Source organism: Streptomyces sp. NPDC111744, from assembly GCF_055634995.1.
Genome location: NZ_JBVKCG010000020.1, coordinates 1 through 115,343, shown reverse-complemented (window position 1 = coordinate 115,343; position 115,343 = coordinate 1). Strand labels below are relative to the sequence as shown.

Below are 115,343 nucleotides of genomic sequence, written 5' to 3'. Positions count from 1 at the left end.
GCGAGAGGTCCGCCGCCGGCCGGAATCGTTCCCTCGATGAAGCCGAAGCCGCCGTTGGTCTGCGCGCCCGTCGCCTTGATCGTGTAGACGTCACCGACCGCCCACACCGTGGGGCCCTTGCCCGACGGTACGTAGAGCGCGCCGCTCTTCTTCCACAGCGGATCGTCCGCCGGCAGGGTGTCCAGGGAAAAAGTCATGAGAGTCCCACCTATTTGTGTTACTGGAATGGGTAAAGGTGCCTGCTTGTGCTTTGTGCACCAGAGGACGCGTCCCGACAGAGGCGGCCGGATACACGTCACTCACACCGGGACGTCGGTCTGCCCGGCCTACAGGCCGCGACGGAGCGCGTCGAGCCCCTCGGCGATCATGCGCCGGCTCACGGCTGCCTGCGGCACCAGCTGGGCCGCGCCGTGGAAAGTGCCGGGGAAGTGGTGCAGTTCGGTCGGCACGCCCGCGATGATCAGCCGCTGGGCGTAGCCCAGGTCCTCGTCGCGCAGCGGGTCGAACTCGGAGGCCGTGATGTACGCGGGCGGCAGGCCGGCCAGGTCCTCGGCACGGGCCGGTGCCGCGTACGGGCTGACGTCGTCGCCGCCGCGCAGCCCCCTGCCACCGAGGTAGTAGTCCCAAGACAGTTCCGCGTTGCGGCGGTTCCAGCCGGGGATGTCGGTGAGGGCGTGCATGGAGGCCGTGGCCAGCCGGTCGTCCAGCACCGGGACACCGAGGTACTGCATCTTCAGAGCGGGCCCGTCGTGGTCCCGAGCGAACAGCGCGACGGCCGCGGCCAGGCCGCCGCCCGCGCTCTCTCCGCCCACACCGATCCGGTCGGGGTCCACGCCCAGTTCGTCGGCGTGCTCCACGAACCAGCACAGGGCGGCGTAGCAGTCCTCCAGAGGCGCCGGGAAGGGGTGCTCCGGGGCGGTGCGGTAGTCCACCGACACCACCACCGCGCCCACTTCGGCGGCGATGCGGACCGTCTCGGTGTGGAAGAAGTCAGCGAGCCCGATGACGAAGGCGCCCCCGTGCATGTACAGCAGACCGGGCAGCTTCCCGGTGCGGTTCGCGGGCGTGTAGATGCGCACGCCGACCTCCGGGGCGCCCTGGAAGCCCGGCACCGTGATGTCCCTGACGTCGACCGGGACCGGCGGGTCGAAGGGCGCGGGCTCCATGAGCTCAGCCTGTGCCCGCATCTTCGCCACGTTCGCGTAGTCCACGTCGGCGAGCAGTGGCACCCACGGAGCAAGCTCGGGGTCGAACAAGTACGGCATTGTCTGTTCCTCCTGGGGGGGTGCACCCCCAGTCTCTGTGAATCGCCGGGGGGCAGACCAGCCGTCATCCGGCGGTCATCCGGCGCCCGCATCCGCCGGTTGGCGGATGCCGTAGGCTTCGCCGTGTGAATGGCCTGCTCCTGCGTCTGTCAGCTCTCGACGCCGATGCGGAGAACGCCGTGCGGGTGATCGCGTTCTTCGACACCCTGATCTCCACCCGGGCCACGCTGCGCACTCTCGTACGCGAGACGGCCCGCCTCGCCGAGTGTGCGGTCGGCGTCGCAGACTGCGAACTGGGGGTATGCCTGCGCTCCGATGCCGCGGGGCAGGTCATCGCCCACACCCCCGAGCCGGTCGGACCCGCCGTGCGGGAGATCTCCCCGAGCAGCCGGGTATGGCTGGAACGCGCCGGCGAACCGTTCGCGCTGGACCCCATCCTGCTGGAGCGGTTCGCGTTCGCCGCAGCGCTCCTAATGGACCGCACGCGCGGTCCGCTGCCCGAACCGGGCGACGAGGCCCTGGTGGAGCTGGCGCTGTCGGCCAGTGCCGGAGAGGCCGAGCGGGCCCGGGCGGTGCGCCTGCTGCGGTTCGACCCGTCGGCCGGGGTGCACGTCCTGGCCGTGGCCGCCGCGCCCGGAAACCTCAGACACCTCCTGCGCGCCCTGGCCGCCGCTGATCCGGGTGTGCGCAGCGCGTCAATCGGGCCTGTGCACGTGGTCCTCACCCGCTCGTTGCCCGCAGATATGCGGGAAGCGGCGGGGGAGGGGGTGCGGATCGGCGTGGGGGACGCGCTGCCCGCGATCGACGCGCCTGAGTCCTGGCGGCAGGCCCGTACGGCGCTGCGGTTCGCGACCCGGGAAGGTCCGTGTCCGGCCGTGGTCCGGGCCGGTGAACTCGGCGCGCTGGCGGCCATCGCGGCACGGCTGCGCGCGGAGGACATCGCGAAGGTGGCCGACGTGAGCGTGCTGGACGCACTCGCCACCGACCCTCACGGCGCGGACACCCTGACCGTACTCGCCGCCTTCTGCGCGACCGGCTCGGCCCGCAAGGCGGCGGCCCAGGTCTACCGGCACCACAGCACCGTGACGGCCCGGCTCGCCCAGGCCGAGGCCCGGCTCGGCTTCTCGTTCGGCCCTCCGGCCGGACGGCAGCGACTCGAACTCGCGATCCTGCTGAGGCAGCTGCGCGACACCGCCGAGTGACGGCCCACCGGCCGCATCCGGCGGCGGGGGCGTCGGCGGTGTACATGATCAGGCTCAAGGGGTGTTCACCGTAGGGTCGCACCACCTCGCCGTCGTCCACGGCGGTGGCCTGGCAGGAGACCAGAAGCCAGGTTCCGATGAGGCTGCAGGGGGCCTTGGTCGTCGGCCGTTCCTTCTCCGGACAACACCCCATGACCAGCCGGGACTACACCGTCCGCACCACCGTCACGTTCGTCGAGCACGGGCTCGCGCCCCGTTCACGGACGTAACGCGACTGTGTTGAACTCAGGCTCGAACGTGCGGTTGTCTCAACTGGTCGGCTCATGTGGCGTGCATACGTGTGCCGGCGGAGACATGTCGAGCTTCGGCCGCATGTGGGGCGGCCGGGACGGGCCACCGGACCGGGGGTCGTCACCTGCGCGCGGGACGCGGACCGTCCGCGGCTCGCGTCCCGGTGTGCTCCCGGGTCCGGTGCGGTCAGGTCAGCTCGATGAGGACCTTGCCGACGGCGCCCTGTTCCACGGCCGCGTGGGCGTCGGCGACGCGCTCCACCGGAAAGCGGTGCAACGGCAGCCCCGCCTCCTCGCCGACCTGCAGTGCGCCGTCCGCGACCGCGGCGGAGACGCCCGCCACCGCGTGGTCCTTGGCCGCCGTCGGGACGGTGTAGATCATCACGGCCTGCCAGCGCACGTTGCCGAACATCAGCGGCAGTACGGGAAGCGTGAGGGTGTCACCACCGTCGTTGGCGTACACGGCCAGCGTCCCGTTGGGAGCGAGCACGGCCACGTCCAGTTCGGCGTTGGGTCCCGGGGCGACCTCGACGACCACGTCGACTCCGTCCGGGGCCACCGCACGGACGGCCGCCGCGGTGTCACCTGCGCGGTAGTTCACCACGTGCTGGGCGCCGGCGGTGCGGGCGAGAGCCTCCTTCTCGGCGCTGCTGACGGTGGTGATCACGGTCGCTCCGGCCCAGCGGGCCAGCTGGATGGCCGCGTTGCCCACCGCTCCGGCGCCGCCGGCCACCAGCACCGTACGGCCGGCGAGTGCGCCGGGGCGCAGTTGCTCCGGGCCGCCTTCGGCGATGGTGAGGCAGCGATGAGCGGTCAGCGCCGGGATGCCGAGGCTGGCGCCGAGCTCGAAGGAGGCGTGGTCGGGGAGCGGTACCACCTGCCGCAGCGGCAGGACCACGTACTCCTGGGCGGTGCCGTCGGCGCGCTGCCAGGCGGCCTCCCAGATCCAGACCCGCCGTCCGGCCCAGGCCGCGTCGACTCGCTCGCCCACCGCGTCGACCACGCCGGCGCCGTCCTGGTTGGGCACCTGCTCGACGCCGTCGGTGTGCCCCCGGGAACCCCGGCGCGCCTTCCAGTCGGTGGGGTTGACCCCCGACATCCGTACCCTGACGCGGACCTCGCCCGGTCCGGGCTCGGGAATCGGACGGTCGACGAGTTCCATCACTTCGGGGCCGCCGGTGCTCCGGTACACGATTGCCTTCATCTGCTGCCTCCTCTGTCGTCGATGTCCCGACCAGGCCGGACACCGTATGCGTCGACCCTGGCCTGTTCCGGCGCGCCATGGGGGCGAGCGCCGCGCCGAAGCCGCCCTGGATCGCTCAAAGAGACGGCTGCCACAAATCTGGATGACACCCATCATACTGGCCGAGAGGGGCGTAGATGTGAAAAGTGACGTTTACCCCATCGTCGCCGATCTGTCGCGGCCGGCTCGGGACGTACGCGGCCCGGCGGCCGGTGACGGAGCGCGCGTGCCGGTGGCCGGTGACGGAGCGCGCGTGCCGGTGGCCGGTGCGGCGTGGGCCAGGGCCAGCAGGACACAGACGTCGGCGAGCGCCGGCACGTCGTAGCTGAAGGGGCGCGGGCCCACCTGGTCGGGTCTGCTCACATAACCTCCGTCGGGCCCCTGCCGGCCGACCAGGTAGCGAAGGGCGCGATCGAACGAGTCCGCCTGCTCCGGGGCACGGCTGAGGGCGATGACCGCGTAGGCCGTGCTGATCGGGTCACTGCGGTCGCCCCGCCAGTGCCCCCAGCCGCCGTCCTGGCCCTGCGTGCTCACCAGGTGGCCGATGACCCCGCGGGCCGTCGCGGACGCCGCCTTGCGCAGCGCCGCGGGCGCGTCGTCACGGACGGTGGCGCAGGCCAGCGTGGCGCGGAAGACGGCGTTGGTGAGGTTGCGGCTCCAGCCGCGTTCCAGCACGCCGGCGGGACCACCCTGGCTCACGATGAACGCGACCCCCCGCTCCGCGACCGCGCGGTGGGCGGGATTGCCCGCCAGCGCGTTCACCGCCGCCGCCGTCATGGCCACCTCGGAGGGAGCGCCCGCGGTGAAGGTGGGGAATCCGCCGTCGGGATTGCGCTGGGCGAGCAGAAAAGCCTCGGCGCGCTCGATCGTCGCTGTGTGCGTTCGCGGCGCGGCCGTACGCAGGAACTCGATGGCGTAGGAGGTGTCGTCGACGTCGCTCTGCCGTACCCCCACGGTGTATCCGAAGCCGCCGTCCGGGTTCTGCTGTGCGGCGAGAGCGCCGGCCATCGAGGCGATCAGTGGGGCGGCGGCGCCGCTGGTGGCGAGCGCGAGTCCGGCGATCGCCGTGGCGAAGACGTCCAGGCCGGTGATGTACGGCAGGCCACCGTCCGGCCGCAGTTCGGCGACGACGTCCCGCAGCGCACGCCGGACGGCCGGCCGGTGCTCGGGGTGCTTGCGCAGCGCGAGCAGCCCGAGCAGGCGCGCCAGGTGGTTGCCCTCCCAGACCGGCCCGGGCCGGACGGCGGGAGCGAGCTCCGTCCAGTCGACGGCGGTGACGGTGTGGCCGGAGCCGTTGCCGTGGGCGAGCAGGATCTCGATGGCGCGCATCTCCAGCCGCAGCCAGCTCTGCTGCCCGTCCACACGGACACTCCGCACGCTGGGGAGCGGGTATGCGCAGGCGCCGAGTTCGGCCAGCAGCGTCTGGAACATGAGCCGCTTGCGGGGCGCGGTGAAGTGCTCGAAGGCCGTCAGGACCCACATCGCGGACTCGTTCCCCGCGGCGGTGTCACCGAGGGCCGCCCTGCCCAGCGCGGTCTGTACGGCGTCCGGTGTGCCGGTGTCGAGCGCGCCCTTCAGATGGCGGCGCAACCGGTCCGCCGCGTCGGGAGCGACGTCCTCGGCGGTCAGCAGATGCAGCAGCAGGGCGGATTCGAGGACGCGGCTCTCGCACGGCGCGCTGACCAGGCCGGCCGGTGCCACGCGCTCGGTCACGCGGCGCACGAGCCGGGCACGGCCGAGCAGCAGTTCGGCACGGGCCGCAGGGGAGTGGGCGAACGGGAGCGGGTCGGATGCCATCGGCGTCCTTCCATGGGTGTCGGGACCGTGGCGCAACCCGCCTTGAGAACGTGCGGAAGGCGCCGTCGCCGTCCGCACGTGCCGGTCGCTCCGCGCTCCGCCGGTGCGATGTGTGTGGTGTCCGGGCCCGGTGATCACCGCAACGCACGCTACATCGTTGATGAATCAAGTACCAATATGATCGCGGTGGTTCGGGAACGCAGGACCGGACGCCCCCTTCCGGCTTGCGCCCCCGGCCCCCGGTCGGTGATCAGGAAGGATGCCGGCGGATCCACCACAGGGACAGGGCGACGAGCGCCACGCCGAGCGCGAGGCACACCCCCGTGGCCGTCCACTGCAGGGGCCAGAAGTCCGAGGCCGGATGATACTCGGCCCAGTGACCGGTGATGCCGTGCCCGGTCAGGCACCGGCGGAAGTCGCTCTGGGCGTAGCAGTCCGTGACCTCGGAGACGCGCCGGCCGTCCTTGGACAGCGGGCCGTCCGCGAGCACCCACGCGCTGCCGGGGGCCGGGGGCTCGGACGTGTGCTGCGCGGAGGCCGTGCGCACCGGCCAGAGGTACGGCCGGACCTGCTCCAGCAGCGCGAACAGACCCGCGCCGACCACGAGCGTCGCCCCCATGGCCAGGACCGTGCGGCGCAGCACGAGTCCCAGAGTTGCCCCCAGGAGGTACAGGAGGACGCAGAGGCCGACGACGACGGGACCCACCCCGTAGAAGGGATACCAGCCCTGCCAGGGGAACAGCGGGCCCAGGACCGCGGCGACCGGATGCCACCACCAGGTCATGGCGGCGGCGAACACGCCGCTGACGACCACGGTCATGGCGAGCGGGACGCCCAGCTTCGCCGCGAACCAGCGGGTGCGGGTGACGGACTGGGTGGCGACGGTGCGGTACGTGCCCGACTCCAGTTCCTGCGCGAGCTGGGGCCCGCCGAGGAAGAGACCGAACAGGAAAGGCATCAGCAACATCGCCTGGAGCGGCCGCCGCAGCGGGAACTGGTGGTCCCGCTCGAAGCCGAGGAGGTTCCTGAGGCATCCCGCGGAGGTCTCACGGCCGTGGCAGGCGTCGAGATGGTGTGCGCTGACGGCGGCGGCGACGTGCTGGTGTTGGACGGCGGCGTAGACGGCGACTGCCGCCGCGGCGGCCAGGGCGATCCAGAAGGCGGTCCGGTTCTGCCGCCAGATCAGCCAGGTCAGCCCACGCAGCCGCGGCCGCGGACCACGGCGGACGCCCGGCGTGGAAGAGGTGAGGGTGCTCATGCCGCCGCCCCCTCGCCTGCGTCGACTCGCGCGCTCGCGCTGAGCAGTGACGGGGCGTCCGGCGTTCTGAGATAGCCGAGGACGAGTTCCTCCAGGGTGGGGAGCCGGTGCCCGGCATCCTCCGCGAGCGCGTGGCGGACCCGGACCAGTGAGGTGCGCCCGTCGAGGCCGCCGGAGGTCGCGATCACGTCCTGACCGTCCAGCACCTTCCGATGGCGGTCGCGGTCCGCCGACCCGGTGGTGAGTTGCCGGTGCGCCGCGAGCAGGACGTCTACTTCGCCGGCCAGCCGGACGGTGCCCTGGTTGACCAGGACCAGGTAGTCGCAGGCGTTCTCCAGCTCGGAGACGAGGTGTGAGGACATGACGACCGTCGCGTCGTTGCGTCGCGCCTCCGCCTGGAGCAGATCGGTCATCTGATGCCGAACCAGCGGATCGAGGTCCGCCATCGGCTCGTCCAGGAGCATCAGCCGCGGGCGCTTGCCGAGGGCCAGGGCGAAGGCGACACGTGTGGACTGCCCGCCGGACAGGGTCCCGATCCGGGCGTTCATCGGGATGCCGCCCGCCTCGACGACGGACTCGGCCGTCTCCTGGTGCCAGGTGGGGTTCAGCTCCGCTCCCATGCGCAGGATCTCGTGAACGCGGAACCGCGGGTAGAGAGCCTTCTGCTGGCTGAGGAACGCGGTGCTCTGCCGGGCCCTGGCGCTGCCCGGCCGGTGGCCGGAGAGCGTGATGGACCCCGCGGTCGGCGTGACCAGGTCGGCGGCGAGCGACAGCAGCGTCGTCTTGCCGGCGCCGTTGGGTCCGACCAGGGCGCAGACGCGGCCGGCGGGCAGGCGGAAGGAGGTGTCCCGCAGTGCCCACCCGCGGCGGTAGCGCCGCCCCAGCCCGATGGTCTCGATCGCGGGAACGGGTGCGGCCCGAGGGGCCGTTGGGGAGTCGGTCATGACGTACTGGCCTGTTCGGTCTTCCTGAGGAGAGGCGGGACGGCGGTCGCGACCCGCCGTGGGGTGCGGTGTACAGGGTCGGGAATCATCGGTCCTGCGGGTGCGTGCCGTGACCGTGGCGCAGCACCAGGGCCAGGGTGACCGCGCCCGCGGCGGACAGCGCCAGATGGAGCAGGCCCGGGACGGGGACGGCGAGGCTCCACAGGGCGAGATGCGCGAGGAGCCGTTCGGCCAGGTGCACACCGCCCAGGAGGAGGAGCGCCGTGCCGAGCAGGCCGGCGGCGAGCCGCCGCGGGTGCCGGAGGAGGACGGTGGTCAGGTACGGGGATCCGTTCATGGCTGCGACGTTAGGGGGCCGGACCAGGCGCCCGCTTCGGCGGAAAGTCGGCACTTCACCGGTGACCAAAGTCGCGGCCGCCGTCGGTACTCATACCTTGGTAGTCAAGTTGCGCGCCGGGGCCGGGATGCTCGCTCCGGACAGTCGCGGCGACGTAGGTTCTCTGGACGTGAGTCAGAAGAGGACGGCCGGCGACCGGCGTGTTGGGTGGCGCGACCTGGCGGTCGTGGCCGCCGCCGCGGTACTGACGGCCAGCACCGTCGTCGCGAGCGACAGGGGCCTGTGGCTGTACCCCCGGGTGTTCACCAGCGTGTTCCTGCCCGGTCTCTCCTTCGGGCTGCGCGGTCTGCTCCTGCCTGCGGCGGGCTGCCTGCTGCTGGGGTGGCGGCGCCGGTGGCCGGTGCCGGTCGCCCTGGTCCTGGTGGTGATGTGCGCCTTCGTGCCCGTCATCCCGGCCGCGGCCATCGCCCTGTTCACCGTGGCGGCCCGTTGCGCGGTCGCCACCACGCGCTGGGTGACGGCGTTCGCGCTGCTTCCCGTTCCGCTCTACCTGGTGACACGCTGGTCGTTCCAGTCCGCCGAGGTGGCCTCGGCCGTGACCGGGGCCCTGCTCGTGGGGGGCGCCGTGGGCTGGGGTCTGTTCGTGCGCACCCTCCGGGAACGGGCCGTGCGCGCCGAGAGCGAGTCCGCGCTGCGCGCCGAGCGGGCCCGCCGACGGGAACGTGAGGCGATCGCCCGGGAGATGCACGACGTCCTGGCTCACCGGCTGTCCCTGCTGAGTGTCCACGCGGGCGCCCTGGAGTTCCATCCCCACGCCCCGCCCGAGCAGGTCCGGGAGGCCGCCGCCGTGATCCGGGACAGCGCGGCGCGGGCCCTGGAGGACCTTCAGCACGTGCTCGGCGTGCTGCGCACGCCCCTGGACCCGGGGGCCGCCACCAGGACCGAACCGCCTCAGCCCACCCTGCGCGACCTGACGCGTCTGGTCGAGGAGAACCGGGAGGCGGGGACACGTGTCGAGGTGGAGGTCGATCTCACGGACGCGGACTCGCTGAGCGACTTCACCAGCCGTACCGTCTACCGGATCGTGCAGGAGGCGCTCACGAACGCCCGTAAACACGCCCCGGGCGAGGCCGTACACCTCTCGCTGGCCGGCACGCCGCGCGACGGCCTCACCCTGGACGTGACCAACGGTCTGCCCGCGGCCCCGGCCACCGATGCGCCGCCCGGGGCGGGGCAAGGGCTGATCGGCATGTCCGAGCGGGTCGCGCTGGCGGGCGGCACCTTCGAGCACAGCCGCAGTGGCGGTCGGCACCGGGTGACGGCCTGGCTGCCGTGGACCGCGTGATCACCGTACGGTGGTCGGCATGATCCGCGTACTGCTGGCCGACGACGATCCCCTGGTCCGCGCGGGACTGCGCCTGATGCTGGGGGCGGCCGAGGACATCACGGTGGTCGCCGAGGCGTCCGACGGCGCCGAGGTGGCGGCCCTCGTCGACCGCCACGGCCCGGACCTGGTCCTCATGGACATCCGCATGCCGGTCATGGACGGCATCGAGGCGACCCGTGTCCTGCGGGCCCGCGCGGAGCCACCCGAGATCATCATGCTCACCACCCTCGCCACCGACGGTTACGTCCTGCGCGCCCTGCAGGCGGGCGCTGGAGGGTTTCTCCTCAAGCACACCCAGCCGCAGGACCTCGTGGCCGCACTGCGCAAGGCGGCCTCGGGGGAGCCGGTGTTCTCCCCGGACGCCCTGCGCCAGCTCGTCGACACCGTCGCCGTGGCCCCCGACGAGGACCGGGCGGCACCGGGCGCCACCGGGGCCCGCCGGGCACCCGGACCGGGCGGCCAGGACGTACACGACGCACGGGAACTGCTCGGCCGGCTGGGCGCCCGGGAGCACGAGGTGTCCCTCGCCGTCGCGGAGGGGAAGACGAACGCGCAGATCGCCGCCGAGATGTATCTGAGCATCCCGACGGTCAAGGCACATGTCTCCCACATCCTGGCCAAGCTCGAACTGAACAACCGCGTCCAGATCGCCCTGCTGGTCTACCGGGCCGGCCTGATCTGACCGCTGCCGCCCGTCAGGTTTCGCGGCGGGCGGCAGCGGCGTCGACCGGGCCGCCGAGGTCGACGTCCCGCAGCGGAGTCTCGTGGCCCTGCTCGTCGACGAAGGCGACGCGCAGGGCATGGCCGTCGCTGCGGCTGACCCGGCCGACGAGCGGACCGTCGGGGTGCGGACAGTACTGGTCGCCCCACTGCTGGAGGGCGCCGAAGACCACCATGAGGTCCTGTCCGGCGGAGGTCAGGCGGTAGGCCATCCGGGTGCGGCTGCCCGCCTCCTGGTAGGGGAGTCTGTCCAGCACCCCGCCCTCGACCAGGGTGCCGAGCCGGTGGGTGAGGACGTCACTCGCCACCTGCAGGCGGTCCCTGAAGTCGGAGAAGCGGGTGGCTCCCTGGAGTGCCTCTCGCAGTATCAGCAGGCTCCACCGGTCGCCGAACACCTCCAGGGCGCGGCCGATCGAGCAACGTGTCCCCTCCGCGCCGAGGTGAGGGCTCCTGTTCGTCATACGACCAGTCTATCCCTGAGACGGTTTTTCCAATTCAGATGCTAAGTTGGAAAACAGGTTTCAGCATCTGTGCAGTCCGGAGGCCGTCGTCGACGCTCAGCACCGGAAACGCACTTCGTCACCGCAAGGAGCAATCCCGCATGAGCAGCCATGAGCAGTTCGCCGTCGAAGAGGTCACCCCGTCCTACTGGCGGATCACCTTCTCCAACGGGGAGGTCAACCTGATCGACCCCGACACCGTCGAGCAGCTCGCGGAGCTGGTCACCCGCATCGAGCAGGCCCCGGAGCTGACCGCCGTCGTCTTCCGCAGCGCCAACCCGGACTTCTTCATGGCGCACTGGGACTTCCTGTCGGACCGCGCCCGCGTGGCCGCGATGAAGCCGGCGGCCTCGGGGCTGCACCCGTACGCCGACAACATGTACCGCCTGGCCAAGGTGCCCGCCGTCACCATCAGCGAGATCAACGGCCGTGCCCGGGGCGGCGGCAGCGAGTTCGTGCTGGCGACGGACATCCGGTTCGCCGGCCCGAACGCCGTCCTCGGCCAGTTCGAAGTGGGTGTCGGATCGGTTCCCGGCGGAAACCCCAGCGGCCGGCTGCCCCACCTGGTGGGCCGGGGCCGCGCCCTGGAGATCCTGCTGGGCGGCGACGACTTCCCCGCCGACCTCGCGGCCGAGTACGGCTACGTGAACCGTGTTCTCCCGGAAGGCGAGCTGGAGCGGTTCGTCGACGCCTTCGCCCGCCGCATCGCCGGCTTCGACAAGTCGGCCGTCGCCCAGACCAAGGCCCTGGTGGACGCCGAGTCCCTGCCGACGGAGGAATCCCACGGCGCCAGCCTCATGGCCTACTTCAAGTCCGCGGGGCGCCCCGAGAACGCCCACCGCGTGCGCTCCCTGTTCGAGCGCGGGCTCCAGAAGCCCGACGGTGTGGAACTCGACCTCGGCCGCCGGCTGGCCGAGTAGCCGCCACGGACGACCGCTCGGGCACGGACACCGCCCGGAACCGACGCGGGGCCTTCGGACCGGAGCCGAGGGCCCCGTTTTCTTCGACTGCCCGGGGAAGGCGTATGCGATGACGTCCACCCGTACCGACGTGGAGACACCCGCCGAGGAGCCACGCTGGGCGGCCGGCTCTCCGTGCCGGACGGACCCCCAACGCCGCGGCCGGCCATCACCATGACCAGCGGGTTCGGCGGCATCAAGGACCAGGGACCGGAGCCCTTCGCCAGGGCCTTCGGAGGCGGGCTTCGTCGTACTGGCCCACGACCACCGCACCTTCGGATCCAGCGGCGGCGCGCCACGCCAGGACGTCGACCCATGGCGGCAGATCGCGACGTCGACTGGTTCGCGCGTCATTTCTCGTCCTGACCGCGGCCACGGTGCCTTTGCCGGTCCTACTGTTCGGCGATGTGCTCGCCCAGGCGGAGTTCGAGTTCACCGCGCTGCTGCATGCCCCGCTCCATGAGCCGGCTGATCCTGGTGTGCGCCTCCGGCCAGGTCTGCGAGGCGCGGAAGGTGTTCTGGCCGGCCTCCAGATCCGCGTCCGACGGCAGGGTGGACCGGTTGACCAACGCCTTCACCTCGGACAGCGGCTTGTGGTCGAACGAGGCGATGCGATGGGCGAGTCGGTCCACATAGGCGTCCAGCTCGGCATCGGGCAGTGCGCGGTTGATCCAGCCGTACCGCTCCGCCGTCGCGGCGTCGAAGTCGTCGGCACCGGTGATGATCTCCAGCGCACGCCCCCGTCCGACCAGCCGGGGCAGCCGTTCCGTGGCTCCGCCGCCGGGCGTCACACCGGCGCCCACCTCCGGCTGCCCCAGCACGGCGTTCTCCAGGCTGGCGAAGCGCATGTCACAGGCGAGCGTGAACTCACAGCCCACCCCGCGTGCCCGGCCGCGGACGGAGGCGATGCTGATGACGGGGGACCGGGCCATGCGGGTGGTGGTGTCGCGCCAGGTGGGCCCGGTGTAGGGCACCTCGGGCGGCAGCATGTCGAAGTGCGCCAGAAAGAAATCCGGATCCGCGCTGTCGAAGACCACCACCTTCAGGTCTTCGTCCGCCTCCATCCGGTCGACGAGGTCGCCGAGCGCCGCGAAGACCTCGTAGGTCACCAGGTTGATCGGGGGGCTGTCGAACGTCACGCGCCAGTACGACGGTGAGCGCCGGACGATCCTGAGGGGGAGAGATGTGGCCATGATCGGAATCATACGGTGGCATTCCATGTGATTCCGGGCACGAAAGGTGCGCGGTGGAGACCCGGAGCCGCTGCGCGTCGCCCCTCCCCGTGGCGGGGCATCGCTGTGCCCCACCGACTCCCACCGAGGGGCGGCCGACGTACTGCTGGATCCCGCCGCCGATCACGGCCCCGGCGCACTCAGCGGTGGTCCGCCCGGCGCTCGTGCGAGACGGCGTAGGCCTGGCTGCGGAAGGTCAGGACCGGATCGTCGGAGAGTTCGACACCCGGCGTGATACGGGTGGGGTCGTAGACCTGTTCCGCCCAGTGCTCCTGGTCCGCGACGGGGCCGGTGATCCGCAGGTGCCCCGCGACGATCTCCGGGCGGTCGGCCGGCCAGGGCTTGGTCGGGTCGTCCGTGGGGTCGCCGTCCTGGCCGAGCTGGACGCGGAGCGTGAAGCCCACGGGGCCGTCGGCAAGGCGTTCGACCAGTTCCCGCGCCAGGTACTCGGCGTCCTTGCCGGCCGCGGCCTCCTCCGACAACTCCCGCAGCCCCGCGTCCGGCTCCCAGCGGTAGCGGACCGCGCGCCGCCCGCCCTGGGCGTCGACCCAGAAGAAGGCGTGGATGGCCCAGTAGCGGGCGGTCCCGTATCCGACGGGAATGGGCATCCGGTCGGCCTCCTGCAGGCCGAGGGCCGCCGTCGGGTGTGCCGCGACGTACGCCGCGACCTTCGCCGGGTCGGGTGCCCCCGTGACGGGGTCCTTCTTCAGGGCGCCGAGCAGCTCCAGGACCTCTTGGGGGTGGCCGCGAAGAACACCGGGATGTTGACGGAGACGAGATCGGTGTCCGTGCCGTCCGGGAGCAGGAAGCGCACGGCGAGCCCACGGCCGGCCCTGATCCCGTCGGGCACGGTCGGGTTGGTGTTCGAGTTCGAGAAACGTACAACGGCAGGAACCGGATCCGCCTGGAGATGGGCAGCCGTGGTGAGGGAGGCGGCCTCGCCGGACGGCGTGAAGGTGGCATCGAAACACATACCGCGGGCGTGCACTCGGCGATGTCCGGGGTAGGTGCCGCTGACGCTCTCGATGGTGTCGACTGCCGTGACGGCCAGAGGAGTTGGGTTGTGAAGGTCCATGGCCGGAGTGTAGTGACCGCGGATCTTGCTCATACGTTTTCCCTCACCGCACCGTGGCGGCGCTCACACCGTCGGCAGTCGGGACCGCGGTCTGCCGTCCTGCCCGTGCCACGGCGGAGGCGGGCAGCGCCAGGCGCCGCAGCAGGTCGCCGGGGAAGCGCATCGTCAGGGCCCACCGGACGATGCCGTACCCGATCACACAGCCAAGGGTGTTGACGAGTACGTCGTTGATGTCGGCCCCTCGGTAGTTGTTGAAGAGCACACAGCCCAGCACCTGCGAGACCTCGATCGTGATGCTGAATACGGCACCGTAGGCGGCGGCACGCCGCCAGGAAGTGACGCGGCCCGACAGCAGCGGGAGCAGTATTCCCAGCGGAACGGTCATCACGATGTTGGGTACGGCGCTCGGGTCGAGTGTCACCAGCAGGTACCAGTTGATCTGGTTCGTCCAGTCGATGTCGTCGGCGTATCTGCCGTACATGATCTGGAAGGGGAAGAACGTGAATCCGATGACCCCGGCGAGGTAGAACGCGGTCACGAACCGGAGGGGAACGAATCTCCACCCCCATCCCGCCCCGGCCCTTGCGCGGATCGCCTGTACGGCGAGGAAGGCGAAGACCACACAGAGAAGGGGACCGAGGACCGGGATCGCCTCGAACCGGTAGTTGACATCGCCCATGACGTGAATCCCTCGGGTTGGTGTCCGGCGGCCCGTACTGGGCTTGGGGACAGGGTGGTGAAGTCGGCCTGAATGCAACTGACCCGTGAGGGATCCACGCGAGTGCGACGGCGGACCCTCACCGGTGTCCATGACCCTGCCGCAGCAGTCCCGCCGCCGGATCTGGCGAACGGCCGGTTCCACGGCCGCCACTACTCCTTTCGGCCGACCGCGGCGGGCGCCCACCGGACCGAGGCACGTGCTCGCGGGTTCATGGCATGCTCCTGGTGTGATGGACCGCAGAAGCCCATCGGGCACCATGACTGCCTTTGTCCGCCGAGTGATTCGGATTCCGTGGCACACCGGCCGACCGCGGCCGGCGCCGGGTTACGAGACGGCGAACAGCACACCGCGCCGTGCTACGACACGTGTGAAGCGTGCGCTGCCGTGGGTGGCCTGGGCCGCATGGACCGCGATACTCGGCTGGGCGCTGCTGTTCGACTGGCACGCCGATCTGCTCGCACCCGACGGAGCCCGCCTCGCGAAGCTCGGTGTGGCCCTGCTCGCGGTGTGCGCCGTTCTCGCCTCCCCGTGGCTGGGGGGCAGGACACTTCCATCGGTCGCCGGCCTCATCGGGATCGCGTCAGTGGCGGTCTCGGTCGTGTTGTACGCCGGAGCCGGCGGCGACACCGATCCGGACACAGCGCTGGGTTTCTCCGAACCGGCGGCGCTGCTGTGGCTGTTGTTGCTCGTACCCGTGCGCGCTCGGCGGTGGTGGGTGTCGTGGGCCGTTCCCCCGCTGCTGTGGACCGCCGTCGTGCTGCGCCCGCTCGCGGTCGGAGCGGAGGAACTCACGGTCACCTTCGCGCTCCTCTTCGCCATGGGGTCGACGGCGGTGTCCGGCGTCGGTGCCGCCTGGCGTCTGGTGAGAGCGGACCGGCGCCGTCAGGCGCAGGCACTGCGTCAGGAACAGCGCACCGAGTTCGCCCGGGACCTGCACGACTTCGTCGCCCACCATGTGACCGGCATCGTCGTCCAGGCACAGGGGACGCTGGCGATCGCGGAGCGGCGGCCCGAACTCGTCGGTCCCTCGCTCAGGCGCATCGAGCAGGCGGGAGCCGAGGCGTTGGCGTCCATGCGGCACATGGTGGGAATGCTGCGTGACCCCGGTGAGAGGGAGCGGGGCCCCGCTCTCACACCGCTGGCGGGAATCGCCGACGTGCGCACGCTCGTGGACGGCTTCGCCGCGGTCGGCGGTCCGCGGGCCCGGCTCGAGATGGAAGGCACCTTCGACGACCTGCCTCTTCAGGTGTCCACCACCGCCCACCGTGTGGTGATGGAGGCGTTGACCAACGTGCGCAAGCACTCCCACCGGTCCACGGAGGTCCTCGTCCAGGCGGCCCGCGCCGCCAATGGCGGCCTCACTGTCCGTGTCAGCGACGACGGACGGGCCCGTGGCGTGCGCCACCACTCCGGGAGCGGCTTCGGGCTGAAGGGCCTGACCGAACGTGTCGCCCTCATCGGCGGCCACGTCCACGCCGGCCCCCGGCCGGGCGGGGGCTGGAGTGTCGAGGCCACGCTTCCGTCGGCCCCTGCCAGGGCGCGGGCCGTCTCATGACCATCCGTGTGCTGATCGCCGACGACCAGGCGATGGTGCGTGCGGGATTCGCCATGCTGCTGTCGGCCGAGGACGACATCGAGATCGTCGCCGAAGCGGCGGACGGGGTGCAGGCACTGGAACTCGCCGAACGCCTGCGCCCCGACGTCGTACTGATGGACATTCGCATGCCCCGACTCGACGGACTGGAAGCGCTGCGCCGGCTGACCCGCCCAGGGGTGGCCGATCCGCCGAAGGTCGTCATCGCCACGACGTTCGACGACGACGAATACGTGCACCAGGCCCTGCGCGACGGGGCCTGCGGATTCCTCGTCAAGGACTCCGGACCCGCCCTGCTGGTCGAGGCGATCCGTGCGGCGGCCTCGGGTGAGGCGTTGGTAAGCCCCTCCGTCACGGTGCGGCTGCTCAAGGACCTGAAGCCTCGCAGGAACGGTTCCGAGTCGGCGCGGAGCGTGCTGTCGGCCCGGGAGCTGGAACTCGTCCGTCTGGTGGCCCGAGGGCTGACCAACGCGGAGATCGCCGCCGCGTTGTTCATCTCGGTGGGTACGGTCAAGACGCATCTCGCCAACGTGCAGTCCAAACTCGCCACCCGCAATCGTGTGGAGATCGCCGCCTGGGCCTGGGAGGCCGGCCTGCTTGACCGGTGACACGGTGATACGTATCTGGAATTGCTTTACGTGACAAGTAATGTGGGTGTGTGCCGCCCCGCGCCTCTCCGTGCCGGCCGGCGGCCGGAACCGCTCACGCAGCAGCGGACCATCTGGTGGTGACGTGGTCACCACATACCCGAGGAGAATCTGTGACCGAGTCGCCTGTCGACGTCTTCGACAGACTTGTCCAGGTGCGGCCACCCGAGCACACACCCGTCCTGTTCGACACGGTCTGTGTCCTGGGTGGCAGTATCGCCGGACTGCTGGCCGCGAGGGTGCTCGCGGACCACTCCCGCAGCGTCATGATCATTGAACGTGACCGCACCGACCCGCAGGGACTGCCCCGAGAGGGCGTGCCGCAGGACCGCCAGGTGCACGGCATACTTCCGGGCGGGGTCGACCAGCTGGAGCGCTGGCTGCCCGGCATCACCGGAGAGCTGAAGGGTCTGGGCGCCGTCTCCCTCGCGCCGGACCGGTCGGTCATGTACATCGACGGCATTGAGCAGCTGCCCAGCCGCGACGTGCACAGCCTCCACTGCAGCCGGCCGCTGCTGGAGTTCGCCGTCCGCAACCGCGTGCTAGCTCTGCCCAACGTGCGGAAGGTCACCGCGCAGGCGACGGCGCTGGAGTACGACAACGGTGCCGTCAGTGCGGTGCGCTTCGTGGTGGACGGCGTCGAGGAAGAAGCCGTGCGTGTCGACTTCGTGGTCGACGCGATGGGACGTGCCAGCAGGCTTCCGGACTGGGTCGAGCAGGCGGGTTACAGCAGGCCGCACCTGCACCGGGTGCCGACGGGCATCCACTACGCGACCGCCATGTTCGAGCGCGCCACCGGACCTGACGCGGCGCCACCGGCATTCACCGGCACCATGTTCCCGGCACAGCCGGGACCGCGCGGCCTGACCGCGGGCCTGCTCATCCCGATCGAGGACAACCAGTGGATGGTCGGCCTGATCGTCCACGGCGGGCATCAGCCGCCCAGGACGCTGGAGGAGTTCCGGTCGCTGTGCGACGAACTGCCGCCCGCCTTCGGCAAGGCCGTCGGCGGAGCCGTCACCCGCGAGGTCCTGAACTTCCGGCAGGCGGACAACCGGCGCCGTGACTTCGTGGGGCTGGCGCACTACCCGGCCCGTCTCGTCAGCGTCGGCGACGCGGTTGCCTCGCTCAACGCCACGTACGGCCAGGGCATGTCGTCGGCCGCGCTGCACGCGTCCTGTCTCTCCGCCTACCTGACCGGTGAACCCGACCTGGGCATCCCCGCGGCCTGGTACTTCGACCTGCTGAAGGTGGCCACGGACGCCCTGTGGGGGCCCTCCGCCGGAACCGGCGCGGGCGACGCGGGGCCGGCGCAGGACGAGGAGGCATCGCGACAGCAGTGGGCGATGGGGCAGCTGATGCAGGCCTCGCTGACCGACGAGACCGTCGCCGAGGCCTTCAAGGCGGTGGCGTACATGCGCGCCCACCCGGGGACGCTGGCCGACCCGGAACTGCTGGAGCGGGCGATCGCCGTCAACAAGTCGGCGGACACGACGTCCTGACCGGGGAAGTCCCACAGCCGGCGGCGGCGCGGGCGCACCCGCCGGTGCGCCCGCGCCGCCGCCGTCGTGGACCGGCCGTGTCAGTCGATGAGGTCCAGGGCGGCGGCGACCACACTGGACGTGTCGATGCCATGGTGACGGTAGACGTCCTCGATCGAGCCGGACTGGCCGAACGCGGTCACTCCGAGTGTGGTGACGGGCGTGTTGCGGATCGTGCCGAGGAACGCCAGCGAGTGCGGATGACCGTCCAGCACGGTGACGAGCGGGGTGGCCCGGTCGGCGGGGAAGACCTGGTCGAGGATCCAGCTCGGGCTGTCCGCCAGGCCACGACGGGCCTGGAGTGCGCGGAAGAGCAGGTCCGGGCTGGTCACGCACACGACGTCGGCCTGGTGGCCGAGGGCGGCGAGCCGGTCGGCGGCGGCGAGCGCCTCGGTCGTCATCGCTCCCATCGCGGCGATGGTCACCACAGGCTTGTCGTGCCGGCGCATCCGGTAGGCCCCGGCGGTCACCTGCCGCCGTCGGCGTTCCCGGGCGGCCGGGTCCCCGGGCACGGCGGCCAGGGACTGGTCCACGGGACGCGTGGAGAGCCTCAGGTAGGCCGAACTCCCGTCCGGGCGGCCCAGATTGCCGAGCGCTGCCAGCAGACACCATTCCGTGTCGACGGCGAAGGCGGGCTCGTAGGTGACGCAGCCGGGCTGCTCGATGCCCAGCGACGGTGTGGTGATCGACTGGTGCGCGCCGCCCTCGGGGGCCAGTGTGACCCCGGACGGCGTGCCGACCAGGATGGACTGGCCGCCGGCGTAGATCCCGAACGACCAGGGTTCCAGGGCCCTGTTGACGAAGGGGTCGTAAACCACGCCGATCGGCAGCAGCGGCTGTCCCCAGCGGCTCCAGGTGGCGCCCAGCTCACCCAGCACGCCGACCAGGTTCGTCTCCGCGATGCCCAGTTCCACGTGTTGGCCGGTCGGCCGCTCCTGCCAGTGCAGGAGCGTCTCGGAGTCGTCGGCGAACCAGTCGGGGCGCTCCGTCGGCGACCACACGCCGACCTTGTTGAGCCAGCCCCCGAGGTTCGTGGACGAGCTGACGTCGGGGCTGACGGTGACGATCCGGCTCGCCGCCCCGGGGGCCCGGCGGGTGAGGTCCAGCAGGACCCTGCCGAGGGCCTGCTGCGTGTTGCCGGTACCCGTGGGGGCCGGGCGGCCGAGGTCGGCGGGGATCGCCGGGGGTTCCTGCGGCACGTGTGCGGGGCGGTGCAGTCGCGCGGAGGCCGCCGCGCACAGCGCCGCTTCCGGCGACCCGGGGGCGAAGGCCTGCCAGGGGTGATCGAGATCGGTGCCCAGTCGGTCGGCCAGCGCTGACATCTGGTCGGCGGTCAGCAAGGAGGAGTGGTTCTGCGGGTGGCCCTGGGTGGGCAGCCCGTGACCCTTGACCGTGTACGCGAAGATGACCGTGGGGCAGGCGTCGTCGACGCTGTCGAACGCCTCCGTCAGCGCCCCGATGTCATGACCGCCCAGGTTGCGCAGCGCGGCCAGCAGCGAGCTGTCGTCCAGGGACGCGATCAGACCCGCGACCGGTCCGGCCGTCGAACCGGTGCCGGGCAGGCGCTCGCGCAGCTCGTCGGCCGAGCAGCGCAACAGGCGCTGGTACTCGGGGTTGCCCATGGAGTCGATGCGGGCACGCAGGGCCTCGCCGCCCGGCCGGGTGAACAGCTCCTCAAGCAGCCTCCCGTACTTGAGCGTGATCACCTGCCAGCCGGCCGCCGCGAACATGCCCTGGAGCCGGTCGGCGGCGATACCGGGGACGACGCGGTCCAGGGACTGGCGGTTGAGGTCGACGATCCACACCGCCTCGCCGAGGCCCTGCACCATCGGGTCCTGCACGGCTTCCCAGACGGCGCCCTCGTCCAGTTCCGCGTCGCCCAGCAGGGAGTACTGGCGCCCGGTGCCCGCCCCGCCGAAGTGGCCCTCGACGTAGCGGCGGGCGAGGGCGCCCCACAGGGGGGCGGTGGCGCCGATGCCGACCGAGCCGGTGGAGTAGTCGACCGGGTCGGGGTCCTTGGTCCGGCTGGGATAGCTCTGCAGGCCCCCGAAGGCGCGCAGGGTCGTCAGCCGGGACTCGTCGAGTTCGCCGAGCAGGTAGTTGATCGCGTGCAGCACCGGGGAGGCGTGCGGCTTCACCGACACCCGGTCCCGGGCGGTCAGCGCGTGGAACCACAGCGCTGTCATGATCGAGGTCATCGAGGCGCTCGACGCCTGGTGGCCGCCCACCTTGAGACCCGAGGGGTTGGGTCGTACCCGGTTGGCGTGGTCGACGATCGCGGTGGACAGCCAGAGCAGCCGCCGCTCGACCGACTCCAGCACGGCGAGATCGGCGGTCCGGTCAAGGGCCCGGCCGCCACCCTGCGTCATCAGTTTCTGGTCAGTGGTCACCGCAGACACCTCCGTCACCGGCACGCGGCCTCGGACACTTCGCTTTGTGCGCCCTCAGTAGACATACGGCTCTGCGGCTGCACAAGATATGTATGTCGAACTGAGCATTCTGCTCAACACCCGATGCCGAGGAGAGGTGCGGACCGAGCAACATGAGCACTGCGCGGAGCCTCGACGCCACGGACGCCCGGATCCTGCTCGCCCTGACAGCCGACCCACGCGCCACCGTCGTCGCGCTGGCGGAACAGCTGGGGCTGTCCCGCAACACGGTCCAGGCCCGGCTGGCCCGGATGGAGCAGAGCGGTGCGCTCGGATCCTTCGAGCGCCGGATCGTCCCGAAGGCGCTGGGCCACCCGCTGACGGCGTTCGTCACCGCGCGGGTGGGCCAGCACCGGCTGGCGGAGGTGTCGGAGGCGCTCGCGGGTGTCGCGGAGGTGGTCGAGGTCTTCGGGCTGAGCGGGGAGACCGATCTGCTCGTGCGGGTGGTCGCCGTGGACGCGGAGGACCTGTACCGGGTCGCGGGCCAGATCCTGGCCGTCCCCGGCATCGAGCGCACCGCCACGGCCCTGGCCATGAGGGAGCTGGTGCCGCACCGTCTCACCCCGCTGCTGCGCCGCACCGCGGACGGCCGCTGAGAGAGCGGCGGGCAAAAGGCTCATGCTTGACTATGCAATAAAACGGATTTCGCGATACGAACCGGACGTGTCGTGTGGTGAGGGGCAGACAACCCGACAACGGTCCTGTACCGTCGACGCCGAGGTGAAGCGCCGTGCGGTCGTTTCTGTGCGCCCGCCAAAAAGCAGGAGCCGAATAGGTTCTCCTTTCTCTGGACCGATTTTCACGCCGATTGACGGCCATGCCCGCCCTGTCGTTTTCTGCGACGCACCGATACGGCGCTGGCCGTTTGCCGTCCCCGCGTTCTGCCTGCTCATCCACGGTTCGTAAACCCTCTGCGCTCGGACGCTGCCCTCATGAACCATCCGGCGACGTTTTGGTTCCGTGGGAATGATCACTGCCATTTCACACCCCGGTTCACATGTTCACTGGGAGACTCCTGCCAACCCAACCGGGTGAACCCAAGGCGAATCCCGGACAACAGTCCACGGATTTCCGTTTCCACAGGAACACATGTGAAAAAGATTCCATCGAGACGCTGGGGCGTTCTGGCCTCCGTCAGCGCGTCCCTCCTGGCACTGTCCAGTTCCCTCACCGCGTCGGCGGACGTCCCGGCCGCGTATTCCGGACGTTCCGCGGCCGGTTCCGGCACCTCCCGTACGGCGGCCGCCGACGTTCCGGCCGGAACCCACTCGGTCACTCTGATCACCGGTGACACCGTCACCACACGGCAGCCGACGCGAACCGGCCAGAAGGGCGGCACCGTCGTCGTCACCGGCCCGGACGGCGGAACGGCCGACGCCCGTGTCATGGAGAACGGCGGCGACCTCTACGTCTACCCCGATGCCGTCCTCCCCTACATCGCCGAAGGCGTCCTGGACCGAAGACTGTTCGACGTCACCGATCTGGTCGCCGACGGATACGACAACGCGCACACCGATGGACTCCCGCTGATCGTCTCCTACGTGCGGGGCGCCGCCGGCCGGCAGGCCGACGTCCAGCCCCCCGGAGCGACCCGGGTACGCGGCCTCGACAGCATCGGCGGCGCCGCCCTGACCGAGGACCGGTCCCGGTCGCAGAGCTTCTGGACAGCGGTCACCCGCTCCGGCACGGACACCCGCTCCGGCACGGACACCGCGGGACGCGCCGCCACCGCGAAGCCGGCGTTCGCCGCCGGGATCGCGCGGATCTGGCTGGACGGCAAGGTGAAGGCCGACCTCGCCGACACCACCGCCCAGATCGGTGCCCCCCAGGTATGGGCCGGCGGCGACACCGGCCAGGGTGTGGACGTCGCCGTCCTGGACACCGGCGTCGACACCGGGCATCCCGACCTCGCCGGGCGCATAGCCGCCACCCGCAGCTTCGTCCCGGACGAGGACGTCCAGGACCACAACGGGCACGGAACCCACGTCGCCTCCACCATCGCGGGCACCGGCGCCGCCTCCGACGGCACGGAGAAGGGGGTCGCGCCGGGCGCCCGCCTCCACATCGGCAAGGTCCTGTCGAACAGCGGCACCGGGCAGGACTCCGACATCCTGGCCGGCATGGAGTGGGCGGCCGTCGACGAGCACGCCAAGGTCATCAACATGAGCCTCGGCTCCAACACGCCGTCCGACGGCACGGACCCGTTGAGCGCGGCCGTCGACCAGCTCAGCGCCCAGACCGGTGCCCTGTTCGTGACCGCGGCCGGCAACACCGGCCGGGCGCGGAGCATCGGCGGCCCCGCGGCGGCGGACGCCGCCCTGACCGTCGGTGCGGTCGATTCGAAGGATGCGCTGGCGATCTTCTCCAGCCAGGGCCCGCGGATCAGCGACAGCGCGATCAAGCCGGAGATCACCGCGCCCGGTGTGGACGTCCTCGCCGCACGCTCCCAGTACGCCAGCGAGGGCCAGGGCTACTACCAGACGCTCAGTGGCACGTCCATGGCCGCCCCGCACGTGACCGGGGCCGCGGTGCTGATCGCGGCACAGCACCCCGAACTGACGGGAAGCCAGATCAAGGACCTGCTGGTCAGCAGTTCGCTGCGGACCCCGGCGTACGACGCCTTCCAGGCCGGCAGCGGCCGGGTGGACGTCGCGGCGGCCGCCCGCGTGAAGGTCTTCGCGACGTCCACCGCCTCCACCGGGACCGCGGACCCCGAGTCGCCCCCGGTGGAGCGTCCGGTGACCTACACCAACCTCACCGACGCGGCGATCACCCTCACCCTGTCGGTCGACGCTCCCGGCTCCGCGGCGGGCCTGTTCGGTCTGTCCGCGAACCACGTCACGGTCCCCGCACACGGCACCGCCGGCGTCACCGTCTCGATCGACGGCTCGGCGCCGACCACTGACGGGCACTTCACCGGCCAGATCGTGGCAGCCGACGCCGACGGCGACGCACTCGCGCACACCGCGGTGTCGCTGGGCAGCACGGCCCACAAACTGACCATGACCTTCAAGGACGCCCAGGGCCGGCCCATGTCGGGCGTCGTCGAAGTCATGAGGCAGGGCGAGAGTGACCCGGACTTCCTCATCGTCGACGACTCCGGCACCGGCTCCGAGTATCTGCCCGCCGGTATCTACTCGGTGCTGTCCTTCAAGGACGTACAGGGTGTGCACGGCCCGCACTCGAGGGGCGAGGCGCTGCTCGGTGACCCGGAGGTCGATCTCGACCAGGACCGCACCGTGACGCTCGACGTGGGCAAGATCCACCAGGTCGACATGACGGTCCCGCAGCCCACCGCGACGACCTACCGGCGCCTGGAGTACTTCCGGTCGATGGACGATGCCTCCTACCGTGACTACATGGAGACCCAGACCTATTACGACAGTCTGTGGGCTCAGCCGACCACGCACGACGTCACCCACGGCGACTTCTACCTCGGTGCCCGCTGGCGTAAGCAGCAGTCCGCGCTCAGCGTCTCCACCAAGTCCACCGACTTCACCGACGTGTTGCGGCAGAGGCTTGTCACGCCGCTGCCCAAGGGCCACTACAGCCTGCCCGTGGTCTTCGCGGGCAACGGAGGTGCCTCGGACTACAAGAACCTGGACGCGCGCGGCAAGGCCGTGGTCGTACGCCGCAACGAGACGGTCGCCGACGCGGCCCAGGCGGCGGCGGCCGCACAGGCCGGGGTCAGGCTGCTGCTGGTCGAGAACGACGTGGTCGGTCGGCAGTATCGTCCGTACGGCAGCGACTTCACCACCCCCGCTGCCGTCGACGTGGCGTTGCTGACCATGGACGAGGGCGAGGAACTCGTCCGGCAGGCCCGCACCGGAAAGGCCGTGCTCGCCGTCGCGTCCGAGCCCTCGCCGGCATACGTGTACGACCTGATGCAGACCTGGCACAACCGGATTCCGGCCGACCTGGTCGTGCGCGGCGGCCGGGACAACCTGGCCCGGGTCGACGTCACCTTCGACGCGTCGGACCCGACGGTGACCGGCGGTGAGTACCGCTACGACTGGCCCGCGTACTCGAACTACGGCGCCGGCACCACCATGCAGCGGGCACCGGTGAACGGCAAGCGCGTCGACTGGGTCTCCACCACGGGAGCCAACACCTGGGGTCAGGAGGCGTTCGCCGACGGTCTGCTCTACGAGATCGAGCCGAGGACCACGTACCGGGCCGGCAGCACCCAGACCCAGGAGTGGTTCAAGCCGATCCAGCGTCCCTACCTGAACGACAACTACCGGCTGCCGAGCCGAAGTGGCAACGCGCTGACGTTCGACGTGCCGGCGTACGGCAGCCGCGATCACGTCGGCATGGACATGAATTCCGACCTCTCCCAGCAGACGGTCACTCTGTACCAGGGCAAGACACAGCTGGCACAGGGCACGGGTGCGGTGGTCGAGGCGGACGCTCCGGCCACCGGCAGCCTTCCGTACCGCCTGGAGGTGAAGAACAGCCGGGACGCGGCGTACAGCCCGTACTCGTCGACCACCACCACGGACTGGACCTTCACCTCGCAGGCGCCGGTGGACGGCCCGACGGCCGTGTTGCCGCTGCTGCAACTCGACTACGGGCTCAGCACCGACGCCGCGGGCCGGGCCGACCGGAACGCGACGCTGACCGCCGAGGCCGAATCCCTGCCCGGAGCCGACGCAGCCGGCTCGCCGGGCCGGGTGACGCTGGAGTTGTCCTACGACGACGGCAAGACCTGGCACCGCGCGAGCGGCGGGTCCGACGGACGGTTCCGGCTGGCCGCACCGAGCAGGGCGTCGTTCGTGTCGCTGCGGGCCAGTGCACGTGACACGGCGGGGAACACGGTCGGCCAGACCGTGATCCGAGCCGCCGGCCTGCGCTGACCCCGCATCCGGCGCGGAACGGCTCACGGGTGTCATCGACCCCCTGACCGGCCGCGCGTGACATCGGCCTTCACCGCCCGGACACGGGCGGTGAAGGCCGACTTCGTGCGGGGGCGTGCCCCGCTCCGCCGGTCACCGGCAACCCGGTGGCACCTCTGCGACGATCCCGGTCGCCGCAAGATGTTTGACGGAGCAATTAAAGGGTGGGTATGTTCGTGATGTCACCGCCTCTTCGGCATACGGGCCGGTCTGTCCTGACGTCCGTCATGGGCGGAAACCGGCCAGAGCGGCCTCTGGCGACGTCGAGTCAGGAAAGTCCCCGCCGTGCGCATCCTCTTCTTCAGCAATCCCCTGCCCGACCGCCTCACCCCGCTGCTGCCGCTGGCCCGGGCACTGCGTGAGAACGGGCACGAGGTCGCCCTCGCAACTGCCTCGGAGGCGGCACCCTGGCTGGAGCAGGAAGGCTTCGAGCTGATGTTCTTCGGCCCCACCACATACGAGGTGACCGCTGAGGTGGCCCGCCGTATCGGCGTGGACATCCTGCTCAGCCCCGCGACGGACATCATGGCGGAGTACTTCGCCGGTGCGCGTGTGGACCTCATGGCCGACGAGGCAGTGGACCGGGCCGGGCGGTGGATGCCCGATCTGATCGTCTCCGAGCACTGCGACCTGGTGGGGCCGCTGGTGGCGAGCGCCTGCGAGGTGCCCTGCGTCGTGGCGGTCACCGGTACGGCGTTGGAGCCGGACGAGGTCGACGCACTCACGGCGACCGTGCGCACCCGTTACCTGGACCGCGGACTCCAGCCCCCCCGCAGGCGCCGGACGGGCGCCGGCTGCTGCATCTGTCCCCGCCGAGCCTGCGCCGCATTCGTGACGAGACAGCCGAAATGCCGACAACGGCACAGGTCGCGCAGGGGCTCGTCACGGCGGTGGCCGACGGCGGGTGACGCCTCCTGGGCCGGGGGGCTCCGGTGTCAGCAGGGCGCTATGCGCTCCAGCACTTTCGCGGCTGCGGCGATATCGCAGCCGTCCAGGTGCGAGAAGACATGGCGGCGGACACTTGCAAGGTTGGTGGGCCAGGCCTGTTTCAGCTGGGTCCATCCGGCACTGGTGAGTACGGCGAGCCACGCCCGCCCGTCATCGGGGGCCTTCTTCCGCAGGACCAGCGACTGCGACTCGAGACGGTTGACCACCCGGGTCATGCCGCTCAGCGACAGCCCGCACATATTTGCCAAGTCACTCATGCGCATCTGGTGGTGCCGCACCTCGGAGAGGTGCACCAGCACCATGTACTCAACCGTGGAGATCGAGTGCTCATCCAGCATGTCCGCGTCGACGACTCGCGGCAAAAGCGTCATTACCCTGCCCAGTGCCCGCAGGAAGGCCTCCTCGTCGTGATCGAGGGGCTCGATATTCTTCACGTCTGCCATGCCGCACAGTGTAAATGGCGTTCCGCTGCCGAAGTCGGCGGCCGTGCGGATTTCGTCGGGCAGCCACCATTCACGGAGAGCCCGGATCTGAATAGATATGTGTTTCTCGGATCATCGAATACGTATCACGTCACGCGTCCGGATACGGACCTGACATGAGTATCTGTGTCGGGAAGCCGTCGAGGTCCCCGTGTGCTCCCTCCGGGCGTCCGCACCGGACGGAGCACACCGGCCGGTCGGGTCACTGACGCTGATCCTCCGGGGCCTTCGCCAGGGCGTACTTCACCGAGTGGTGCTCCCGGTACCGCTTGACGTTCCCCTTGGCGACCAGTGATTCGAGGGTGTTCCGTACGACCTGGGGTGTCGGATTCCGGTCCGGGTGCTTCTGCAGGAGTTCCTTACGTACCTCCTTGGCCTGGCGCGGCTCGTCGTGTCCGGCGAGCAGGGCCAGCAACACGTCTCCGAGCAGAGGCTGACGCGACTTCCCCTTCGCGCCGGCAGCCCGTCGTGTGCTTCGCGGCACGGGCGAATCCTGGGGCTGCTCGGGCGGCTTTGGCGGGTCCGACAAACCGTCGTAACGCTCCGCGAGCTGCAGGATGTCCTGGAGGAGAGCTTCCTCTTCCTTCAACATCGTGATTTGTTCGGCAAGTTGAAGCTGGATTTGACGATTTCGCTCAAGATCCGACACGGCCTGTTCCACATACCGTGACCGGAGCGTGGCGGCTGGTTGGCTGGTCACAACCGTTCACTCCTTTGACCAATGGCGCTGCGCTGTGCATGGTACCGAGGTATCCACGATTGCGCAGAAGTGTGCGCCATTGCCACATGACAATACGACGTCGGAATTGGTCCCGTTGTCTGTGCGGCGGGTATGGCCTGTGTAAACATGACAGGCGCGCGGTGCCCGGGGCGGTGTCGATCGCCGATATGCCGTGCGGGGGCGAAGTCGCCTCAGCCTGCGGCAGGGACGGCCAGTACGGCGTTGTGGAGTACCTGTCCGCGGGCGAGGCGGTTCAGTTGCATGGTGAGCATGCGTTTGACCTGCGGTACGAACGCGATGGTGAACGCGCCGGCATGAGGGCTGATGAGCACGCCCGGTGCCGTCCACAGTGGATGTTCCCTGGGCAGGGGCTCGGGGTCGGTCACGTCCAGGGCCGCCTGGAGCCGGCCGCTCTGTACTTCCGCGAGCAGCGCCTCGGTGTCCACCACCGCACCACGTGCCACATTGACCAGCAGGGCACCGTCCTTCATGGTCTTCAGGAAGTCCGCGTCCACCAGATGCCGTGTGCTCTCGGTGAGCGGCACCGAGAGGATCACCACGTCCGCCCGCGGCAGGAGCTTGTTCAGGGCCGACGGTGCGTGGACCGGCCCGCGCGGGGACCAGCGTGACGAGCCGGCCACGCGCTCCACCTCGCAGCCGAAGGGGAGTACGCGCTCCTCGATGGCGGCGCCGATCGAGCCGTACCCGACGATGAGTACCGTCGCGCCGGACAGCGACGGGCGTATGCCCTCCTGCCAGCGCCCGGCGGCCTGGTTGCGGACGAAGTCCGGCACCCCGCGCAGCGCCGCCAGGGTCAGGGTCAGGGCCAACTCCGCGGTGCCGCCGTTGTGGAGGCCGCGAGCGTTGCAGAGCAAGACGTCCGGGCGAAGGTGCGGCAACAGGTAGTCGACCCCCGCGCTCAGCGCCTGAAGTACCCGGAGCCGTGACATGTGCGGCAGCGGCCGGAGGATCACGTCCGGGTCCTTGGTCATCGGGGGCGCGTAGAAGGTGACCCGGGCCGGGTCCGTGGGAAATCCGCCCTGGCCGTCCCAGTGCGCGTAGTCCAGACAGTCTGGGAGGCCGTCGAGATCCTCGGGAGGCACGGGAAGCCATGCGAGCATCCGTTCACCCCCGTGGACGGTCGCGCCGGAGGGGGCGATGGGCGTGACTGGGCTCACGGTTGTCTTCACTCCTTGCGGGACATGGCGCACCAACAGCCTGGTGCGCGGGCATCGCGTCGGCCTGGACGGCAGGAGCCGCGATCACGGTCCTGGCAGGGCCCGGTTGCGTCCGCGGCGCGGGGGTGCGGACTTCAGGACCCCTGTGCGACTTCAGGAGTCTAATATGGGCGGTCATCTTGGCTGAGCGCCCCCGGCCTCCGTTGACTCACACGTTGCAGGTCTCCGGCCGTTCACGTGTCTGCGGCATTCACCCTTCGGGTGCTGTCCTGAGGCAGTTGTTTGCGTACTGCATCGGTTCTCTGATCTACTTAATTGCGCCGACAAGTACGCGTGGCATTTCGTCCTGAAGTTCAGCGCCCATGAGCCGACATGTCTCGATGTCTCGCTCCGGGCCGGCCTTTGGACGTCCGTATGTCATGCGCGCGATGACCTCGGCCGGCGGCAGGCGCCCGACTCCTCATCACTCCTGACGGCCTGATGGCCGGTCAGCGCGTGCGGAACCGTGCGTTCCCGTCGGCTTCCACCGACTCGGATCGTCATAAGCGGACCCTCATAGCGGATTTGGTGTTTCTACATGGCAAAAAGGCAACACGCCCATCGTCTGGTGCCTCGGCGCCGTCGGGCCCTGTTCACCGCAGTGGGCGTTCTCGCCGTCGCGGGCTCGGTCACCGTGCCTCTGGTGGCGCAGGCCACCGGCGGCGGTCAGGCCGATGCCGCGCGGCAGCGTGCCTTCGCCGACGCGGCGGCCGAATACCACGTCCCCCGGGAGGTGCTGCTCGCCCTCGCCTACCAGGAGTCCGCGTGGGACGACCACGCCGGTCGGCCGAGCGCCGAGGGCGGATACGGGCCGATGCACCTGACCGACGTCACTCCGGCGATGGTCGCCGGCGGCGCGGCCGGTGTCGCGGGCCGCGCCGATGTCGCCAAGCTGGCCGCGCACCCGGCTCTGCACACCCTCGGCGCGGCGGCGAAGCTCACCGGTCTCACCCCCGAGAAGCTCCGCACCGACGAGGCGGCCAACATCCGCGGCGGCGCGGCGCTGCTCGCCTCGTACCAGAAGAGCCTGCACGGCAAGACCTCCGCCGAACCGGCCGACTGGTACGGCGCCGTCGCCCGCTACAGCCAGGCGAGCCGGGAGCAGGGCGCCAGGGCGTTCGCCAACCGGGTCTTCGCCACCGTCAGGCACGGGGCCAGCCGCACCACGTCAGACGGCCAGAAGGTGAGTCTGGCGGCCACCCCCGGGATAGCACCGGCCACGGGCCAGCTGGGCGAGCTGGACCTGCCGGCCGCGAAGACGGCGGCGACCGAATGCCCGGACACGGTGGACTGCACGTTCGTGCCGGCCGACCCGACCAACGGCCAGGTCTCCGACCGGCCCGCGAACGACATCAGGATCGACACCATCGTCATCCATGACACGGAGTCGTCCTACGCGTCCGCCATCAGCACCTTCCAGCAGCCGAGGACCAGCGCGTCGCACTACGTGATGCGGTCCTCGGACGGCGCGGTGACGCAGATGGTGCCGACGAAGGACATCGCCTTCCATGCGGGCAACTACTCCAGCAACCTGCACTCGATCGGCATCGAGCACGAGGGTTACGCGGCGCACGGCGCCACCTGGTACACGGAGGCGCAGTACGAGGCGACCGCCGACCTGGTGAAGTACCTCGCCCAGCGTTTCCAGATTCCGCTCGACCGGCAGCACATCATCGGCCACGACAACGTTCCCGGGCCCACCTCGGCGCTGGTCTCCGGCATGCACTGGGACCCGGGCACGTCCTGGGACTGGGACCACTTCATGGCACTCCTGGGCACCCACGGCAGGGAGCGGCACGCAGTCGGCGGCGTCGGTTCGGTCGTGACCATCGCGCCCGGCTTCGCGCACAACGAGCAGACGACGCAGATCTGCCCCTCCGACGACCCGACCGGTGCCGTCACCGCGTGCACGGACGTGAAGCAGCCGTCGAACTTCGTCTACCTGCGCACGTCCCCGAGCGAGACCGCCCCGCTCTTCGGTGACCAGGCGATCCACAGTGGTGCCGCGGGCACCGACCGCATCTCCGACTGGGGGAGCACCGCGCAGGCCGGCCAGCAGTTCGTGGTCGCCGACCGTCAGGGGTCCTGGACGGCGATCTGGTTCAGCGGTGCGAAGGTGTGGTTCTACAACCCGCACGGCGTCAACACCACGCGCGCCACGGGTGTGACCGTCGTCTCGGCCGGCGCGGCCGCCGACGGCAAGCCGGTCGCCGTGTACGGCTCCAGCTACCCCGACGCCGCCGAGTACGCCGCGGCCGGACTGTCGCCCTCCACCCAGGCGCCGCTGAGCATGTACACCATCCCCGCCGGCCAGGCGTACGTGGCCACGGCGGCGCCCGCGGCCACGGACGACTACTTCGCGGGCAGCGGCAAGGTTCTCATCGGTGCCAGGACCATGTACACGATCCAGTACAACCACCGTACGGGGCTGGTGTATTCGGCCGACGTCTCCGCCAAGAGCCTGGGCCGGGGACATCACTGACGTCACGCAAAGGAACCGGCCTGCGGTCCACCGCCCCCTGGAGGGGTGGTGGACCGCAGGCGTTTTCGGCGCTGCCCGCTCCGCTTCGCGCACCGAGTGATCGTGACGTTCGTCACCAGTCTGCACGGTGATGTATCGGCTAACGAAGCCTTAGAGCGGTGGTGACTCACTCCATGATGGCTCTGATCTGCATGTTTTCCGTCTTTCGTTGACACTTTTCGACGGGGCGTGTCACCATCATCACCCATTAAAAGGGTGACGACCGGTCGCGCCTCGCGGTCGGTCCCCGAAAGAGGACTGAACATGGCAGAACAGCCGAGGCGGAACGCCGACGGCGCACCGGTGGGACGGCGCGCGATGCTCGGCATGCTCGCCGCGGGTGCCGCGGGCCTCGCCGCCGCCCCGTATCTCCAGCGCGGGTGGGAAGGGTTCCTGGGCGCGGCTTCCCAGGTCGACGCGACCGGGCTGAGCGGCCTGCTCCCCAACCCGGGCGGCTTCCGCTACTACAGCGTGGTCGGCTCGGTGCCCCACAAGGACGAGACCGACTACGAACTGCGGATCGACGGCCTGGTCGACCGGCCGAAGACCTACACGCTGCCCGAACTGCGGCGGATGCGTCAGACGCGCGTCGTCGCCGACGTCCTGTGCACCGACGGGTGGCGAGTGGACGACACGCCCTTCGAAGGCGTGCGGCTGGCAGACCTCCTCGACGACGCGGGTGTGCGCTCCGCGGGCGCGGCCATCAGCTTCTCCTGCTTCGACGGCGCCTACACCGAGAGCCTCACCCTGGAGCAGGCCCGCCGCTCGGACGTCCTGGTGGCACTGAACATGCAGGACAAACCCATCACGCACGAGCACGGAGGGCCGGTGCGTCTCTTCGTCGCTCCCATGTACTTCTACAAGTCGGCCAAATGGCTGTCCGGCATCACGGTCACCGACAAGGTGATCCCCGGATTCTGGGAGGAGCGCGGATATGCGGTCGACGGCTGGCTCGACGACGCAGACCGGCACGACAAGGCGGCCTGAACCGTCCGGACGGGTCCGCCGGTTCGGGCCTGCCCAGCGCATGGTCCACCGCGCGACCGGCTGGCTCATGCTGCTGGTGCTGGCCACCGCCGCCTGCCTGTACTTCGCCCCGCTGGCCCAGCTCGTCGGCCGCCGCGACCTGGTGGCCGCCGTCCACGAGTGGTCGGGCGTCTGTCTGCCGGTTCCCCTGCTGCTGGGGCTCTTCTCCCGGGAGTTCCGGGCGGACCTGCGCAGGCTGAACCGCTTCGCGGTCTACGACCGGCAGTGGCTGCGGGCCGTCCGCCAACGGCGGAAGTCGCCGCAGGCGCGTCCGGCCGGCAAGTTCAACGCGGGGCAGAAGATCTATGCCGGGTGGATCGCGGGTGCCGTCCTGGTGATGATGTTCACCGGTCTGCTCATGTGGTTCATCGGCCTCCTGCCGTCCGTCTCCCGCACCAGCGCCATCTTCGTGCACGACATCCTCGCCTGGGCGATCGCCGTCGTCCTGATCGGACACCTGCGCAAGGCCTACCGGGATCCCGAGGCCAGGCTCGGGATGCGGACGGGATACGTCAGCAGATCCTGGGCGGCGCGGCACCACTCCCGGTGGCTCCGGGAGGACGCTCCCGAAGGCGCCGGCGACGAGGCGGACGGAACCTGACCCGGGCTCTCAGCCGCGGGTGAGCAGGTAGTCGGTCATCCTGACGCGGCGGGTCCGCTGCCGGAAGGCGGTCGTGGTGTCGGGCCACAGGACCGTGTTGCGGCCCGACCGCGGGTCCTGGTACCAGCTGCGACAGCCTCCCGACTGCCAGACGGTGCCGGCCATCCGGCCGTCGACCCACTCGTTGAAGGCCCGCTGGACCTCCGGCCGCACCTCGGCCGTGTCCGCACCTCGCCGGCGCATACCGCGCAGGAGCGCCGCGATGTAGCGCGCCTGGGCCTCGATCATGACGATCTGCGAGTTGTGGCCGAGTCCGGTGTTCGGGCCGACCATGAGGAACATGTTGGGAAAGCCGGAGACGACGGTTCCGAGGTAGGCCTGGTTGCCCGCGCGCCAGGCCTCGGCGAGTGTCAGGCCACGGCGTCCGGTGACGTCGAAGCGCACGGTGTTCTGGGTGTCGAACCCGGTGCCGAAGACGAGGACGTCGGCGACGGTCCGGCTCCCGTCCGTACCGATCACGACTCCCGGCCCGAGGGCCTCGACACCGCCGCGGCGTACTTCGACGTGGGCACGGGACAGCGCGGGATACCAGTCGCTGGAGAGCAGCACCCGCTTGCAGCCGATGGTGTAGTCGGGGGTGACCGCGGCACGCAGCTCGGGATCGCCGACCTGCTTCTCGATCAGCCGGCGCGCCAGGGCCCCGGTCCTGGCCATGGCCCGGGGGTCGCTGACGAACCCGGCGGCGCGCGCTTCATGGATCCGGAACAGGCGCTCACGCACCCACCAGCGGTAGGCCGGGAACAGGCGCGCCAGACGGCGGTGCCGCTCGCCGAGGGGCCGGTCGGCCTTCGGGACGATCCAGGGCGGTGTGCGCTGGAAGACGGTGAGTGCGGCGACCCGGTCGACGATGGCGGGTACGAACTGGACGGCGCTGGCACCGGTGCCGACGACCGCGACCCGTTTGCCCGTCAGGTCCACGTCGTGGCGCCAGGCCGCCGAGTGGAAGACGGCTCCGCCGAAGGACTCGATGCCCGGCAGGTCGGGTTGGACGGGGTGGTGCAGCGGTCCCACCGCGGAGACCAGGAACCGGGCGCGATGACGTTCGCCGGTCGAGGTGGTCACCTCCCAGCGGCTCTCCGCCTCGATCCAGCGGGCGCCGGTGACCTTGCGACCGAACCGCACACGCTCGACCAGTCCGCGGCGCCGGGCCACGTCACGGAGGTAGTCCAGGATCTCCGGCTGGCCGGCGAACAGGCGGCTCCAGTCGGGGTTCTGGTCGAAGGAGTACGAGTACAGCGGGGACGGGATGTCACATCCGCACCCGGGATAGGTGTTGTCGCGCCAGGTCCCGCCCAGGTCGTCCGCGGCCTCCAGGATCAGACAGGAGCCGATGCCCGCCTTCCGCAGCACGGCCGCGACACCGAGACCGCTGAAACCGGCGCCCACGATCACGACGTCGACGTCCTGGTCCACGGGGCCCGCGGGTGCGGCGGCCCCGCCATCACGCGGGGAGGCCATCGGTCTCTCCCCTAGTCGTCCGTGTGGCACCGTCATGGGCGTCGGTCAGGGTGGCGAGATGGCGCTTGAGGACCTTCCCGGACGGGTTGCGCGGCAGTTCCGCGACGAAGACGAACTCGGCGGGGACCTTGTAGTCGGCCAGGGAGGCGGCGGCGTGCGCGCGCAGGGACTCCTCGGTGGGGCCGAGGCCCGGCCGGGGCACGATCACCGCGCGCACCCGTTCGTCGAAGACCGGGTCGGGCACACCGACGACCGCGGCGTCCGCGACGCCGGGGTGGGTCGCCAGCACGTTCTCGACCTCGAGGCTGTAGATGTTCTCGCCGCCACGGATGATCATGTCCTTGAGGCGGTCGAGGACACGGACGAACCCGTCGGCGTCGACGCTGCCGACGTCCCCGGTGTGCAGCCAGCCGTCCACGAAGGTGGCTGCCGTCGCGTCCGGGTTGTTCCAGTATCCAGCGGTCACCACGGGGCCGCGCACGCACAGTTCACCGACGGTGTCGCGCAGGTCCCGGGGCGGCCCGCCGCCCAGGGAGACGGCCACCTCCAGTCCGGCGACGGGTCGGCCCACCGTGCCGGACCGTTCGAGGTACTCGTCGCCCTCGGTGTAGGTGACGATCGAGGTGCCCTCGGTCATCCCCCACACGTTGCCGAGGTTGATGCCGGGCAGGCGCCTCTTGACCTCGGCGGGGAAGCCCTCGGGGACCGGCGAGCCACCCATGACGAACAGGCGCAGGGACGACAGGTCGGAGGCGGTGTCCTCGGCCTTGAGCAGGATCAGCCTGAGCATGGCCGCGACGCCCGCGAAGAAGGTGACGCGCTCACGCACCATCAGTTCGACTGCGGTCTCCGCCTTGAACTCCGGGGTGAACACACAGCATCCGCCGCCGGTGAAGAACCCGATGAACTGCGAGACCACCCCGGTCGCGTGGAACATCGGAGCCGCGATGAGCGTCCGCTCGGCCGGTCCCGCACCCAGTCGCTCGCGCACGGTCCGCGCGTTGGCCAGCAGGTTCGCGTGGGTGTGCATGGAGCCCTTGGGCCTGCCCGTGGTGCCCGAGGTGTAGAGCAGATGTGCCACGTCCGTCGGCCGGCTCCGCAGGCCGGGCAGCGCGCCCGGATCGGTCTCGGCCGCCCCGGTGTCCGTCCGGGGGACGAGCACGCCTGCCAGGACGACGCGTTCGGCGACGGCGGCAGGGACGCGGGCGCCGAGCGGGCCGTCGAGGGCGTCGGTGAGGATCACCTTGGCGCCGCTGTCGGTGAGGACGTGGTCGAGTTCCGGGCCGGTCAGCCGGGTGTTGACCAGCACGGCGACCGCGCCGGACAGCTGGATGCCGACGTACCCGACCGCGTACTGCCAGCAGTTGGGCAGCAGGACGGCGACCCGGTCACCGGGTGCGACACCGAGATCCCGCAGCCGGCCCGCGACGGCGGTCGCCCGCCGCAGCACCTCGGCGTGCCCGAGCCGGACCGCTCCGTCCACCAGGGCCTCACTCGCCCCGTGTTCGGCCGCGACCTCGATGAACATCTGGGGGAGGGTCTCCGCGCGCATCACGACTCCGTAAGCATCGACAACAGCGGTGTGCGGGGTTTCGGCCGGTCGAAGACCTCGGTCCCGGGCGTCGTCGCCCGGGACCTCCGCACACAGGGGGCTCGCGGACCCGGTGACTCCGGGCGGGCACACCCTGTTTCCGCTGACGTGATCCTACGTGTGAGTCTGCCGGTGCGGCACACCCGGGCGCGTCAGGTGTCGTCCCGCAGGACGGTGAGCACCCGCAGGGCCTCCAGATAGATCCACACCAGGGTCGCGGTGAGGCCGAAGGCCGCCAGCCAGGACTCCTCGCGCGGCGCGCCGTAGGCGACCGCGTCCTCGACGTGCCGGAAGTCCAGGGCGAGGAAGCACGCACCGAGCAGGACGCCGGCGATGCCGAAGACGGCCCCGAGCCCGCCGCTGCCGAGTCCGAGTCCGTTGCCGGCGCCGAGGGCGGACAGCAGGAGGTCCGCGGCCGTCAGCAGGAGGAAGCCGGTGGCGGAGGCGAGCACGAAGCCGAAGAACCTCCGGGTGACACGTATCCAGCGCATCCGGTACGCGATCAGCACACCCGCGGACACGGCGAAGGTGCCGAGGACCGCCTGGACGATGACACCGGGGGCGACATATGTCGACGTCGTGTCCGAGATGACGCCGAGGAAGATCCCTTCGAACGCCGCGTAGCCGAGGATCAGGGCCGGGGACGGCGTGCGCCGGAAGGCCTGGACGAGGGAGAGGACGAAGGCGGTGACGGCGGCGGCGACGGCGATCCCGTAGGACCGGCCGAGGGCGTCCGGGTCGACGGGCAGCACCGCCCAGGACAGTGCTGCTGTCAGGACCACGGTCCCGAGCGTCGCCGCGGTGCGGACGATCACGTCGTCCATCGTCATCGTGGGCCGGCCCGCCGGGGATTCCTTGCGCAGGCTCGGACCACCGGCTCGGGCGTACGGGTTGACGAGGAGATCGCCCGCGGGAGCGGCGTCGGCCGGACGGTCGAAACCCCGGCGGGAGAAGATCGGATTGCTGCTCTTCACGTGGCTCGTTCCTCTCGGTCCACCGCGGGTCGCGAAGGGACCCGCCGGGGGAGTGCGTTACTATTCTGACCGGTGACGGCAGGGGGAGCAAGCAGAAGTCACCCCTCGGAAAGGTGACGACAATCTCGCGGCGGCAGGGAACCGACGCGCGCCTGCGGTAGCTTCTGCTCCCCGAGCACACGGGAGTTCCCGCCGCCGGAACATGTGGCGACCGCCCTCGTACGGCTGCGGGTGCACACGTGCCGATCCCTCAGGAGGACGAGAATGAACCGCTCCGCCCACGCGTACTGGCTCCGCTCGCCGGGCCACGGTGAAATACGCGAGGTGACCCTGCCGGAGCCCGGCGAGGGTGACGTGGTGGTGCGCGCACTGTGGTCCGGCGTGAGCCGGGGGACCGAGGCGCTGGTGTTCCGTGGCGGTGTGCCGCACAGCCAGTACGAGGTGATGCGCGCTCCCTTCCAGGAGGGGGACTTCCCCGGTCCGGTGAAGTACGGCTACCTCAGCGTGGGCGTCGTGGAGGAGGGTCCCGCGGAACTGACCGGCCGCACGGTGTTCTGCCTGTACCCGCACCAGAGCCGCTACGTGGTGCCGGCGAGCGCGGTGACCCCGGTGCCCTCCCGGGTGCCGGCCGAACGGGCCGTGCTCGCGGGGACGGTGGAGACCGCGGTGAACGCGCTGTGGGACGCCGCGCCGCTCATCGGCGACCGGATCGCGGTGGTCGGCGGCGGCATGGTCGGATGCTCGGTCGCCGCGCTGCTCGCCCGCATCCCGGGCGTACGCCTGCAACTGGTCGACGCCGACCCGGCGCGCGCGAAGACCGCCGAAGCGCTCGGCGCGGGCTTCGCCGCACCCGCCGACGCCCTCGGCGACTGCGACCTCGTGGTCCACGCCAGCGCCACCGAGGCCGGACTCGCCCGCTCGCTGGAACTGCTGCGGCCCGAGGGCACGGTCGTGGAACTGAGCTGGTACGGCGACCGGAAGATCACCCTCCCGCTCGGCGAGGCCTTCCACTCCCGCCGCCTGACCGTCCGCGGCAGCCAGGTCGGCACCGTCTCCCCGGCCCGCGCCGACCGCAGCTACGCCGACCGGCTCGCCCTGGCCCTCGATCTGCTCACCGACCCCGCCCTGGACGCCCTGATCACCGGCGAGAGCGGCTTCGAAGAACTCCCCGCCCTCATGCCGCGTCTCGCCTCGGGCGAGGTACCGGCCCTGTGCCACCGCATCCGCTACTGAGACCGGCCGCCTTCGAGGCGCCGGGCAGCGCCCGGCCACCGAGACCCCGCAGGCATCCCGAGCGCGGCGGCGCGCGCCACCGCGGGGCGGCCGCCGCTCTCCGCCCGCCCCGATCCGGGCGGCCGCGTTGCGCCCGTCGGTTCGGCCGCCGCCGGCCGCTCGTGCCCGCCCTGGCGGTGTGGCGCAGGACACGGGAACCGGCCCGGGGCGGCGGAGAGAAAAAGAGCGTGAGGCATACAGAACCCAGTGAGTCGTTGCGGGCGCGCGTGCGGGCGGGGGACCGTGACGCGTTCGCCGACCTGTACGACCAGAACGCCCGCGCGGTCTACCGGCATGCGCTGCGGCTGACCGGCAGCTGGCCGGAGGCCGAGGAAGTGATGTCCGAGACCTTCCTGGGCGCCTGGCGTACCAGGGAGACGGTGGATCCGGAGGGCGGTTCGCTCACACCGTGGCTGCTCGGCATCGCGACGCACAAGGCGCACAACGCCAACCGCGGTCTGCGCCGGCGTCTCGCCTTTCTGGCACGCAGCCCGGAGCCCCGGCCGGTGGAGGACTTCTCGGACGAGACGGCCGGCCGGGTCGACGACGCCCGCCGCCTCGCGCTGGTTCATGACGCCCTGCGCCGACTGGGGCGCGCGGACCGTGAGGTGATCGCCCTGTGCGTGGGCGCCGGGCTGGACTACCAGCAGGCCGCCGAGGCACTGGACATCCCGGTCGGCACCGTGCGGTCGCGGCTCTCGCGGGCCCGGGAGCGACTGGCCCGGGCCAGCTCCGGTCCAGTGCCTCGAAATGATGTGGAACGGCGTGGCCGTCGCGGAGAGAAAGAGAGTGAGGCCGCGTTCGCGGCCCTTTTCCTGCAGGAGGAAACCCGATGAACGCCGACCGCCGGCACGCTGCTTTTGCTCGTAGTGAGGCAGAAGAACTGCTGGCAGCTTCGGCCGACTGGGACCTCTCGCCGAGCCGCCGTCTTCACTACAAGGACATTCTGATGCAGCAGATCGACCACGACCTGAGCCCCTCCGGCGAGACGTCGCCCACTCCTTCCCGCCGCCGGCTGCCGCGCCCGGCCCTGGTGTTGCCCGCCGTGTCACTGGCCCTGGCCGGTGCTCTGGTCGTCACGTTCTCCGGCGGCGGACACGGCTCCGCCCCGGCAGCCAGGTCCACCGGTTCAGTACCGGCCCGGGCCGACAGCGCCACCGTCACCCTCGGCCGGATCGCCGACGCGGCCATGAAGACGGACACGACGCCGGTGAAGGAGAACCAGTTCGTCTACGTCGAGAGCCTGGTGCGTGAGAACAAGGGCACTTTCGGCGGTGCGGTGGTGCTCGGCGCGGCGCACAAGGACGAGGTCTGGCTGGCTCAGAAGCCCGGTCGCGTGACCACCGTCGGCTGGCTCCGGTCGAGCGGCAAGGACGCCCCCATGCCTGGTGAGTTGGCGCCCATGACGACCACGTCTCCCGTGGGACCCGGTCTGTGGTACCCCACCTACGCGTGGCTGGCCTCGCTGCCCACCGACCCGGACGCTCTCCTCAAGGTGCTCTACGCCCAGACCACGGTGGACAAGGGCGACTCGAAGGACGAGGCCGTCTTCAGGACGATCGGTGACCTCCTGGGCAGCGCGATCATGCCGCCCGCGACCGCCTCCGCCCTGTACAAGTCCGTCGCGAGGATTCCCGGCATCACCTGGATCCCCGACGCCGCCGACGCGGCCGGACGCCACGGCATCGGCATCACCCTCAGGGCCGCCGGTTCCGCGACCCGGTCCGTGCTGATCTTCAACAAGGAAACCCTCGCCTACACCGGCTCGCAGGACTACTTCACCAACGGCGGGGCCAAGGCCGATGCCAGGGGTACGACGGGCGACGTGCTGTTCGGCATCAACGCCGTCATGGCACGCGGTGTGGTCGACCGGCACGGCGAGGTACCCGCGAAGACCGCCGGCTGAACCGGCGGGTCCCGCGTTCACCGCCCCCTTGGGAACCGGTCGTCCAGGCAGTTCCGGCTCTCTGTGGCAGGACTCACGTGAACGTTTCTCCGGGCCCACGACGTGATCGGGAGTGAGCAGGACGAGGAGTGGGACGACGTACGGTGACGGGTTGTGAAACGGTGAGCGAGCCGACCAGATATACGACGACGGCCACGCCCGGCGCCCTGCCCGGCCCGGACGCCGACCTGTCCCAGGTGCTCGAACGCTTCGAGCACGCCGGTCACCGCGACCCCGCGGCCGCCTGGAACGCCTTCACCGGCACCTGGAACTGGGCCGCACTTCTCCATACCGCTCCTGTCCTCGCCGACGGTGACCCCCGTCCCGCCGTCCGGTCCGTGGCGGGAGGCTTCCTGCTGTCCGGACGATGGCGGCGGCCGACGGGCGGGCGCCCCGAATGGCTGGCTCTGCCGCTCGGTGCGGACCGGCGCCAGTGGCGGGAGCGTTCGGCGGAGGGCGACCGGAACCTCTTCGTCGCCCCGGTGAAAGCACTCCCGCGCGCGCTTCCCGGCCCGGTGGGCACCTACGAGTCCGAGGCATTCGAACTCACCGACATGTACGTGCGGACGGGGCTCGCCACACACACGGCCGGGACGGCGTTGCGGGCGGGCGACGCGGGCTTCCTCCGCGTCGCCGTCACGGCCATGGCGCTCGGTGCGGCCCGCCGCCTCACCGACGTGGTGGCCGCGCTCGCGGCCGCCACGGCCGACGCGTGCCCGGAGGCCATGGCGACTGCCGACGTGGCCGCCGAACTGGCCGCCGTACTGCACGACGAACGGACCGCCTGGCGGCCGCGGTGCGGGCATCCCGGCTGCGGGACACGCGCGCGCTTCTGCCGTGGCGGAGCCCGCGGCGACCCTGCTGGCCCAGGTCGGTACCAGGGTGCGGCACGTGGTCGTGGCCGCGTACGAACAGACCCTGCCGCTGACGGGAGGGGACGGCGCGAGACAGGCGGACCGTGCGGTGGGGCTCGTCGAGGACGCTGCTCCCGTCCTTCAGTGCATGCGCTTCGCGACCGAACGCATGCCTCCCGTCGGCGATTTGGTGGAAGGTCCGACACCGTGACGACTGTCGCCTATCAGGGTGAACCCGGGTCCAACTCTGCCGCGGTCGCCGGGAAGTTGTATCCGGCCTGCGGTGAACTTCCCTTCACGAGTTTCGAGCAGGCTCTCGACGCCGTCACGCTCGGTTTCGCCGACGTCGCGGTGATCCCGGTGGACAACTCCGCGGCGGGACGCGTCGCGGACGTACACCATCTGCTGCCGACGTCGGGACTGTTCATCGTCGACGAGTACTTCCTGCCGATCCGCTTCGACCTGATGGCGTCGCCCGGCACCTCGCTCGGTGAGGTGGAGTTCGTCCGCAGCCATGTGCACGCCCTGGGGCAGTGTCGCAAGGTGCTGCGCGAGGGCGGCTGGCGCACGCTGGTCAGCGACGACACGGCGGGGGCGGCACGTGAGGTGGCGGAGCTGGGCGATCCCCGGCACGCGGCCCTCGCCCCGCCCGCGGCGGCGGAGCTGTCCGGCCTGGAGGTGCTGAGGCCCGGAGTCGAGGACGACCCCGAAAACACCACGCGGTTCGTCGTCCTCTCGCGGGAGGCCGCAGCGCCGCCGACGACGGGCGTGCCGATGATGACGAGCCTGTTCTTCTGCGTGCGCAACATTCCCAGCGCGCTGTACAAGGCGCTCGGCGGGTTCGCCGGCAACGGGGTCAACCTCACCAAGATCGAGAGCTACCACCTGGGGGCCGGGCTGAACGCCACCCGCTTCTACGCCGAGATCGAGGGACACCCGGGCGAGGACAGGGTCGGACTCGCCCTGCAGGAACTGCGCTTCTTCTCCACCGAGGTGCGTGTTCTCGGTGTCTACCCCGCGCACCCGTACCGGCTGGGAGAGCGGCCGGCCCAGCGTCCCCGGTGAGGGAACGTCCGCTACCGGCGCCCGGCGGGAGCGTGAACCTCCGGCCGGGGAGAACACGTCTTATCTGTGACGGGGCCCTGCTCCACTGCCGATGAGTGCGGTGGGGTGGGCGGCTCTGTGGCGGAGCCGTGCCGGGTCCCCTCTCCTGAGTGACAAGCTCCCGCCGCCTCACCCCCGCGGCGGACCGGGGCGACCGGCGCAGCCGAATGCGCTTCGACGGCCGCCCCACTGGGTCCCGCATCCCGCGACCGGTTTCCGAACCGGTCGGCCGGTGTCGATGTTGCCGTACGTCCGTCGAAGGGCTCGCGTTGAAAAGCAGTAACCCGGTGCTTCTGAGCAGGGGGTTCAGACGTCAGAGCGGTCGCAAGACGGCGGCGATGGACCCGTCGGCCCAGGCAGTCCTCGTGCGGCACCGGGTCCGGGCCGGTCATGGGGCGGACGTTGCGGACGCCACACCCTTGTCGTGGCTCGTCGCCGACCTCATGACGATGAAGGCGGTAGTGGCGCGAGCGACGACGGTGTTCGGTCTGACGGTGGTGACGGCGGTCCTGTCGTGGACCTTGTCGCCGGTGCCGCCGGCGAATCCGGGCCGGGCCTGCGTCCTCACGGGCGGTGCCGCTGCCGTCGTCGCGGTTCTGGTGTTGCTCCAGTGCCGCTTGAGCCGTCCCTCCGCCGTCCTGACCCTCGGGTACGGGCTGGCTCAGGGCGTGCTCCTGGGTGTGCTGTCCGAAACGGCCTCGACGTATGTCTCCGGAGTCTTCGTCCAGCTGGTCCTGGGGACGATGGCCGCCTTCGCGGGCGTGCTGGTGGCCTACCCGGCCCGCTGGATACGTATGCCCGACCGGGGGCACGGCTTCGTCTGTGCCGCCGTACTGGGGGTGATCATGCTGATCGTGGCCGATGTCCTGCTCTCCCCGTTCCTCGGTGCCGAAGGCCTGGGCTTCCGCAGTGTGTTCGGCGGTGTCACCTTCGGCGTCATGGGCATCGTCGTGGCCACGCCGTTCATCGCCGTCTGCTTCAAACAGGTCGAGTACGGCATCACCCACGGCGCACCCCGGCAGGAATCGTGGGCGGCGGCCTTCGGGGTGACCCTGACACTGGTGTGGCTCTATGTCGAGACCCTGCGGCTGATCACGTTCGTTCCCGCGGAGGACGTCTGACGCGGACTCCCGGGAGAATCGGGATCGGCTAAGCTGAAAATTGTTCTTGACGCGACAATCACTTGGGAAATGATTTGGGTAGGCAAGTGTTTTCGCGATTGATTCGGATATTCCGGATCGCGACGGCGGTGGTTCTGCGCTCGACCGAGGAGGACCCTCGAGTGCGGATCGTCAGCGGGCTCCTGATGGGTGCCGCGGCCGCCGTCATCGCGACCGCGGCCGTCCTCGCGGCGATGGCCGCGCACACCTCCTCCGATGCCGCGCCCCAGCGGGACGTACCGGCGGCGGTCGAGGCGGGCACCGTGTGCACGTCGCTGTCCGACCGGCGGTACGAGGTCTCGTGCGGCACGACCGCGTTCGGTGACCTCCGGTTCAATTGCACGAAGGGCGTGCTCGGCAAGTGCCCCCGGACGACGGCCGTGACCCTGCGGAATATCGGCCGCAACCCCGTGAAGGTCGCCATGGTGAGCGGGCGGCATGAAGGGGACCGGCGTATTTCTCCGGCCTCTGAGGTCACTCCTGGTCAAACCGTGACACTGAGCACGCGCCCGGATGAGAATTTCTTCTTCGATATTCTGCTTGGTTCTGTTAAATCAGGTGCAGGTTCCGTGCAGGTCGTGTCCGTCGCCTGACGGCAGGGCGGGTCGAGCCACCCAAAATGCTTGACCGTGCAACAATGTAGTAGCGTTCGCGTATGCGCATTCTCATGTTCAGCACCCCCATGCTGGGGCATGTCCTGCCGATGCTGCCCCTGGCGCGGGCACTGCGGAAGCAGGGACATACCGTCGCCTTCGCCGCGGCCGCGCAGCTCGCGCGCCCGGTCGAGTCCGAGGGATTCGCCCTGATTCCCGTCGGCCCGTCACAGGAGGTCATGGTCGCCGAGGCGGTCCGCCGGACCCGCGGGGCCGGGGTGGGATCGCCGGCATTCGTCGGTGAGTACTTCGCCGGCGCTCGCCTCGACCTCAGTGCGGACGAGGCCCTCGCCGGCACGAGGCAGTGGGCGCCCCATGTGATCGTTTCGGAACACTGCGACTACGTGGGGCAGTTCGTCGCCACGGCGCTCGACCTGCCGTCGGCGGTGATGGCCATCGACCCGGCGCTGGAACCGGACGTACTGGACGCCCTGGCCGCCAGCGCGCGCTCCCGCTACCTGGAACGCGGCATCGAACCGCCGGCCCACGCGCCCTCCGGACGTTGGCTGCTGGACCTCTGTCCGCCCAGCCTGCGCCGCGACGGCACATTGCCGGGAATGGAACACCGGGCGCTGCGGCCCGAGCCCCACCAGGCTCCCGAGGGGACCCCGCGCGAACGGCGAACGGCGCTGACCGGCCGGCCTCGGGTACTGGTCAGTTTCAGCACCTCCAAGCGGGAGCCGGAGAAGCTCGGTTCGCTGCTCAGGTCACTCAGCACGCTGGACGTCGACCTGGTGGCGACGACGTCAGGAGACGCGTCCGTCGACGGCTTCGGGCTGGATCCGGACCGGGTGGAACTGGTCGGCTTCCTGCCCGCCGCGGAGTTGCTCGACGGGGTGTCGGTCGTCGTGCACCACGGTGGCTCGGGCACCACGTTCGGCGCGGCGGCGCGCGGTGTCCCCGCCGTCGTCGCACCGAGCACCCCCGGTCAGCTGCGCCAGGCCCACCGCCTGGAGGCCTCGGGAGCCGGACGGGCCCTGCCCATGGACGAGGCGTCCCCGGAAGCCGTCACGGCCGCCGTCGGGCTGGTGCTGTCCGACCCCGTCTACACCAAGGAAGCGCACCGGTTGCGCGAGGAGATAGCGGCGATGCCGTCCGCGTCCCAGGTGGCCGAGGAACTCGTCGCCGCGGCCGGGTGACCGGCGGGACATGGCCGGCACGGCCGGCCCCGCCCTCTTGCCGGCAGCACGGACCGCGGCCGCCCGTCGAGCACTGGCGCGGCGCCACGCAGCCGCTGCTCAGGGAATGCCGAAGGCGCCGACGGACCTCAGGCCGCAGCGGTGGGCGGTGTCAACGCCTCGTCGATCTCAGCAGGTTGTTGTACTCGCGTCTGAGGAGCTTCGCCGCCTGGCACGGCTTGTTGTCGGTCTTGCAGGACCTGCAGGCTTCGACATGTGCCTCGTGGGTGAGACGTGCCTGTTCCGTCAGCTCGCTCTCCGACACCATGGTTGCCCTCTTCTTCCTGTGGCGGGGGTCGGGCAGACACCGGTGGTCGGCGCTGCCACGCGTGAGTGCATACCTTACGAGGTGCAGATGAGGTACATATCTTGCGGGGGAATCGTGACGGTACGTGTCACGCGGGCGGACGTGATGTCGGCCCCGTATCCCGCGGCCTCGGACTGGGTACCCGCGCAAGTGAACCTGGCGGGGCGCTGCTTCGGTCGGCTCGGCAGCTCGCTTGGCCTGCCACCAGTTGATGTTCTCGCCGCCCGTCACCTGCTGGAGCTGCACGGTGTGGTACGTCCCCGAGGTGAACTGGAAGGAACCCGCGTCCACGGTCTGCCAGGTCTGCCAGCCGCCGGTGTTGGGCACGTCGACGACGGGCCCGGCGACACCGTCGACGACGAAGCGGATCTGGGCGCCGCTGTTCGGCGTGGCGACGCGGACGGGGAGGTTCTCGGTCCCCTGCATGGGCACCTCCTTCCACTGCAGCCATTCGCCCGCGGCGACACTGCCGACGTTCCATCCGCCGCCGGTGTCAGTGGCCGGCTGTACGTCCAGGTCGTCGCTGCGGTAGACGTTCCACAGGTTGCCCGCGGTCGTGTCGTTGACCGTGTCCGCCGACTCGGCCTGGACCACCATGTCGTCGGGGAAAGGGGTGTTCGAGTAGCGACGCAGGATGTTGATGTTCTGGTTCGGATAGTCGCGCTGCGTGGTGGCGTACGGCGCGTTCCGGGTACGCCACAGGCCCGCGCCCTCCTGCCAGTCGGTGAGATTGCTGACCAGGGTCTGTCCGTGATTCGGGCCGATCACCATGTTGGTGGTGCCCGTCACGAAGTGGAATCCGGGCACCGCGACGCCGTAGGAGGCGCCGTTGAAGGTCTGGTTGGTGTACGACGGGCTCGGCACCCCGAACCAGCTGTTCGCCCCGTTCGCTACGGCCGACACCGCGGAGTCGTTCTTCAGCCAGCTGTTGTCGACGACGAAGTAGGGGTTCTGGCCGAACTCGGACTGCGCTTGTGAGCGGACGTACTGCAGCATCCTCGCGGAGTTGCCGTTGCCCTGGTTGGTGAAGGCGTAAGTGTTGTCGGACCAGAAATAGACGACCGGCTGGCCGCTCACCTTGTACAGGAGGTTGTCCGGCACGGTCTGGAAGTACGACCTCAGGTCGTTGTCCCACAGGTACTGGTAGCCGCCTTCGCCGGAGCCGTCCGTGTCTCCCATGTCGAAGAGCGGTGAGTAGCCGCCGGCATGGTGCTTGACCTGGTTCTTCTTGTCGGTCATGGACGCCGGTATGTCGTCGAACGCGGCGATCTTCAGCTTGTCCGCGTAACCCCCGCGGTTGATCGCGTCCACCAGACCGGCGAGTGCGCGCGGGTCTCTCCGCCCTGGTTGGGGACGGCGGAGCCGGGGATGTACTCGCGCGTGTCCACCGCCACGAAGTCGACGCCGGCGGACACCAGTTCCTCGACATAGTTGTCCCAGAACTGAGGAGTCGTGCCCCGGGCCGCCTCGTAGAGGGGAAAGTTGTAGGTCTGGCTGCCCTGGTTCTCGTAAGGGCCACCGGGCAGTGTCGTGGTGTCGAAGCCGAAGGTGACGCCCAGCGATCCGGTCCTGCCGGCGGCGCGGTGCGACAGGACGGACCCGCCCGTGTCGATGACCACGGATGTCGTGGCGGCCCCGGCAGAACCGGTCAGCGTGGCCGCCAGGCCGATTCCGGCGGCGGTCATCATGACCGCGAGGGACGACCGGTGTTTCCTGCGATGCCGACCGTTCCGAACACGTATGCCCATGTGTGCAAGCTCTCTCAGCAGTGGGCTTCCAGAGGGCGGTTCGCCCTCTCGGAAAGGGGCTCGCCCGTCGCCGCGCAGATGGCGGGGAAGACACATGTGATCCTGCCATGCCATCGGCGACTCGCCCGTCCGAGTGCGCGCTCCCGGGCGCCGGCGAAGCCGTCCGTCCACCGCCGGTTCACCGGGAGATCGGCTTTCGGTCGCGACTTGACCTGCGCGTTCAGTCCTGGACAGACACTTGATCGTCGTTTGTCATTTCGTGTCTGCCCGGCCGGAAGCGCCGCTGCTTAGCGTCGTTGTTGCTTGAACAATCAATCCGAAAGAGTTCCCATGTGTAACAACGGTGACAACCCGACGGCAGAACCGACCGGGCACAACCGACGAGGATTCCTGCGCAATGCCGCACTGGCCGGTGCGGGGGCGGCGGTCGTAGGGACCGGGGCCTCCGTGATCGGTGCGTCGCCCGCGTCGGCCGCGGACGCCACCAAGACCGGCAGGATCGGCAAGTGGAATCCGGATCCGACCTCCCTCCAGTTCACGGTCGCGATCATGCCGGACACGCAGTTCCTCTACTGGGGCAGCCAGGACAGCGTCAACCGGACGCCGCAGGAGGAGTCGTTCCGCTACATCATCGACAACAGCGGGAACCCCGACCTCAACATCGTGTTCATGGCACACCTCGGTGACATGACGCAGGACGCCGACCCGTCGTCGTTCGAGCAGGTCGACAAGGCGTTCGCCCTGCTGGACGCGCACGGCGCCGCGTACAGCGTGGTGGCCGGAAACCACGACCTGAGCGGCGACGACACCCGTGGCGACACGACGTACCTGCAGACCATGGGCCCGCGCCGGTTCAAGCACTCGAAGACGTTCGCCGCGGCGGACACGACCGGCTACAACACCGCGCACATCTTCCAGGCCGCCGGCCGCTCCTGGCTGCTGCTGGCCCTGGACTGGCGCACCACCGACCAGGGCTTCGCGTGGGCCAACGAGGTCATCAAGGCCCACCCCAAGATGCCGGTGATCATCACGACGCACGACATGGTGTGGTCGACCTACGATGACAACGTTTTCCCCTACGAGTCCGGGGACCCGGAGAACAACGCCGGGCTCTCCGACCACGGCCAGACGGTCTGGGACAAGCTGGTCGAGGACAACGACCAGGTCTTCCTGACCGTCAACGGCCACTACTGGCCGCCCGGGCGTACCACCAAGAAGAACGCCGCCGGCAACGACGTGCACATGCACATCGCCAACTACCAGAACCGCTACTTCGGCGGTGGCGGCATGATCCGGCTCTACCACTTCGACCTGGTCCGCAACACGATCGACGTCGAGACGATCAACCCGTGGATCCTGGCCCAGGACCCGGAGTCCCGCCACGAGCTGGCGGCCGAACTCGCCCGGGTCAGCGGCCCGGTCGACAACTTCTCGGTGCCGATCGACTTCAAGGAGCGGTTCTCCGGCTTCGACCCCGTTCCGGTGCGTCCGGCCCGCCCCGCGGCACGGGAACTGGTGAAGGGCACGCTGGCGTACTGGCGCTTCGACGGGCAGGGCGCCCCCGGCACGGCACTCGCCGAGGGCCAGCGGATCCACGACCTGTCGGGCAAGGGCAACGACCTGACGGTGGTGAGTGTCCCGGGCAGCGCGGCCGACGCGCTGACCTGGTCCGCCGACCATCACCCCGACCAGCCCGGCCACGCCAGCCTCCAGTTCGTCGGCGGCCGCAACCCCGTTCACGGCGCGTATCTGACCACCGGGGCGAAGGCTCCGCTGAACGCCGAGACGTTCAAGACCGGCTACACCATCGAGGCGTTCGTCAGGATGCCGCTGGACTGGGACGCCGGAAAGAACGGCAACGCGTCGTTCCTCAGCCGCCGTGGTTCGGCCGGTGCCGCCGGCAAGCACGGCAAGAACACCGACCCCAATGAGCCGCTGGCCCAGTTCGCCATCACGAACAACGGCCGTGAGCCGCAGTTCAACCACTACCCGACGAACGACACCTACCCGACGACCAACTGGGGTCACGGCCTGGTGGAGCTCAAGTGGTGGCATCTGGCCGTGGTCAACGACGGCCGGTTCACGAAGCTGTACGTCGAGGGCGCGCCGGTAGTCGACAACCCGAAGCGCCTGTCGGTCGGGCTCACCTCGCTCGGGCTGCCCTGGCTGGTGGGCGGTCACGAGTACGCGGGCGCCGTCGACGTGGTCTTCCACGGCAACGTCGGTGACATCCGGATCGTGAACCGTCCCCTGTCCGAGGACGAGTTCCTGACCGCCAAGTAGGACACCGCCTCCCGGCTCCGGCCCGACGACCGGAGCCGGTACGTCGATCCGTTTCCATGGATGGTCGGTCGTCCCGCTGGGTGACCTCCGGGTCAGCCCCGGGGCCGGCCCGGCGCCGCTCAGGCGGGCGAAAGTATGCGTCACCCGACGGCCGCTGTCGCGCCGGCGGGTGACGCGTGCCCACGTCTTCGGGGCGGTTCGCCTACTTTCCTGCAGTTTTCTGCGGGCGCAGGGACGAGAACGCGGCGCGGAGTTCCTGCGTGAAGATGCCTGGGACCTCCCAGGCCGCGAAGTGACCGCCGCTGCTGGCCTTGTGGTAGTAGAAGAGGTCGTGGTACGCGCGTGACGCCCAGCTGCGCGGGGCCTGGTAGATCTCGCCGGGAAAGACCGTGATGGCGGCCGGGATCGACACCGACACGGCGTTGAAGTTGTTGGCGTTGTTCTCCCAGTAGAGCCGCGACGAGGAGACGGCGGTGTTCGTCACCCAGTACAGGGTGATGTCGTTCAGCATCTCGTCCTTGGTCAGCACGCGTTCGGGGTGGCCGCCGCTGTACGTCCATGCCGCGAACTTGTCGTACATCCAGGCCGCCAGACCCGCGGGCGAGTCCGTCAGCCCGTATCCCTCGGTCTGGGGCCGGGTGACCATCATGGCCGAGTAGCCTGAGCCGGTCTTGTAGAAGGTGGCGAGCTTGTTGTAGGCGGCCAGCTCGTCGGGGTCCAGACCGGCCGGCGCGGAGTAACCGCATTGAAGCCTCTGCGCGATGTCGGGGGGCACGGTGGCGGGGAAGTTGACGTGGATGCCGAGCAGCCCCGGGGGCTTCTGCACCGCCATCTTGTCCGAGACCACGGCGCCCCAGTCGCCGCCCTGGGAGACGTAGTGGTCGTACCCCAGCCGGTCCATCAGCACGGCCCAGGCGCGCGCGATGCGGTCGGGGTTCCACCCGGTGGTCGTCGGCCGCTCGGAGAAGCCGTAACCGGGCATCGAGGGGATGACGAGGTGGAAGGCGTCCTCGGCGCGGCCTCCGTGTGCCGTGGGGTCACTGAGCGGTCCGATGACCTTCAGGAACTCCAGGATGGAGCCGGGCCAGCCGTGGGTGAGGATGATCGGAAGGGCGTTCGTGTGGCGGGAGCGGACGTGGATGAAATGTATGTCCAGTCCGTCGATCTCGGTGATGTACTGCGGCAGGGCGTTGAGCGTGTCCTCGATGTTCCGCCAGTTGTACTTCGTCCCCCAGTACTGGGTGAGCTCCTTCATCGTGGCGAGCTGGACGCCCTGGGACTGGTCCTTGACGGTCTCACGGTCGGGCCAGCGTGTCGCCATGATCCGGCGGCGCAGGTCCCTCAGGTCCTGCTCCGGAATGTTCACGCGGAAAGGGCGGATGCTCTGCCTCACGCTCGCCGAGGCCGGCTTGCCCGAGTCGTTCCAGGCCTGCAGTCCCAGAGCTCCGGTGGCCGCCACGGAAACCGCGGCGGCGGACGTGGAGAGGAATTTCCGACGGGAGTACGAGCTGAGACATTCGGGCATGACGGATCTCCCTGCAATCATTCCTGAGTTCGGAGTTGCGGAGTGTGGGGGAGGGCGCGCTTCCTCCACGAGCCTCCTGCTCATGGGCGCGAACTGGGGTTCGCGCTGAGCGAGTTGCTTCACCGCTGGTGAACCGAGCCAAGCTCGCGGTTTCGAGCTTGGATTCGCGTGGCACCGAGGCGCTCGTGCGACTCAAAAGGCTCATTACTATCTGTAACGGTATCTTTCTCTGTGTGAGTGCGCAACTCGCGCGGCTTCTGTCGATGGGCTCGGGTGGACGCGCCCCGGGAACGCTGCTGCTGCTCGTCTTCACCGTCGTGCAGGCACCGCAGGTCGGCTGGACGGCACCGCGTGCGCTGCTGTCCTTCGCTGCCATCGTGGTGCTGCTGACCGCCTCGTGCTCGTCGAGCGGCGCTCGGCGGCCCTGCTCCTCGGGCTCGGGCTGTTCCGCTCGGCGCATCGGATCCGGGCGCAGTTGACAGCCGTCTTCTACTCCGGCTCCTACGCCGGGTTCCAGGCGCCACGCCCTACATGCAGTCGCTGCTCGGCTGGTCCGCCCTGCATACAGCGCTCGCCTTCCTGCCTTCGGGAGCGTTGGTGGCCCTCTCCTCGGGCAAGGTGGGCGCGTTCATCGACCGCTTCGGTACGCCGCGGCTGGTCACCACTGGCTTCGTCCTCATGGGCGACGGCTGCACGCTGTTCCTCCGGGCCGGCCTGCACCCCGTGTACGCCGTCGTGATGCGGCCGATTCCGCTGCTCGGTGCGGCCTCCGCGCTGATCCACCCTCGCTCAACCTTCAGGCGGCCGACAGTGTCGAGGACCACGAGCAGGGCATGGTGTCACACCTCGGCCAGGTGGGCGGAGCCATGTGCCTCGCCGTTGTGGCGGCGGTACTCACCACGAACACCTCCGGGCATTCCAGCTTCAGGGGATGCTCTGACGGGCGCCCTGGGTGGTCGTGACCGGAATCGCCCTTGCCGGTCTTCTGATCTCGCTGACGGGTCTGCGCACCCGCCCCTCCCGGCAATCGCTCGTGGCTGTCAAGTCCGCGACGGGGGGCGCCAGTCAGGTCCCCCGATACCGACGGACGTCCCTTTAATTGACTGAACAAGTAATATGTGTTTACGATCTTCTGCGGGTTCCGGTCAGCCGGGCAGGATCCGACGAGCCGCTCCCCGAGGATTGCCGAGTCCTGCGGTGGTCTGCCGCAGACTCTCACGACATCAGAACACGTGCCGCGTCGTGATGTCACCGTACGCGGAACAACCTGACTCACACACACTTCGCGGCTCACCGGACCCGCAGCACAGCTCCGATCTCCTCACCACCGCGTCCGGAAGCTGACCGACAGCCCCACCCCCCACGTTTGACGACAGGAGCAGCACCATGACCGATCCGCTCGCCACGGAAGCCGCCGCGGTTGACCCCGGAAGCTCAGGCACCCTGCATCCCTTCGTGGCCGGCAGTCGGGCGGCCGGCGCGGTCCTGCCGGCTCCGCCCTACGAGCCGCCGACGCCGGTCGAGATCCGGGACGTCAGCGTGCCCGGACTGCACGGCGCTCCGGACTTCCGCGTTCGGATCTACACGCCGACCGGCCACGAGGGGAAGCTGCCCGGCCTGCTCTTCCTGCACGGTGGCGCCTTCATCCTGAGCCTTGTCGACTTCTTCGAAAGCCAGACCACCCGGATCGCCGCCGAAGTGGGCGCCGTGGTGGTCTCCGTGGACTACCGCGTCGCGCCGGAGGCTCCCTTCCCGGCGGGCATGGAGGACGGCTACGCCGCTCTCGAATGGATGGTCGAGCACGTGGATGAACTCGGCGTGGACCCCCAGCGGATCGGCATCGCGGGGGAGAGCGCCGGCGCGAACCTGGCCGCCGCCGTGGCTCTGGCCGCACGCGACGGCAACGGACCGAGGCTGACGATGCAGTACCTCGGTCTGCCGGTGTTGGACGACCGCCTCGAAACGCCCTCGATGAACACCTTCGTCGACACTCCCGGGTTCAACCGGCGCAATGCGGAGGTGATGTGGGACAGCTATCTCGGCGGTACGAGGACGGGGCGCGGCGACGATGTCAGCCCCTATGCCGCTCCGGCCCGCGCCGAGGACCTGGCCGGGCTGCCGCCGACGTACATCGCGCTCGCCGAGTTCGATCCGCTGCGCGACGAGGGCTTCGCGTACGCCCAGCGGCTGATCATCGCGGGGGTGCCCACCGAACTGCGCCACTTCCCGGGTGCCTCCCACGGTGTGTCCGAACTGAACCCCGACGCGGAGGTGAGCCGCCGCATGATCGCCGGACAGCTCGACGCGCTCCGACGGGGCTTGCACGGCGACGCGTCCAGCCCGTCGGTCTGACACCTCCTTCGCTGATCCTGACCGTCCGACGCGGCGTGACCGTCGCGCCGGACGGGCCGGCGCCCCGGAGCTCCACGGAGCGTCCGGCGGCGGTGTGCCGTGCCGAGGCCGACGCGGCGGGCTCCGCGCCGGTGACCGGCCGCCGGGCCGGCGCAGCGTCACCGGGCAGTCGGACCGGCCGACATCCCCGCGGTACCAGGGTGGTTCACCGTCCGCTCGGACACCCGTGACCGGGCCGCGGTGCACTCCCGGCCGACGGCGCAGGACGACCGGTCCCGGCCGACCTCACGACGCGACGTCCGTCGCCGCGGCCTCGACCAGACCCGGCTGGAGGCGCCGGGCGGTGTCGATGTGGTCGGCCGTCCAGATGATGCGTACCGCCGTGGCCGTGGCCTGGCCGCGCTCGTCGGTCAGATCACGGCGCAGGGACTCCACCAACCGGTCCTCGGCCGCGGGATTGCGGGGCAGCGGATCGGGAACGGCGGCGGCCCGGACCAGACCGTCCGCCAGGTCGCCGTACCAGCGGCTCACCCGGTCGGCCGCGCTCAGGATGACGAGGCGCGCCGCCACCCGGTCCGCCTCCGTGTCCCGCTCCTCGGTGCACTGCCACAGGCTCAGCACCGAGTCCGCGGCCAGCCGCAGCGCCACCACGCCCGTGACCAGGGTGCTCATGTCGGCGAGCGGCACCGGCTTCGCGCCGCGTTCGGCGAGGTAGTTGCGGAAGGCGTCGTCGAGACGCCGCGCCGACGCGGCTGCCGTACGGCCCTCCTCCAGAGCGGCATCCGCCGACGGGGCGGGGCCGGTGCCGCACCGGCCCAGCGCGTAGGCCACCGAGCCGGTCAGGTAGCGGGCGCCGTCGGTGTACGCGTCGGCGAGCGCCCGGTTCACCGCGGCCGTCGCGCCGCGGGGCCAGAAGAACAGGGCCACCAGCAGGCTCACGCCGCAGCCGATGGCGATGTCCTGGATACGCAGCAGCACGATGTGCCAGTCCGGGATCATGCCGATGTTGAACAGGACGACCAGGGTGATGGTGAAGGACGCCTGACCGGCGGCATAGGAGATGACGGAAGGGGCGGTGCCGGCGAGCAGGACCGCGAAGGGCAGCAGGACCCACAGCAGCGCGCCGTGATGCCCGATCAGCTTCAGCAGCAGGGCTCCGATCAACGACCCCGCGACGGTGCCGGCGACCGCGCGGACGGCGTTCTGCCCGGTGCTGAGGGCGTTCGAACGCAGCACCGACAGGGTGCCGAGGAGTACCCAGAACGAACGCTCGACGCTGGTCAGATCGACGAGGGCGACCGCGATACCGAGGCCGAGCGCTCCCCGGAGACTGTTGTGCAGCCACACGGACTGGGGCCGGAGATGGGCGGCGGCCCGTTCGTGTGCGGAGGCCAGGGGCTCGGTGACGGCTCCGGGTTCACGTCCGAGGAGGCGATCGGTCCAGGAACGACGTTCGGCGGCCGCGACACGATCCACGTTGCTCGCGATCTGAAGCGTCGCGAACCCCACCTTCTGCGCGTGGAACGACAGATCCAGGAACCCGATCACGGGATGCACCCGGGAGGGCGTGCCGGTGCCTTCCTCGTGCACGGGAAGCCGGACGCTGGCGCTGCGTTCCATGTCGTCCAGGGCCGCGCGCAGGTGGTCCGCGGCGGAGCGCAGCGCCGCGGGCGAGCTGCTCGGGGCGTCGAGCAGAGCGGCCGCCTCGTCCAGTACCGCGGCGGCGGCCCGCCGTACCTGGTGTGCGCTCACGTCGCAGGCCGGCCGGCCTGCGGCCGGAGGCGTGCTGTCGGCGAGGATCCGGCTGAGCCAGGTCAGTTCGTCGACCAGGCGGACGAGAGCCCGTGAGCCCGCGGACAATCCCGTGGGCCGGTAAGGGGTGGCGTTGAAGACGGTGCGCAGGTCGTCCGCCGCGGCGGTGGTCTCGATCGCGGTGGCGCGGCAGCGGCCGGGGCCTGGGGCGTGTGGCGCGCCGGCCGGCAGATCCGCCTCGTCCGACAGCTGTCTCGCGGCGGCCCGGCACACACGGGCGGCTGGTGCGCCGAGCGGATCCCTCGCCGGCCGGGGCCACAGCAGGGAGATGGCCAGCATGGCGGTCGCCGCCGCCAGTCCCGCTCCCGCCAGTCGTTCCGGGAGCTGGGACAGCGGTACCGGGGTGGCCACCGGGAGGATGAAGGCCAGGAGCATCGCGGTGGACGCGCCTGCCAGGACGGAGCTGACGACTCCGCAGAACAGCACGAGGAATGCGATGACGACGGTGACGACGACCGCGAGCCAGATCTGGTGGGCGACGAGCGTGCCCAGGCAGATGAGGACGGCCCAGGCGACGGTCAGGCCGAGGTGTGCGCGCAGGCGCTCGGTCATGGGGCCGCTGAAGTCCACGAGCAGCAGCATCGAGAACGAGGCGAAGGAGGCGAAGGTGGCCACGGTGGGCGAGCCGATCACCTGGCTGCACAGGGCGTAGAGGCTGGGAATCACCAGGGCGGCGCGTCCGGCGCGCCGGGTCGCCGCCAGGTCCGGGTCGTGTGCGCGAAGCCATGAGAGGGCAGCTTCGAGACGGCTGCCGGGGGCATAGTTCTGTACCAACGGCTCCTCCTGCTGACAGGGCACCCGCCTGGCCAGGAGCCTCTGGCAGAGACGATGGCACAGGATCACGACGCCGCTCCTGACCGTTGGGGGCGAGTTGTCCGGCGGTGCCGTCACGGGGCGGCGGATCCGTGCATATGAAGGACAGTGAGATACCTGCATGACAGGTGTCGAAGTGAACGTGCGACACGTTGACAGTTCATCAACTCCTCAATATCGTTGACCGGTCAAGTGCTAGTCCTGTCGGCATTGGGCTCTTGGCGATTCTCGCTGAGCGATCGGGACTCGACTCACATGGGCTGCCGGTCCACTTGTGAGAGCGGACTGGTCTCGTCGCAACTGCACCGCCACCACCCTCCGTCACCCTGACGCACCCTCATGCATGCCGGGTACACGGTCGGAACGCCCCTGGAGAAACTCCGCATGAACCGCAAGACTCTGGCGCTGTCAGCCGTGGCCGGCCTGCTCACCCCGGCGCTCGCCGGGTGCGGTGGAGCCGACACCGGAAGCAAGGGCGGCGCCATTGTCGTCGCCACCACCGACCAGTTCACCGCCACCCAGGACGCCCCGGCGCCACTTGACCCCGCCTACACGTATGACACCAGCGCCTGGAACCTCCTGCGTCCGACGGTGCAGACCCTGACGATCCAGCCCAAGGGCGACGGCGATCCGGTGCCGGAGGCCGCGCAGAGCTGCTCCTTCAACAAGTACGGCGACCCCAGCACCGCGAAGGCCAAGGCCCTGCTCACGCAGGCCGGCATCACGGCCCCGGTGAAGCTGACGCTGCACTACACGACCGACCACTACGGTTCGGCGACCAAGCAGGAGTTCGAGACCCTGCGCAAGCAGCTCAACGACAGTGGTCTCTTCGACGTCACCATCCAGGGCCACCCCTGGGCGACCTTCCGCCCCGCCGAACAGCAGGGGGCGTACGACGTCTGGGGCATGGGCTGGTTCCCGGACTTCCCGGATGCCGACAACTTCGTCGCGCCCTTCCTCGACAAGCACAACTTCCTCGGTTTGCCCTACTCGAACACGAGGATCCAGAGCACGCTGATCCCGGAGTCCCGGCGTGAGGCCGACCGCTTCAACGCCAGCAAGCCCCTGGACGAGGATCCAGGACACCGTCGCCGAGGACATCCCCGTCCTGCCGCTGTGGCAGGGCAAGGAGTACATCGCGGCCCGGGACGACATCACGGGCGTCGCGTACGCCATCAACTCCTCCTCGGTGCTCCAGGTGTGGGAGCTGGGCCGCGGTGTGTCGGACGGCTGAGACGGACACCCGGGACCCGGGGAGATCGGGAAGCGCGCCCTGCCCCTGAGGCCGGTGGTGGGCCTCCCCCGCACGTCAGGGGCGAGCGGTGAGGTTTCCCATGCGCGGCGCGACGGGCCCCGCTCTCGTTTCCCTGCGTCCCGGGTGTTCCTGTCATGGGCGGCGACGACATCCCGCCGTCACGGCGACGAATCCGGCGGCCTCGCCGAGAAGATACCCGCTGCCCTCTCATCCCGGAACGGAAGCAGCATGGACATCACCACAGAGTCCCGCGGCAGCGGGCTGTATTTCGTCCAGCGGATCGGCATGCAGCAGTGGGCCGACGAAAACGGGAGCTGGCAGGCCCACGGCGTGCGGCTCGACCTCATGGACGGCCCGCGACGGCTCACTCGGTGCAAGCTGGCGGTACCGCCTCGGCTGGCCGAGGACTGGTCCCGCATGGCGGCGCAGGAGCTTGAGCCGTGGGCGCGAGCGCTACGCGAGCTGGCGGCTGTGATCGACGTCCGCAGCCGGCTGGCCCAGCTGGTTCCCGTGGTGGTCGGGGCTGCGGAGGCCGAGGAGAACGAGTGGGAACCCCGCAGCTACGGCAGTGGCGACACGCCTGGCGCGGCGCACTGGCGGGGCGAACTCGCGTCGCGGCACCGTGCTCTGCTGGCCGCGGCTCCCGAGGTGACGGCCCATCCGATCAGTCCTGCCTGGGAGCAGCCGGCCCCGCTGCCGGCCGGCGGGGTGGGTACGGCGCAGACGATGGCGCGCGAGCTTCTCAGCGCCTGGGCCGGGATCCGTGACCTCCGCGGCCCGCTGATCAACTGGGCGGTGCGGGAGGCCGGGATGACACGCACCGATGTGCACGACATCACCTCAGTGGACCTAGGAACCATCAACCGGCTGCTGCAGAAGCGTTCTGTGCAGGACGCTTAGCACCGGCTGGGTGCCCGGCCGTCGCGTCGCCGCGGGTCAGGCGATCGCCGCAGGGATGTCGTCCGGGTTCGCCGGTGACTGTGGCGCAACCGGGGCCGCCGGCGCGGCGATTCCGCGTATCTCGCTCAGCAGCGAGGTTATCGCGGCCATGATCTCTTCCGTGGCCTCCCGCCACACCTCCGGACCCGGCTCCCTGCCGGCGAAGCGTGACAGGTCCACGGGAGGTCCCACCAGCACCTGATGGATTCTACGGGGAAAGACCCTGCCCATCTTTCCGTACGGTGGCAGCAGAAGGTTCGCGCCCCACTGTGCCACGGGTATCACCGGGCACCCGGTCTCCAGCGCGACCCGTGCGATGCCGGTCTTACCGCTCATCGGCCACATGTCAGGGTCACGGGTGAGTGTGCCCTCCGGGTAGAAGACCACGCCCTCGCCCGCCCGGACGGCGGTCGCCGCCGCTTCCAGCGCCGCCAGCGCTCCCGCCCCGCCGCGGGCGACGGGGATGTGCTTCATGGCGTGCAGGAGCCGGCCGAACGTCCCCCTGAACAGCGTCTGTTTCGCGAAGAAGCGCGGTGGGCGTCCGGTGGTGTACTGAAAGTAACCGTAGGCCAACGGATCGACATAGGAATTGTGGTTGACCGCCGCGATGAACCCACCGTCCGCGGGAATGTGCCGTGCACCCGCCCAGTCCCGTCTGAACAGCACCCACACGATGGGCCGCGCGATCGAGGCCATGGTCCGGTAGGTGATTCCGATCTTGCGGCGCGGCATACGTTTCCTCGCATGAGACATGTTCAGGAGCACGGTAGATTTGTATATCATCCGCTGATGAACTGAAACTCGGATATGTATCCTTTGGTGCGGGTCGGTGCATATCCGCCATGCATCGAATGCCCCTGACCGGGAAGTGGAGTGACGCCCGTGCGTCCTGCAATCGTCCGGCACGGCACATCTCTTCCCGTATCTCCTGTGCCGCACCGCGGATGACTGTCTTCGTTGGAGAATCCATGACCACCAAGCATTCCCTTTCGACGTGGCTCACACCGATGGAACCCATGCCGCGCCTGGCGGTCGCGCTCGGCCTGAACGGTGACGAACTCTGGGTCAAGCGGGACGATCTGACCGGCCTCGGCGGAGGGGGGAACAAGGTACGCAAGCTGGAATGGACGGTCGGCGACGCCCTCGCCGCCGGAGCGGACACACTGGTCACGACAGGTGCGGCGCAGAGCAATCACGCCCGTCTGACGGCGGCTGCCGGTGCCCGTCTGGGCATGAAAGTCGTTCTGGTATTTCCCGGGACGGCGGACAGCGCGGCGGAGGGCTCCGGAAACCTGGTGCTCGACAGCCTCTTCGGCGCGAGCGTCTTCTGGTCGGGGGAGACGGACCCCGGGACCATGGGCGCCGTCGCCGAGGAGGTGTGTGCACAACTCCGTGAGCGCGGTGCGCGTCCCTATGTGATTCCCTTCGGCGGATCGAGTGCGCTGGCCGCGCGAGGATATGTCGAGTCAGGCGATGAAATCAGCATGCAGCTGCCCGGTGTGGAGCATGTCGTCGTGGCGCTCGGCTCCGGCGGCACCATGGCCGGGCTCATCGGCGCCCTCGGTGAGGACCGCGTGCTCGGTGTCGACTGTGGGGCGGTGGCCGAACCGGCCGATGTCGTCGCCGCGCTCTCCAGCGAGCTCACCGGTCGTGACGTCACGGCCGCATCGCTGCGCATCCGCCTCGACCAGGTCGGCCCCGGGTACGGAGTACTGCACGAGCCCGTCATGGAAGCAATGAACGCGACCGCGCGAGCGGAGGGCATCGTCCTGGATCCCACGTACAGCGGGCGGGCCATGGCGGGCCTGATGGCCGCGGTGCGCGACGGCGACATCCGTCCGAACCAGCGCACCGTGTTCCTCCACACGGGCGGGCTTCCCGGTCTCTTCGGGCACACGCAGACGGTGCGGCGCAGCGTGGCCGCACTGGACTCGGTCACCTTCGGCTGATCTCCACGGACAACCGAACCCGGTCCCGCGGTACTTGGGCCGCCCGCATCCGGTGCGGCAGGACGAGCTGACCGCCGCCGTGGTGGCCACCGCCGTGCGGTGCCATCGGCTGGGAGGGCCCCGATCCCGTCGGCGTCGCCGGTGTCTGCTTCGCGGCCGCCCCCTGAATCCATCGGTCGCCGAGCCGGCCGGGATGACCGCGTCGCCGTGGACGGGGGTGGACCGTCCGGGTCCCGGGTGGCCCCGCGGCCCGAAGTCACATGGCCGGGCGGGCCGTGGACGGCCCACAGCTCCTCACGGATTCTTCCGAGTGTCACGTGTCACAGATGCGAACCCACGTACCCGGAGGTTCCGTTTCGCGAGATGGAGGCCGATGACCTGCACGTGACCGAGGAGAAGCACGATGACCGCGACCGCCCAGAGCAGCACGCCGACCGTTGACGCCGGCGTTCTGATACCCGTGGCTGTTCATATCGACGACCTGGACCAGATGGGTCTGCTCCACAACAGCCGCTACCAGGTACTGGTCGAGCGGGCCTGGGTCGCGTTCTGGCGGGATCAGGGGCTGATCCGTGCGAGTGGCCTCACAGATGACGCCTTCAACGTCGTCAAGGCCTTCACCATCACCTACGACCTGCCGATCATGGCCTTCGGTGAATACGCCGTGCACCTGTGGACGGAACGGATGGGCAGGACCTCGGCCACCGTTCACTACCGCGTGTGCTCGACCGACGGTGAGACGACGTACGCACACGGCAGCCGTACCGTCGTCCGTGTCGACAGCACCACGCTGTCTCCGACGCCCTGGTCCGACAAGGTACGGGAGATCGCCCGGACCATCCGGCGGCCGCACACCGCCTGAACTCCGTGCCATGGCACGGAGTTCAGGCGGTACCGCGCGGGTGTCGGCGGTGTGGTGGGCCACACCGCCGACAGAGCCTTCCGCGCTGCTCTTCGTGCTACTTGCGCTTCAGGGTGAAGTTGCTGGTGACCGTCGCTCCCTTCTGGATCTTCACCGTCGCCACGGTCGGCTGGTAGCCGTCCTTCGCGACGATGACGGTCAGCGGATTGTTACGGGTGTCGAGCCACAGCGCGTACGTGCCGTCGGCGCCCGTGGTGAGTGTGTAGGCGGAGGCCCAGCTGTCGATCTGCACGGTCGCCCCGGCCAGCGGCGCGGTGCCGCCGGAGGCGGTGGCACCCAGGACGGTGCCGGTGATCTTGCCCCAGGTCTTGGGCGGTTTGACGTGCAGCGTGACCGGGACGCGCGGTACGGAGTACGGCGTGTCGGTGCCCACGGTCAGGGCCGCGTTCAGGGCACCGGGCTGGGTCACCCCGGGTACCGAGGCGTCCAGGGAGACGGTGACCGTCGTGCCGGCGCCGGGCTGGAGGGTGAACTGCTGAGTGCTCTCGTTCAGCCAGGAGACGTCGCCCGACCCGGTCTGGTCGTAGCCGGGCAGCAGTTCGACCTTCGAGGTCGGGGTGGAGGGGGCGACGCCCCCGCCGACCTTGAAGAAGCCGGGTGCGCCACCGCCGCGGTAGGTCGGGACGCTGGGGTTCGGCAGCGCGCTCCAGGTGCCGGCCTTCGGGTCGAAGGCCTGGCTGCGGTTGCTGAGGGCGCTGTTGGCGACGCCGCCGGCCAGCAGCAGCTTGCCGTTGGCCGCGGTGTAGGCCGAACCCCACTGCGCGGCAGGCATGTCCGCGAGCTGGGACCAGGTGTCGGTGTTCGGGTCGTAGACGTAGGTGTGGGAGACGTCGTTGTTGCTCGCGCCGAGGCCTCCGGCGCAGTAGAGCAGGTCGTCGACGGTGCCGCAGGCCTGCCAGGAGATCGGCTCTGGGTAGGCGGCGATCGCGGACCAGGTGTCGCTCTGGGGGTCGTAGACGCTGGCGTCCCTGGTGCCGCAGGAGCTGGCGCCGCAGCCGCCGATCATGTAGAGCTTGCCGCCCAGGACGGCGCTGCCGGAGCCTGCGTACGGCTTGGGCGCGGGCGTGCCGGTGGTCCAGCTGTCCGCGTTGGGGTCGTAGATCTCCAGCTTCGGGTCCGGGTTGCCGCTGGTTCCCCAGCCGCCGACGGCGTAGAACTTGCCGTCGATGAAGCCGTGCGCGGGGTCCTCGCGGGTGTCGGAGGCGCTCGCCAGCTTCGTCCAGCTGCCGGCGACCGGGTCGAGGACGTACATGTCCTTGCTGTCGCTGGTTCCGGTGAATCCGAAGGCCGAGTAGACCTTGCCGCCCTGTGTGCCGACGGCGTTGTCCATGAGGGCGCCGGGGAAGTCCGGTGCGGCCTGCCAGGCGTCGTCGGCGGGGACGGCCGCGGGCTTGGCGGTGTTCTTCGCCGCGTGGGCCTTGCTCGACAGAGCGGTGTAGTCGCCCTTGACGGTGCGCAGCGGGGCGCCCTTGCCCTGCTGCGTGAAGCCGCCGGACTGTTCGCCGATCTGGACCGTGGCCGGTGCGCCGCCGGTGTTCTTGACGGTCAGCTTCTGTGACTTGGAGCCGCCCCAGGCGACGGTGGCGTCGACCGCGGCGGGGGTGACGGTGATCTGGCCGGCCTTGAGTTCGAAGTTGGCGGCGACGGTGCTGTCGGCGCCGACCTTCACCGCCTTGGTCAGCGCGGTGTACTTGGATTTGGCGGCGGTGAAGGAGTGGCTGCCGAAAGTGGTCGAGAACAGGGAGTAGAAGCCGTCGGGGAGGTTGGGGTCGTCCGGCGTGGCGACGGTGGTGACCTGCTCGGCCGGCTTGTCCTGGCTGGTGACGGTGGCGCCGACCACGCCGGTGGCGGTGTTGGCGTCGGTCACGTTGCCGACGACGAGGGCGCCGGGGGCGGTCGTGACGTCGCGGTTGCCGATGAAGACGTTGTCGACGGACCACCACCAGCCGAAGTGCGCGGTGAAGTGGAACCGCAGCCGTACCGCGGATCTGCCCGCGAAGTCGGCGAGGGGGACGGTGATGCGCTGGCCCGGGAAGATGGAGGATCCCGCGGCCCAGACCTTGGTCCAGGTCTTGCCGTCGTCGGAGGTGGCGTCGACTTCGGCGGTCTGGTTGGTGAACTGCTGGTACTGGGTGTTGAAGGCCAGTTCCGGGTTGTCCATGCCGGTGAAGTCGTAGACCGGGCTGATCAGCGAGGTGTCCTGGGACGCCTCGCCGCCGAAGTGATCGCTGTCGGCGACGGCGAACCCTCCGTCACCGCCGGTGCCGTTCCCGCGGTTGGAGGGGTCGTCGAACTCCCAGCCGCCGGTGGTGCCGTCGGCGTTGACCACGCTCCAGCCGGCCGGCGGGGCGTCGGTGGCGTCGAAGGGCTCGGTGCTGCCGCTCTCGTGGACCTGGTATCCGGGTGTACTCGTCGCCCACGAGTCGACGGGGACCGAGAAGCCAACGGTCTGTGCGGAGTCACCGACGGTGATCTTCTTGGTGACGGGCTGGTAGCCGGTGGTGGTCGTCGCGACGTGCAGGGTGTAGGTGTGGCCCTCGGGCAGGTCGAGGCTGTAGGAGCCGGTGGCCGGGTCGGTCCACACGGACCCGGGCACGCCGTCCGCGGTGATCTTGGCGTAGAGCGGCCAGCCGTGGCCGGAGCCGTCGACGACCTTGCCGGCGACGGTCTGGCTGGGCACCGGGTCGAGGGAGAAGCTCTTGGTCAAAGTGGCGCCGTCGTCGACGACGACTCCGCTCGCGGAGCCGCTGGCGTAGCCGAACGCCTCGACGCTGACGTCGTACGTGCCGGTGGGCACGGTCAGGGAGTACGCGCCGGAGGAGTCGGTGTGGGCGGTGTTGGTTCCCGCGCTGATCGTCGCTCCGGCGACGGCCTTGCCGGTGGCGCTGTCGGTCACGGTGCCGGAGATCACGCCGTGCGGGCCGCTGCGGAACGCGGAGAGGCCGGCCGGGGTGCCGAGGCCGGTGGGGCCGTCGTAGCCGTCGGTGCCGTTGCACAGGTACGACGGGGTGCAGCTGCCGTTGCTGCCGGTGGTGATGTCGTTGATCCCGCCGCCCGCCGTGTACGGGTAGGAGTTCGGGTAGGTGCCGGCGACGGGGGTGCCGGCGGCGGCGTACACGGACGCGATGAGGGGTGCGGAGACGCTGGTGCCGCCGTAAACGGCCCAGCCGCCGTTGCCGTAGGTCTGGTAGACCGCCACGTCCTCGGCGACGGCGGAGACGTCGGCGAGTGCGCGGTGGTCGCAGCCGCTGTCGTGCTGGAAGGCGGGCTTGGGCTCGTACTGGGAGCAGCCCGAACCGGCGAGGTTCCAGGCGGATTCGGTCCAGCCGCGCGGGGTGGAGGCGTCACGGGTCAGGGTGGTGCCGCCGACCGAGGTGACGTACTGGGAGGCCGCCGGGTAGCCGACGCCGTAGGCGTAGTCGCCGGTGGACGCGGTGATCGCGACGCCGGGGTGGTTGTAGTGGGCGTCCAGCGTCGTGGTCTCGGAGGGGTCCTCGCCCTCCCCGCCGCGGTAGTCGGTGCCGTAGGAGTTGGAGACGAACTTCGCACCGAGCGCGACCGCTTCGTCGACCGCGGCCGACAGGCTCTCGAAGCTGTTGTCGTCCGCCTCGACGAGCAGGATGTGCGCGTTGGGGGCGGCCGCGGAGACCATGTCGACGTCGAGCGAGATCTCGCCGGCCCAGCCGGGGTCGGGGGCCGGGTAGTCGGTCCCGCCGCGCTGGTCGACCTTGTGGAAGCAGCCGTTGTCCGTGGTGCAGGCCGGCAGCCCGTACTGCTGGCGGTAGACGGCCAGGTCGGCCTCGACGTTGGGGTCGTCGAAGGCGTCCACGATGGCGACGGTCTGCCCGCTGCCGCCGTCGGCAGGCAGGTTGTAGGCGCTCTGGAGGTCCGTGGCGCCGTAGCCGTTGGGGGTGTCGGCCGCGCGCATCAGGCCCTTGACGGGTTTCACGTCGGTGCGGCGCAGGGCGAAGCAGGAGAAGTGGCTGCGTTCGGGGACGTCGCAGGCGGGCTCCAGGAGCGGATGCGCGCTCGTGGCGTCCGCGGAGGCGGAGGAGGTCGCGGGGGCGGCGGCCGACGCCGGTGCCTGGAGGCCGAGCAGCGCCATGGCGGTGGCGCCGAGGACGGCCAGGCCGGTGGATATCGGTCGTCTGGGACGGAACTTGGTTCTCGCTGGTGTGCGCAACGTGTGACTCCCATGCGTTTTGTGCAGGGGTCGACCCGTACACGGCTCTCGGGCGACGGTGAACTTCTGGTGTGTTCACCGGGGGCCAATTAGCGGGTTGTGTATTTCCCGTGTCAATCAGTTGCCTTCCGTGACCACGGTGACTGAGCGTCAGAACTGAGGCGACGACAGGGTGTCCTCGGTCCGCGATTGACAGGTGTTCCGTATGGAATGAGGGATTCTGTGCGTTCGCTGAGCGGACGCGATGCCGTGGGTGAGGGCCCGTGCGCACCGGGATGTGTCAGGGGCGTGAACACGACACGGCGGCAAACCGCCACTCCTCCGCGTCGACCGGCCCTGGTCCTGGCTGGATCTCTCTGCTGGTCAGCATGTCTGCGCCGAACGATGCCGGGCTCCGCCCCCGGCTGGAGTCGTTCCTGCCGCACAGCGCGCACCGGCCCGGGCGACGGTGCCGCCGGGGAAGGCTCCCGCCGCGTCCGTCGTACCGCCCGAGGCGGGGCGAACATGTGCGGAAACCAGCTCGGGGTGTGTCGTGGTCGGGCTCGCTGGTGACGGCGTCCGTTGCCGAGCCCGACGAGGCCGAGGACACCGCCGTCCTGCCCCGCGTGCTCCGCGTCACCGGCTCCTGGCACGGCCACAGCGACGATGTGCGCGAACTACCCTATGACTGAGCCTACTTGAGCCATCCAGGAGGCCGGTCGTCCGCGGCTCGACCGGACCCGCGGCCCGGTTCAGGGACTGATAGGTGCGCGCCCCCGGCTCGCTGCCAGGGGACCGCCCGCCCGCTCCTGATCCGGCTGCCACCAGCCACGGCCGGCGGCGAGCACCCCCGCCTGGAACCTGCTTGTCGCGCCCAGCCGGCCGAGCAGCGCCTGCACCCGGCGCTGCACGGTGCGGTGGCCGACTCCCAGCTGGCGGGAGATGGCCTCGTCCGACATACCCATGGCCAGCAGGGAGACGATCCGCCGCTCCTCGTCGCTGACGAACTCGTTCGGACCGATCGGCACGGGTCTTCCGGGCATGTAGGGCTGGGCCTGCTCCCACAGCGACTCGAAGAGGGTGGACAGCGCGTCCAGCAGGGCGGAGGGCCGGACGAGGATGCACGCGTCCAGAACCTGAGGAGTGGCCAGCAGCGGGATCAGCGCCGCCTGGTCGTCCGCGATGATCAGTTTCATCGGGGCCTCGGGCAGGAACCGGACCTCCTCGCCCGCGGTGATGTCCACCTCCAGCCGTGCCACCGCACCCGGCATGCTGAGGGTGTGACGTGCGTGGATGAAGCGGCTCCGGACGTCGCGTCCGGCCACGGCGGTGGCGGAGCTGACCCGTTCGCCGTCCGTCGCCTGGGCATAGGGAGGCGCGTCGATGCCGCGGATCTCCCGCTCGGCGCGTTTGAACAACTGCTGCCCGCAGCGCGCGACCCCGTCGCGGCCGGTGACCACCTCGATCAGCGCGGTCGAGTCGCGGCTGCGCCGGGCCTCGCGATGCCGTTCCGTCAACTGTCCGGTCAGCGCGCGCACCTTGTGGAGGTCACGCTCGCGGGCGAGCAGGAGCACCTCCAGGGCGTGCTCGGGCGGCAGGGCGGTGTACAGGGGCGGGCTCCCGGTCAGCCGCGATATCAGGCCGCCGTCCTCCAGTCGGACCAGGGCGGCGACCGCGGCATCGGGCTCGATGCCGGTGCGGCGGCACAACTCCCCGACGACCATGGGCGGGTTGTCGACCAGGATGATGTACAGCGCCTCGGCAGGCTGGTCCAGCCCGAGAACTTCCAGCATGGTCACCTCCGACCACAACCTAGCCTGTGACAGGCCCATGATCGTATGTGAGGTTCCCCCGCTGTGCGGGTGTGGCTGACGATCGTTGATTCCGGTCACCTTTCGGCCAAAGGCGGCCCCAGGACGAGCACCGCAATGCGACACGGCGGAGGTCACGAGGCCTGGATCAGCCGGCGGGAATCGTCCGCCGCTGGCCGGCCGCGCCGGTGCAGTCCTGCAGGGTGAGGTTCGTGCCGTACAGGCACCGGTCCGATCGAGGGTTGCGCAGCTCTCCGTTCGGACCGTGGACCCACACCCGCTACCGGCCGCAGTGGTCACCGAGAAGAGATGCATGTGACGAGTCGAGTGAACACATGCGTGGTCGAGATCCACCCGGATGCGGCCGGGCCGCACGGGTCACAGGGCGCCGACCGAGCCGGCCCCGAAGGCGTGCGGCGGCCCGGCCGCGCAGCGCTGAGCACGTCCGACGAGCCCCTACCCCCGGTGGGCTTCCAGCAGGCGCAGCCAGACCTCGCTGATGGTGGGGAAGGCGGGTACGGCATGCCAGAGCCGGTCGACGGGCACTTCGCTGACGATGACAACGGTTGCCGAGTAGAGGAGTTCGGCGATGCCGGGCCCCACGAAGGTGGCCCCGACGACGACGCCTCGGTCCAGGTCGATCACCAGGCGCGCCCTGCCCTGGTACCCCTCGGCGTACTGGAACGCACCGGCCACGCTGCCGAAGTCGTTGTCCACCACTTTGGTGCGCAAGCCGGCATGTTCGGCCTCGCGCGCGGTCAGCCCGACGGACGCGACCTCCGGGTCGGTGAAGACCACCTGAGGCAGTGCCGCACTGTCGGCGGTCGCGGTGTGCTTTCCCCAGCGGCCGGTGTCGACCGGCTCCCCGTTCGCACGGGCCGCGATGACCGGACCTGCGATGCGTGCCTGGTACTTGCCCTGATGAGTCATCAGAGCTCGATGATTGACGTCGCCGACCGCGTAGAGCCAGCCGTCCTCGATGGCGGTGACCTGGAACGTGTCGTCGACGGTCAGCCACTCGCCCGGAGTGAGGCCGACGGTTTCCAGACCGATGTCACCGGTCCGGGGTGTCCTGCCGGTCGCGAACAGGATGTCGTCCGCCTCCAGCCGCCCTCCGTCGGACAGCACGACATGCACGTCGCCGTCAGGGCCGCTCGGCCGGGTGACGGAGTTGACGGAAACACCGAATCGCAGGTCGACACCGGCCTCGCGCAGGGAGTCCGCGACCAGTTCGCCGGCGAAGGGTTCCATCCGCGCCAGCAGCCCCTCGCCACGCACCAGCATGGTCACCTCGGACCCGAGAGCACGCCAGGCGGTCGCCATTTCGACGGCCACCACGCCTCCGCCGACCACGACGAGACGGGCGGGTACCGTGTCGGCGCCGGTCGCCTCCCGGTTGGTCCAGTGGCGCACGGTGTCCAGGTGGGGAAGGTCCGGCAACGCCGTGTCGGTGCCGGTGCAGACGGCCACGGCGACGCGGGCGTCGAGGCGGACCGTCTGCCCGTCGGGGGTGCTCACCACGACGCGGCGTGGTCCGTCGAGTCGTCCGTGGCCCCGTACGAGGTCGACCGCCACGGATTCCAGCCATTCCACCTGGTCCTCGTCATGCCAGTGGTTGACCATGTCGTCGCGGTGCGCGAGGACGGCGGCCACATCAAGGGGACCGTCGACCGCGTGCCGCAGTCCCGGCACGCGTCGGGCGTCCGCGCGTGCCAGTACCGGCCTCAGCAGTGCCTTGCTCGGCTCGCATGCCCAGAAGGAGCACTCACCGCCGAGCAGTTCCCTTTCCACGATGACCGTGCTCAGTCCCGCGGCACGGGTCCTGTCCGCGACGTTCTCGCCGACGGGACCTGCCCCGAGCACGACGACGTCGTAGGTGCGGGCGGTGTCGCTCATGGCTGTTCCTCTGTCTTTCTGGCCGCGTGATCGGTGGCGCCGCCGGGGTGTGCAATGGGACCGCTGTGAAGACTCGCGCTTGAACGATAGGCACAAGGCCGTGGCCGACAACTGAGGCGCGCGAGGCGGTCGGGAGCGTCGGCGCAACGCCGGCCGGCTCGGGACTCGCCGCCGTGGCAGGACCCAGGGGCGGCACGCGCCGTGCTGCGAAGCAGTCGACATGTGCCATGGTTTGCTCTCACACCCGGCGGCCGCGCCGCTGCACAGCTGCGCCGCCGTCTGCTCCTGTGTCACCACGGGCCTGGACACGAATGTTCGACATTGCGTACTCCTTCAGAAGTGAGAAGACAGGTACGGCTAGCAGACATCGCTAGGTACAGGTGTGCCGTACGAGCGGACTTCCGTGGACACCGGTTGCGCTCGGAGAGGCTCAACTGATCTGCACTGTAATCCAGTTGGGAAGAGGGCAGCGAGGTCTGAAAGTCCCTCAGTTTGAAGTACGTGTGCACAGAACGGCTGGTCACATCCTTGGTGGCGTACACCTGAGGGAGGGTCCTGCCGGGTTCGGCGCGCTCGGGGCGTCTCGTGGGCCCTGGCGGGGCCGGCTGCTTCCCGGGGCGCGCAGGCGACCGCCCGCTGCGTAGGGGTGCGGTGCCCGGTCAGGCGGCTTTGACGATGGTGTCGGCGCCTTCGAGTGCGGCTGCCTCGTCGGCATGCAGGTGGCCGGCCTGCTGACCGACCGCCTCGGCGCCCGCGTCGTGGTGCCCGCCGGCGCGGTGCTGTGCGGCGCGGCCCGAGACCTCCTTCGCTGGCGGAGCGGCAGGCGTGAGCGGCAGGCGTGAGCGGCAGGCGTGAGCGGCAGGGTGCCGCTTGGTCCAGCAGCCCGCTCAGGACGTGGACCACTTCTGGTTGTCGCTCCCGGCGCAGGACCACAGCTGGAGCCGGGTGCCGTTCGCCGTGCCCTGGTCGCGTACGTCGGCGCACTTGTCCGCGAGGCGGCTGACCAGATCGTGGCTCGTGTTGAGCGTGAACCGCTGTGCGGGGCTGCCGTCGCAGGGGGCCAGTTCGAGGTCGGTCCCGTCGGCCGTCGAGCCGTCGGCGAGTTGTACGCACATGCCGAGTCCGCGCATGGTGCCGTTCGCCGGGAAATCCCAGTGCTGCGACGCGTCGGCCGACGAACAGTCCCAGATCATCAGTCGTGCACCTGATACGGCCTTGCCGCCCACCACGTCGATGCAGCGGTGCGAGGCATGGCTGAACACGCTCACCCCTGGTGCCGGCGGCTGGCGAGTAGTGGTTGATCGCACCGGGGAGGATTCGGCGGCTGTCGGGTGCCCGCCGGGTGCCGTCGGCTTGCCGCTCGGCGTGCTGCCGGTTGTGCTGTCCGGCGACGAGCTGGGCTTCGTGGGCTTCTTGCCGTGCTTCCCGGCCGTGTTGCCGGTGGATCCCGCCGAGGGCTGCGGCAATTGTCCGAGCCCGTCGGCGCCGTCAATGCCGTGGTCCTGGGAACCGACCGCCGTCGACGTGCCGTCGCGGTGCTCGTCATGGTGGCGTCCGGTCACGGTCAGGGTGATCAGGACACTTACGGCGGCCAGCAGCCCGACGACGCCGACGACGGACAGGGCGCCACGCGACCCCGCTCGCCGGACGCTGCCGCTGGGACGGTGTTCGGCCGGTCGGATCGTGACGGTGGGGCCCGCGTCGGCGGAGGTGGCCGTGTTGTCCCTGCTCCCGAGACCGCCCGGGCCCGTGTCGGGAGCGAAAACGCCGGTGTCCGCCCCCGTCGGCGCCGACGCCGGTGAAGGGGCACGGCCGATTCCCCCTCGCGACCCGAGCGACGAGAACTGGGTGAGACGCGGCACGGTGACGCCCGTACGGGACCCGGTGTCATCCGGCGCGTCCTGCTGTACCGCGGCGGGTGAGTTGTCGTTCCCGCCCGGTGCGGACGGAGGGCTGCCGGGTTTGGCGCCGCCCGGGATCCTCACGGGCAGACCGCTGGCCGGTTTGGGCGGGCGTGGCGGGTTCATGATTCCTTTCCGGCGGACGAGTCCGTAGGAGGTGTTGCCCTTCCTCGCTGCCGTGCACCTCACTGCGGTGGGAGGGGCCCCCGTGTGGTTCACGTAGACATCGTGCTGCAAGGTTCACCGGATGCGGTCGCGGCGCCTCTCACGTGCTTTCGCCGACGCGTCCGCCCCGAAGGTGAGGCCGCTACCGGCTCCCTCGGGGCCGGGCCGTGTCTCCGCACGATGACATCGACACCTGACGTGCCAAGTACCCCGGTGATGACAGGAATTGACGCGTCGTGAAACATGGGCCCGTGCGACTGCGGTTGCAGTCGGTCAGGGCTCGTCATGCTCACACATGGCAAGCCGCATACCCATCGAGTGGATCGAGTGTGTGTGAGACGTCATACATGGATACGGACGGGAACGGCGTCGCGCGGGCGTCGGTGGGCTGCCGCGGCCGCGGCGGTCACCGCGCTGGTGTGCTCGGCGGTCGCGAACACGGCCCCGTCGTCGGCGGCCCCGGTGCTGGACGCCTCCGGCCCGTCCCAGCCCCCTGTCACCCGGCCGACGGGGAAGGCGAGCTCCGGTGAGAGCGTCGCCCGGCTGCACCAGGAGGTGATCGCCGGAACGCTGCTCGACCACCACGGGACACGCGACGTCTGCCCTCGGTGTCACGCCAAGGTCGTCACCGAGGACGCCGACGGGAAGACGCTGCTGCGGTCCGCTGCCCCGGCCGGTTACGGCCCGGCCGACCTGCAGGCGGCCTACGGGCTGCCCGCCGTCTCCCGCAGCACTCGCACGATCGCCATCATCGACGCGGGTGTCTATCCGACGCTGGAGCAGGACCTGGCCGTCTACCGCAGCACGTTCGGGCTGCCGGCGTGCACCACGGCCTCCGGCTGCCTCACGCTGATGAACTACGACGGCGGCAAGCAGCCGGCCCCCCAGAGCGGGACCCAGGGCAGCTATCTGGAGGAGCAGGTCGCGCTCGAAACGGCCCTCGACCTCGACATGGCCTCGGCCGCCTGCCCCTCCTGCCGTCTCCTTGAGGTCTCCATCCCCTGGCAGGACGCGCAGGACGACAACGACGTGTCCACCGCGGACTTCGCCCGAGCGGTGAACACCGCCGTGGACGCGGGTGCGTCGGCGGTCAGTCTGAGCTACGGCTACAGCGCCGACGTCCAGAACACGCACGGTTTCCGCCGCAGCGCCCTCGACCACAAGGGTGTGGCCATCACCGCGTCCACGGGCGACGCGGGTTTCAACAGCGGCGTTCACCAGCTGTGGCCGTCCGCCCTGCCGTCCGTGATCAGCGTGGGCGGTGTGACGCTGCCCGCCGACACGGAGCAGCCCAGTGCGTGGTGGGCCGCGGGAAGCGGCTGTGAACAGGCATTTCCCGCCGCCGCCGGTCAGCCGTCCGCGGCCACGTCCGCCTGCGGCGGTCGCCGGGCGGCCTCCGACATCGCCGCGGACGCCGATCCCGCCACCGGTGTGGCCGTGTACGACACCTACGCACCCAGCAGCGACGACCCCTACAACTGGGTCGTGGCCGGCGGCACCAGCGCGTCAGCGCCCTACGTGGCCGGGCTGTTCGCCCGCGCGGGACACCTCTCGGCGGTCGACGGACCCCGCAGTCTCTACCGGGCGCCGAAGAGCGACTTCACGGACATCACGAGCGGCAACAACGAGGTCTACCACCAGTGCGCTTCCTACCCCGACATCAGCTCGGCCCTGTGCACCGCGGGACCGGGCTGGGACGGACCCACCGGTCTCGGCGTCCCGCACGGACTGGGCGCCTTCTGACCAGGCGGGTCCCCCGGGGGCATGCCAGCTCGGCCATTCCTACATCATGAGGAGGTACCCCATGCGTCTCAATTCCCGTGCGGTGGCTGTCGGGGCAGTGGTCGCCGCGACGTTGCTGAGCGGCACGGCGGTGGCGAACGCCACGATGGGCGACAGCGCGAAAGCCGTCACCACCGGCCTGCGGCAGGCGCCGGCGAAGGCGGCGACACCGCGTCCGTGCACCATGGACGACGTCTCGTTCTACTTCGGTGGCTACACCGCCGGTCTGAGCCGACGCAGTTTCGACGTGACGCTGCTCGCCCATGACGGCGTCGTCTGCACGCTCAAGGACACGCCGCTGATCACGGTCAAGGGCGCCGTCGACGAGGACAAGCCGGTCCCGGTCAGTGTGAACGGCCGGGGCGGCACCCTCGTGCTCAGGCCCGACTCCCCGCTGCACACGACCGCGGTCTACAACGTCTCCGACGCCACCGAGCACACCCTCAAGGTGAGCTCCATGACGCTGGCCATGCCCGACCACACCAGCCGCAGCACGTATTTCTACGCGCCGGGTGACACCGAGATCTACCAGGCGGGCGTCACGTTCAGCTCCTGGAGCACCGGGATCGGACTGGGGCAGGGCGAGGAGTCCTACTGAGCCCTCGCTGATCCCGTACGCGGCCACCTCTCGTTTCGCGGCGGACCGGATCGGTGAAGTGCGCCCCGGCATCGGTGCCGGGGCGCAGAGCGGTGGCCTTCATGACATCGCCACCGCTCGGCTGCTCAGCCGATCGTGTCGGTCAGACCGACGGACAGCTAGGTCTGCCGGCGCTGGTCCTTCTCGCTGTGCCACGGTTCGAGGAGTTCGAGGAGGGTGCTGGTCTTCGGGTCGATGATGACCTTGGTGGTGCCGACGCCTCCGTGGTAGGCGAGTGCCGTGCCGGTGCGCCCGGTGCTGTCCTTGACGGTGCCGACGACGCTCACGCCCTTCAGACGGGCCAGTGTCCTGAACAGGCCGCTGCGCAGCCGCGGACTCGCGGGGGCGTCGGCGAGGAGGGTGCCGGCCTGCACGAAGCCGAGCGTTCCCGCGTCCTCGTCCTCGTCCGCGGAGGCCTTGGTCGTGGTCTCGATCTGCCGCAGCAGCAGCGCCGGGTGCGTGTCCAGGTGGTCCAGACCGTTCCAGTCGTAGGTCCTCGACCCGAGCCTCCAGCCGGGAAAGTGCCCCTTGCGGACGTTCTTGCCGGCGACGACGTAGGTGGCGTCCATGGACCGCGAGATGTACCCGTCCATGTTCCTGCCGTGGATCCTCCAGTACGTTCCCGAGCCGGCCGACCGGGTGGCGGCGACGTCGGCGATGTCGTTCAGGAAAGCCGACGCGGACTGCGCCTGCGTCCCGTGCCCGGGGCTTGCCCCCACGTTCGCGCCTGTCACCGTGACACCGGCCGCGACCGCGGCCAGCGCCAGGACGGACAGGACTCGACGGCGTCGAAGGAGCGGCCGCACCACGGTGTCCTTGCGCGCCTCGTCCCGCCCTGTCCGGTCCGCGTCCTCCCGCACGGCCTCCTCGACCGCTGCCAGCGCCCGGGTCAGCGCCTGCGCCGACGGCGGCTCGACCCGGCCCGCCGCACACAGTGCCCCGGCACCGGGGAAGTCCATCAGCGCCTGCCGCTCGGTCATGCCCGCCTCCTCCACGTCGTACGTCCTCATGCCATCTCTCCCGTCAGGGCCACGCCCCGTCCCGCCGGACGGGCGGGCGCGAGCCGTTCGCGCAGCCGGGCCCGGGCCCGGTGCAGCCGCGAGCGGGCCGTGCCCGACGGGATGCCCACGGCGGCAGCCGCCTCCGCCGGCGTCAGCTGCTCCCAGCCGACCAGGAGCAGCACCTCCCGCTCCACGTCGGGCCGTTCGGCCAGCGCGCAGCGCAGCGCGGGGGCCGGCGCCGCCGCGTCCAGCCTTCGGTCCACCGCCTGCCACGGATCCGTGACCTGCTCGCCCGGCGGGAGCTGCGCCCGTACCGTCCGCCGTACATGGCCGGCCAGGACGTTGCGGGCCACCCCGAACAGCCAGCGTCGTGCGGATCCGCGGGAGGGGTCGAACGTGCGCCGGCCGGCGAACGCCTGCAGTCAGGCCTCGGCCAGCAGATCGTCTGCGGCGCCGGGCATCCGCCGCGCGAAGTAGCCGTGCAGGGCCGCCGAGTACTCCTCGACCAGGGGCGTGAAGGCCGCCGGGTCGTCGGCGGACATGGACAGCCTGGTGTCACTGTCCTGAGCGCCGGACGCGTCGTGCTCCGATTCCACGGAATCTCCGTCTCCGACCGTCCCACGACGGTCTCACCCCGTACTTGTCACATCGCGCCGCTCGCGTTCGCCACCGGTCTGCGGTTCAGGACCGTCCCGCTGTCCGCAACGCCCGTGCGGGGACGGTTCGTTGTCGTGGCAGGGACTTGAGTGATCTTCGTGACATCGATGTCACTTGACGTGGACCGTCCGGGTCAATGTAATTGTCGTGGCAAGTGTCTTGTTTGTGGTTTCCCTGTGCGAAGCGTTCTGGGGGGCCTTTGAGGTGATTTTGAAAATACGCGGAAGCCGCAACCGTGTGTGAACGGCCCGACGCAGCCGTCCCCTCTCCCGTGATGCGTGCCCTTCACTTTCCCGCCGACAAGAGGTGACGATGCATAAGGATGTCCTCTTCACGGGCTCAGTCGACCCGGTACGTCCTTTACTACGTGATTTGGAAACTTCAGAGATCTCTCCGACGCGTGACTACGTCCTGGACGAACTTCCTGCAGACCTCGCGGCTGTGGCGCAGGAGCGCATGACCCTCGCGGATCTCGCGGACAAACAGAGCAGGGTGTTGGAGCAAGCGCTCCCCGGGATTTCGCTGCTCGATGACTTGGCCGCCGCGCGCGTGGCGCAACTCGATCTGCTCTTCATGCTCGCGGGGTTCTCCGCCTTCGGGGTCCCTGGGTCCGAAACCGCTCCCCGTCTGCTCACCGACACCGTATCCGGCCAGTGCGCGAGGTTCCCCGAGCTGGATCCGCACATGAGCTACGAACTCCTGGTGGACGTCAACAGCGAGGAGTGGGAGCGCCACGGGCGCATGCGGGTGTTCTCGGAAGGCGAGACCGGGCGTCTGGAGCGCGACTTCTACCTGGGGCACTATCTCGCGGAGCCCAAGGTGCATGCGGCCTACCGGCGGATCTGCGCTCTCCTTCTGGAGCCCGATCTCGCTGAACCGGCCGTCCTCCTGGACGGAGCACACCGGCAGCTCGACGAATTCCGTCTCCTCATGGCGCAGTACGGCAAGCTCTCGAAGGATTCTTTCAACTCCTTCCGCCGGTACCACATGGGTCACCCGGGAGGGCCGCGAGGAGCGAGTGGCGCCTTCATGCCCAGCGTCCAGTTGCTCGAACTGGTCCTTTTGCCGCCGACCGAGGAGTACGGCGTCTACCTCGACCAGTCCATGCCGTACTTCCCGGTCTGGGCACGGCCGCTGATAGCCGAGTGGCGTAAGAGGTCCGGGGACGGGCTCAACGTGACGCAGGCGGTTCTCGACGGTTCCCTGAAGCTCGAGCAGGAAGCCGCCGACGCCCTGCTCCGCGTGATCGACAAGTTCACCGATTTCCGCATGATTCATCTCGGGGTGACCAAGAAGGTGATCCCGGATGCCTTCACCGGCGGGGACGGACTGACCAGAAAAGAAATAGCCGTTCAGGGAGAGGAGCGGAACATTATGGGTGGTGAAAACCCTGGCACTTCAGGCTTCGACGTCCGCAATGTACTCACCAATTCGGTCTACCGTCTCCTCACCGTGCGTCAGGAGATCCAAGCCTTCCACGACATGACGGACTGAGCCGGGAGACCACATGAAGAATCCTCGCGCAGTCGTTGTCGATGCCTTCAACACCTCCTCCGGATTCACGGACGCATTCGGGGCGGTCGGTGCCGACGTGGTACAGGTGCAGAGCACCCCGGAACTCCTGCCCGGAGTCACCCCCGTGGACCCGTCGCGGTTCAGTCACACCCTGGTGCATGACGGAGACATCGACGCCCTCACCGACCGGGTGGCTTCCTTGCGGCCCGACGCCGTGCTGCCCGGGCGTGAGTCCGGCGTGGAGCTCGCCGACGTTCTCTCCGACAGGCTGGGTCTTCGGTCGAACGGAACAAAGCTCAGTCCGGCGCGCCGCGACAAATACCTGCAGATCGAGCGCGTCCGGGCACAAGGTGTCCCCGCGGCGCGGCAGATCCGGACCGGAGACGAGGCGGAGCTGCGCGCGTGGCACGAGGACATCGGCGGCACCGTGGTGGTCAAGCCGCTGCGCGGTGGTTGGGGTGAGGGCGTGCGGTTCTGCGACTCACCGGCTGATTCGGCCGCCGCCCTGACATCGCTGTTGCACCAGGTCACCACGCTCGGCGAACAGATCGACAGTGTGGTGGCACAGGAGTACCTGGTCGGCGCGGAATACATCGTCAACACGGTCAGCTGCGACGGCGTCCACCATGTCACCGATGTCTGGAGCACCGACCGGATCACGGCCAACGGTGTGCGGGATCTGGTCGTCACCCAGGTGCTGATGCGCTCGGACGACCACTTGCTCCATGAGCTGGTTCCCCATGCCCGCCAGGTTCTCGACGCGTTGGGCATCCGGCACGGTCCGGCACACGTGGAGATCAAACTGACGCCGGACGGCCCGCGTCTCGTCGAGGTCAACGCCCGGATGTCGGGGCTTCCCTACTACGTGGCGGATGCCATCGGCGAGGGCCAGCTGGAGTGGTCCGTCGACGCGTATCTCAGGCCGGAACGCTTCCACGAACGAGCCGGGGAACCGTACACGCGCCGGAGCGCGTTCGCCTGGGCGGCACTCGTCTCACCCGTCTCGGGCCGCCTGGTGCGATATCGCGCACTGGACGAGATCGGACGGCTGGAGAGCTTCCGGGACATGACGGTTGTCGTCCGGCCGGGAGAACGCATCGTGCCGACCACATGGGACCTGGGATACCCGGCGACCCTGACCTTCAGCCACGCCGAGGAAGCGATCATGCGACGCGACCTGAACACGCTCCGCTTCCTGGACGGGGAGGCGATGTACGAGGTGGAGCCGGACTGACAGGAGCCTGGACCGCACGCCGGATCACGGCCCTGCTTGCGTGTTCCGAACTGGTTGACGCCGGCCTCGGCCGCGCAGGCCGAGGTCATGGCGGGCCACGATCCGGGGCACAGGTCCAGTGCAGCCGCGACGCACGCGGCAAGGACGTGCCGCCGACACCGGCCCAACTCAGGGGCCGACGCGCGTGCCGGGCAGTTCACACATCCCATGCTGCCGGGCCGTCGAGTCGTTCGGCGCGGGGGAGACGGACGGTGAAAACGGTTCCGCTGCCGGGTCGGCTGTCGGCGGTGATGGTTCCTCCGTGGGCCCCGACGAACTGGCGGACGATGGCGAGGCCCAGTCCGCTGCCGCCGGTGTGTCTGCTGCGGGACTTCTCGGCCCGCCAGAAACGTTCGAAGACGTGGGGCAGGTCCTCGGGTGCGATGCCGCTGCCGGTGTCCTCCACCGAGAGGACGGCCAGGTCGTCGGCGGGCCAGGCGGTGACCGTGACGGTGCCGTCCGCGGGGGTGTGCCGGAGTGCGTTGGAGACGAGGTTGCCCAGGGCCTGGCGCATCCGCACCGGGTCGGCATCCAGCCAGAGGCCGGGGTCGGTGTGCGCGTGCAGGCGGATGCCGGAGCTTTCGGCGCGGGCGCTGTGGGCCGACACCACCTGGGCGACGAGTTCGTCCGCGCGTACCGGTTCGCGGTGCAGTTTCAGGGTGCCGGCGTCCGCTGCGGCGAGGTCGCGCAGATCGTCGATGATGTGCTGCAGGAGCAGTGCCTCGTCGTGCAGGGAGGCGATGAGCTCCGGATCGAGGTCGACCAGCCCGTCACGGGTGACCTCCAGCCAGCCGCGGATGTTGGTCAACGGGGTCCGCAGCTCGTGCGCGATGTCGCTGACCATGTCTTTGCGTTGCGCTTCCAGCTGTTCGCGGCGCTCGGTGAGGTCGTTGAAGGCGGCGGCCAGGTAACCGGTCTCGTCCTTGGTGGTGACGGCGACGCGCGCGTGCTCCTGCGGTGGCTGACGGGCTGCGGCGGTGAGGGCTCGCAGGGGTCGGACGAGACGGATCGCGACCACGGCGGTCATGGCGACGGTGACGGCGAGGACCAGCGCCGTCACGCCGATGATCTTGGCCTTGTTGGTGGGGGACAGGTCGAAGCCGGCGGGCTGACCGCCCGGATTGCCCAGATAGAGCTTCGCCCTGGGGGCGACGTACGGGTCGAGTTGCGCGCGGCGCGCGTTGTCGACACAGGTCTGCGCCTGCTGTTCCAGAGGGATGCCAACGAACCCAGGGACCGCTGGGGTGTCCAAGCCGGGAATGAATTGGATCGAAAGTGCTACGTGGTCGGATAGATACTCAGTACGGTCAGAGCAGGGCTTGACCAGAGCGCCGAGTTCGCCCAGCGCCTTCTTCTCCGTGGACGTGGGCCGACCGTAATCCGAGTCAAGGCACTCCGCCGGCACGGATCCTTCTCCGCCCTCGATGACGACTGTCGTATGCCCGCTGGGGATCTGCCGGAGGTCGGCCTTGAGCCCGTCTCGGCGGATGCACGCCAGACGCTTCTCGGCGACCTTCTTCAACTGGGCCCGTTCGGCCGCGGGGAGCCGGTACGGTCCCACCGCCCGCGGGTCGATCCCGGCGACCTGGGCGCCTGGTTCCGTGTAGGTGTCGGTGGTCAGCGGGTCGACGGTGGCCGAAGCGCGGACGGGCAGGGTGGTGCCCGGGGCGGTGGAGTCGGCGATGGTGTGTCCGGTCTCGGTCGTCAGGGCGATCCGCCGACCCGTGGTACGCGAGAGCGTGCGTACCGAGGTCTGCACGCCGTTCCAGTCGGCGTGGGTCGCGGCGAAGCCGCTCAGCTGCCGCAGGATGTCGGTGTCGTCGGAGAGGACCTGGCCGCGCTCCTCCTGGATGGCCCGTGTGGTGGTCTCGACGGCCAGCCAGGCGGTGGCGCTCACGGAGAGTGCGGCGATGGCCACGGAGGTGAGAAGCAGCCGTACCAGCAGGCTCTTGCGCCAGGGGACGCGGGGACCGGGCGTCATGACGGCCGCCCGGTGAGCTTGTAACCGACGCCGAAGACCGTCATCAGCCGGACGGGCCTGCGCGGGTCCGCCTCGATCTTCTTGCGCAGGTTCATGATGTGTACGTCGATGGCGCGCTCGGTGGAGGCACGGTCGTGGCCCCGGGTGTGCTGCAGCAGTTGACGGCGCGAGAAGACCCGCTCGGGGTCCGCGGTCATGGCGTGGAGGATGGCGAACTCGCCGGGAGTGCACGGGACGGGGACGCCGTCGCAGGTGACCTCGTACCGTGCGGGATCGACGGTGATGGCGCCTGCGCGGAGCACGGGGGAGTCGTCGGCGGGGCGGAGGCTGCGGCGCAGCACCGTGCGGATACGGGCCAGCAGTTCCCGTGGACTGTACGGCTTGGTCATGTAGTCGTCCGCGCCGAGCTCCAGGCCGATCAGCACGTCGTCCTCGGTGGAGCGGGCGGTGAGCATCAGTACGGGTATGTCCCCGTCCTGGCGCAGCACACGGCACACACCGAGACCGTCGACGTTGGGCAGCATCAGGTCCAGGACGACCAGGTCGGGCCTGCGGCGTCTGGCTTCGTCGATCGCGGCCCGGCCGTCGTGGACCACGACGGGGGTGTGACCCTCCTGAAGCAGCAGCCGGCGTATGAGCTCGGCCTGCATGGTGTCGTCTTCCGCGACCAGAATATGTGCGCACACCCCGGCGACCTTAATCCCGGGTACGTGGCATCGAGGAACCTGTGAGGGAGCCTTGAGGGCCTTCTCACACCCTGACAACTTCCTGATACCCGTGAGCCAGGCGTCACGCCGGGTGTCTGACGGGGTGTGGCTGCGACGGCGAGCCGATGAGCCGCGACCGGCCCGGTCGCAGCCGCGACAGCGTCCGTCGCCCGGTCCCGCGTGGTCACGCCGGGTCGCGTCGACACCGTGCCGCTCGTCCCCGGGGCCGAGGCTCCCACGACTCGGCGTTCGGGCACTCCGGCCTCGGCCACGGCTGTGTGGGACCCGACGACGTCAAGGGTGGCGACGACTCGCACCAGTGACGCCGCCTGGTTCTACGACCACTCCCTCATCGGTGACGTGGTCGTGGTGCGCAACTCCGACGACCGGGCGATCGCCCCCGACAACGGCCTCGACGGCGGACACATGTCGTGGGAGCAGTGGAAGGCGGGCTCCGCACGTTGAGGGGGATCCTGTCGCGAGCCGTCGCCGTCGTCACCGCATCGGGACCGTTCCGAACTCGTGAGTCGTATCTGACGAGTTCCTCATACGTGTCTCCCAGGATGATGACCATGGCCACTTCAGCAATGCGTCGCCTGTCCCGACGGCGGCTGCCGCGTGCCCCGTTCGGCAACCGTCGGGCGACCACCTCCCCCATTCCGGGCTTGAACCGTCTGGGGATACCGGTCGCCGTCCTGGCCCTGTCCGTCACCCTCGCCGGATGCGCGGGGACGGGAATGGGTGTCCGCACGGTCGACGCCGCCCGGCCGGCGGTCGGCGGAGCGAACGGTGCATCGGCCGCCGCGCCCGCCACGACCCAGGCGATGCCCGGGGGGACGCCCACGGACAGTGAAACGTCCGCGCCGGCCACGACACAGGCCATGCCCGGGCGGACATCCGCGGACAACGAAGCGGCCGCCCCCGCACGACTGCCGGGGCTCGGTCCGAAGACGCTGGCAAAGATCCCCGCGAACGCGCGCCAGGTCGTGCTGGTCACCGGTCGAGACAAGAACTCCTCGACCTCGCAGGTGGTGCTGTACCGGCGCACGGGTCCGGGCTGGGAGCCGGGAGCCACCTGGCCGGCCCACAACGCCCACAACGGCTGGACGGGCGACCACCACCTCAACGATCTTCGGTCGCCCATCGGCGTGTTCACCCTCACCGACGCCGGCGGACTGCTCGCCGATCCCGGCACCAAGCTGCCGTACAACCAGTCGCAGGGCTTCACCGTCGGCGGCACGGGTTTCGATGGCGAACCGCTCGCGGGCTCGTTCGACTACGTCATCGCGATCAACTACAACCGCGAGCCCGGAACCTCACCCCTGGACTGGACCCGTCCGCTCGGCGCGGTCAAGGGCGGCGGCGTCTGGCTGCACGTCGACCACGGCGGGCCCACGCACGCCTGCGTGAGCCTGGCGAAGAAGCACCTGAAAGAACTCCTGCGCACGCTCGACCCCGCTCAGCACCCGGTGATCGTCATGGGGGACGCCGAATCCCTCAAACGCTGACGCGAACCGTGAGAGGCGCAAGAGAGGCACATGAGAAGAGCACCCGCCCCGGAAAGCCGTGATGCCCGGTGTGCTCGGTCAAGTGCCGTACGGCCCGACCTGTCTCACCCAGTGGAGAGAGCTGTCAGGGCGCATGGCTTCCAACAACATCAATCTATTGAAATGGTGCAATAATATGTCATTTATGCTCAGGGGTGCGGCGTGGCCGACGCTGGCGGTTGCCGGTGTGCTGGCGCTCACCGGATGTTCCCAGGGCGGCGACGGCCCGTCCGCGTCCGCGTCGGCCTCCTCGGGCGGCAGCACATCGTCCTCGGCCTCCTCCGCCAAGGGTCTGCTGGCGATTCCGGGGGATGCGAACGAGGACACCCGCAGGGAGTACGTCGATCAGAACACGAGGGCCGCGTGCATGCGGGCCAAGGGCTTCACGTACACCCCGCACGTGTCGCAGGACGGCGATGCGCTCAAGGGGGTCGACGGGCAGGACTACGCAGCGGCGAAGACGTTCCGGGACAAGTACGGTTTCGGCATCTACGCGGGAGCCGTCTACCGGAACGACCCGAACGTGTGGGGCAGCGAGGCGTACAACAACAAGGACACCAACCCGGACTCCGCATATCTCAAGACCCTCACACCGGACCAGAAGAAGGCCTATGACACGGCGTTCGGGGGCAAGAAACTCGTCGGGAATCACAAGGTTGTCCTGACGGGTTGCCTGAAGGAGGCCGAGGACAAGGCCTACGGGCCCAAGAAGTCCCAGGCCGAAATCGAGAAGCAGGCGGCCGAGGACGGGGAGCGTGCCCGCGCCGCGAAGCAGGCCCTCAACGGCGACCCTGAACTGGTCCGACTCGCACAGCAGTTCGCGAGCTGCCTGACGAACGACGGGATCAACGTCACCACCACGCAGCCGACAGCCATCGGCGACATGGTGAAGTTCCAGGTCGGCAATCAGATGCCGCCGAACGGCATCCTGAGCCTCAGCAAGAGCGAGGCCACCGCCAAGCTGACGCACGAGATCGACCTCGCCAAGAAGGACCTGGAGTGCGGCAAGGACTTCCGGGCCGCGTACTTCCCCAAGCTCGCCAAGCACCCCTTCGAGGATGTCACCGGATGAACATCCGTTTCCCCCGCGGCCCCAAGCGCCGCAGCAGGCAGGTCGCACTGATCGTCGGCGTGGTCACGCTGGTCGGCGCCGGCGGCTGGTTCGCCGGTACGCAGATGCAGTCGCCCGCCGACGCCTTGGCCGCACACCAACCGCCGAAGTCCGGGCCGGTCACCGTCGCGGTGGCGCGCCAGAAGCTGACCGCCAACGTGGTGACCCAGGGCAGTGTGGAGTTCGGGGCGTCGAAGTCCATCTCGCTGTCCGGGCCCGTGGGTTCCGCCGGTTCGTCGAAGGAGGAGACCAGCACCCCTCTGGTCACCAGGGCTCCGAAGGAAGGGGCCGTGCTGACCGAGGGCAGCGTACTGATGCAGGTCAGCGGACGTCCGGTGTTCGTGCTGCGGGGTTCGGTGCCGATGTACCGGACGCTCGGCCCGGGTGTCTCGGGTGACGACGTCGAGCAGTTGCAGAGCGCGCTGCGCAGGCTCGGTCACGACCCGGGGGGCGTCACCGGGCACTACGGCCAGGGCACGGCGACGGCGGTGACCCAGTGGTACGAGGGCAAGGGATTCCAGGCCCAGAAGCCCACCGCCGACGATCAGACGCAGCTCGGCGACCTCGAAAGGGGCGTGACAGACGCACAGTTGGCGCTGCTTCAGGCCGAGAACGGCGGGGACGGGGGCGGCAAGGGCGATGGTGGCGCCGCCACGCCGTCCTCTTCCGACGCCGAGCACGAGCTCGGACTGAAGTCCGCGCAGGAGCAGCTGCAGCAGGCGAACCAAGCGCTCAGCTCGTTCAAGGCGGCCTACGGCACCAAGGTCCCGGCCGGCGAGGTCGTCTTCCTGCCCGACCTGCCGGTCCGTGTCGGCAAGGTCAAGGTGCACCTCGGTGACAACCCGGCGGGGGCCGTCGCCACGGTGACGAGCTCGGACGTCGTGGTGCAGGCGGTCGTACCCGGCACGGACGGCGCCCTGCTGCACAAAGGCATGCCGGCCCGGATCGAGACGACGGACGGCAAACACGTCACCGGCGAGCTGGCACAGGTCGGCGGCTCCGCTCCGTCGGGCGACGGCGCAAAGGACGGGACCGACGGGGGCCAGGAAACCGACGCGGGCTCCGGCGACCCGTCCGCCCCGGTGCAGCTGGTGATCTCTGTGTCCGAGCCCGGAGCACTGAAGAACCAGGCGGGCACCACGGTCAAGGTCACCGTCGACCTGGGCTCCTCCAAGGGTGCCGTTCTTGTGGTGCCCCTGGCCGCGGTGCACACCACCGCCGACGGGAAGGCCGGCGTACGGGTACAGCGGGACGGCAAGGTCGTCGACGTGCCGGTCAAGGTGGGCCTTTCCGCCGCCGGGCAGGTCGAGGTCACCCCGGACGGCAGCACGCTGGCCGAGGGCGACCAGGTGGTGGTCGGGCAGTGAGACGCAAGCCCGTACCGGCCCCGGCGATCCCGGAGGAGGCACCGCACCCGGACACCGTGATCGAACTCCGCTCGCTCAACCGGGTCTTCGACTCCGAACCACCGGTGCACGCCCTGCGGGACCTGGACCTGACGGTCCGGCGCGGGGAGCATCTGTCGATCGTCGGGCCCTCCGGTTCCGGGAAGTCGACGCTGCTCAACACCCTGGGCCTGCTGGACCGGCCGACGTCGGGCAGCTACTGGCTGGACGGGGTGCTCACCAACGCCCTCGGCGACCTGGAACGGACCGCGCTGCGCGGCAGCCGCATCGGCTTCGTCTTCCAGTCCTTTCACCTGCTGCCGTACCGGACCGTGGACGAGAACGTCATGCTCGCCGAGACCTACCGGGCTCCCCGTCCCGGTCGTGGGCGCGGCACCCGGGGCGAACGCGCCCGGGACGCCCTGGCCCGGGTCGGGCTCGGACATCGCTTCGGCTTCCTGCCCACGCGGCTGTCCGGCGGCGAGCGGCAGCGGGTGGCCATCGCCCGCGCTCTGATGGGCGAGCCCGCCCTGCTGCTGTGCGACGAGCCGACCGGCAACCTGGACAGCGAGAACACCGAGTCGGTGCTCTCACTCTTCGACCAGTTGCAGGCACAGGGCATGACGCTGCTCGTGATCACACACGACGACACCGTGAGCAAGCGGGCGAGCAGACGGGTGCGGATCAACGACGGACGGCTCAGTCAGGAGAGCGCATGACAGTCCGTACGCCCGACGCCTCCGTGGCCGGTTCGCCGGGCACGGAGGACTCCTCGACCCGGCGCCGCCACGGGCAGGGCCGACCGCGGCTGCGCCGGTCGCGGCGGAGCGACCGGCACGACCGGCCGTGGATGGATCCCAGGGACCTGTGGTCGGAGTCGCTGGCCGGGGTACTCGCCCGTCCGGTCCGCTCGATGCTGACGACCCTGGGCACGGTGCTGGGCATCGGCACGCTGGTCATCACGATCGGTGTGGCAGCGACGGCGGCGAACCAGATCGTCGGCCGCTTCGACGCCCTCACCGCCACCTCGGTGTCCGTCGTGGTGCCGACCCCGGCGCCGGGCTCGCTCGATCCCGCGCTGGTGCGGTGGTCGGGCGTCGACGCGGTCGGTCGTCTCGCCGGAGTCGAGTCGGCCGCCGCGCTCTCCGACTCCGACGACACCGCGAACGTCCAGGTACGGGCGAACGAGGTGATCGCGCCCGGTACGGTGAGCGGGCAGACCATGCCGGTCGTCTCGGCCACCGCGAATCTGCCCGCCGCGGTCCGCGCCACCATGACCAGCGGCCGCTTCTTCGACAGCGGTGACATCAAGCGTCACGCCCGGGTGGCGGTCCTCGGCGACCAGGCGGCGCGGCTGCTGGGCATCGACGACGTACGGCGGGCTCCCGCCGTCTTCTTCAAGGGCCAGTCCTTCACGGTGATCGGTGTGCTCGGCGGCTTCCAGCGGGAGCAGCGCCTGTCCGTCTCCGTGATGCTGCCGCCGACCACGGGGGCGGACCGGATGGGCCTGAAGGACGTCACCCGGGTTCTGATCAACACCTCCCTCGGCGCGGCCGGGCAGGTCGCGCACCAGGCCCCGATCGCCCTGTCGCCAGGGCACGCCGACTCCCTCACCGTGCTCGCCCCGCCGGACCTCTCCAAGGCGAAGAAGGGCGTGCAGGGCGACGTCAACGGCCTGTTCATCGTGCTCGGACTGGTATCGCTCATCGTGGGTGCGATCGGCATCGCCAACGTCACGCTCGTCACGGTGATGGAGCGGGTCGGCGAGATCGGGCTGCGCCGCGCCCTCGGTGCCTCACGGCGCCAGGTGGCCGGACAGTTCCTCGCGGAGTCCACCACGATCGGGCTGCTCGGCGGGATCGTCGGCGCCGCCCTCGGTGTGGTGGTGGTCGTCAGCGTGGCGGCCGCGAAGCAGTGGACCCCCGTCCTGGACTTCCGGCTCGCCCTGGGCGCTCCGGTGGCCGGCGCCCTCGTGGGCCTCCTGGCAGGCCTGTACCCGTCGCTGCGCGCCGCCCGCATGGAACCGGCGGACGCTTTGCGCTCACCGTCCTGAAGCGGCAGCCCCGGCCGCCCGCAAGGCCCTGTGAGTGCCGCCGCCGTCCACCGCGCGGCCTCCGATTGCGGGGAGCACCGCCTGGACGGCGGCGTTGAGCTACCGGGCGAGCCGGTTCGGGCGCGGAGCCGCTGACCGCCCGCCACCACCTTGACGTGCACCGGCCGTCGTGCGGCAACGGACCCCTGGCCCTCGGGGGCGGCGGCCGGGCTGCAGGGCTCGCCACGGACCCGGGTGCTTGTTGACCCGCGATACCCAGGGCCGGGCCGAACCGCGCTCGGCTGCCTGCCGGGGCTGTGGCAGGCCGCGATGTGTGCTCGTCGGTGATGGCGTCGGTGTGTCACCTCTGAGCTCGCTGTGCGCGGGTGGCGGTTGAAGTGAGTATGGCGGTCGGCGGAGTAGAACGGCCGGTCGATGGGGTAGAACGGTTCCGGGTGTCGCCCCGCCGTGGGCGGCCCCGTCATGCAGACCAGCCGGGGCAGCCCCCTCGGCGATATCGAAGGACAGCAGTATGGCCAGCGGTACCGTGAAGTGGTTCAACGCCGAGAAGGGCTTCGGTTTCATCGCCCAGGACGGTGGTGGTCCTGACGTCTTCGCCCACTACTCCAACATCTCCGGCAACGGGTTCCGGGAGCTGATCGAGGGCGAGCCGGTGACGTTCGACGTCACGCAGGGCCAGAAGGGTCCGCAGGCCGAGAACATCGTCCGCGGCTGACGCCTGCCGGCTGCGGCCCGTGCCGGTGCCGATGTGCGAGGTGATCGCACCGGCACGGGGTCGGCAGCTCGGCCGGTCGATGGCCCCGGTCCGCCCCGCGACCGCCCTGCGTCTACTTACGGGTCATCAGGTACACGCGCGAAGGGGGCGGTCAGGTTCACATGTTCTTCATACGTGTGCATGGTCGGCGTGCGGACAACGAATCCAATCCTCCTGTGAGTAAACCGAGTTGGTGAGTTGGTGACGAGCGCAGCTTCGTCGGCGCCGCGTCCCGGAGTCACCGCATGACACCACGCGGCCCTTCGATGACCCTCCACCACTGAGGAGAGCACGGCCTGGAAGCGCACCTCGGGTTCCCGCTCCACCCGCAGATCAGGGCACTTGGGGCCTTCCTGCCGCTGGGACACATTGCGTCACATGCCTGGGCACCTGCACGGCAGGTCCACCCGGCGAGGGTGGGGACAGCCGCCGTGAGGGAGAAGGCATGAGAGGGGACGCCGCGGCCTGTAGGGGAGGGCCCTGGCAGTGCCTCTGCCTGGAGTGACCTGTCACCAGCGGGCTCCGCGAGCGGAACCGCTCGCAGAGCTCTCGCGATGTCCGGTTGCCCGGAAGTGTTCTGCCGGTGGACCCGGTGAGCCGTAGTCCCCCGGTCCGTCAGCGAGGGGCCGGCGTGAGGAAGATGGGATTGGTGAGGGCGGCCATGGGGCCGAACATCAGGGCGTCACCCATCGTGTTGCCCTGTCCCGGCGACCCGTTCGCCATCGGGTGACGTACTTCGGCGCGGACGTAGGCGGCCAGGGAGGCCGTCGTACGCCACACCACCGTGCCTTCGCCCGCGGCGTTCACGGACTCCTGGTGCATCTGGCCCTCGTCCGTGATGAAGCGGACGGTGCCGTTGGGGACGCCCTTGACGTCCAGCCGGATGTCCACGGGAGTTTCGGCGGGTACTGTCAGCGTTTCACCGATACCCGCCTGGCGCGCGTTCCCGCTGGCGGTGAACGTGAGCTGGACGGCCGAGGACTCCGCGATCCAGCTGTGTCCCGCGCGGATACCGTCCATGACGGCGTCGGTGCTCAAGTCCTCTGCGAGGACGACGTTGTGCGGCAGGCCGATCACCTGCGGTTCGCTGTGCGCGTCGCTGTTGCCCATGGCGGGGATCCACCGCCCGCCCGAGCGGACGGCTTCGCCGATCTTCTGGTCCCAGGTGCTGATGGCGTGCTCGTCGTCGTACGTCCACGGGCCGGTCCACACCTCGGTGGCGTCGGCGTCGTCGAAGCCGAACTTCCACTGGCTCGCGACGTAGGCGCAGTACATGTGAGCCGGAACCACGAGACCGCCGCCGCGGCGCACCTTCCGAGCGAAGCGGGGGAACGCGTCGTCACGGGTACGGTAGCGCCAGTCGATCCAGTCGCCGGGAGGCAGGCCCAGAGCCAGCCAGTGTCCGTTGCGGGTGGTGACCTCCTCACCGGTGATGATCAGAAGGTCCGAATCGGCGTAGTCGCCCCATACGGCATGGGCGGACGAGGTGTTGTGGTCGGTGGAGACCATGAAGTCCAGGCCGGCGGCACGCGCTCCCGTCGCCACCTCCGACGGCTGGCGCTTGCCGTCGGAGTGGACCGTGTGCAGGTGGCAGTCTCCGCGGTACCAGGCACGGCCGCGTCCCTTGGCACGCTGCGGCGGGTAGTGGCGCGGGGCGGCGGGGCCGGCCGGGCCGTACGTCAGGGTGATCTGCACCTGGTAGTTCAGTCCCTGGGGTGCCACCTGGTAGGGGCCCAGCACGATGTGCCACGTGCCGTGGCCGACGGGTCCGGGGAGATATCCCGGTGTGGCCTCGCTGTTGGTGATCTCGAACGAGGTTCGGGAGCCACCGGACCATCCGCGGAAGCCGCGGCCGCCGAGTGCGATACCGCGCTCGTCGAAGATGCCGATGTCACACGAGTTGCCCGGCGTGCCGGAGGGGACGACCGGCTTGTCGTAGGAATACGACACGGAGATCTTCTGCACGCCCTGCGGTACTTCGACCGGCAGGTAGACGAAGTCCGCTACGCCGGTGTCCAGATGCCCGCTGATGGTCCGGGACACTTCGCCTGTCTGAGGCGGCGTGCTCTGCACCGCCGCGCCGGCACTCTGCGCGAAGGAGACCGACTCGAGGGTGAGCGCCGCGGCACCGGCGGCAGCCGCGGCCAGGAAGCGGCGGCGTCCGGGCGGGCTCGTCGCTTCGCCGGTCTGCTCGACGTGGAGGACGTCCACCTCGTGTTCGCAATGTCCGTCAAGACACATGTGCCCTCATCATGGTGTGTGGTCGCTACATGGATTCGCGCCGACTGTTCAGGGGTGTCGTGAACGGCGGGTGAGTAACGGGAAGCCGAATTGGCAATTGCCAGCGGAACATCTACCGCTGCGGGCGACTGATTTACCGCCCGGCGGACTGCCCCCACCGAGATACGGTAACAGCTGTTACCATGGCGCCATGACGAAGACACAGCTGGGCGCGCGCGTGGACGAGGACGTGGCGGAACTCGCGCGGAAACGCGCCGCCGACCTGGGACTGAGCATCGGCGACTACCTCGCCAGGCTCGTACAGGACGACACCAGTGGGCTGCGCGCCCGCGCGGTGGACGCGGCCGCCCGCTTCCTGGCCGAACACCAGGACGTCTTCGACGAGGCCGAGGAAGCGCAGCAGTCGGGACGGGGAGTGCGCGCCGCCTGATGGATCTGAACATCGACGTTCCCTGGATCCTCCAGGTCGCCGAGGCCGCCGGAGCCGACGATCCGGCCCCCGACGACTATGGCGTCCCCGTCTCCGCGGTCGCCCGCCACCGGGCCGAACTGTTCGAGCAGCCCGTGTACGGCGGGCCCTACGCCAAGGCGGCCGCCCTGGTGCTCACGCTGGGCCGGTGCCGCTGGCTGGAGCGCTCCAATCTGGCCGTGGCCGCGGCGTCCGCGGTCATGTACCTCGAAGCCGTCGGCATCACCGTCAAGCCCGCCCGCGAGGACGCCGTCGCCCTCAAGGACCTGCTCCTCGACCCCGCCTGCACCGCCGGGAAGATCGCGACCCTGCTGCGAACGTGGCCGACCGCCACCTGAGGAACCCGTGGTGGACACCACCGACAGTTTCACGCTCGGTGCCGTCGTACGCCTCGCGGACTCCGGGCCCACCCGCCCGATGACCGTGCTCTCGCAGGCAGGCGAGCACACCGACGGCTGCGAGGTGAGCCACGAGCCGCCACGCCGCCCCGGGCCCTCTCTGGAGTTCGGCTCCGTCCTTCTCCGGCATCGCCAGGTGCCAGGCGTGCGTGACGGCGGCGCCGAGGTTTCGGGCGAGCCGCTCGGATGCGCGGAGACACTGCCTGCCGCCCCCACTCGGCGTGCGGGCAGCGGACCTCCGCCGATCAAAGCGGCGGCCGGACCGCGGCGCTCGCCACGGACCCAGGGTGCCCGGCCGGCCCCCGTTGGGCGACCGGCCGGGCACCCGCCGTCTCAGCGCAGGCCGTATGCCCGCGTGATCGTCTGCCGTACGCGGTTCCCGGCCTTGTCGACCGCGCTCGCCCTCAGGGTGGCGAAGCCGCCCGGGCGTCCGCCCCCGGGAATCGAGACCGACCAGGTTCCGTGACCGGTCTTCTTGACCGTCGCACGGTGCCAGGTCTTGCCGTTGTCGTACGACACGTCCACGCCGACCGTACGGACCGGGGAGGTTCCCGCCGAACCCGGCTGGTGCCGCACCGTCACCGCCCCGGTGAGCTTCTTGCCCGCCGACGCCTTGTTGTATCCGTCGAGAGGCAGCACGAATCCGAGGTCCAGCAGATCCAGCGGCGTGCGGACGCCGTCTTCGGTGTGCCCGGTGGTGAACGTCCACTCCGACCTGACGGCCGGCGACAGGATGGAGGGCCGCGTACCCGTGGTGACGAGCCGGTAGGTGCCGGGCTCCGCGGGCACGGTCAAGTCAGCCACGCCCGGAATGTCGGAGCCGCCCACCTTCTTGCCGCTCTCGAACAGCTCGGTCGTGCCGTGCTCCAGGTTCGCGAAGTTCTCATCGACTGTGGGTGCCGTGGTGTGGAGCGGGTTGGCGCTGTTGAACACGGGGACGTGGGTGACCAGGCGGTCGCCGTCCCGGTAGACGACGGGCACCGGCTTGCCGTCCTGCCGGCTCGTCGGAGCCTGCGGCAGCCGGGGGCCGAAGGGCGCGGAACTCCAGGCGCTCCTGGTGCGCTGCCTGGCACGGTACGTGGTCGCGGAGCTGACTTCGGCCGTCGTGTACGTACCGTCGGCGTTCACCCCTTCATCGGTGAACTCCATCCAGGACACGCCCGGCGTGAAGTACTTCACCCGGGGCTGGGGGAACACGAAGCCCTGCTCCATGGCGTTCGACAGACCGGTCACCGGATCGTGCGAGAGGAGTATTTCGGTGCCGCGGAGTCTGCCGCCCGCCGCGCTGCGGTACGTGGTGTCCTCGCGGGCCATCCGCGCCTTGTCGAAGTGCCAGGCCTGGCCGTGGGGCAGGCCGGACCTGACCGCGTTGAAGACGGCGTACTGCGTGGGGCTGGCCGGCTTGCCGACCACGTGCACCCGCTTCCCCGCGGCGGCGCTGTCCCGCAGGCCCTGGATGTCCTCGGGCCAGAGCACGTACAGCACGGGCAGGATGTCGGTGAACCGGACAGTGCCGTCGCTGAGCACCAGCTTGGCGCCCCTGGCCTTCAATTCGGCCACCAGTGTGCGGTACTGGTCCTGCGTCGGCGGTTCCGCAGGATCGTCCGTGAAGTCGGGCGCGATCAGGATCACCTTGCCGGAGACGTCGCCGATGCGGTCCGGGTCGGTCTCCTTGCCGATGTCCTTCAGCTGTCCGGTGACGTCCCCCTTGTAGCCGGCCGTCTGCGGGTCCTGCACGTCGCCGACCTCGAACGGATGGCTGCCGAGCGTCGTCACCCGGTTCTGCGGCGGGGCCCACGAGGCACTGTAGGAGAGGGTCACTCCGGGAATGGCCTTGGCGGACAGGACGTACTGGCGGCGGTAGTTGCTCGTCAGGTCGAGCTCGCTCGACGCGTCGTCACTGGCGACGAGCGACTGTGTGGTGACGAACGCGCTGTAGGCGTCGGGCCGGGCGGCCGGGTCGTCCACCGACGCGGTGAGCGGTTGTGCCTTGCGCGAGTCGAGGAGGACCGTGCGGTCGCGGTCGACGCGCAGGCCGTCCAGCGCGAAGTGGGCGGTCGACCAGCCGTTGTGCTCGGGCGAGATTCCGAGACCCAGCACACGGTAGGTGCCTTCGGGCACCTCCGCCTTGATGGTGTCCGCGCTGTCGGTCGCCGGGTACTGGGCTCCGGTGGCGTCGTTCTGCAGCACGATCAGGCCGTCATCGGGTCCCAACGCCTCACCCGAGCGACCCAGTACGTTCAGGGTGACGGTGTGGGTCTGCTCCCGTACCTGGGCGGCGAGCGGGGTCACCAGGCGGGTGTCCCCGGCAGTGGCCGTCAGGCGTCCCTGGAAGGAGCCGGTGGACTCGGGCCCGGCCGCGAGACGGACGGTCGCGGCGGCGCTGGAGTGCGCCGGGACGGTGAGGGACGGCTCGGCCGAGAAGAGACCGGCGGGAGCGGGCCTGCCGGACAGGTCCGTCACGGACAGGCTCAGGTCGAGGGTGACCGGGGTGTCCCCGTCGTTGGCGTAGCTCACCTGCATGGTGGTCGGCTTGGCCGGGTCGTGGGGCCACGCTATCCGGCCGAAGCTCAGCGAAGGGGTCAGCGTGTGGATGTTCTGCGCGGTCGCGCGGGCCACGTCGAGCCGGCCCGCGCCGTCCCCGAACACGTTGATCCCGTTCAGTACGGTCGCCGAGCCCATCAGCGCGGCCTTGATCTGCTGTCCAGTCCAGTCGGGGTGCTCACCGGCCACGATCGCGGCAGCCCCCGCGACGTGCGGAGTGGCCATTGAAGTACCCGACAGGGAGACGTAGTTGCTGTCACCGGGCTGCTGCGGAAAGGCGCCGGGCGCGCGGGCGGCGACGATGTCCTGTCCGGGCGCCGCGATGTCCGGCTTCAGGCCGAAGTCACCCAACCGCGGACCGCGGCTGGAGAACGAGCTCAGGGCGTCCTGCTTGGTGGTGCTCGCCACCGTCAGCGCGGCGTCCGCGGCCCCGGGCGACGACACCGTCTGGTCACCGCCCGCGTTGCCCGCGGCTATGGCGAACAGCGCGCCGGAGTCGGCCGAGAGCCGGTTGACCTCGGTGGACATCAGGTCGTGCCCGTCGCCGGGAGCGTTGCCCCCGAGGCTCATGTTGATGACTTTCGCGCCCTGCTGCACGGCCCATTCCATGCCGGCGAGGATCGACGAGTCGTAGCCCGATCCCTCGTCGTTCAGGACCTTGCCGTTCAGCAGCCGTACACCGGGCGCCACACCCCGGTACCGGCCCCCGGACGCGGCGCCGGTTCCGGTGATGGTGGACGCCACGTGTGTTCCGTGGCCGACGTGGTCCTCGGTGTCGGCCGCGTCGGAGAAGTTCTTGGCCGCCTCGATCTTGCCCGCCAGGTCGGGATGCGCGGAGTCTATGCCGGTGTCGAGCACGGCGACCTTGACGCCCTCGCCCGTGTAGCCGTGCTGCCAGGCCGCGGGCGCGCCGATCAGCGGCACACTCACGTCCAGCGTGGAGTGCATGACGCCGTCCAGCCAGATCTTCGTGTGGGGGGCGGGCACGGCGCGCCGACCGTTCGTCGCGGTGTCGCCCTTTTCGTTCGTCAGTGAGGCCCACAGGGAGGCCGCGTCCGACTTCGCCGTCGACCACGCCCGTGCGCCGAGGCGCGGCATGGTCCGGGTGGCCTTCGCGGTGGACGGTGCCGCCGCCTTCGGCGCGGTACCCGCCTTGCCCGTGACGATCACACCGATGCGGTCGGTGTGCCGGTCGTCGAGCCCCTGGGCCACGAGCGCGGTGATGTCGAACAGTTCCTTGTCCACCTGCCCGCGCGCCACCGCCCCCCACGCGTCCTGGGGGATGACGTACTCGTGGCCGTTCTCGGTGTACCGGCCGAACGCCATCTGGGGCCGCTGTGCGGCGGGAGTGCTGCTGATCACTTCGACGGTGTCGCCGGTCCGCCGGTAGCGGACCGTGTCACCCGTGATCAGGGTGATCTTCTCGATGCTTCCGGCGGGAGTCGTCTGAGACCCTTCGCCGGCCGGGGCGTGGTCCGCGGCGTCGGCCGGCGGGACGAGCAGTCCCGTCAGGGTGCCGACTCCGAGCAGCAACGCCGCTGTTCTCCGTTGTCTCATGGTGCCTTTCCGTCACGGCTGAATGTCGGACGCCTTCAGCGCCGCCGGCGCAGGTGCCCACGCGGGGCTCTGCCGGTTCCGTGCCAGCCTGAGGGGCGAGAGGTCGCCGACATGGCTCGTCGTCAACTCGTCTCGTGCGGACATAGTTGATCAGTCACACCCACGGAAGCCGCTGGAGATCAGATTCGTGTCAGGTTGATGTAACGGAAGGGTGTCGCGCCTGGTTGGCACACGTGTCAGAGGGCGCCGCCGCAGCGGTCGCGCCGATGTTCGCACGCAGTGAACCTGGTGTCACGTCAATCCCGTTGTCCGGGCAGCCACTTGGCCGCCGTCAACGAGGCGGCCCTCGGTGGCATCGACCGATCGTGTCCTCCCGAGCCGCGTCGTTCCTGATGACGGGTGGTCCGGAGAGCCCCTGGGCCTTTGCGGATGCACCCTGAGCCCGGCGAGCGGACTGCGGTCCGGCACCACGGGGACACATATGGCTACCGCCGGCACGGCGGGGGGCCGAGGGGCTGCGGTCGTTGCGGGGCGTCGCCGCCCGGCCCGTATGGCGTGGCGAGGGCGCTTGGAAGCGGTGGTGTCAGCTCAGGTAGGCGGTCTTGGCGGCCATGACCGCCTTGGCGCTGTTCCAGCCGGCCACGGCCACCGGCCGCCCGTCCTTCTCGGCGACCATCACGAACTTGCGGGATTCGGGGGTGCCCTCGATCAGCCGGACGTCGGCATCCGCCGGGAGCGAGCCGAACACCTGCATTCTGATGTCGTACTGGTCTGTCCAGAAGTAGGGGATCTGCTGGAAGTCGTCCTGGGCGCCGGTGATGTCTGCTGCTACGAACCTGGCCTGGTGCACGGCGTTGGTCCGGTTCTCCAGGCGGTTGCTGCCGCCGGTCGTGCCGTCGGACCAGCGGGCCACGTCTCCTACGGCGTGGACGTCGGCCGCCGCTCGGCCGCGTTCGTCGCAGACGATCCCGTCGCCCAGGGTCAGTCCGCTGCCGATGAGCCAGTCGGTCGCGGGAGTGGAACCGATGGTCACCGCGACGACGTCCGCCGGAACGGTCTCGCCGCCATCGACGGTCACCCCGGCGACCCGCCCGCTGTCGTCGACGAGGCCGGTGGCGCGGCTTCCGGTGAGCACCCGCACGCCCTGCTCGGTGTGAAGCTGGTGCAGCAGCCGGCCCAGGAGGGCGCCCGTCTGACGGAACATGGGCACCGGTGACGGGTCGATGAGTGAGACGTGCAGGCCCATCTGCCGTGCTGTCGCGGCGATCTCACACCCGAGGACCCCCGCTCCGACGACCGCGACACTGCGGGCGGTCAGCAGGTCGGCACGCAGCCCGGCACCGTCCTCGAAGGTGCGCAGGGCCCACACTCCGCGCAGGGAGTCCGCGCCGGGCAGCGGGCGTGGCGTCAGCCCCGTCGCCAGGACGAGCCGGCGGTAGCCGAGGGTGCGCCCGTCGTCGAGACGGACGGTGTGAGCCTCCGTGTCGAGGTGTACCGCCCGGCGGCCCAGCAGGAACTCGGCGTCCAGCCTTTCCAGTTCCTGCGGACCGCGGAGACGTATCTGTTCCTCGTCCCAGACGCCCGACAGGACCTTCTTGGACAGCGGCGGCCGGTCGTAGGGCACCCGGCTCTCCGCGCCGACGACCTGGACGGTGCCGCGGAAGCCCCGCGCGCGCAGCGTCTCCACGGTGGTGAGTCCGCCGATCGAGGCCCCGACCACCAGAACGTCGGCGGTCATGGGTGCAGCGACTCCGCCAGCCGGATGGCGGCGGCGGGGCAGATGGTCGCGGCCGTCCTCACTCGTTCGAACTCGTCGGCGGGCGGCTGTTCCTGAAGCAGGATCACGACACCGTCGTCATCCCGCTGGTCGAAGACCTCGGGTGCCGCCACGACACACTGTCCTGCGGCGACGCACTTGTCTTCTTCAACCGTGACATTCATGAACTGATCTCCGAAAAATTCTTGGGTCGAGAACGGCGAGGAGCCCCGTGCGGCGAAGGCTCGGGATTCCCGCGAGGTCTGTCGGGCGGCAGGTCACCAGGTGACGGGCAGCGCGTCCAGGGCGTAGACGTTCGGTCCGAAGCGGTGGAAGGACAGTTCCTCGGCCGGCACGGCGAGACGTAGGCCGGGGAACCGGCGGAAGAGGGGGATCAAAGCCATCTGCAGTTCCGCGCGGGCCAGGTGCTGGCCCGGGCACTGGTGGATGCCGGACCCGAAGGTCATGACCTGGATCGGCGCGCGGGTCAGGTCGAGGACGTTCGGGTCGCCGGAGACGACCTGGGGGTCACGGTTCGCGTTCAGCGGGGAGGCGACGACCCACTCGCCGGCCTTCACGGTATGTCCGCCGATGGTGACGTCCTCGGTCGCCATCCGGGGGAAGCCACCCGCGATGCTCAGGTAGCGGAGCAGTTCCTCCGCCGCGTCGGCGGTCGAGTTGGCGTCGTCGAGGAGGACGGCGAGCTGATCGGGCTGCTGCATCAGCGCCAGTGTGCTGAGTGCGATCGTGGACGCCGATGTCTCGTGGCCCGCGAGAACCAGCGCGCTGACCATACCGACGATCTCCTCGTCGCTGACTTCGCCGTGCCGCTGCTCCACCAGCGCGCCGATCAGGCCGTCGGTCGGGTTGTTGTGGTTCTGGGCCACCAGGCCGCCGACATAGTCGTTGAGCCGGGTGAAGTTCTTGAATGCCTCCTCGGGAGGCAGCGAGAGGTCGACGATCCCGGCGCACGTCCGGTCGAAGTCCCGGTGCTCGGCGCTGGGGATACCCAAAATCTCGCCGATCACGATGGAGGGCAGGGGCAGGGCGTACGCCTTGACCAGGTCGACGCCAGGTCCCGCTTCCTCCACCTCGTCCAGGAGGTCGGAGATGATGGTCTCGATCCTCGGCCGCAGCTGTGCGACGCGCTTGGGAGTGAAGGGACCCGCGACCATGCGGCGCAGCCGGGCGTGGTCCGCGCCGTGATAGCGGGGGAAGAATCCCGGCTGCGCTGTCTCCAGGGCTCCGTCGGGCGCGGGGATGAAGCTGTGGTCGAGACGAGGATCGTTGTACAGAGCCCGGACATCGGCGTACCGGTGGAAGGTCAGTACTTCGACCTCGCCGTGTTCCCGTTCGAACACCCTGACGCGGGTGGGCTCTTCTCGGCGGGCCATCTCCGCGAGTCGCTCGGAAGGATCGAACGGACATCGGGCATCACGGTCCGTGGCGACGAACCCGCGCGTGAGCTGTTCGGTCATGGTGAACTCCAGGGAAGTGGTGAAACGCAAGCGTGAAGGCGGCCGAGACCCTTCGGCGCTGGGGAGCCCACGTCGGCGGCGTGTGCGGCTTGCGGATGCTGCCGCCCGCTCTGCGCCCGTGAGGGAAGGGAAACGTGGTGAGATCGTGGATGCACGAAGAATCCAACAGCAATATAATTGACCCGTCAAGCTAGTGGAGTCTGGCGGCCCTCGATACGTGCTGCACACCGGGACGCAGTGGGAGTACCTGCCCAAGGAGCTGGGCCGGCGTTCCTCGAACTCGCCTGCCGCCTGGTCGTGAAGCGGACCCCACAAGACGCGCACTTTGACCTGAACCTCACATGGGTGTCCCCGCGTGGTTGAGACGAAGCCCCCTGTGCCACAAGGCGTTGGGGCATGGAGCCAGATCCCAAGTTCCCTTCCGAGAACCGCGCCTGACATGGCAGGTGCGGGCGGGGGGGTGTCGCGCCGGCAGGCCGCCTGCCATGAGACGGTTCGTCGCAGGCTTAGGGGTGCAGGTGTGCTTGGCGGTCCTGTCTCAGGCGACCGGCCTCTCAGTGAGCTCCGGGCGACAGGCGCAGCCGACTTGGGTCCTGCGCACAAAGGCGCCCGGTGGCCGTCTCTTCGATCCTCGACTACTCCTCCCACTCCGGGTTGCTTGCAGTGAGCTGCGTCGATGGCCCAGCACGTGATGCGCGTGCCGCCTACGCTCCGTCGATGACCTGAACGAAGTGTGTGCTTGAGCGGGCAAGTGGTTGGCTCGTCGAAGACGCCCGCAGGTGTGACGGGCGTGCCCCTCCGTGGTCGAGGTCGTGGGCTCGAACTCGGTGACGAACGTCAGGGTTTGACGGTGTCGAAGGGTGTGCCGGCCTCGAGCGCCTGGTTCGAAGACGATGCCGGAACTGTCGTTTTCGTGTGGGGCTCTGCCCGATCTGGCAGTCATGCTCGCCGACGGCGGCTGGGCTGCAGCCGGCTGGCGGGGACGGGCTGAGGTGTCCACCAAACCGAAGTAAGACCAAAAAGCCTCGCGCCAGTGGCTGGACGAAGCGGACCAAGCTCAAGTGAACCCGTGCCATCGTGTGGCCCGTTTAAACCATGTGGCCCCGCGGCAAGAACCCAAGGAGAACACGGTGGCGCTTCCAGGTACAGTCAGGGCACTGCGCATACTGCTCTACGTGCTCATGGTCTTTGTGGCAATTGCAGTGGTGGGCATCGCCTTGCAGTACTACCCCGGGTCTGTGTTCGTGCAGGTGCTGTCGCTTCTGCCTGCTGTGGCCAGTGTCGTCCAGGTCTTTTACCTTCAGCCAGGCCGCGGCGTACTGCGCATCACTCTCACCGTGACACTGTCGGTGTACGTCGTTGGCGCCTTCTGCGCGATGGTGATGGAAAGAAGCCCGGGGGGTGTCATCGGGGTGGTCCTGGGCACGGTGATGCTGGTGCTGCTCCACCGGCGCAGCTCCCGTGAGTGGCTCACCCCGGATCCACCGGCTTGATTTCGGAGTGATCGTTTCGGGTGGTTCGGGGCGGTCCGAGGTTGAGCTGCCGTCCTCGTCTCCGCGAGGACCGTGTCCACCAGCTCGAACGGGGCGACGGAGTTCCTTCGGGACAAGCTGTCCTGGTCGACCGCCTGTACCAACGAGCTCTGTTGCTCTGCGTCGAGAAGTCTTCAACTCGCTTGCACTACCTGCGAAAACGCCAACTACCCGGCCTTGGTCCAAGCCCCGGCTCTCCGCCGGGCAGCGAGCCGTCAACCTGTCCCATGCGGGTATCCGCGCGTTGGGTGAGCACGTCCGGGCTGCCCGGAGCAGCGGCGCCTGCCGTGGAAGCTCTGGTGCGGCGCGACCCGTATCACCCACACCGTGAAGGCCGTCCTGGTCCTCACACCCGGCCGGCCCGTCCAGGGACGACAAGGGGGCGGGACTCGGTCCCGCCCCCTGCCTGTCGAGCCGCGGGTGGCGGCCGCCGTCAGCGCAGCGTGTACGCCGTGGGAATGGTCTGCCTGACGGTGTCGCCCTGGCTGTCGGTCGCGCTGATCCTCAGTCCGACGCCCTGGGCAGCCTGGTCCCGCCGGGGGTTTTTGACCGTCGCGGTGAACGTGTTCTTTCCGGTCGCCTTCGTGGTCGCCGGGTGCCAGGTGCTGCCCCCGTCGAAGGTGGTCTCCGCCTTCAGGGAGGTCACCTTGGGCAGGTCGGTGAGTCGCTGCTGGTAGTAGCCGACGATGGTGACCTCGTGGTTCTCTCCGGCCTTGGCGGTGTTGTCGAGGGCCAGGCCGAAGTCGTAGCGCAGGAAGATCAGCGGCTCCGGGCGGCACGCCGCCTGGTTGCTGCCGACCGACTCACCGATGCACGGGCTCTGCGTCGGGGCGTCGTTCTTGGTCGCCGTGGCGGAGGTGTACTGCCATACCGTCTTGACGTCGTTGGTCTGCGTTTCGAACGTGTACCGCGCGGACTTGGCCGGAAGATCGTACGAGACGAGGTCACCGCCCTTGCAGCCGGAGAGCGCGACCATCGCGGCGGCTGCGAGCAGCAGGAGGGCCCCTCTGCGGCGCCGCGTCGACGGCACTGGGGTGTTCATCGTGTCTATCTCCTTGGCGGTGTCGGGTGCCATCACAGGGTCGTCCAGTCCTCGTCGGGGAGGTGTTCCGTGCGACGCTCGATCGCGTCACCGGACGCGTTCAGCAGGTTGACGTCGCAGGTGAAGTCGAGGTTCGGCACGGTGGCGGAGGGAGTTGTCCCACAGGAGGGGAGCTCGCTGAAGTCGTGCTGAAGGAGCTCGTCGCCGACGATGCCGATCAGGGCCTGGCGGCCGCCGCCGCTGTCCGTGAGGAAGAGGGTGGGGTAGAAGGTATCGCCCTGCCGGCAGCCCGAGCACGGTCCGGCCGAGACCGAGAATCCGGACCTGGTCCGCACCTCTTGCGCGGCCCCCGGTACGGACGGCCCCGCGTTCCAGTGGATCTCGTCGGTGCCGGTGAGGACGATGTCGTTCATCTCCTGGCGGTTGTGCGTCAGGAAGTGGTCCGCTCCGATCTCGGCCCAGGAGGCGCTGAACCGGCTGATGGCGTTGTTCTCCTGCTTGGCGAAAACGGTCATGGTCTGCTGGGTGGGCGGTTCTGGCAGGGACACCAGCGACGAGGCAGTGACGCCCTGGATGGACTGCTTCCAGCTGAGCTGGTGCACCACTCCGGGCCGTGACGCGTGGAAGGAGAGGTCGACCCGGTCGAGGTCGTCCTTCCCGAGCCGGTGGGCGTTCTGCTGGAGTTGTCCGTCCTCGTGGTAGGTGGCGGTGTACGCCCTGGGCACGGCGTTGCCGCCGAGGCGGATCCGGACGTGCCGCCCGTGGACCTTGATCCGCTTGATCAGGGCTTCGGCCTGGGCGTAGGGCACGCTGACGATGGGCAGTGCGGCGTACGACTGGATCGCCGGGCAGCTCTGCGGCCCGTCCAGGCACTGGTCGAACAGCGAGGGCTTGCCCAGCGAGGTGAGGCCAGGTGCCGCGACCAGCACGCCCACGGCACCGGCGGCGGAAGCGGCGGCCACCCGTTCGTCCCGCAGCGTGGCGTAGTCACAGGTGTCCTGACAGATGTCGGTCGGCGTCAGCAGGACGAGCTTGCCCCGGACGTCAGCGTCCGCGAGTTCGGCGGCGGACCCGGTGCCGGCGTACACCACCGGCAGGTCTCCCTTGACCGGCAGTCGGGGAACCGGGATCGAGGCTTCGCGGGTGCTCGGGTCCCCATTGTCACGCAGCCACCCCTGCGACTCGGACAGCGCTGCGTTCGGGGTCACGTAACGGGCGGACAGGACGGAGGAGGAACCGCCGCCGGTGGCGCGCATGGTGATGACGGGAGTCGTTCCCACGTTGTAGAAGTCGTGGGTGAGGGTTCCCTGGCTCACCTTGTCGGTGGGCAGCACCCACCAGTTCGGTTCGGCGGCCTTGTAGTCGAACGAGAGCGTTGTGCCCATCGTCCAGGCCCCGGTCTTCGAGACCCGGTTGATGCCGTCGGTCGCGTTGTAGGTCTCGGTGGTCTCCGGGTACTGCACGGTGAGCGGCTGGGCCTTGCGCAGGTCCAGCGTGACCGTGCTCGCCTTGGTGAGGCTCACCTCCGGTGCCATGGGTGTGGCCTGCTGCAGGTCGCCGTCCGCGTTCCGCCAGGTGACCGGTATCTGCGCCGCGTAGGCGCCGCGGAAGAGCTGCTCGGTCACGGTGTCCGCGCCGGGTGTGAGGGTCTGGCCGGAGTGCAGGTAGACCTGGTCGTCGACCGGCGTGAAGGTGACGACGCCGTAGTGGACGTCTGTGGCGCCCGCCGGGGGAACGACCTTCAGGGTGAGCGGGAACTTCTGGGCCTCGAGGAAGGTGTGGATCCTGGAGCTGACCTGTACCGCGCCGGAGTCGTCACGGGCGCTCAGCAGCCCGTTGTAGGTGCCGTAGGGCCCGTCGGTGCCCAGTACCCTGCCGTCGAGCGTCACCGACACCTCGGCGGACCCATGGGCGGGAACGACCACCGTGTCCGTGCTGAGGGTGAACAGTCCTGCCGGGGCCGGGCTGCCGTCGCCGAAGGAGACCGGCAGCGTCAGATGCAGCGTGGCCGCCTTGTCGGTGCTGTTGGTGTACGTGATCTTCTTCGTCTGCGCCGAGTGCGGGTAGGTCAGGCGGTCGAAGTTCAGGTTCCCCCGCGGGATGATCTGCGGGTTCGTGGCGGTCGCGAGGTCCACCAGGCCGGCGCCCTGGGCGTACAGGTCATGTCCCAGGTCGGCGGCGGTGTCCATCAGCAGTGCCTTGATCTGCTGACCGGTCATCTCCGGATGCTGCTGGGCGATGATGGCCGCGGCGCCGGCCACATGGGGCGTGGCCATCGAGGTCCCGTTGGCGGTGGTGTAGTACTGGTCCACCGGCGTGCCCATGGACGTGCCCGCGGCGCGGGCCGCGGTGATGGCGACGCCCGGGGCCGCGATGTCGGGCTTGGCGGCGCCGTCACCGATACGCGGTCCGTGGTTGGAGAACGTCGCCATCGCGTCGTTCTTGTCGACGGCCGCCACCGTCAGTGCGTCGTCGGCGGAGCCCGGGGCGACGACCTTCTGCGCGACGAAACCGGAGTTGCCGGCCGCGACCACGAACAGGGTTCCGGTGGACCGGCTGAGTTCGTTGAGCGCCTGGCTCAGGGGGTCGGTGCCGTCGGTGGGCTCACCGCCCAGGCTCATGTTGACGACCTTGGCCCCTGAGTGGGCGGCCCAGTCCATGCCCGCGATGATCGCGTCGTCGGGACACTGTCCCTGGTCGTCGCAGACTTTGCCCACGAGCAGCTTGGCGCCGGGTGCGACGCCCTTGCGCAGGCCGTTGGAGGCGGCGCCGCTGCCCAGGACCGTGGAGGCGACGTGGGTGCCGTGGCCGTGGCCGTCCTTGGCACCGTTGGGGCTGCCGGTGAAGTCGACCTGCCCGGCGATGCTCGCGGACACGTCCGGGTGGGTGGCGTCGATACCGGTGTCCAGCACCGCCACCTTCACGCCGGTGCCGTCGTAGCCACGTTTCCAGGCCACGGGTGCGCCGATCTGGGGCACCGACTGCTCGAGGTCGATGTGGGACATGCCGTCGAGCCAGACCTTCTTGACCCCGGCGAGGGAGCCGGCGGACCGGGCGGTCGCCGGTGTCGAAGCCGTCTTGCCCCGAACCCCCTGCCACCACTGCCCGTTGCCGGCGATCTTCAGCGAGCGGCCGTTGATGCTCGGCAGGTCCCTGCCGCCCGAGGCCCCGGCAACTCTCCGCGTCGTGTCGGTCGCGGCGGTGCCGGTGTAGGTGACGAGCACCGGCACCGTGTCGCTCTTGCCCGCCGCGGCGAGCGTCACCAGCTCCTCGAGGTCGAAGAGCGACCAGTCGAGCAGTCCCTGGCCGACCAGGTCGAGCGCGTCGTCCGGCACGGCGTACACCTTGCCCTGGCGGGTGAGGGTGTGGAACACGACCGGCAGTCCATCGGGCCGTGGCGTGCTGTGGGTGTCGCGGACCACCGGCTTGCCACGGTCGTCGACACCGACGTCGACCGTGTCGCCGGTGACCAGCGTGACCGGGACGGATCCGCCGGCCGCGGAGACGATCCGCGCCAGGTCGTCATTGGCAGCAAAAGTCTGTGGGCTCTTCGTCTTCACGACACCCGATGGCGCCGTCTGCGGGGCCGGGTCGGCGGCGTTGGCCGTCGGCGTCGCAAGCATGCCAAAGACGGTCAGGCCGACGGTCACCGCGCCCCAGCGTCTGTTGACGCGCCTTCTTGCGCTTGACCTCATCTATGAGTCTCCCTTGCGAGGAACGACATGGAACGTGGGCACAGGTTCGGGCCGCAGGTCTGCGGCGCGTCAGGTTCGGGCTCCCTGTGCATACGAGGACGCCGAGCCCCTCCAGCGGACTGGGGGCACTCGGCGACTCGCGCCGTGGGCTTACACGTCAGAGCGGTTCGTACTCGGCGTCGTCGTCGGCACCGGCCCTGCCACTGCGGATGGTGGTGACGTCCTCCGCGTCGGACGGCTCTTTGGCCGCCACCGGTTCGTCTTGAGGACGGAGTACCGGTTCGGGCTGGTCGTCTTTCGGCGCGTGCGTCGGGTGTTCAGCGGAAGGCATGGCACCGAGTGTGCGACCACGCCGGCTACCGGCACGATCAGTCAGATGCGGGATTTAAACCGGCCGTTCGGTTCCCGGAATTTCGTCGTCCGTTGCACGGCTTGCGGAATTCACTCGTCGTTCAGGGACGGTGTGGTCAGGTTGCCGACGAGGCCCGACTCGACGACCCTGACCGCGAGTGCCGTGCGCGAGGTCACATCCAGTTTGCGCATCGCCGACTTCACCTGGCTGGCGATCGTCTGCGCCGACACCATCAGAACGTCGGCGATCTGCCGGTTGGTCAGCCCCTCGACCAGCAGCCGGGCCACCTCCAGCTCGCGCGGCGAGAGCCGGTTGCCATAGCCGGGACGCCCCCGGCCGCGCGTGACGGTGTGGGCGTTCCCTCCCCGCCCGGCGAGGAACCGGGAAATCCGGTCGGCGTCGTTGTGGGCGCCGAGTTCCGTCAGCGCCCGCGCCAGGTCAGCCAACACGGGCAGCGCGGCCTCATCCCGGCCGTCCGCGAGCAGGCAGCGGGCGGAGCGCTCCTTGGCGAGCAGCGCATGGTACGGGCGCGGCAGCGTCTCCCATAGGGCGGCCGCGCGGTCGAACAGCGTGGCGGCGTCCGCGAGGCGGCCGTCGGCCTCAGCCAGGATCGCGCGGCACAACGTCAAAGACGCCTGTGGCGCCGGCGCGTCCCGGTCGCCCAACGCCGTCGCGAAAGCGTTCACCACCATGGAGGCACAGCCGAGCCGACCGGCCGCGGCCAGGACTGCCGTACGCACCGGGGCGAACTCGACGGTACGGGACCACAGACCGCCCCCGACAGCGATCTCGGCGAGTTCGTCGGTCAGACGGAGCGCCTCCTCCACGTCTCCTTCGTGCAGGCACAGTTGGGCCAGCGCGGCCGCGGCCTCGATGCGTTGCTGATCGTCGCGTCCGGCGAAACGCAGCTGTTCCTTGGCCGCTTCCCGGTCTCCGGCGGCGGCCTGGAGCAAGCCCGCGACGAGCGCCGCCTCGCACCGGTCCTTGAGCCGTACGCCGCTGGTGTCGTCGATCAGGCGTGTCGTCTGCTCGGCGAGTCCCGACCAGGCGCCGGTGAACCAGTCCAGGTGGGCCCGGGAGGAGGCGATGCTGCTGAGATGGGACAAGAGCAGGTGGCGCTCGGCGAGGGTCCTGGCCTTCTCGAGTCGGGCACCGGCCTCCTCGTACCGTCCCCACCGCGCAGCCTCCTCGCCGACATTGGCGTGGCCTATCGTGACAATCGACGCCGCCCGCGGATCCGGTACGTCGTCCGGGATCTCCCGGGCCGCGGCCCATCCCGCCTCCTCGCCCAGCGACAGAAGCGCGAACGCGCGATCGGCCGACAAGTGGAGACGGTCGAGGGAAGCGATCGACTGCGCCGGCGTCGGCGCCTCCCGCAGCCACCGCAGGTGCTCCGAGACCGGCCGCGGGTTCCTCCCCAGGGGCAGAGCCAGCAGGATGCGGGCACGCGCCAGCTCCGCGGATCCCGGCGGCAGATGAGGCACCGCGAGGAGGATCTCGCCGCGGCCCGCGTCCATCTCACCTCCCGCCATGAGGGCCCGGCCGACCTGGTAGCGGACGGACGCCTGCTCCATCGGCGTGAGGACCTGCCCTGCGAGAGCCGAACGCAGCGATTCGACGATCGGCGAGTGCGGGTCGGATCCGGACAGCGCCTGGAACTGGATTTTCGTCACCAGACGTACCAACGCGCCGGCGGGGAGCGGAACGGTGGCGACCAGGCTGTGTATCAGCAATGCCGAGGTGGCCACGTCGCCGGACTGGGTGCAGAGGTCGGCCGCTTCCTCGGTGTACCGGCACGCGGCCTCGACGTCGCCGGCCAGCCGGAAGTGCCGCGCCAACTGCGCCACGGGGGGCACCGCCCACTGTTCCATGGTCCGGCCCGCCCGCAGGTGCATGGCGCGTCGGTCGCCGGCCGGGATGGCGTCGTAAACGGCATAGGACGCCAGCGGATGCCGGAACGACCACTGCCCGGATCTGTCCTCGCGCAGCAGCCCGCTGGCGAGCGCCTCGGCCGCCTGCGCCGCGAACCGCTCCTCCGCCAGACCCGTGACCGCGAGCAGCGTCGTGTAGTCGGCCGGGCCGGAGAGCACTGCCGCCGCGTAGAGGACGGTGCGGGTGTCGTCGCGAAGCCGCTGGACGCGTTCGAGCATGGCGTCGCGGATCGTGGGCGGAACCTCGATGCGTTCCAGCCGTCGTCGTGCCCAGCCGCCATCCCGGAGGACCAGCTCGGCGCGGTCGTGCATCAGCCGTACCGATTCCTCCACCGCCAGTGGTACGCCCTCGGTGCGGGCGTGCAGAAAGGCCGCGAACTCGTTCGATACGTATTCGCCGGCCAGCATCGACGAGACGAACGAGGCGGTCTCCCCGACATCCAGCGATGCTGGCGTCAGTCTGACCAGATGTGTGTCGGAGGGCAGCCGCGAGGACAGCCGCAGCAGCAGCGAAGCCGACGGCACTTCGTCCCGGCGAAAGGTCAGGACCACACTCACCGGCTGCGGTCGGCGGGAGACAAGGAACAGCAGGAACTCAAGGGTTGCCTCGTCGGCCCAGTGGACGTCCTCCAGCGCGAGGACCGCGACGTCGAGTCGGCCGAGGACCTCGACGAACGCCCGGAACAACCGGTGCCGGGCGGCGGTGGCGTCCTCCAGCGCCTCCGGAGCCGGCGGCAGGTCGGCGGCCCACTCGGGGAACAACGGCCTCAGCGCCCCTCCCAGCCCGCTGAGCCCCAACCCGGCAACGTTGTCGACGCCGTCGCGCACCGCGTCCACCACCGCTCCGAGGGTGTACGGAACCCGCAACTCCAGGCAGGCACCGATCAGGGCATGCCGTCCCTGCTCCGCCTGGGACGCCAGGAACTCACGCAGCAGACGGGTTTTGCCGATGCCCGCCTCACCCTCGATCAGCACGACCGCGGGGGCCCGTTGGAGCGCCGATCCAAGCGTGTCCAGTTCACGGTCCCGGCCGACGAACCGCGGCGCGGACAGTGCCGGAAGCCGACCACCGTCCTTACGCGTCCCCCCAACCACTGCCATGTCCCCTCAGCCGACCCCCACTACACCAGCGCCGACTTTATCCCTGATTCACAGAGGTGACGCCGCCGCTTTCACCAGCGAGACTCCGGCACACCGTTCGAGTCGCTCCACTGTGTCCTGTCCCGCCAGGAGAGTTCCGGGCGTGACGGTGCGTGCCCGCGCCTGGCCGGCAACGAGTACCAGACCGCCACACCCCCCAAGCAATCCACAGAGAACAGTCGCGAATGGTCAACGCTGCTGTCCGGCAGGGAATCGGGATGGGCCCCGGCACCGCGCACTCCGCTGCCCAGCCAGGCACGCCGGTCGCGGGTCGCTGTCGGTCGCTGCACGGCGTACACACCCGCCCGGGTTGCGCCATGTCCGGCCGCAGTCGGGCGCCGCGAACCGAAGCACTTACCCCCCCGCGGTGACGTGAGGGGTGACTCGTCATGTGTTCGCGTCGGACCAGCGCCCAAGCGATCAATCAACCCATCTGGTCCGCGCGAGGGATACACAAAGGCGCGTTCAAGCCGTCCTGTCACGGTTGGTGGCCTCAGCCGATACCGGTCGGTCCAGGGCGTGCTCGGTATGGGCGGTCTCCAGCAGAACGCGCCAGGAGGTCACCATCGGGCGCCGCCGCAACAGGCTACGGCGTTCGCGCTCGGTCATGCCTCCCCAGATGCCGTGCTCGATACGGTTGTCGAGGGCGCAGGCGAGGCACTCGGTGCTGACCGGGCAACCTCCGCACACGGCCTTCGCACGTTTCTGGGCCGCACCTTCGACGAACAACTCCTCAGGGTCGACAGTGCGACACTTCGCCCGTGTTTCCCACTCCCGCTCGTCCACGAACATGCCACCGCCCCTGTGCAGGCTCTGTCCCCCACACGTAGGGGCTTGTGCAGACCGTATGCCCATCGCGTAAGAGAGAACTCACCGCTCCCGGATTCGGCTCCATCGGGTGATCGCATGGTTGACAACACGGGCACGATCTTGGCGGCCGTTCGCTGTGTGCGATTATTGACTCGGGTTTTGCTACAAAATGATCGCTTTGCGGTAGTTTCGGGACAGGAGTCGTCCGCCCGACCTCTCTGGTAGGACAACGGTCCGTCAAGGGCGTGCCGCACAGGAGCCCCTGCGCCATGGGGCTACACCCACCTGGACAGACCGCCCTGTGCAGGGGTCGGCTGACTATCGGTTGGCCCCGCCGTACGACGGCCAGGCAGCCCAGGACGTTCGCTCGTGCGGGGCTGGGGAAAGAGAACTGTGTCCGCCGACAAGCGAGTGCGCAGCCCTTCGTGGATGGTCAGCAGCCCGGTTCTTCCGGCATGTGCTGCTTCGCCCACTTGCCGAGTTCTCTGAGTGAGACTTCCAACGCGGCGCCCTTCTCGGTGAGGCCGTAGGAGACCCGCAGTGGGGGCCCCTCTTCGACCTCACGCACAACGAGTCCTGCGGCGCCGAGTTCGGCAAGCCGGTCGGAGAGCATGCGCTCGCTGATGCCGGGGATGGCCCGGCGCAGGCTGGCGAAGTGGGCCGGCTGCCCCATCAGGACGGACAGGATCGGCCCGTTCCAGCGCTTTCCGAGCACTTCGAAGACACGTGTGATGCTGCCGTCCACCGCCCTGCACTGTCCGGAATCGTGGGTCTGTTCCATCGCCATGGAGTCAGAGTACGGCTTGGTGTGAGGATCAAGATGAATGAGAAATACATCTGTATGTCGCCATCTGGGGTGAGTCTGTTTGAACACTCGGAACTCCATTGGAGTGCGCCACCGCCCTTCCAGGGCCAATGCCGTGACTCTGTTGGTGATCTTCAGGGGTTATCCGGCGGCTGCAGTGCAGAGAGTGTGGAATCGGCTTGATCGTGTACGCCCTCGGGGTGTTTCGGCGATCCAGTCGGCAGTGCGGGTGAGGTTGCAGGCCATGGCGGTGAGTACGTGTTGAACATGCGTCTTGGCGAGTCCTCGGTAGCGGGTGCGGCGTAGGCCGTTGCTCCGGACGGTCTGGGAGAGCGCCGCCTCGATGCCGGCGCGGACGGCATAGCGTCGTTGCCATTCCTGGGCCTGCCGGTCGAGGCGGTTACGGACCTGGATCTCGTGCAACGGCTGTGGGAGCAAGGCGATCGAGCGAGGCCTGGTGGCCGAGGCGGTGCACGGGTGACGGTCCGGGCAGGCCAGGCAGTCGGCCTCGGCGAAGCGGAACTGGAGGTACTCGTGGCCGTTGATGCGGAGTGTCCCCGGCTGGGAGCTGGTCTTGCCGCGGGGGCACGTCGCCTGCCGTAGGTCCCAGTCGATCGCGAACGCGGACTTCCCGAAGCCCTCGCCGCTCTTGGCCTGGCGGCTGTGGTCGGCGACGATCGGGCCGAGCAGTGTGATCCCGTGGACCTGCTGGGCGCGTTGGACATGGGCCGGGGTGATGTAGGCGGCATCGACCACGTGCTCGGCCGGAGCCGGCTGCGCACAACGCGCCGGTCCCGAACCCGAGGCGGGTTCGGGACCGGCGCCGCCGATCGCCTTATCGCCGGCGTCGTCGCACCAGGACAACGCCACCGATCACGATGACCGCGACGACGAACACGGTGATGGCGTTCAGCGCCACCGGGGGAATGCGTTGCTCGGTGATGGCCATGAGGAGGGGGTGGGTCCGCACAGTTTTCCTCTTCGTGTAGTCGTCCGTCACCGCTCGGAAGCCCTGGTCTGCCGGAGGCGCTCCGTGTGGTGGCCTTCGTAATGACCTGTTCGCGACGGAGAACGGGTTCCTGTGATGCCGATCACATCGCTCACTTGATGGTGCGATAGGCGTCGTAGATCGTCTGGGTCAGGGTGTTGCCGTGGGCATCGACCAGATGGGCCCGCAGGGAGACCGTGCCGGCCGCCGCCGGGTGCCGCAGGCTCAGCGCACCGTTTCGGGACGTGACCGCGTGCCAGGTCTTGCCGTGGTCGTAGGAGACGTGGAAGTCCAGGTGTCCGAGGGTCCTGGCGGTAGCCGCTCCCTCGACCGTGAACGGCACGGAGAAGACCGTACCCGCCTTGGCGCTGCTGTCCGCGGCCAGCTGCGGCGAGAAACGGACCACCGACAGCGGCAGACGTACGGACGCGTCCCCGTCGACGTGCGCCGAGTGGAAGGTCCATTCCGCGGTGACGCGGGTGGACACGGCGGACACCCCACGGGCGCGTGTGACGTCGGTGGTCAGGTGGTACAGGGCGCTCTTGGCGGGCAGGGCATACGCGGAGCCGACCAGGGGAGTGTCCGTGGCGAAGATCTGCCTGCCGTCCGCCGACAGGGTGCTGCGGGCCTTGGTGTACTCGGAGGTGCCCAGGTGGTCGGCGGCGTCACCGAACAGGGGCAGATACGCGCGCAGGGTGTCACCGGCACGGGTGGCACCGGCTCCGACATGCTGGTCGGCGCCCGGCCAGGGGCTGCCGGAGGGCAGCGACGGCCCGAAGACACCCACGTCGAACCGAAGGCTGTGGTCTCGGTGAGCGGCGAAGGACAGCGGCTTGGACTCGAACTCCGCCTCGGTCGTCTCCGAGGCGTCACCGGTGGTCTGGTAGACGGTGTAGTGCCACTTGAGGTCGTTGGGCAGGAAGTAGTCGGTGGCGGTCTCAGGCAGTTTCACATCGTCGGGGGCTCCGTCGTACCAGTTGCCGTCGGGCAGCAGTGGACTCACGGACACGGTGGCCTTCTTGCCGGGCGCGGGGGAGCCGATGGTCACGGGAACCCTGACCAGCTGCCGCGCGGTGACGTGTGCGGTGAAGCCCGACAGGTCACCGGTGCGCGGCCAGCCGAGCCGGTAGTTGACGGGGTGGCCCTTCCTGGACGAGTCGGTCCAGGTGCCGGTGTAGTAGGCGGTGGCCTTGGCGGCCGGGACCGGCTTGCCCAGCATGCCCACGCGGACGCCGCGGTAATCGGCGTACCCGAACGTGGTGTACTGCGGCACGGTTCCGGCGGTGTTGCGGTAGAAGATCACGGCGTCGTTGTTCTTCGCCGCCTTGTCAGGCACCGTGATGTTCACCGGGTGCGTCTTGCGGGCATCCAGGTCCACTGTCGTGTCATGGTCGAGGGTGAGCTCCGGCTGCAGCAGGATGTTCTTGCGGTCCGCGCCGATCTGGCTCTGCAGCCCGTACCGCCCCTTGGGCAGCCTGACCGTCACCGTGCCGTCGGCACCCGCGTCGGAGCCGGAGACGCCGTCCAGCAGGCTGTTGTCGAGGCCGTAGACGTAGGTCATGGCGTCTTTGGCGGTCCTGCCCTTCAGGTCGAGGTGACGGAGGGTCAGGTTGAAGGACGGCACTTCGCGCTGCACGCCGACCGCGGTGCGCACGCTGGTGTTTCCGTCGGCCGTGGTTGCCACCAGGGAACCGCCGAAGGTGCCGTCGGCGGAGCCGGCGCGGGTGTCGACGGTCACCGAGGTGCTCGCCTCTCCTCCCGCCGGCACGGTCAACCTGGCGGGCGAGACGGTGAACATACCGGCGGCGGCAGGCTTGCCGTCGGAACCGAACGCCTCCACCGACAGGTCCAGCGTCACCGGGCTGTCCCCGCTGTTGTGGTACATGACCTGCTTGGTCACCGGCTGGTCGTCGCTGTGCGGATAACGCTGGATGCCGAACCCGAGCGAGGTCGGGCCGGTGGTGATGTTCTGGTCCAGGGCCCTGGACACGTCCACCCGTCCGGTGCCCTGCACGAACGCCGACAGATCGGGAGCCGCCTTGGCCGAGGCGGTGAGCTGGGCCTTGATACGTGCACCGGTCCAGTCCGGGTGCTGCTCGGCAAGCAGCGCCGCAGCGCCGGCCACATGGGGAGTGGCCATGGAGGTCCCGCTCAAAGACACATAGCCGTCGGCGACCGGAGTGCCGATGACCCCCTGAGCCGCTTTGGCGGCGACGATGTCCACCCCCGGCGCGGTGATGTCCGGTTTGAGGTCGCCGTCGGCCGTCGGTCCACGACTGGAGAAGGACGCGATGACGTCCTGCTTGTCGACCGCTCCCACGGTCAGCGCCGCCTGCGCGCTGCCGGGCGTGCCGATGGTGCCCTCACCGGGGCCGGAGTTGCCGGCAGCGACGACGAACAGGGTGCCCGACTGCTCGGACAGCGTGTTCACCGCCTCCTCGACGGGGTCGATGCCCGGGCTGTCGTCCTGCCCCAGGCTCATGTTGACAACCCGCGCGCCTTCCCCGACGGCCCACTGCATCCCGGCGATGATCGAGGCGTAGTCTCCGGCGCCGTCATCACCGAGCACCTTCCCGATCAGCAGGTCGGCCCCCGGCGCCACACCTTTGTACAGGCCACCCGACTTCGCGCCGGAGCCCGCCACGATGGACGCCACGTGGGTGCCGTGACCGAAACGGTCGACGGTGTCCTTGGAGTCGCTGAAGTTCTTCTCCGCGACGACACGGTCCTTCAGATCCGGATGGGTGTCGTCCACACCGGTGTCCAGGACGGCGACCTTGACCCCCTTGCCGTCATAACCCGCCTTCCACGCCGCCGGGGCACCGATCTGAGGGACACTCCGGTCCAGCGCCACCCGGACCTTCGAGTCCAGCCAGACATGAGCGATCCCCGGTGCCGCGCCGCGCGCCGCCGACGCTCCGCCGCGCTCGGTGAGGGTGTCCCACAGCGCGCTGCCACCGGCCTTCCGCGCGTACAGGACATCGCCGCCGATGCTCGGCAGACTCCGCCCCGCCCGAGCCTGCGACAGAACCTGGGGCCGCGCCGCGGAGCGCCCGGCTGCGGCGTACGACACGATCAGCGGCAAGTCGGCACGCCTGGCGTCGCTGTACCCGTCCGCGACCAGCTCGCCGACATCGAACAACCGCCGGTCCAGGGTGCCACGGCTGACCAGCGCCTCCGCGTCCCACGGCATCACATAGGTGTGACCATGGGTCTGCTGCACCTGGAAGTTCATGCCCGCACGGCCCTTGGCGGCCGCCACCCGAACCACATGGCCCGCGGCGTCAAGGCTCACCTTGTCACCGGTGATCAGAGTGACCGAATCAGAGATCCGCGCGGCCGAGGCCGGGGTACCCGTTGCGGTGCTGGCCTGCGACTGCCCCGCGTGGGCCATGTCAGCGGCTCCTATGGCCGCGCTCACGCCGAACGCGGCAGCGACGGCTACCGTTGTCCGACGCCACCGTTTTCCGACCCGCATGCGAAGTCCTTCCGAGAACGGGCCGCCTGGATGCGGCCTCGCCTCTACCTGACCGCAGCCGCGCCCGAGTTCCCTGTCATGCGGGACATTTCAAGAAGATCGGTGTGACTGTGATCATGTAAGACTGCGTCTGAGCAGCGTGAACCAGGTGTCACCTGGCTCGCTGGAGAGACAACTCCGTCACGCACGGCCACTCGTGTGCGGTGCGTGGTTCACCTGCTGGCGGTGGAGGCCCAGGCGGAGTTCGCGCAGTGAGTTGGAGGCGGACCCGGCCAGGTTGGGTACTCCACTGATCCGCGAGTTCACAGAGCCGTCGCCGGCCTTCACGCCGACCGCGTACGGCGCGGAGAACATGTCGACCTGGGTGCTGTTGATCCACAGGCCGGAATCGTTGAGGGTGTACTCCATCCAGTTGAACAGGATGTTCCTGTTGGGGTCGGACGGGTTCTGCACCGCGGGCTGCACGAGGCCGCCGGTGGTCAGCTTGAAGACGAGCTTCTGGCCGTAGGAGAAGTAGACCCGACCGGAGAACTTCGGCATCTGGAGCGTCATGGCCTGGCCGTTGGCCGGCCCTGCGATCGACGCGTCGGGCGCGTCGGTCGGCGGGTTGCCCCCGGCGGGCCAGGTGTGGAACGTGCCGTTCGCGTCGGCCCAGCCCTGCTGGCCGGTGGTGAGCAGGGTGCCGATGTTGTAGAGGTAGACCTGGTCACCGCGCCCCGAGTTGTTGCTGATCGTCAGCGGGATGGTGCTGGGCAGGGCGGCCTGGGCCTGGCTGCCGGTGCCCGTCAAGGTGGTACCCAGGCCGATGTCCAGAGCCGCCAGCACGGCGGCCAGCGTCCTTCACGTCACAGAGATGGACACGTTGTTCTCCTTGTTCCTGGTACAGAGATGTGAGGGGAGAGGACGGACCGGCGGCGTGGACCAGATCGGGATTCCGGTCCGTCCCTGGCCCGGGCGGCGTCGCCTGGGACGGCTCCAGGGCTGTGGCCTGAACCGCCCCGTGTCCAATGGAGACTCGATTCCGTGAAAGGATTGAGTCATGGCACGACCCTCCCGTTACCCGCTTGAGCTCCGCCGACGCGC

The 115,343-nt window shown here is 69.8% G+C and carries 86 protein-coding genes and 5 pseudogenes (1 of these 91 running past the window's edge); 43 read left to right on the top strand and 48 right to left on the bottom strand.

The features are described from left to right. Together ACZ7OO_RS33735 and ACZ7OO_RS33730 are read right to left on the bottom strand one after the other, a co-directional pair. Window positions 1-197, bottom strand: the 5' end (the start) of a protein-coding gene (locus ACZ7OO_RS33735) for a cupin domain-containing protein (protein WP_294002425.1). 322 nt of this gene lie to the left of the window's left edge; the window shows 197 of its 519 coding nt (coding positions 1-197); the start codon lies at window positions 195-197; its stop codon lies beyond the left edge, outside the window. Window positions 198-326: 129 nt separating this feature from the next. Next, a complete protein-coding gene (locus tag ACZ7OO_RS33730; RefSeq protein ID WP_471510701.1) occupies window positions 327-1,265 on the bottom strand; it encodes an alpha/beta hydrolase in 939 nt (312 codons plus the stop codon). A 125-nt stretch (window positions 1,266-1,390) separates the two neighbouring features. On the opposite strand from ACZ7OO_RS33730, the gene ACZ7OO_RS33725 reads away from it, so the two are divergent. Next, window positions 1,391-2,467, top strand: a complete 1,077-nt coding sequence (locus ACZ7OO_RS33725; RefSeq protein ID WP_471510699.1) for a helix-turn-helix domain-containing protein — start codon at window positions 1,391-1,393, stop codon at window positions 2,465-2,467. 43 nt (window positions 2,468-2,510) lie between these two features. On the opposite strand, the pseudogene ACZ7OO_RS33720 reads toward ACZ7OO_RS33725, so the two are convergent. The 6 genes and pseudogenes from ACZ7OO_RS33720 to ACZ7OO_RS33695 all read right to left on the bottom strand — a co-directional run. After that, a pseudogene (locus ACZ7OO_RS33720) lies at window positions 2,511-2,660 on the bottom strand (hypothetical protein); the annotation flags it as partial. Between the two features lie 284 nt (window positions 2,661-2,944). After that, window positions 2,945-3,961 (bottom strand): NADPH:quinone reductase, encoded by a 1,017-nt coding sequence (locus ACZ7OO_RS33715; RefSeq protein WP_471510697.1) that lies wholly within the window; start codon window positions 3,959-3,961, stop codon window positions 2,945-2,947. 192 nt (window positions 3,962-4,153) lie between these two features. Then, window positions 4,154-5,797, bottom strand: a complete 1,644-nt coding sequence (locus tag ACZ7OO_RS33710) for a prenyltransferase/squalene oxidase repeat-containing protein (protein WP_471510695.1) — start codon at window positions 5,795-5,797, stop codon at window positions 4,154-4,156. Window positions 5,798-6,047: 250 nt separating this feature from the next. After that, window positions 6,048-7,055 carry an ABC transporter permease gene (locus tag ACZ7OO_RS33705; protein WP_471510693.1) on the bottom strand — a complete coding sequence of 336 codons (1,008 nt, stop codon included), beginning with the start codon at window positions 7,053-7,055 and terminating at the stop codon, window positions 6,048-6,050. Continuing rightward, entirely contained in the window at window positions 7,052-7,999 is a 948-nt protein-coding gene (locus ACZ7OO_RS33700) for an ABC transporter ATP-binding protein (protein WP_471510691.1), read from the bottom strand. The genes ACZ7OO_RS33705 and ACZ7OO_RS33700 overlap by 4 nt, the downstream gene beginning before the upstream one ends. A gap of 85 nt (window positions 8,000-8,084) precedes the next feature. Next, window positions 8,085-8,336 (bottom strand): hypothetical protein, encoded by a 252-nt coding sequence (locus ACZ7OO_RS33695; protein WP_471510689.1) that lies wholly within the window; start codon window positions 8,334-8,336, stop codon window positions 8,085-8,087. A gap of 169 nt (window positions 8,337-8,505) precedes the next feature. On the opposite strand from ACZ7OO_RS33695, the gene ACZ7OO_RS33690 reads away from it, so the two are divergent. Next, window positions 8,506-9,681 carry a sensor histidine kinase gene (locus ACZ7OO_RS33690; protein ID WP_471510687.1) on the top strand — a complete coding sequence of 392 codons (1,176 nt, stop codon included), beginning with the start codon at window positions 8,506-8,508 and terminating at the stop codon, window positions 9,679-9,681. A gap of 19 nt (window positions 9,682-9,700) precedes the next feature. Next, window positions 9,701-10,405, top strand: coding sequence for a response regulator (locus ACZ7OO_RS33685; RefSeq protein WP_471510685.1), 705 nt, complete (start codon window positions 9,701-9,703; stop codon window positions 10,403-10,405). A 13-nt stretch (window positions 10,406-10,418) separates the two neighbouring features. Here ACZ7OO_RS33685 and ACZ7OO_RS33680 read toward each other — a convergent pair whose 3' ends face one another. After that, the gene (locus ACZ7OO_RS33680; RefSeq protein ID WP_471510683.1) at window positions 10,419-10,904 is read right to left on the bottom strand and encodes a winged helix-turn-helix transcriptional regulator; all 486 of its coding nucleotides are present in this window, start codon (window positions 10,902-10,904) and stop codon (window positions 10,419-10,421) included. A 140-nt stretch (window positions 10,905-11,044) separates the two neighbouring features. Here ACZ7OO_RS33680 and ACZ7OO_RS33675 point away from each other — a divergent pair, with 140 nt between their 5' ends. Continuing rightward, window positions 11,045-11,863, top strand: coding sequence for an enoyl-CoA hydratase/isomerase family protein (locus tag ACZ7OO_RS33675; protein WP_471510681.1), 819 nt, complete (start codon window positions 11,045-11,047; stop codon window positions 11,861-11,863). A gap of 431 nt (window positions 11,864-12,294) precedes the next feature. On the opposite strand, the gene ACZ7OO_RS33670 is transcribed toward ACZ7OO_RS33675, so the two are convergent. The 4 genes from ACZ7OO_RS33670 to ACZ7OO_RS33655 all read right to left on the bottom strand — a co-directional run bounded on the left by ACZ7OO_RS33670 (window position 12,295) and on the right by ACZ7OO_RS33655 (window position 14,888). Further along, window positions 12,295-13,095 carry an enoyl-CoA hydratase/isomerase family protein gene (locus ACZ7OO_RS33670; protein WP_471510679.1) on the bottom strand — a complete coding sequence of 267 codons (801 nt, stop codon included), beginning with the start codon at window positions 13,093-13,095 and terminating at the stop codon, window positions 12,295-12,297. Between the two features lie 179 nt (window positions 13,096-13,274). Then, window positions 13,275-13,844 (bottom strand): catalase, encoded by a 570-nt coding sequence (locus ACZ7OO_RS33665; RefSeq protein WP_471510789.1) that lies wholly within the window; start codon window positions 13,842-13,844, stop codon window positions 13,275-13,277. Next, on the bottom strand, window positions 13,841-14,209 hold the full coding sequence (locus ACZ7OO_RS33660; protein ID WP_471510677.1) for a catalase: 369 nt from the start codon (window positions 14,207-14,209) through the stop codon (window positions 13,841-13,843). The genes ACZ7OO_RS33665 and ACZ7OO_RS33660 overlap by 4 nt, the downstream gene beginning before the upstream one ends. Before the next feature lie 43 nt (window positions 14,210-14,252). Continuing rightward, window positions 14,253-14,888, bottom strand: a complete 636-nt coding sequence (locus tag ACZ7OO_RS33655) for a VanZ family protein (protein WP_471510675.1) — start codon at window positions 14,886-14,888, stop codon at window positions 14,253-14,255. A gap of 430 nt (window positions 14,889-15,318) precedes the next feature. On the opposite strand from ACZ7OO_RS33655, the gene ACZ7OO_RS33650 reads away from it, so the two are divergent. The 3 genes from ACZ7OO_RS33650 (at window position 15,319) to ACZ7OO_RS33640 (ending at window position 18,673) form a co-directional block, all read left to right on the top strand. Then, entirely contained in the window at window positions 15,319-16,485 is a 1,167-nt protein-coding gene (locus tag ACZ7OO_RS33650) for a sensor histidine kinase (RefSeq protein ID WP_471510673.1), read from the top strand. Then, window positions 16,482-17,132 carry a response regulator gene (locus ACZ7OO_RS33645; protein WP_097228032.1) on the top strand — a complete coding sequence of 217 codons (651 nt, stop codon included), beginning with the start codon at window positions 16,482-16,484 and terminating at the stop codon, window positions 17,130-17,132. The genes ACZ7OO_RS33650 and ACZ7OO_RS33645 overlap by 4 nt, the downstream gene beginning before the upstream one ends. A 152-nt stretch (window positions 17,133-17,284) precedes the next feature. Beyond that, complete coding sequence (locus ACZ7OO_RS33640; protein ID WP_471510671.1) at window positions 17,285-18,673, top strand: NAD(P)/FAD-dependent oxidoreductase; 1,389 nt, start codon at window positions 17,285-17,287, stop codon at window positions 18,671-18,673. 80 nt (window positions 18,674-18,753) lie between these two features. On the opposite strand, the gene ACZ7OO_RS33635 is transcribed toward ACZ7OO_RS33640, so the two are convergent. Continuing rightward, a complete protein-coding gene (locus ACZ7OO_RS33635) occupies window positions 18,754-21,081 on the bottom strand; it encodes a transketolase-like TK C-terminal-containing protein (RefSeq protein ID WP_471510787.1) in 2,328 nt (775 codons plus the stop codon). Between the two features lie 173 nt (window positions 21,082-21,254). Here ACZ7OO_RS33635 and ACZ7OO_RS33630 point away from each other — a divergent pair, with 173 nt between their 5' ends. The 3 genes and pseudogenes from ACZ7OO_RS33630 to ACZ7OO_RS33620 form a co-directional block, all read left to right on the top strand. Beyond that, window positions 21,255-21,737 (top strand): Lrp/AsnC family transcriptional regulator, encoded by a 483-nt coding sequence (locus ACZ7OO_RS33630; protein ID WP_097228030.1) that lies wholly within the window; start codon window positions 21,255-21,257, stop codon window positions 21,735-21,737. Window positions 21,738-22,232: 495 nt separating this feature from the next. Next, on the top strand, window positions 22,233-25,997 hold the full coding sequence (locus tag ACZ7OO_RS33625) for a S8 family peptidase (RefSeq protein WP_471510668.1): 3,765 nt from the start codon (window positions 22,233-22,235) through the stop codon (window positions 25,995-25,997). Between the two features lie 324 nt (window positions 25,998-26,321). After that, a pseudogene (locus ACZ7OO_RS33620) lies at window positions 26,322-26,810 on the top strand (hypothetical protein); the annotation flags it as partial. A gap of 161 nt (window positions 26,811-26,971) precedes the next feature. Here ACZ7OO_RS33620 and ACZ7OO_RS33615 read toward each other — a convergent pair. The 3 genes from ACZ7OO_RS33615 to ACZ7OO_RS33605 form a co-directional block, all read right to left on the bottom strand. Then, window positions 26,972-27,427: a MarR family winged helix-turn-helix transcriptional regulator gene (locus ACZ7OO_RS33615; protein WP_471510666.1), complete on the bottom strand. Its 456-nt coding sequence runs from the start codon at window positions 27,425-27,427 to the stop codon at window positions 26,972-26,974. A gap of 241 nt (window positions 27,428-27,668) precedes the next feature. Beyond that, the gene (locus ACZ7OO_RS33610) at window positions 27,669-28,166 is read right to left on the bottom strand and encodes a hypothetical protein (RefSeq protein ID WP_471510664.1); all 498 of its coding nucleotides are present in this window, start codon (window positions 28,164-28,166) and stop codon (window positions 27,669-27,671) included. Between the two features lie 212 nt (window positions 28,167-28,378). Next, window positions 28,379-29,308: a 2-hydroxyacid dehydrogenase gene (locus tag ACZ7OO_RS33605; protein WP_471510785.1), complete on the bottom strand. Its 930-nt coding sequence runs from the start codon at window positions 29,306-29,308 to the stop codon at window positions 28,379-28,381. A gap of 634 nt (window positions 29,309-29,942) precedes the next feature. On the opposite strand from ACZ7OO_RS33605, the gene ACZ7OO_RS33600 reads away from it, so the two are divergent. From ACZ7OO_RS33600 to ACZ7OO_RS33590, 3 genes are all read left to right on the top strand, one after another. Further along, complete coding sequence (locus ACZ7OO_RS33600) at window positions 29,943-31,886, top strand: N-acetylmuramoyl-L-alanine amidase (RefSeq protein ID WP_471510662.1); 1,944 nt, start codon at window positions 29,943-29,945, stop codon at window positions 31,884-31,886. 303 nt (window positions 31,887-32,189) lie between these two features. Further along, on the top strand, window positions 32,190-32,912 hold the full coding sequence (locus ACZ7OO_RS33595; RefSeq protein WP_471510660.1) for a molybdopterin-dependent oxidoreductase: 723 nt from the start codon (window positions 32,190-32,192) through the stop codon (window positions 32,910-32,912). Then, window positions 32,860-33,552, top strand: a complete 693-nt coding sequence (locus ACZ7OO_RS33590) for a cytochrome b/b6 domain-containing protein (protein WP_471510658.1) — start codon at window positions 32,860-32,862, stop codon at window positions 33,550-33,552. Before ACZ7OO_RS33595 ends, ACZ7OO_RS33590 begins: the two co-directional genes overlap by 53 nt. Before the next feature lie 9 nt (window positions 33,553-33,561). Here the strand turns inward: ACZ7OO_RS33590 and ACZ7OO_RS33585 are convergent, their stop codons facing one another. The 3 genes from ACZ7OO_RS33585 to ACZ7OO_RS33575 form a co-directional block, all read right to left on the bottom strand. Beyond that, the gene (locus ACZ7OO_RS33585; RefSeq protein WP_471510656.1) at window positions 33,562-35,070 is read right to left on the bottom strand and encodes a flavin-containing monooxygenase; all 1,509 of its coding nucleotides are present in this window, start codon (window positions 35,068-35,070) and stop codon (window positions 33,562-33,564) included. Then, window positions 35,054-36,622, bottom strand: coding sequence for a class I adenylate-forming enzyme family protein (locus ACZ7OO_RS33580; RefSeq protein WP_471510654.1), 1,569 nt, complete (start codon window positions 36,620-36,622; stop codon window positions 35,054-35,056). Before ACZ7OO_RS33580 ends, ACZ7OO_RS33585 begins: the two co-directional genes overlap by 17 nt. A gap of 191 nt (window positions 36,623-36,813) precedes the next feature. Continuing rightward, window positions 36,814-37,635: a Bax inhibitor-1/YccA family protein gene (locus ACZ7OO_RS33575; protein WP_471510652.1), complete on the bottom strand. Its 822-nt coding sequence runs from the start codon at window positions 37,633-37,635 to the stop codon at window positions 36,814-36,816. Between the two features lie 264 nt (window positions 37,636-37,899). On the opposite strand from ACZ7OO_RS33575, the gene ACZ7OO_RS33570 reads away from it, so the two are divergent. The 7 genes from ACZ7OO_RS33570 to ACZ7OO_RS33540 all read left to right on the top strand — a co-directional run bounded on the left by ACZ7OO_RS33570 (window position 37,900) and on the right by ACZ7OO_RS33540 (window position 45,762). Continuing rightward, window positions 37,900-38,868, top strand: a complete 969-nt coding sequence (locus tag ACZ7OO_RS33570; protein ID WP_471510650.1) for a zinc-dependent alcohol dehydrogenase — start codon at window positions 37,900-37,902, stop codon at window positions 38,866-38,868. A 254-nt stretch (window positions 38,869-39,122) separates the two neighbouring features. Continuing rightward, window positions 39,123-39,743: an RNA polymerase sigma factor gene (locus ACZ7OO_RS33565; protein ID WP_471510783.1), complete on the top strand. Its 621-nt coding sequence runs from the start codon at window positions 39,123-39,125 to the stop codon at window positions 39,741-39,743. Then, window positions 39,740-40,813, top strand: coding sequence for a CU044_5270 family protein (locus ACZ7OO_RS33560; protein WP_471510648.1), 1,074 nt, complete (start codon window positions 39,740-39,742; stop codon window positions 40,811-40,813). Before ACZ7OO_RS33565 ends, ACZ7OO_RS33560 begins: the two co-directional genes overlap by 4 nt. Before the next feature lie 1,100 nt (window positions 40,814-41,913). Continuing rightward, window positions 41,914-42,771, top strand: a complete 858-nt coding sequence (locus tag ACZ7OO_RS33555; protein WP_471510781.1) for a prephenate dehydratase — start codon at window positions 41,914-41,916, stop codon at window positions 42,769-42,771. Window positions 42,772-42,977: 206 nt separating this feature from the next. Next, window positions 42,978-43,931, top strand: coding sequence for a Bax inhibitor-1/YccA family protein (locus tag ACZ7OO_RS33550; RefSeq protein ID WP_471510779.1), 954 nt, complete (start codon window positions 42,978-42,980; stop codon window positions 43,929-43,931). 161 nt (window positions 43,932-44,092) lie between these two features. Further along, entirely contained in the window at window positions 44,093-44,563 is a 471-nt protein-coding gene (locus ACZ7OO_RS33545; RefSeq protein ID WP_471510646.1) for a hypothetical protein, read from the top strand. A gap of 62 nt (window positions 44,564-44,625) precedes the next feature. Then, window positions 44,626-45,762, top strand: coding sequence for a glycosyltransferase (locus ACZ7OO_RS33540; protein ID WP_471510644.1), 1,137 nt, complete (start codon window positions 44,626-44,628; stop codon window positions 45,760-45,762). A gap of 151 nt (window positions 45,763-45,913) precedes the next feature. Here the strand turns inward: ACZ7OO_RS33540 and ACZ7OO_RS33535 are convergent, their stop codons facing one another. Then, window positions 45,914-47,419, bottom strand: a complete 1,506-nt coding sequence (locus ACZ7OO_RS33535) for a DUF5010 domain-containing protein (protein WP_471510642.1) — start codon at window positions 47,417-47,419, stop codon at window positions 45,914-45,916. Beyond that, window positions 47,380-47,796, bottom strand: coding sequence for a DUF5010 domain-containing protein (locus tag ACZ7OO_RS33530; protein ID WP_471510640.1), 417 nt, complete (start codon window positions 47,794-47,796; stop codon window positions 47,380-47,382). Before ACZ7OO_RS33530 ends, ACZ7OO_RS33535 begins: the two co-directional genes overlap by 40 nt. A gap of 390 nt (window positions 47,797-48,186) precedes the next feature. Here ACZ7OO_RS33530 and ACZ7OO_RS33525 point away from each other — a divergent pair, with 390 nt between their 5' ends. Next, entirely contained in the window at window positions 48,187-50,139 is a 1,953-nt protein-coding gene (locus tag ACZ7OO_RS33525) for a LamG-like jellyroll fold domain-containing protein (RefSeq protein ID WP_471510638.1), read from the top strand. Between the two features lie 202 nt (window positions 50,140-50,341). On the opposite strand, the gene ACZ7OO_RS33520 is transcribed toward ACZ7OO_RS33525, so the two are convergent. After that, complete coding sequence (locus ACZ7OO_RS33520) at window positions 50,342-51,664, bottom strand: epoxide hydrolase family protein (RefSeq protein WP_471510636.1); 1,323 nt, start codon at window positions 51,662-51,664, stop codon at window positions 50,342-50,344. A 233-nt stretch (window positions 51,665-51,897) separates the two neighbouring features. Here ACZ7OO_RS33520 and ACZ7OO_RS33515 point away from each other — a divergent pair, with 233 nt between their 5' ends. Together ACZ7OO_RS33515 and ACZ7OO_RS33510 are read left to right on the top strand one after the other, a co-directional pair. Beyond that, window positions 51,898-52,143 (top strand): hypothetical protein, encoded by a 246-nt coding sequence (locus tag ACZ7OO_RS33515; RefSeq protein ID WP_471510634.1) that lies wholly within the window; start codon window positions 51,898-51,900, stop codon window positions 52,141-52,143. 907 nt (window positions 52,144-53,050) lie between these two features. Continuing rightward, the gene (locus tag ACZ7OO_RS33510; RefSeq protein ID WP_471510632.1) at window positions 53,051-54,016 is read left to right on the top strand and encodes an alpha/beta hydrolase; all 966 of its coding nucleotides are present in this window, start codon (window positions 53,051-53,053) and stop codon (window positions 54,014-54,016) included. A 285-nt stretch (window positions 54,017-54,301) separates the two neighbouring features. Here ACZ7OO_RS33510 and ACZ7OO_RS33505 read toward each other — a convergent pair whose 3' ends face one another. Next, on the bottom strand, window positions 54,302-56,602 hold the full coding sequence (locus ACZ7OO_RS33505) for an FUSC family protein (protein WP_471510630.1): 2,301 nt from the start codon (window positions 56,600-56,602) through the stop codon (window positions 54,302-54,304). Window positions 56,603-57,025: 423 nt separating this feature from the next. Between ACZ7OO_RS33505 and ACZ7OO_RS33500 the strand changes: the two are divergent. Together ACZ7OO_RS33500 and ACZ7OO_RS33495 are read left to right on the top strand one after the other, a co-directional pair. After that, a pseudogene (locus ACZ7OO_RS33500) lies at window positions 57,026-57,875 on the top strand (ABC transporter substrate-binding protein). A gap of 249 nt (window positions 57,876-58,124) precedes the next feature. Then, window positions 58,125-58,796 carry a hypothetical protein gene (locus ACZ7OO_RS33495; RefSeq protein ID WP_471510628.1) on the top strand — a complete coding sequence of 224 codons (672 nt, stop codon included), beginning with the start codon at window positions 58,125-58,127 and terminating at the stop codon, window positions 58,794-58,796. A gap of 36 nt (window positions 58,797-58,832) precedes the next feature. On the opposite strand, the gene ACZ7OO_RS33490 is transcribed toward ACZ7OO_RS33495, so the two are convergent. Further along, window positions 58,833-59,567, bottom strand: coding sequence for a lysophospholipid acyltransferase family protein (locus ACZ7OO_RS33490; protein WP_471510626.1), 735 nt, complete (start codon window positions 59,565-59,567; stop codon window positions 58,833-58,835). Between the two features lie 236 nt (window positions 59,568-59,803). Between ACZ7OO_RS33490 and ACZ7OO_RS33485 the strand changes: the two genes are divergently transcribed. Further along, complete coding sequence (locus ACZ7OO_RS33485; RefSeq protein WP_471510624.1) at window positions 59,804-60,784, top strand: D-cysteine desulfhydrase family protein; 981 nt, start codon at window positions 59,804-59,806, stop codon at window positions 60,782-60,784. Between the two features lie 403 nt (window positions 60,785-61,187). Further along, the gene (locus ACZ7OO_RS33480) at window positions 61,188-61,646 is read left to right on the top strand and encodes an acyl-CoA thioesterase (protein WP_471510622.1); all 459 of its coding nucleotides are present in this window, start codon (window positions 61,188-61,190) and stop codon (window positions 61,644-61,646) included. 97 nt (window positions 61,647-61,743) lie between these two features. Here the strand turns inward: ACZ7OO_RS33480 and ACZ7OO_RS33475 are convergent, their stop codons facing one another. Next, complete coding sequence (locus ACZ7OO_RS33475) at window positions 61,744-65,811, bottom strand: carboxypeptidase regulatory-like domain-containing protein (protein ID WP_471510778.1); 4,068 nt, start codon at window positions 65,809-65,811, stop codon at window positions 61,744-61,746. 626 nt (window positions 65,812-66,437) lie between these two features. Between ACZ7OO_RS33475 and ACZ7OO_RS33470 the strand changes: the two genes are divergently transcribed. Continuing rightward, on the top strand, window positions 66,438-66,560 hold the full coding sequence (locus ACZ7OO_RS33470; protein ID WP_471510620.1) for a hypothetical protein: 123 nt from the start codon (window positions 66,438-66,440) through the stop codon (window positions 66,558-66,560). Window positions 66,561-66,620: 60 nt separating this feature from the next. Here ACZ7OO_RS33470 and ACZ7OO_RS33465 read toward each other — a convergent pair whose 3' ends face one another. Next, entirely contained in the window at window positions 66,621-67,661 is a 1,041-nt protein-coding gene (locus ACZ7OO_RS33465; RefSeq protein ID WP_471510618.1) for a helix-turn-helix domain-containing protein, read from the bottom strand. Window positions 67,662-68,135: 474 nt separating this feature from the next. Further along, window positions 68,136-69,575 carry a dihydrolipoyl dehydrogenase family protein gene (locus ACZ7OO_RS33460; RefSeq protein WP_471510616.1) on the bottom strand — a complete coding sequence of 480 codons (1,440 nt, stop codon included), beginning with the start codon at window positions 69,573-69,575 and terminating at the stop codon, window positions 68,136-68,138. 713 nt (window positions 69,576-70,288) lie between these two features. On the opposite strand from ACZ7OO_RS33460, the gene ACZ7OO_RS33455 reads away from it, so the two are divergent. Further along, window positions 70,289-70,417, top strand: a complete 129-nt coding sequence (locus ACZ7OO_RS33455; protein ID WP_471510614.1) for a hypothetical protein — start codon at window positions 70,289-70,291, stop codon at window positions 70,415-70,417. A gap of 45 nt (window positions 70,418-70,462) precedes the next feature. Here the strand turns inward: ACZ7OO_RS33455 and ACZ7OO_RS33450 are convergent, their stop codons facing one another. Beyond that, window positions 70,463-71,602, bottom strand: a complete 1,140-nt coding sequence (locus ACZ7OO_RS33450) for a ricin-type beta-trefoil lectin domain protein (RefSeq protein WP_471510612.1) — start codon at window positions 71,600-71,602, stop codon at window positions 70,463-70,465. 372 nt (window positions 71,603-71,974) lie between these two features. On the opposite strand from ACZ7OO_RS33450, the gene ACZ7OO_RS33445 reads away from it, so the two are divergent. After that, a complete protein-coding gene (locus ACZ7OO_RS33445) occupies window positions 71,975-73,384 on the top strand; it encodes a S8 family serine peptidase (protein ID WP_471510610.1) in 1,410 nt (469 codons plus the stop codon). Between the two features lie 61 nt (window positions 73,385-73,445). Continuing rightward, window positions 73,446-74,021 carry a hypothetical protein gene (locus ACZ7OO_RS33440; protein ID WP_471510608.1) on the top strand — a complete coding sequence of 192 codons (576 nt, stop codon included), beginning with the start codon at window positions 73,446-73,448 and terminating at the stop codon, window positions 74,019-74,021. Between the two features lie 158 nt (window positions 74,022-74,179). On the opposite strand, the gene ACZ7OO_RS33435 is transcribed toward ACZ7OO_RS33440, so the two are convergent. From ACZ7OO_RS33435 to ACZ7OO_RS33425, 3 genes are read right to left on the bottom strand one after another with little or no spacing between them, the layout of a single operon-like run. Further along, window positions 74,180-75,070 (bottom strand): hypothetical protein, encoded by an 891-nt coding sequence (locus tag ACZ7OO_RS33435; protein ID WP_471510606.1) that lies wholly within the window; start codon window positions 75,068-75,070, stop codon window positions 74,180-74,182. Beyond that, the gene (locus ACZ7OO_RS33430) at window positions 75,067-75,483 is read right to left on the bottom strand and encodes an RNA polymerase sigma factor (RefSeq protein ID WP_471510777.1); all 417 of its coding nucleotides are present in this window, start codon (window positions 75,481-75,483) and stop codon (window positions 75,067-75,069) included. Before ACZ7OO_RS33430 ends, ACZ7OO_RS33435 begins: the two co-directional genes overlap by 4 nt. Continuing rightward, a complete protein-coding gene (locus ACZ7OO_RS33425; protein WP_471510604.1) occupies window positions 75,484-75,657 on the bottom strand; it encodes a hypothetical protein in 174 nt (57 codons plus the stop codon). It abuts the gene before it with no gap. Between the two features lie 373 nt (window positions 75,658-76,030). On the opposite strand from ACZ7OO_RS33425, the gene ACZ7OO_RS33420 reads away from it, so the two are divergent. After that, complete coding sequence (locus tag ACZ7OO_RS33420) at window positions 76,031-77,212, top strand: hypothetical protein (RefSeq protein ID WP_471510602.1); 1,182 nt, start codon at window positions 76,031-76,033, stop codon at window positions 77,210-77,212. Window positions 77,213-77,225: 13 nt separating this feature from the next. Then, complete coding sequence (locus tag ACZ7OO_RS33415) at window positions 77,226-78,467, top strand: ATP-grasp domain-containing protein (RefSeq protein WP_471510600.1); 1,242 nt, start codon at window positions 77,226-77,228, stop codon at window positions 78,465-78,467. A 196-nt stretch (window positions 78,468-78,663) separates the two neighbouring features. Here ACZ7OO_RS33415 and ACZ7OO_RS33410 read toward each other — a convergent pair whose 3' ends face one another. Together ACZ7OO_RS33410 and ACZ7OO_RS33405 are read right to left on the bottom strand one after the other, a co-directional pair. Further along, a complete protein-coding gene (locus tag ACZ7OO_RS33410; RefSeq protein WP_471510598.1) occupies window positions 78,664-80,487 on the bottom strand; it encodes a sensor histidine kinase in 1,824 nt (607 codons plus the stop codon). Then, window positions 80,484-81,173: a response regulator gene (locus ACZ7OO_RS33405; RefSeq protein WP_471510597.1), complete on the bottom strand. Its 690-nt coding sequence runs from the start codon at window positions 81,171-81,173 to the stop codon at window positions 80,484-80,486. The genes ACZ7OO_RS33410 and ACZ7OO_RS33405 overlap by 4 nt, the downstream gene beginning before the upstream one ends. A 263-nt stretch (window positions 81,174-81,436) precedes the next feature. Here ACZ7OO_RS33405 and ACZ7OO_RS33400 point away from each other — a divergent pair. From ACZ7OO_RS33400 to ACZ7OO_RS33370, 7 genes and pseudogenes are all read left to right on the top strand, one after another. Then, a pseudogene (locus ACZ7OO_RS33400) lies at window positions 81,437-81,659 on the top strand (hypothetical protein); the annotation flags it as partial. Between the two features lie 107 nt (window positions 81,660-81,766). After that, on the top strand, window positions 81,767-82,702 hold the full coding sequence (locus ACZ7OO_RS33395) for a hypothetical protein (RefSeq protein ID WP_471510595.1): 936 nt from the start codon (window positions 81,767-81,769) through the stop codon (window positions 82,700-82,702). Window positions 82,703-82,886: 184 nt separating this feature from the next. After that, complete coding sequence (locus ACZ7OO_RS33390) at window positions 82,887-83,813, top strand: hypothetical protein (RefSeq protein WP_471510593.1); 927 nt, start codon at window positions 82,887-82,889, stop codon at window positions 83,811-83,813. After that, window positions 83,810-85,219, top strand: a complete 1,410-nt coding sequence (locus tag ACZ7OO_RS33385; RefSeq protein ID WP_471510592.1) for a peptidoglycan-binding protein — start codon at window positions 83,810-83,812, stop codon at window positions 85,217-85,219. Before ACZ7OO_RS33390 ends, ACZ7OO_RS33385 begins: the two co-directional genes overlap by 4 nt. Continuing rightward, window positions 85,216-85,956 carry an ABC transporter ATP-binding protein gene (locus ACZ7OO_RS33380; protein ID WP_471510590.1) on the top strand — a complete coding sequence of 247 codons (741 nt, stop codon included), beginning with the start codon at window positions 85,216-85,218 and terminating at the stop codon, window positions 85,954-85,956. The genes ACZ7OO_RS33385 and ACZ7OO_RS33380 overlap by 4 nt, the downstream gene beginning before the upstream one ends. After that, on the top strand, window positions 85,953-87,290 hold the full coding sequence (locus ACZ7OO_RS33375; RefSeq protein WP_471510589.1) for an ABC transporter permease: 1,338 nt from the start codon (window positions 85,953-85,955) through the stop codon (window positions 87,288-87,290). Before ACZ7OO_RS33380 ends, ACZ7OO_RS33375 begins: the two co-directional genes overlap by 4 nt. Before the next feature lie 511 nt (window positions 87,291-87,801). Then, the gene (locus ACZ7OO_RS33370; protein WP_469801825.1) at window positions 87,802-88,005 is read left to right on the top strand and encodes a cold-shock protein; all 204 of its coding nucleotides are present in this window, start codon (window positions 87,802-87,804) and stop codon (window positions 88,003-88,005) included. 654 nt (window positions 88,006-88,659) lie between these two features. On the opposite strand, the gene ACZ7OO_RS33365 is transcribed toward ACZ7OO_RS33370, so the two are convergent. Further along, window positions 88,660-90,285 carry a CehA/McbA family metallohydrolase gene (locus ACZ7OO_RS33365; protein ID WP_471510587.1) on the bottom strand — a complete coding sequence of 542 codons (1,626 nt, stop codon included), beginning with the start codon at window positions 90,283-90,285 and terminating at the stop codon, window positions 88,660-88,662. Window positions 90,286-90,475: 190 nt separating this feature from the next. Here ACZ7OO_RS33365 and ACZ7OO_RS33360 point away from each other — a divergent pair, with 190 nt between their 5' ends. Both ACZ7OO_RS33360 and ACZ7OO_RS33355 read left to right on the top strand, forming a co-directional pair. Next, on the top strand, window positions 90,476-90,715 hold the full coding sequence (locus tag ACZ7OO_RS33360) for a hypothetical protein (RefSeq protein WP_393844016.1): 240 nt from the start codon (window positions 90,476-90,478) through the stop codon (window positions 90,713-90,715). After that, window positions 90,715-91,092 carry a fic family toxin-antitoxin system, toxin component gene (locus tag ACZ7OO_RS33355; protein WP_471510585.1) on the top strand — a complete coding sequence of 126 codons (378 nt, stop codon included), beginning with the start codon at window positions 90,715-90,717 and terminating at the stop codon, window positions 91,090-91,092. Before ACZ7OO_RS33360 ends, ACZ7OO_RS33355 begins: the two co-directional genes overlap by 1 nt. A 393-nt stretch (window positions 91,093-91,485) precedes the next feature. Here the strand turns inward: ACZ7OO_RS33355 and ACZ7OO_RS33350 are convergent, their stop codons facing one another. The 4 genes from ACZ7OO_RS33350 to ACZ7OO_RS33335 all read right to left on the bottom strand — a co-directional run bounded on the left by ACZ7OO_RS33350 (window position 91,486) and on the right by ACZ7OO_RS33335 (window position 98,487). Then, window positions 91,486-95,253: a S8 family serine peptidase gene (locus ACZ7OO_RS33350; RefSeq protein ID WP_471510583.1), complete on the bottom strand. Its 3,768-nt coding sequence runs from the start codon at window positions 95,251-95,253 to the stop codon at window positions 91,486-91,488. A 583-nt stretch (window positions 95,254-95,836) separates the two neighbouring features. Continuing rightward, complete coding sequence (locus ACZ7OO_RS33345; RefSeq protein ID WP_471510582.1) at window positions 95,837-96,991, bottom strand: NAD(P)/FAD-dependent oxidoreductase; 1,155 nt, start codon at window positions 96,989-96,991, stop codon at window positions 95,837-95,839. Continuing rightward, window positions 96,988-97,194, bottom strand: a complete 207-nt coding sequence (locus ACZ7OO_RS33340) for a ferredoxin (RefSeq protein ID WP_471510580.1) — start codon at window positions 97,192-97,194, stop codon at window positions 96,988-96,990. The genes ACZ7OO_RS33345 and ACZ7OO_RS33340 overlap by 4 nt, the downstream gene beginning before the upstream one ends. 93 nt (window positions 97,195-97,287) lie before the next feature. After that, window positions 97,288-98,487 (bottom strand): cytochrome P450, encoded by a 1,200-nt coding sequence (locus ACZ7OO_RS33335; protein WP_471510578.1) that lies wholly within the window; start codon window positions 98,485-98,487, stop codon window positions 97,288-97,290. A 1,175-nt stretch (window positions 98,488-99,662) separates the two neighbouring features. On the opposite strand from ACZ7OO_RS33335, the gene ACZ7OO_RS33330 reads away from it, so the two are divergent. After that, the gene (locus tag ACZ7OO_RS33330; RefSeq protein ID WP_471510576.1) at window positions 99,663-99,980 is read left to right on the top strand and encodes a hypothetical protein; all 318 of its coding nucleotides are present in this window, start codon (window positions 99,663-99,665) and stop codon (window positions 99,978-99,980) included. A gap of 472 nt (window positions 99,981-100,452) precedes the next feature. Here ACZ7OO_RS33330 and ACZ7OO_RS33325 read toward each other — a convergent pair whose 3' ends face one another. The 9 genes and pseudogenes from ACZ7OO_RS33325 to ACZ7OO_RS33285 form a co-directional block, all read right to left on the bottom strand. Next, entirely contained in the window at window positions 100,453-101,061 is a 609-nt protein-coding gene (locus ACZ7OO_RS33325) for a hypothetical protein (RefSeq protein WP_471510574.1), read from the bottom strand. A gap of 32 nt (window positions 101,062-101,093) precedes the next feature. Continuing rightward, window positions 101,094-104,684, bottom strand: a complete 3,591-nt coding sequence (locus ACZ7OO_RS33320; RefSeq protein ID WP_471510572.1) for a S8 family peptidase — start codon at window positions 104,682-104,684, stop codon at window positions 101,094-101,096. Window positions 104,685-104,913: 229 nt separating this feature from the next. Next, the gene (locus ACZ7OO_RS33315; RefSeq protein WP_471510570.1) at window positions 104,914-105,087 is read right to left on the bottom strand and encodes a hypothetical protein; all 174 of its coding nucleotides are present in this window, start codon (window positions 105,085-105,087) and stop codon (window positions 104,914-104,916) included. Between the two features lie 110 nt (window positions 105,088-105,197). Further along, window positions 105,198-108,140, bottom strand: a complete 2,943-nt coding sequence (locus ACZ7OO_RS33310; protein ID WP_471510568.1) for an ATP-binding protein — start codon at window positions 108,138-108,140, stop codon at window positions 105,198-105,200. A gap of 504 nt (window positions 108,141-108,644) precedes the next feature. Beyond that, entirely contained in the window at window positions 108,645-108,971 is a 327-nt protein-coding gene (locus tag ACZ7OO_RS33305) for a WhiB family transcriptional regulator (protein ID WP_471510566.1), read from the bottom strand. A 451-nt stretch (window positions 108,972-109,422) separates the two neighbouring features. Beyond that, a complete protein-coding gene (locus ACZ7OO_RS33300; protein WP_471510564.1) occupies window positions 109,423-109,776 on the bottom strand; it encodes a winged helix-turn-helix transcriptional regulator in 354 nt (117 codons plus the stop codon). Window positions 109,777-109,935: 159 nt separating this feature from the next. Then, a complete protein-coding gene (locus ACZ7OO_RS33295) occupies window positions 109,936-110,550 on the bottom strand; it encodes a transposase (RefSeq protein ID WP_471510563.1) in 615 nt (204 codons plus the stop codon). Between the two features lie 344 nt (window positions 110,551-110,894). Beyond that, on the bottom strand, window positions 110,895-114,176 hold the full coding sequence (locus tag ACZ7OO_RS33290; protein ID WP_471510562.1) for a S8 family serine peptidase: 3,282 nt from the start codon (window positions 114,174-114,176) through the stop codon (window positions 110,895-110,897). A gap of 330 nt (window positions 114,177-114,506) precedes the next feature. Next, window positions 114,507-115,085, bottom strand: a pseudogene (locus tag ACZ7OO_RS33285) (beta-1,3-glucanase family protein); the annotation flags it as partial. Window positions 115,086-115,343: the final 258 nt, after the last annotated feature.

Bases quoted from the DNA above. Each gene is read 5' to 3' on its own strand.
- ACZ7OO_RS33660 (WP_471510677.1), bottom strand. From the start codon at position 14,209: ATGGACCTTCACAACCCAACTCCTCTGGCCGTCACGGCAGTCGACACC.
- ACZ7OO_RS33320 (WP_471510572.1), bottom strand. From the start codon at position 104,684: ATGCTTGCGACGCCGACGGCCAACGCCGCCGACCCGGCCCCGCAGACG.
- ACZ7OO_RS33615 (WP_471510666.1), bottom strand. From the start codon at position 27,427: ATGGCAGACGTGAAGAATATCGAGCCCCTCGATCACGACGAGGAGGCC.
- ACZ7OO_RS33410 (WP_471510598.1), bottom strand. From the start codon at position 80,487: ATGACGCCCGGTCCCCGCGTCCCCTGGCGCAAGAGCCTGCTGGTACGG.
- ACZ7OO_RS33475 (WP_471510778.1), bottom strand. From the start codon at position 65,811: ATGGCGCTGCTCGGCCTCCAGGCACCGGCGTCGGCCGCCGCCCCCGCG.
- ACZ7OO_RS33495 (WP_471510628.1), top strand. From the start codon at position 58,125: ATGGACATCACCACAGAGTCCCGCGGCAGCGGGCTGTATTTCGTCCAG.
- ACZ7OO_RS33585 (WP_471510656.1), bottom strand. From the start codon at position 35,070: ATGGCCTCCCCGCGTGATGGCGGGGCCGCCGCACCCGCGGGCCCCGTG.
- ACZ7OO_RS33525 (WP_471510638.1), top strand. From the start codon at position 48,187: ATGTGTAACAACGGTGACAACCCGACGGCAGAACCGACCGGGCACAAC.
- ACZ7OO_RS33310 (WP_471510568.1), bottom strand. From the start codon at position 108,140: ATGGCAGTGGTTGGGGGGACGCGTAAGGACGGTGGTCGGCTTCCGGCA.
- ACZ7OO_RS33305 (WP_471510566.1), bottom strand. From the start codon at position 108,971: ATGTTCGTGGACGAGCGGGAGTGGGAAACACGGGCGAAGTGTCGCACT.
- ACZ7OO_RS33455 (WP_471510614.1), top strand. From the start codon at position 70,289: ATGCAGGTGGCCGGCCTGCTGACCGACCGCCTCGGCGCCCGCGTCGTG.
- ACZ7OO_RS33335 (WP_471510578.1), bottom strand. From the start codon at position 98,487: ATGACCGAACAGCTCACGCGCGGGTTCGTCGCCACGGACCGTGATGCC.
- ACZ7OO_RS33350 (WP_471510583.1), bottom strand. From the start codon at position 95,253: ATGAGACAACGGAGAACAGCGGCGTTGCTGCTCGGAGTCGGCACCCTG.
- ACZ7OO_RS33490 (WP_471510626.1), bottom strand. From the start codon at position 59,567: ATGCCGCGCCGCAAGATCGGAATCACCTACCGGACCATGGCCTCGATC.
- ACZ7OO_RS33560 (WP_471510648.1), top strand. From the start codon at position 39,740: ATGAACGCCGACCGCCGGCACGCTGCTTTTGCTCGTAGTGAGGCAGAA.
- ACZ7OO_RS33375 (WP_471510589.1), top strand. From the start codon at position 85,953: ATGACAGTCCGTACGCCCGACGCCTCCGTGGCCGGTTCGCCGGGCACG.
- ACZ7OO_RS33465 (WP_471510618.1), bottom strand. From the start codon at position 67,661: ATGCTGGAAGTTCTCGGGCTGGACCAGCCTGCCGAGGCGCTGTACATC.
- ACZ7OO_RS33480 (WP_471510622.1), top strand. From the start codon at position 61,188: ATGACCGCGACCGCCCAGAGCAGCACGCCGACCGTTGACGCCGGCGTT.
- ACZ7OO_RS33630 (WP_097228030.1), top strand. From the start codon at position 21,255: ATGAGCACTGCGCGGAGCCTCGACGCCACGGACGCCCGGATCCTGCTC.
- ACZ7OO_RS33365 (WP_471510587.1), bottom strand. From the start codon at position 90,285: ATGTGTCTTGACGGACATTGCGAACACGAGGTGGACGTCCTCCACGTC.
- ACZ7OO_RS33290 (WP_471510562.1), bottom strand. From the start codon at position 114,176: ATGGCCCACGCGGGGCAGTCGCAGGCCAGCACCGCAACGGGTACCCCG.
- ACZ7OO_RS33710 (WP_471510695.1), bottom strand. From the start codon at position 5,797: ATGGCATCCGACCCGCTCCCGTTCGCCCACTCCCCTGCGGCCCGTGCC.
- ACZ7OO_RS33415 (WP_471510600.1), top strand. From the start codon at position 77,226: ATGAAGAATCCTCGCGCAGTCGTTGTCGATGCCTTCAACACCTCCTCC.
- ACZ7OO_RS33340 (WP_471510580.1), bottom strand. From the start codon at position 97,194: ATGAATGTCACGGTTGAAGAAGACAAGTGCGTCGCCGCAGGACAGTGT.
- ACZ7OO_RS33520 (WP_471510636.1), bottom strand. From the start codon at position 51,664: ATGCCCGAATGTCTCAGCTCGTACTCCCGTCGGAAATTCCTCTCCACG.
- ACZ7OO_RS33300 (WP_471510564.1), bottom strand. From the start codon at position 109,776: ATGGCGATGGAACAGACCCACGATTCCGGACAGTGCAGGGCGGTGGAC.
- ACZ7OO_RS33315 (WP_471510570.1), bottom strand. From the start codon at position 105,087: ATGCCTTCCGCTGAACACCCGACGCACGCGCCGAAAGACGACCAGCCC.
- ACZ7OO_RS33605 (WP_471510785.1), bottom strand. From the start codon at position 29,308: ATGCTCGCATGGCTTCCCGTGCCTCCCGAGGATCTCGACGGCCTCCCA.
- ACZ7OO_RS33680 (WP_471510683.1), bottom strand. From the start codon at position 10,904: ATGACGAACAGGAGCCCTCACCTCGGCGCGGAGGGGACACGTTGCTCG.
- ACZ7OO_RS33395 (WP_471510595.1), top strand. From the start codon at position 81,767: ATGGCCACTTCAGCAATGCGTCGCCTGTCCCGACGGCGGCTGCCGCGT.
- ACZ7OO_RS33635 (WP_471510787.1), bottom strand. From the start codon at position 21,081: ATGACGCAGGGTGGCGGCCGGGCCCTTGACCGGACCGCCGATCTCGCC.
- ACZ7OO_RS33715 (WP_471510697.1), bottom strand. From the start codon at position 3,961: ATGAAGGCAATCGTGTACCGGAGCACCGGCGGCCCCGAAGTGATGGAA.
- ACZ7OO_RS33360 (WP_393844016.1), top strand. From the start codon at position 90,476: ATGACGAAGACACAGCTGGGCGCGCGCGTGGACGAGGACGTGGCGGAA.
- ACZ7OO_RS33450 (WP_471510612.1), bottom strand. From the start codon at position 71,602: ATGAACCCGCCACGCCCGCCCAAACCGGCCAGCGGTCTGCCCGTGAGG.
- ACZ7OO_RS33685 (WP_471510685.1), top strand. From the start codon at position 9,701: ATGATCCGCGTACTGCTGGCCGACGACGATCCCCTGGTCCGCGCGGGA.
- ACZ7OO_RS33385 (WP_471510592.1), top strand. From the start codon at position 83,810: ATGAACATCCGTTTCCCCCGCGGCCCCAAGCGCCGCAGCAGGCAGGTC.
- ACZ7OO_RS33540 (WP_471510644.1), top strand. From the start codon at position 44,626: ATGCGCATTCTCATGTTCAGCACCCCCATGCTGGGGCATGTCCTGCCG.
- ACZ7OO_RS33595 (WP_471510660.1), top strand. From the start codon at position 32,190: ATGGCAGAACAGCCGAGGCGGAACGCCGACGGCGCACCGGTGGGACGG.
- ACZ7OO_RS33390 (WP_471510593.1), top strand. From the start codon at position 82,887: ATGCTCAGGGGTGCGGCGTGGCCGACGCTGGCGGTTGCCGGTGTGCTG.
- ACZ7OO_RS33705 (WP_471510693.1), bottom strand. From the start codon at position 7,055: ATGAGCACCCTCACCTCTTCCACGCCGGGCGTCCGCCGTGGTCCGCGG.
- ACZ7OO_RS33440 (WP_471510608.1), top strand. From the start codon at position 73,446: ATGCGTCTCAATTCCCGTGCGGTGGCTGTCGGGGCAGTGGTCGCCGCG.
- ACZ7OO_RS33530 (WP_471510640.1), bottom strand. From the start codon at position 47,796: ATGATGACCGCCGCCGGAATCGGCCTGGCGGCCACGCTGACCGGTTCT.
- ACZ7OO_RS33325 (WP_471510574.1), bottom strand. From the start codon at position 101,061: ATGAACACCCCAGTGCCGTCGACGCGGCGCCGCAGAGGGGCCCTCCTG.
- ACZ7OO_RS33730 (WP_471510701.1), bottom strand. From the start codon at position 1,265: ATGCCGTACTTGTTCGACCCCGAGCTTGCTCCGTGGGTGCCACTGCTC.
- ACZ7OO_RS33370 (WP_469801825.1), top strand. From the start codon at position 87,802: ATGGCCAGCGGTACCGTGAAGTGGTTCAACGCCGAGAAGGGCTTCGGT.
- ACZ7OO_RS33550 (WP_471510779.1), top strand. From the start codon at position 42,978: ATGCGCTTCGACGGCCGCCCCACTGGGTCCCGCATCCCGCGACCGGTT.
- ACZ7OO_RS33675 (WP_471510681.1), top strand. From the start codon at position 11,045: ATGAGCAGCCATGAGCAGTTCGCCGTCGAAGAGGTCACCCCGTCCTAC.
- ACZ7OO_RS33570 (WP_471510650.1), top strand. From the start codon at position 37,900: ATGAACCGCTCCGCCCACGCGTACTGGCTCCGCTCGCCGGGCCACGGT.
- ACZ7OO_RS33695 (WP_471510689.1), bottom strand. From the start codon at position 8,336: ATGAACGGATCCCCGTACCTGACCACCGTCCTCCTCCGGCACCCGCGG.
- ACZ7OO_RS33670 (WP_471510679.1), bottom strand. From the start codon at position 13,095: ATGGCCACATCTCTCCCCCTCAGGATCGTCCGGCGCTCACCGTCGTAC.
- ACZ7OO_RS33700 (WP_471510691.1), bottom strand. From the start codon at position 7,999: ATGACCGACTCCCCAACGGCCCCTCGGGCCGCACCCGTTCCCGCGATC.
- ACZ7OO_RS33600 (WP_471510662.1), top strand. From the start codon at position 29,943: ATGGCAAAAAGGCAACACGCCCATCGTCTGGTGCCTCGGCGCCGTCGG.
- ACZ7OO_RS33645 (WP_097228032.1), top strand. From the start codon at position 16,482: ATGACCATCCGTGTGCTGATCGCCGACGACCAGGCGATGGTGCGTGCG.
- ACZ7OO_RS33485 (WP_471510624.1), top strand. From the start codon at position 59,804: ATGACCACCAAGCATTCCCTTTCGACGTGGCTCACACCGATGGAACCC.
- ACZ7OO_RS33460 (WP_471510616.1), bottom strand. From the start codon at position 69,575: ATGAGCGACACCGCCCGCACCTACGACGTCGTCGTGCTCGGGGCAGGT.
- ACZ7OO_RS33590 (WP_471510658.1), top strand. From the start codon at position 32,860: ATGCGGTCGACGGCTGGCTCGACGACGCAGACCGGCACGACAAGGCGG.
- ACZ7OO_RS33510 (WP_471510632.1), top strand. From the start codon at position 53,051: ATGACCGATCCGCTCGCCACGGAAGCCGCCGCGGTTGACCCCGGAAGC.
- ACZ7OO_RS33345 (WP_471510582.1), bottom strand. From the start codon at position 96,991: ATGACCGCCGACGTTCTGGTGGTCGGGGCCTCGATCGGCGGACTCACC.
- ACZ7OO_RS33420 (WP_471510602.1), top strand. From the start codon at position 76,031: ATGCATAAGGATGTCCTCTTCACGGGCTCAGTCGACCCGGTACGTCCT.
- ACZ7OO_RS33655 (WP_471510675.1), bottom strand. From the start codon at position 14,888: ATGGGCGATGTCAACTACCGGTTCGAGGCGATCCCGGTCCTCGGTCCC.
- ACZ7OO_RS33580 (WP_471510654.1), bottom strand. From the start codon at position 36,622: ATGCGCGCGGAGACCCTCCCCCAGATGTTCATCGAGGTCGCGGCCGAA.
- ACZ7OO_RS33355 (WP_471510585.1), top strand. From the start codon at position 90,715: ATGGATCTGAACATCGACGTTCCCTGGATCCTCCAGGTCGCCGAGGCC.
- ACZ7OO_RS33435 (WP_471510606.1), bottom strand. From the start codon at position 75,070: ATGAGGACGTACGACGTGGAGGAGGCGGGCATGACCGAGCGGCAGGCG.